The sequence below is a fragment of the bacterium genome (genome assembly GCA_016702305.1).
Lineage (GTDB): Bacteria > Electryoneota > RPQS01 > RPQS01 > RPQS01 > JABWCQ01.
In genome coordinates, this window is the sequence record JADJEH010000002.1 from 519,045 (window position 1) to 634,387 (window position 115,343).

General features: G+C 58.0%; 104 protein-coding genes and 2 tRNA genes (2 of these 106 cut by a window edge). 83 read left to right on the top strand and 23 right to left on the bottom strand.

Annotated elements, in window-relative coordinates; all coding sequences use genetic code 11:
• The 5 genes in view from IPH10_06660 to IPH10_06680 are tightly spaced (at most 12 nt apart) and all read right to left on the bottom strand, a layout consistent with a single transcriptional unit that may run on beyond the window.
• Positions 1-54, bottom strand: the beginning of a protein-coding gene (locus IPH10_06660; protein ID MBK6910602.1) for a hypothetical protein. 2,457 nt of this gene lie to the left of the window's left edge; the window shows 54 of its 2,511 coding nt (coding positions 1-54); it begins with the start codon at positions 52-54; the stop codon falls past the left edge of the window.
• Between the two features lie 12 nt (positions 55-66).
• A complete protein-coding gene (locus tag IPH10_06665) occupies positions 67-1,158 on the bottom strand; it encodes a hypothetical protein (protein MBK6910603.1) in 1,092 nt (363 codons plus the stop codon).
• Between the two features lie 4 nt (positions 1,159-1,162).
• Positions 1,163-1,726, bottom strand: coding sequence for an LPS export ABC transporter periplasmic protein LptC (gene lptC / locus IPH10_06670; GenBank protein ID MBK6910604.1), 564 nt, complete (start codon positions 1,724-1,726; stop codon positions 1,163-1,165).
• On the bottom strand, positions 1,723-2,709 hold the full coding sequence (locus IPH10_06675) for a KpsF/GutQ family sugar-phosphate isomerase (GenBank protein ID MBK6910605.1): 987 nt from the start codon (positions 2,707-2,709) through the stop codon (positions 1,723-1,725). Before IPH10_06675 ends, lptC begins: the two co-directional genes overlap by 4 nt.
• Positions 2,706-3,287, bottom strand: coding sequence for an HAD hydrolase family protein (locus tag IPH10_06680; protein ID MBK6910606.1), 582 nt, complete (start codon positions 3,285-3,287; stop codon positions 2,706-2,708). The genes IPH10_06675 and IPH10_06680 overlap by 4 nt, the downstream gene beginning before the upstream one ends.
• Positions 3,288-3,541: 254 nt before the next feature.
• On the opposite strand from IPH10_06680, the gene IPH10_06685 reads away from it, so the two are divergent.
• Genes IPH10_06685 through nadB form a run of 4 tightly spaced genes read left to right on the top strand, consistent with a single transcriptional unit; the run spans position 3,542 to position 12,252 of the window.
• A complete protein-coding gene (locus IPH10_06685) occupies positions 3,542-4,675 on the top strand; it encodes a pyridoxal phosphate-dependent aminotransferase (protein ID MBK6910607.1) in 1,134 nt (377 codons plus the stop codon).
• A gap of 56 nt (positions 4,676-4,731) precedes the next feature.
• Positions 4,732-7,443 carry a S8 family peptidase gene (locus tag IPH10_06690; protein ID MBK6910608.1) on the top strand — a complete coding sequence of 904 codons (2,712 nt, stop codon included), beginning with the start codon at positions 4,732-4,734 and terminating at the stop codon, positions 7,441-7,443.
• Positions 7,444-7,453: 10 nt separating this feature from the next.
• The gene (locus IPH10_06695; protein ID MBK6910609.1) at positions 7,454-10,561 is read left to right on the top strand and encodes a T9SS type A sorting domain-containing protein; all 3,108 of its coding nucleotides are present in this window, start codon (positions 7,454-7,456) and stop codon (positions 10,559-10,561) included.
• A 56-nt stretch (positions 10,562-10,617) separates the two neighbouring features.
• Positions 10,618-12,252 carry an L-aspartate oxidase gene (gene nadB / locus IPH10_06700; protein ID MBK6910610.1) on the top strand — a complete coding sequence of 545 codons (1,635 nt, stop codon included), beginning with the start codon at positions 10,618-10,620 and terminating at the stop codon, positions 12,250-12,252.
• Here the strand turns inward: nadB and IPH10_06705 are convergent.
• A complete protein-coding gene (locus tag IPH10_06705) occupies positions 12,176-12,598 on the bottom strand; it encodes a hypothetical protein (GenBank protein MBK6910611.1) in 423 nt (140 codons plus the stop codon). The genes nadB and IPH10_06705 overlap by 77 nt on opposite strands.
• Before the next feature lie 169 nt (positions 12,599-12,767).
• Between IPH10_06705 and IPH10_06710 the strand changes: the two genes are divergently transcribed.
• From IPH10_06710 to IPH10_06855, 30 genes are all read left to right on the top strand, one after another.
• Positions 12,768-13,352, top strand: a complete 585-nt coding sequence (locus IPH10_06710) for a sigma-70 family RNA polymerase sigma factor (protein ID MBK6910612.1) — start codon at positions 12,768-12,770, stop codon at positions 13,350-13,352.
• A complete protein-coding gene (locus IPH10_06715; GenBank protein ID MBK6910613.1) occupies positions 13,349-13,846 on the top strand; it encodes a hypothetical protein in 498 nt (165 codons plus the stop codon). The genes IPH10_06710 and IPH10_06715 overlap by 4 nt, the downstream gene beginning before the upstream one ends.
• Positions 13,847-14,010: 164 nt before the next feature.
• Positions 14,011-14,571, top strand: a complete 561-nt coding sequence (locus tag IPH10_06720; protein ID MBK6910614.1) for a hypothetical protein — start codon at positions 14,011-14,013, stop codon at positions 14,569-14,571.
• A gap of 99 nt (positions 14,572-14,670) precedes the next feature.
• Positions 14,671-16,341 (top strand): hypothetical protein, encoded by a 1,671-nt coding sequence (locus tag IPH10_06725; protein ID MBK6910615.1) that lies wholly within the window; start codon positions 14,671-14,673, stop codon positions 16,339-16,341.
• Positions 16,329-16,997, top strand: a complete 669-nt coding sequence (locus tag IPH10_06730; GenBank protein ID MBK6910616.1) for an SDR family NAD(P)-dependent oxidoreductase — start codon at positions 16,329-16,331, stop codon at positions 16,995-16,997. Before IPH10_06725 ends, IPH10_06730 begins: the two co-directional genes overlap by 13 nt.
• Positions 16,998-17,083: 86 nt before the next feature.
• Positions 17,084-17,257, top strand: coding sequence for an Rdx family protein (locus tag IPH10_06735; GenBank protein ID MBK6910617.1), 174 nt, complete (start codon positions 17,084-17,086; stop codon positions 17,255-17,257).
• A gap of 192 nt (positions 17,258-17,449) precedes the next feature.
• The gene (locus tag IPH10_06740; GenBank protein MBK6910618.1) at positions 17,450-19,075 is read left to right on the top strand and encodes a T9SS type A sorting domain-containing protein; all 1,626 of its coding nucleotides are present in this window, start codon (positions 17,450-17,452) and stop codon (positions 19,073-19,075) included.
• Between the two features lie 124 nt (positions 19,076-19,199).
• Entirely contained in the window at positions 19,200-20,003 is an 804-nt protein-coding gene (locus IPH10_06745) for a hypothetical protein (protein ID MBK6910619.1), read from the top strand.
• A gap of 25 nt (positions 20,004-20,028) precedes the next feature.
• Entirely contained in the window at positions 20,029-21,552 is a 1,524-nt protein-coding gene (locus tag IPH10_06750) for a sigma 54-interacting transcriptional regulator (protein ID MBK6910620.1), read from the top strand.
• A 32-nt stretch (positions 21,553-21,584) separates the two neighbouring features.
• Positions 21,585-23,210, top strand: coding sequence for a serine/threonine protein kinase (locus tag IPH10_06755; protein MBK6910621.1), 1,626 nt, complete (start codon positions 21,585-21,587; stop codon positions 23,208-23,210).
• A gap of 155 nt (positions 23,211-23,365) precedes the next feature.
• Complete coding sequence (locus IPH10_06760) at positions 23,366-24,298, top strand: ATP-binding cassette domain-containing protein (GenBank protein ID MBK6910622.1); 933 nt, start codon at positions 23,366-23,368, stop codon at positions 24,296-24,298.
• 2 nt (positions 24,299-24,300) lie between these two features.
• The gene (locus IPH10_06765; GenBank protein ID MBK6910623.1) at positions 24,301-25,011 is read left to right on the top strand and encodes an ABC transporter permease subunit; all 711 of its coding nucleotides are present in this window, start codon (positions 24,301-24,303) and stop codon (positions 25,009-25,011) included.
• A gap of 3 nt (positions 25,012-25,014) precedes the next feature.
• Positions 25,015-25,935 carry a GldG family protein gene (locus tag IPH10_06770; protein MBK6910624.1) on the top strand — a complete coding sequence of 307 codons (921 nt, stop codon included), beginning with the start codon at positions 25,015-25,017 and terminating at the stop codon, positions 25,933-25,935.
• On the top strand, positions 25,929-26,627 hold the full coding sequence (locus IPH10_06775) for a hypothetical protein (GenBank protein MBK6910625.1): 699 nt from the start codon (positions 25,929-25,931) through the stop codon (positions 26,625-26,627). Before IPH10_06770 ends, IPH10_06775 begins: the two co-directional genes overlap by 7 nt.
• Complete coding sequence (locus IPH10_06780) at positions 26,624-27,541, top strand: DUF4340 domain-containing protein (GenBank protein MBK6910626.1); 918 nt, start codon at positions 26,624-26,626, stop codon at positions 27,539-27,541. The genes IPH10_06775 and IPH10_06780 overlap by 4 nt, the downstream gene beginning before the upstream one ends.
• Positions 27,542-27,618: 77 nt before the next feature.
• Positions 27,619-29,361: an ABC transporter ATP-binding protein gene (locus IPH10_06785; GenBank protein ID MBK6910627.1), complete on the top strand. Its 1,743-nt coding sequence runs from the start codon at positions 27,619-27,621 to the stop codon at positions 29,359-29,361.
• The gene (locus tag IPH10_06790) at positions 29,358-31,157 is read left to right on the top strand and encodes an ABC transporter ATP-binding protein (protein ID MBK6910628.1); all 1,800 of its coding nucleotides are present in this window, start codon (positions 29,358-29,360) and stop codon (positions 31,155-31,157) included. The genes IPH10_06785 and IPH10_06790 overlap by 4 nt, the downstream gene beginning before the upstream one ends.
• 96 nt (positions 31,158-31,253) lie before the next feature.
• Entirely contained in the window at positions 31,254-31,541 is a 288-nt protein-coding gene (gatC, locus tag IPH10_06795; GenBank protein MBK6910629.1) for an Asp-tRNA(Asn)/Glu-tRNA(Gln) amidotransferase subunit GatC, read from the top strand.
• On the top strand, positions 31,541-32,269 hold the full coding sequence (gene kdsB / locus IPH10_06800; GenBank protein ID MBK6910630.1) for a 3-deoxy-manno-octulosonate cytidylyltransferase: 729 nt from the start codon (positions 31,541-31,543) through the stop codon (positions 32,267-32,269). Before gatC ends, kdsB begins: the two co-directional genes overlap by 1 nt.
• Before the next feature lie 5 nt (positions 32,270-32,274).
• Positions 32,275-33,966: a CTP synthase gene (locus tag IPH10_06805; protein ID MBK6910631.1), complete on the top strand. Its 1,692-nt coding sequence runs from the start codon at positions 32,275-32,277 to the stop codon at positions 33,964-33,966.
• A gap of 2 nt (positions 33,967-33,968) precedes the next feature.
• On the top strand, positions 33,969-34,988 hold the full coding sequence (locus IPH10_06810; protein MBK6910632.1) for an NAD-dependent isocitrate dehydrogenase: 1,020 nt from the start codon (positions 33,969-33,971) through the stop codon (positions 34,986-34,988).
• The gene (gene kdsA / locus IPH10_06815; GenBank protein MBK6910633.1) at positions 34,972-35,799 is read left to right on the top strand and encodes a 3-deoxy-8-phosphooctulonate synthase; all 828 of its coding nucleotides are present in this window, start codon (positions 34,972-34,974) and stop codon (positions 35,797-35,799) included. The genes IPH10_06810 and kdsA overlap by 17 nt, the downstream gene beginning before the upstream one ends.
• Positions 35,796-36,176: a dihydroneopterin aldolase gene (folB, locus tag IPH10_06820; protein MBK6910634.1), complete on the top strand. Its 381-nt coding sequence runs from the start codon at positions 35,796-35,798 to the stop codon at positions 36,174-36,176. Before kdsA ends, folB begins: the two co-directional genes overlap by 4 nt.
• Positions 36,169-36,654 carry a 2-amino-4-hydroxy-6-hydroxymethyldihydropteridine diphosphokinase gene (folK, locus tag IPH10_06825; protein MBK6910635.1) on the top strand — a complete coding sequence of 162 codons (486 nt, stop codon included), beginning with the start codon at positions 36,169-36,171 and terminating at the stop codon, positions 36,652-36,654. The genes folB and folK overlap by 8 nt, the downstream gene beginning before the upstream one ends.
• A 5-nt stretch (positions 36,655-36,659) precedes the next feature.
• Positions 36,660-37,304 carry a deoxynucleoside kinase gene (locus IPH10_06830; GenBank protein ID MBK6910636.1) on the top strand — a complete coding sequence of 215 codons (645 nt, stop codon included), beginning with the start codon at positions 36,660-36,662 and terminating at the stop codon, positions 37,302-37,304.
• Position 37,305: 1 nt separating this feature from the next.
• The gene (locus IPH10_06835) at positions 37,306-37,476 is read left to right on the top strand and encodes a hypothetical protein (protein ID MBK6910637.1); all 171 of its coding nucleotides are present in this window, start codon (positions 37,306-37,308) and stop codon (positions 37,474-37,476) included.
• The gene (locus IPH10_06840; GenBank protein ID MBK6910638.1) at positions 37,476-37,868 is read left to right on the top strand and encodes a RidA family protein; all 393 of its coding nucleotides are present in this window, start codon (positions 37,476-37,478) and stop codon (positions 37,866-37,868) included. Before IPH10_06835 ends, IPH10_06840 begins: the two co-directional genes overlap by 1 nt.
• Complete coding sequence (locus tag IPH10_06845) at positions 37,841-38,281, top strand: hypothetical protein (GenBank protein MBK6910639.1); 441 nt, start codon at positions 37,841-37,843, stop codon at positions 38,279-38,281. The genes IPH10_06840 and IPH10_06845 overlap by 28 nt, the downstream gene beginning before the upstream one ends.
• A 10-nt stretch (positions 38,282-38,291) precedes the next feature.
• Positions 38,292-39,191, top strand: a complete 900-nt coding sequence (locus IPH10_06850) for a proline dehydrogenase family protein (GenBank protein ID MBK6910640.1) — start codon at positions 38,292-38,294, stop codon at positions 39,189-39,191.
• Positions 39,192-39,266: 75 nt separating this feature from the next.
• Complete coding sequence (locus tag IPH10_06855) at positions 39,267-40,091, top strand: site-specific DNA-methyltransferase (protein MBK6910641.1); 825 nt, start codon at positions 39,267-39,269, stop codon at positions 40,089-40,091.
• 72 nt (positions 40,092-40,163) lie between these two features.
• Here IPH10_06855 and kbl read toward each other — a convergent pair whose 3' ends face one another.
• The 3 genes from kbl to IPH10_06870 are packed head-to-tail and all read right to left on the bottom strand — an operon-like array spanning position 40,164 to position 44,473.
• On the bottom strand, positions 40,164-41,351 hold the full coding sequence (gene kbl / locus IPH10_06860) for a glycine C-acetyltransferase (protein ID MBK6910642.1): 1,188 nt from the start codon (positions 41,349-41,351) through the stop codon (positions 40,164-40,166).
• A 14-nt stretch (positions 41,352-41,365) separates the two neighbouring features.
• Complete coding sequence (locus tag IPH10_06865; GenBank protein MBK6910643.1) at positions 41,366-43,390, bottom strand: APC family permease; 2,025 nt, start codon at positions 43,388-43,390, stop codon at positions 41,366-41,368.
• A gap of 6 nt (positions 43,391-43,396) precedes the next feature.
• Positions 43,397-44,473 carry an alcohol dehydrogenase catalytic domain-containing protein gene (locus tag IPH10_06870; GenBank protein MBK6910644.1) on the bottom strand — a complete coding sequence of 359 codons (1,077 nt, stop codon included), beginning with the start codon at positions 44,471-44,473 and terminating at the stop codon, positions 43,397-43,399.
• A 357-nt stretch (positions 44,474-44,830) separates the two neighbouring features.
• Between IPH10_06870 and IPH10_06875 the strand changes: the two genes are divergently transcribed.
• The 45 genes from IPH10_06875 to IPH10_07095 all read left to right on the top strand — a co-directional run bounded on the left by IPH10_06875 (position 44,831) and on the right by IPH10_07095 (position 91,769).
• Positions 44,831-45,157 (top strand): IS1 family transposase, encoded by a 327-nt coding sequence (locus IPH10_06875; protein ID MBK6910645.1) that lies wholly within the window; start codon positions 44,831-44,833, stop codon positions 45,155-45,157.
• A 171-nt stretch (positions 45,158-45,328) separates the two neighbouring features.
• Positions 45,329-45,405 (top strand) — tRNA-Pro (locus IPH10_06880).
• A gap of 778 nt (positions 45,406-46,183) precedes the next feature.
• Complete coding sequence (locus IPH10_06885; protein ID MBK6910646.1) at positions 46,184-46,612, top strand: prepilin-type N-terminal cleavage/methylation domain-containing protein; 429 nt, start codon at positions 46,184-46,186, stop codon at positions 46,610-46,612.
• A gap of 120 nt (positions 46,613-46,732) precedes the next feature.
• A complete protein-coding gene (locus tag IPH10_06890) occupies positions 46,733-47,806 on the top strand; it encodes a type IV pilus twitching motility protein PilT (GenBank protein ID MBK6910647.1) in 1,074 nt (357 codons plus the stop codon).
• A gap of 48 nt (positions 47,807-47,854) precedes the next feature.
• Positions 47,855-48,364 (top strand): hypothetical protein, encoded by a 510-nt coding sequence (locus tag IPH10_06895; GenBank protein MBK6910648.1) that lies wholly within the window; start codon positions 47,855-47,857, stop codon positions 48,362-48,364.
• 9 nt (positions 48,365-48,373) lie between these two features.
• Positions 48,374-49,219: a hypothetical protein gene (locus IPH10_06900; protein ID MBK6910649.1), complete on the top strand. Its 846-nt coding sequence runs from the start codon at positions 48,374-48,376 to the stop codon at positions 49,217-49,219.
• 276 nt (positions 49,220-49,495) lie between these two features.
• Positions 49,496-51,001, top strand: a complete 1,506-nt coding sequence (locus IPH10_06905) for a hypothetical protein (protein MBK6910650.1) — start codon at positions 49,496-49,498, stop codon at positions 50,999-51,001.
• Positions 51,002-51,211: 210 nt separating this feature from the next.
• Positions 51,212-52,300: a type IV pilus assembly protein PilM gene (pilM, locus tag IPH10_06910; GenBank protein MBK6910651.1), complete on the top strand. Its 1,089-nt coding sequence runs from the start codon at positions 51,212-51,214 to the stop codon at positions 52,298-52,300.
• A 29-nt stretch (positions 52,301-52,329) separates the two neighbouring features.
• Positions 52,330-52,992: a hypothetical protein gene (locus IPH10_06915; protein ID MBK6910652.1), complete on the top strand. Its 663-nt coding sequence runs from the start codon at positions 52,330-52,332 to the stop codon at positions 52,990-52,992.
• 1 nt (position 52,993) lies between these two features.
• Entirely contained in the window at positions 52,994-53,548 is a 555-nt protein-coding gene (gene pilO, locus IPH10_06920) for a type 4a pilus biogenesis protein PilO (protein ID MBK6910653.1), read from the top strand.
• Between the two features lie 20 nt (positions 53,549-53,568).
• Complete coding sequence (locus IPH10_06925; GenBank protein ID MBK6910654.1) at positions 53,569-54,108, top strand: hypothetical protein; 540 nt, start codon at positions 53,569-53,571, stop codon at positions 54,106-54,108.
• Between the two features lie 76 nt (positions 54,109-54,184).
• Positions 54,185-55,597 (top strand): hypothetical protein, encoded by a 1,413-nt coding sequence (locus IPH10_06930; GenBank protein MBK6910655.1) that lies wholly within the window; start codon positions 54,185-54,187, stop codon positions 55,595-55,597.
• Positions 55,581-57,236: an SLBB domain-containing protein gene (locus IPH10_06935; GenBank protein MBK6910656.1), complete on the top strand. Its 1,656-nt coding sequence runs from the start codon at positions 55,581-55,583 to the stop codon at positions 57,234-57,236. Before IPH10_06930 ends, IPH10_06935 begins: the two co-directional genes overlap by 17 nt.
• A 112-nt stretch (positions 57,237-57,348) precedes the next feature.
• Positions 57,349-60,024, top strand: coding sequence for an Ig-like domain-containing protein (locus tag IPH10_06940; protein ID MBK6910657.1), 2,676 nt, complete (start codon positions 57,349-57,351; stop codon positions 60,022-60,024).
• A 98-nt stretch (positions 60,025-60,122) separates the two neighbouring features.
• The gene (tadA, locus tag IPH10_06945) at positions 60,123-61,826 is read left to right on the top strand and encodes a Flp pilus assembly complex ATPase component TadA (protein MBK6910658.1); all 1,704 of its coding nucleotides are present in this window, start codon (positions 60,123-60,125) and stop codon (positions 61,824-61,826) included.
• Positions 61,827-61,850: 24 nt separating this feature from the next.
• Positions 61,851-63,104: a type II secretion system F family protein gene (locus IPH10_06950; protein ID MBK6910659.1), complete on the top strand. Its 1,254-nt coding sequence runs from the start codon at positions 61,851-61,853 to the stop codon at positions 63,102-63,104.
• Positions 63,105-63,179: 75 nt separating this feature from the next.
• On the top strand, positions 63,180-63,980 hold the full coding sequence (locus IPH10_06955) for a prepilin peptidase (GenBank protein ID MBK6910660.1): 801 nt from the start codon (positions 63,180-63,182) through the stop codon (positions 63,978-63,980).
• A 122-nt stretch (positions 63,981-64,102) separates the two neighbouring features.
• A complete protein-coding gene (locus IPH10_06960) occupies positions 64,103-66,115 on the top strand; it encodes a T9SS type A sorting domain-containing protein (GenBank protein MBK6910661.1) in 2,013 nt (670 codons plus the stop codon).
• A gap of 197 nt (positions 66,116-66,312) precedes the next feature.
• Positions 66,313-67,359 carry a GTPase ObgE gene (gene obgE, locus IPH10_06965; GenBank protein ID MBK6910662.1) on the top strand — a complete coding sequence of 349 codons (1,047 nt, stop codon included), beginning with the start codon at positions 66,313-66,315 and terminating at the stop codon, positions 67,357-67,359.
• A complete protein-coding gene (gene dprA / locus IPH10_06970) occupies positions 67,350-68,453 on the top strand; it encodes a DNA-protecting protein DprA (GenBank protein MBK6910663.1) in 1,104 nt (367 codons plus the stop codon). The genes obgE and dprA overlap by 10 nt, the downstream gene beginning before the upstream one ends.
• 66 nt (positions 68,454-68,519) lie before the next feature.
• The gene (locus IPH10_06975) at positions 68,520-69,731 is read left to right on the top strand and encodes a glucose-1-phosphate thymidylyltransferase (protein ID MBK6910664.1); all 1,212 of its coding nucleotides are present in this window, start codon (positions 68,520-68,522) and stop codon (positions 69,729-69,731) included.
• Position 69,732: 1 nt separating this feature from the next.
• Positions 69,733-71,361 carry a S41 family peptidase gene (locus IPH10_06980; protein MBK6910665.1) on the top strand — a complete coding sequence of 543 codons (1,629 nt, stop codon included), beginning with the start codon at positions 69,733-69,735 and terminating at the stop codon, positions 71,359-71,361.
• Between the two features lie 189 nt (positions 71,362-71,550).
• Positions 71,551-73,458 carry a tetratricopeptide repeat protein gene (locus IPH10_06985; GenBank protein ID MBK6910666.1) on the top strand — a complete coding sequence of 636 codons (1,908 nt, stop codon included), beginning with the start codon at positions 71,551-71,553 and terminating at the stop codon, positions 73,456-73,458.
• Between the two features lie 46 nt (positions 73,459-73,504).
• The gene (locus IPH10_06990) at positions 73,505-74,263 is read left to right on the top strand and encodes a MotA/TolQ/ExbB proton channel family protein (GenBank protein ID MBK6910667.1); all 759 of its coding nucleotides are present in this window, start codon (positions 73,505-73,507) and stop codon (positions 74,261-74,263) included.
• A 37-nt stretch (positions 74,264-74,300) separates the two neighbouring features.
• On the top strand, positions 74,301-74,771 hold the full coding sequence (locus IPH10_06995) for a biopolymer transporter ExbD (GenBank protein MBK6910668.1): 471 nt from the start codon (positions 74,301-74,303) through the stop codon (positions 74,769-74,771).
• 9 nt (positions 74,772-74,780) lie between these two features.
• On the top strand, positions 74,781-75,356 hold the full coding sequence (locus IPH10_07000) for a biopolymer transporter ExbD (protein ID MBK6910669.1): 576 nt from the start codon (positions 74,781-74,783) through the stop codon (positions 75,354-75,356).
• A gap of 36 nt (positions 75,357-75,392) precedes the next feature.
• On the top strand, positions 75,393-76,136 hold the full coding sequence (locus IPH10_07005) for a TonB family protein (GenBank protein ID MBK6910670.1): 744 nt from the start codon (positions 75,393-75,395) through the stop codon (positions 76,134-76,136).
• A 132-nt stretch (positions 76,137-76,268) separates the two neighbouring features.
• On the top strand, positions 76,269-77,018 hold the full coding sequence (locus tag IPH10_07010; GenBank protein ID MBK6910671.1) for an energy transducer TonB: 750 nt from the start codon (positions 76,269-76,271) through the stop codon (positions 77,016-77,018).
• Positions 77,019-77,039: 21 nt separating this feature from the next.
• A complete protein-coding gene (locus IPH10_07015; GenBank protein ID MBK6910672.1) occupies positions 77,040-77,270 on the top strand; it encodes a hypothetical protein in 231 nt (76 codons plus the stop codon).
• Positions 77,263-78,177: a substrate-binding domain-containing protein gene (locus IPH10_07020; protein MBK6910673.1), complete on the top strand. Its 915-nt coding sequence runs from the start codon at positions 77,263-77,265 to the stop codon at positions 78,175-78,177. The genes IPH10_07015 and IPH10_07020 overlap by 8 nt, the downstream gene beginning before the upstream one ends.
• 68 nt (positions 78,178-78,245) lie before the next feature.
• Positions 78,246-79,331: a glycine cleavage system aminomethyltransferase GcvT gene (gene gcvT / locus IPH10_07025; GenBank protein ID MBK6910674.1), complete on the top strand. Its 1,086-nt coding sequence runs from the start codon at positions 78,246-78,248 to the stop codon at positions 79,329-79,331.
• 14 nt (positions 79,332-79,345) lie between these two features.
• A complete protein-coding gene (locus IPH10_07030; GenBank protein MBK6910675.1) occupies positions 79,346-80,077 on the top strand; it encodes a 2-phosphosulfolactate phosphatase in 732 nt (243 codons plus the stop codon).
• Positions 80,064-82,406 carry a DNA translocase FtsK gene (locus IPH10_07035; GenBank protein ID MBK6910676.1) on the top strand — a complete coding sequence of 781 codons (2,343 nt, stop codon included), beginning with the start codon at positions 80,064-80,066 and terminating at the stop codon, positions 82,404-82,406. Before IPH10_07030 ends, IPH10_07035 begins: the two co-directional genes overlap by 14 nt.
• Entirely contained in the window at positions 82,390-83,004 is a 615-nt protein-coding gene (locus IPH10_07040; protein MBK6910677.1) for a hypothetical protein, read from the top strand. The genes IPH10_07035 and IPH10_07040 overlap by 17 nt, the downstream gene beginning before the upstream one ends.
• A 12-nt stretch (positions 83,005-83,016) precedes the next feature.
• A complete protein-coding gene (locus tag IPH10_07045) occupies positions 83,017-84,153 on the top strand; it encodes a flippase-like domain-containing protein (GenBank protein ID MBK6910678.1) in 1,137 nt (378 codons plus the stop codon).
• Between the two features lie 2 nt (positions 84,154-84,155).
• Positions 84,156-86,450 (top strand): polysaccharide biosynthesis tyrosine autokinase, encoded by a 2,295-nt coding sequence (locus tag IPH10_07050; GenBank protein ID MBK6910679.1) that lies wholly within the window; start codon positions 84,156-84,158, stop codon positions 86,448-86,450.
• Between the two features lie 81 nt (positions 86,451-86,531).
• Complete coding sequence (gene ispE / locus IPH10_07055; protein MBK6910680.1) at positions 86,532-87,449, top strand: 4-(cytidine 5'-diphospho)-2-C-methyl-D-erythritol kinase; 918 nt, start codon at positions 86,532-86,534, stop codon at positions 87,447-87,449.
• A 47-nt stretch (positions 87,450-87,496) separates the two neighbouring features.
• The gene (locus tag IPH10_07060; GenBank protein ID MBK6910681.1) at positions 87,497-87,799 is read left to right on the top strand and encodes a septation protein SpoVG family protein; all 303 of its coding nucleotides are present in this window, start codon (positions 87,497-87,499) and stop codon (positions 87,797-87,799) included.
• A 15-nt stretch (positions 87,800-87,814) separates the two neighbouring features.
• Positions 87,815-87,887, top strand: a tRNA-Gln gene (locus tag IPH10_07065).
• Positions 87,888-87,955: 68 nt separating this feature from the next.
• Positions 87,956-88,975: a ribose-phosphate pyrophosphokinase gene (locus tag IPH10_07070; GenBank protein MBK6910682.1), complete on the top strand. Its 1,020-nt coding sequence runs from the start codon at positions 87,956-87,958 to the stop codon at positions 88,973-88,975.
• A 28-nt stretch (positions 88,976-89,003) separates the two neighbouring features.
• Positions 89,004-89,630, top strand: coding sequence for a 50S ribosomal protein L25 (locus tag IPH10_07075; GenBank protein ID MBK6910683.1), 627 nt, complete (start codon positions 89,004-89,006; stop codon positions 89,628-89,630).
• 12 nt (positions 89,631-89,642) lie between these two features.
• Positions 89,643-90,218 carry an aminoacyl-tRNA hydrolase gene (locus IPH10_07080; protein MBK6910684.1) on the top strand — a complete coding sequence of 192 codons (576 nt, stop codon included), beginning with the start codon at positions 89,643-89,645 and terminating at the stop codon, positions 90,216-90,218.
• Positions 90,219-90,286: 68 nt separating this feature from the next.
• Positions 90,287-90,751, top strand: a complete 465-nt coding sequence (rpsF, locus tag IPH10_07085; protein ID MBK6910685.1) for a 30S ribosomal protein S6 — start codon at positions 90,287-90,289, stop codon at positions 90,749-90,751.
• A 77-nt stretch (positions 90,752-90,828) separates the two neighbouring features.
• Positions 90,829-91,308 carry a single-stranded DNA-binding protein gene (locus tag IPH10_07090; GenBank protein MBK6910686.1) on the top strand — a complete coding sequence of 160 codons (480 nt, stop codon included), beginning with the start codon at positions 90,829-90,831 and terminating at the stop codon, positions 91,306-91,308.
• A 14-nt stretch (positions 91,309-91,322) separates the two neighbouring features.
• Positions 91,323-91,769 carry a 50S ribosomal protein L9 gene (locus tag IPH10_07095; GenBank protein ID MBK6910687.1) on the top strand — a complete coding sequence of 149 codons (447 nt, stop codon included), beginning with the start codon at positions 91,323-91,325 and terminating at the stop codon, positions 91,767-91,769.
• A gap of 68 nt (positions 91,770-91,837) precedes the next feature.
• Here the strand turns inward: IPH10_07095 and IPH10_07100 are convergent, their stop codons facing one another.
• From IPH10_07100 to IPH10_07130, 7 genes are read right to left on the bottom strand one after another with little or no spacing between them, the layout of a single operon-like run.
• Positions 91,838-92,599 (bottom strand): DUF1295 domain-containing protein, encoded by a 762-nt coding sequence (locus IPH10_07100; GenBank protein ID MBK6910688.1) that lies wholly within the window; start codon positions 92,597-92,599, stop codon positions 91,838-91,840.
• A 36-nt stretch (positions 92,600-92,635) separates the two neighbouring features.
• On the bottom strand, positions 92,636-94,048 hold the full coding sequence (locus IPH10_07105; protein MBK6910689.1) for a glycine--tRNA ligase: 1,413 nt from the start codon (positions 94,046-94,048) through the stop codon (positions 92,636-92,638).
• Positions 94,049-94,063: 15 nt separating this feature from the next.
• Complete coding sequence (recO, locus tag IPH10_07110) at positions 94,064-94,756, bottom strand: DNA repair protein RecO (protein ID MBK6910690.1); 693 nt, start codon at positions 94,754-94,756, stop codon at positions 94,064-94,066.
• A gap of 6 nt (positions 94,757-94,762) precedes the next feature.
• Positions 94,763-95,587, bottom strand: a complete 825-nt coding sequence (gene rsmA / locus IPH10_07115) for a ribosomal RNA small subunit methyltransferase A (GenBank protein ID MBK6910691.1) — start codon at positions 95,585-95,587, stop codon at positions 94,763-94,765.
• Positions 95,584-98,142, bottom strand: coding sequence for a hypothetical protein (locus IPH10_07120; GenBank protein ID MBK6910692.1), 2,559 nt, complete (start codon positions 98,140-98,142; stop codon positions 95,584-95,586). Before IPH10_07120 ends, rsmA begins: the two co-directional genes overlap by 4 nt.
• A complete protein-coding gene (locus IPH10_07125) occupies positions 98,142-99,059 on the bottom strand; it encodes a hypothetical protein (GenBank protein ID MBK6910693.1) in 918 nt (305 codons plus the stop codon). The genes IPH10_07120 and IPH10_07125 overlap by 1 nt, the downstream gene beginning before the upstream one ends.
• Entirely contained in the window at positions 99,059-101,908 is a 2,850-nt protein-coding gene (locus tag IPH10_07130; protein ID MBK6910694.1) for a hypothetical protein, read from the bottom strand. Before IPH10_07130 ends, IPH10_07125 begins: the two co-directional genes overlap by 1 nt.
• A gap of 251 nt (positions 101,909-102,159) precedes the next feature.
• Between IPH10_07130 and IPH10_07135 the strand changes: the two genes are divergently transcribed.
• From IPH10_07135 to IPH10_07150, 4 genes are all read left to right on the top strand, one after another.
• Positions 102,160-104,301, top strand: coding sequence for a transglycosylase SLT domain-containing protein (locus tag IPH10_07135; protein ID MBK6910695.1), 2,142 nt, complete (start codon positions 102,160-102,162; stop codon positions 104,299-104,301).
• 84 nt (positions 104,302-104,385) lie between these two features.
• A complete protein-coding gene (selD, locus tag IPH10_07140) occupies positions 104,386-105,351 on the top strand; it encodes a selenide, water dikinase SelD (GenBank protein MBK6910696.1) in 966 nt (321 codons plus the stop codon).
• A complete protein-coding gene (locus IPH10_07145; protein ID MBK6910697.1) occupies positions 105,348-106,322 on the top strand; it encodes an aspartate-semialdehyde dehydrogenase in 975 nt (324 codons plus the stop codon). The genes selD and IPH10_07145 overlap by 4 nt, the downstream gene beginning before the upstream one ends.
• On the top strand, positions 106,285-107,739 hold the full coding sequence (locus IPH10_07150; protein MBK6910698.1) for an exo-alpha-sialidase: 1,455 nt from the start codon (positions 106,285-106,287) through the stop codon (positions 107,737-107,739). Before IPH10_07145 ends, IPH10_07150 begins: the two co-directional genes overlap by 38 nt.
• Positions 107,740-107,805: 66 nt before the next feature.
• On the opposite strand, the gene IPH10_07155 is transcribed toward IPH10_07150, so the two are convergent.
• From IPH10_07155 to recA, 7 genes are all read right to left on the bottom strand, one after another.
• The gene (locus tag IPH10_07155) at positions 107,806-109,896 is read right to left on the bottom strand and encodes a BatA domain-containing protein (GenBank protein ID MBK6910699.1); all 2,091 of its coding nucleotides are present in this window, start codon (positions 109,894-109,896) and stop codon (positions 107,806-107,808) included.
• The gene (locus IPH10_07160; protein ID MBK6910700.1) at positions 109,893-110,540 is read right to left on the bottom strand and encodes an SIS domain-containing protein; all 648 of its coding nucleotides are present in this window, start codon (positions 110,538-110,540) and stop codon (positions 109,893-109,895) included. The genes IPH10_07155 and IPH10_07160 overlap by 4 nt, the downstream gene beginning before the upstream one ends.
• Before the next feature lie 9 nt (positions 110,541-110,549).
• Complete coding sequence (gene alaS / locus IPH10_07165; GenBank protein MBK6910701.1) at positions 110,550-113,213, bottom strand: alanine--tRNA ligase; 2,664 nt, start codon at positions 113,211-113,213, stop codon at positions 110,550-110,552.
• A 25-nt stretch (positions 113,214-113,238) separates the two neighbouring features.
• Positions 113,239-113,862 (bottom strand): hypothetical protein, encoded by a 624-nt coding sequence (locus IPH10_07170; GenBank protein ID MBK6910702.1) that lies wholly within the window; start codon positions 113,860-113,862, stop codon positions 113,239-113,241.
• 64 nt (positions 113,863-113,926) lie between these two features.
• Positions 113,927-114,430: a regulatory protein RecX gene (locus IPH10_07175; protein MBK6910703.1), complete on the bottom strand. Its 504-nt coding sequence runs from the start codon at positions 114,428-114,430 to the stop codon at positions 113,927-113,929.
• On the bottom strand, positions 114,427-115,011 hold the full coding sequence (locus tag IPH10_07180) for a hypothetical protein (protein MBK6910704.1): 585 nt from the start codon (positions 115,009-115,011) through the stop codon (positions 114,427-114,429). The genes IPH10_07175 and IPH10_07180 overlap by 4 nt, the downstream gene beginning before the upstream one ends.
• A gap of 19 nt (positions 115,012-115,030) precedes the next feature.
• Positions 115,031-115,343 carry the final stretch of a recombinase RecA gene (gene recA / locus IPH10_07185; GenBank protein MBK6910705.1) on the bottom strand. The gene runs 746 nt beyond the window's last position, so the window shows 313 of its 1,059 coding nt (coding positions 747-1,059); its start codon lies off the right edge, out of view; its stop codon occupies positions 115,031-115,033.

Consider the following 115,343-nt stretch of genomic DNA (forward strand, 5'->3'; position numbering starts at 1 on the left):
CTTCGCGGGAGAGATGGTTGATGCAGTAGGTTTGGCGGCGGATTTCGCGCTCACAAAGTGCTCCGGTCAGGGTTGTTGGGGAGGAACGGGCGGCGCCAGCAGCGATTCCGGCGTGTACTTGCCCTGGGTGCCGCCTTCAACGCGAATGCGCGAAATGCGGCGGTTATCGAATCCGATAGTCAGCTCGTCACCCGACGTGACGTTCAGTCCTTGCGCGTCATCGCGGTCGCGCACGTAATAGGTCGCGGTTGCCGTTCCTTCGACCAGCGCGCGCGCGAGGATGCTCTGTTCAATCCACAGGGTCATCTGTTGGCCCGTCAGCACATGGCGGGGTGAGCCCGGCAACGAATCCGCGGGTGATGTGGCCACGGCGTCGCCCTCCACTTCCACGCGTTCAAGCTGCTCTTTATGAAAATAGAGCCGCATGCTGTCACCGCCGATACTGTCCGCGCCCGACAAAGCCAGAGGATCTCCGGTCAGGGCGGCAAAGAGCGAGTCGGTGAAGAATTCCAGCAGCGAACCGTAGGCCGTAAGACTGTCGCGCACGATTTTGACATGACCAATCGTGGTTGCCTGCCGTTCCGCCTCGGAGTAAGTAATGGTATCGCCCACGATGCGGGTATTGATGACGCCGGAGCTGTCCTCGCGCGTCAGCACGGGACTACGGGCCACCCACGCTGATTTCTGTTTGTGATCGAAGTAACCGATCCCGCCGTTGAGAATCACTCCGCGCGGCTCGTAGCGCACGCGCACGCGGTCATACAAGTAACCGCTGCCCAGCCGTTCGCGGTAAAGCGCACGGTCGCAGTAAATGGTGATCGTGTCCTGATAAATGCGGACGTCGCCGCGCGCCTCAAGCTCTTCCGTCCAGTCACTGTACAGCACTTCGTTCGCAAACAACAGTCGCTGGCCGTCCTGAAACTGCACGTTGTTCCGAAAAATGAGCTGGCCGGAGTCCGGATAGTAGAGCGCCTGATCGCAAGTGATATTCAAACTGTCCTTGACGATCAGCACATCCCCGGTCAACTCCTGCACACGTTGCCCGTTTTCCTCGGCGTAGCGCAGCGAGTTGGCGCGGCGCAGTTCAACGCTGCCCGGAGCCGTTTGCGCCAGTACTCCGGACATCACACAAAACAGCGTGAATAAAACGCGCCACATCTTGTTACAGCGAATCCGGCGGTGCCGTTCGGGTGGGACGCTCGCGAGCTGTGACGCCGGACGGATCAAGCACTGTCCAGTTTTTCAAGTTCCGGTCCGCGCGAAAGCCAGTGCCGTAGATAGTGTCCGTTGGCGTGGCGATTTTCACCGGACCGTCGGCATAAATTAGCGCCCGCGCATGATCGTATTTCAAGATATCGGTTTCCAGTCTGTCGCCGCTATCGGACACCGCCACGACGTGGCCGAACGCATTGAGATTGCGCGACGTTTCCGACGCGGTGCCGGAGTCCGCCCAAATCCGCGTGCGGCGGTTGCCCAACTCGTCGAAGAAATCGGCAACGATCCCGCTGTCAAGAATGATCAGGTTTTGTTTCTCGTATTGCAGCACGCGGCCCGCGTCAATGACCGTCGCCAAACGGTCATCCGCATAAAACGATATCCGGGCCGTGAACAGCTCCTGTTCAGGGTACTCTTCTTCCGCCGGAGTGTCCGGCGGCGGCGGCGTTGTGGAGCAGCCAAGGACGGCCCACCATAGCATCAAGGTGCCGATGACCGCGTACGTCTTCACCTTCCGATACCGGACTTCAGCAGGTCGTGCATATGCACGATTCCCACCAGCTTATACCCCGCGTCCACAACAGGCAAGACCATAATGTTATGCCGCTCCATCAGATTCACGGCGGACATCACCAGCGCGTCGCGCGTGGTTGCCTTGGGCTTGTGCGTGGCCACATCGCTGATCTTGACCTTGGCCAAATCAATGTCTCGCTCAAGGGCGCGCCGTAAGTCGCCGTCGGTGAATATCCCCTGCAAAAGCCCGTTGGGCTCCACGACACAGACCGCGCCAAGCCGTTTGTTGGTCATGCACATGATCGAAGTCTTGAGGTCATCGTTCGGCGCCACCACCGGCATGTCGTGCCCCTCGTGCATAACGTCCTTCACGGTCATGGATAACCGGCGTCCCAGCGCTCCGCCGGGGTGCAGGAACTTGAAATCGTCCGGCTGAAATCCCTTGGCAGTCAGCAGCGCCACGGCTAGGGCATCCCCGAGCGCCAGAGCGGCCGTGGTCGAGGCGGTCGGCGCAAGATTCATCGGACAGCCTTCTTCGGCGACCGACGCATCCAGCACAACATCGCACTTCTCGGCCAGCCCGCTGCGCGTGTTCCCTAACAGTCCGATGATTGGAATGCCCAAGAACTTCAGATACGGTAGCACGGTTAGTAGTTCGTCCGACTCGCCGCTCTTAGAAATCACAACGGCTGCATCCTCGCGGGTGACCATGCCCAAGTCGCCGTGTGCCGCTTCGGCGGGGTGGAGGAAACTCGACGGCGTACCGGTCGAGGCCAATGTCGCCGAAATCTTGCGTCCGATGTGGCCGCTCTTGCCCACGCCGGTCACCACGACATGGCCGCGGATCTTCAGCAAAATGCCCAAGGCCATTTCGAAATCGCCATTGACACGGCCGACCAACTCTGCGACCGCGTGGGCCTCAACATCCAACAGGTGCTTGGCAGCAGCCAATGCGGCCGGCAAATTTTCGTTCGGGTTCATTTCGCAAAATCCTCGAAACTGCGGATGAACTCCTCCCATTTGCCATTAGCCCATAGCCACAGCTCGATGAACTCGCGCACGCAGCCCTGGCCTCCTGGGTTGTTCAAGACCACATCAACTCCTGCCTGCAACGCCGGGTGCGCGTCGCCCGGTGCAACCGACAGGCCGACGCGGGAAAGAGGAGGCAAATCAATCAAATCGTCGCCAATATACGCGGCGTCCTGTGGGCTCAGACCGTGCTTTGCGAGAATCTCCTCAACCACCGGCCATTTGGACAGATGTCCGAGATAGATTTCGTTAAAACGAAGCGCAGTCAAACGCGCCCGTGTTGCCGCCGAGTCGCGCCCGGAGATCGCACCGGTTAGCAAACCGTATCGGCTGACGCGGCCTAACACAAGCCCGTCCCGCGTGGAAAAGCCCTTGCTTTCCTGCAGATCGTCACTAAAATAAATTGTCCCGTTGGTCAAGACACCGTCCACATCCACGAGGAGGATTTTGACTTTCTGCAGCCGTGCGACCAGCTCTTCGGGCAGGTCGGGCCGAAAGGCTAAAGCGACTTCTATCAAGCGATTATTCAAGAATAGTTCGAGCAGGGGTATAGTTTTTGCTTATTTAAGCAAAAGATAGGGCAAATTCCGAGAATTGTCAACCCACCCGCCCACGAACTCTGTCGCGTGTTCCGGGCAGCCATTGCCGCCGGAATCGCCCAAGAGGTTGAAATTGTTGGGCATTTCCGCTACCTTACAGGGCTAAGCCACCCAGCGGCTGGCGTGGGAAACCTGAGGCTGGTGCTGCGCGTGACAAGTGTGACCCACCAACATCCTCTGACAGCATGCCCAACTCCGACATCTCCGGAACAGAATCGCCCGATTTACAAGTGCTCTGGCACGGTTCGCAAATACAGGAATGGGCCAAAGCGACCCTCCAAGGTCCAACGCCCTCTCTGGCCCGCAGTGCAGTACCTGTGGTCACGGAACTGCGAGAAATCCCCGGCGGTCCATTCACGCCGCGGATTGCAGGCGGAAGTGCGTCGTATGGCCATCAGGGCCTGCGCGAACGACTCGCACAACTCTATGAGGCCTCCGCTGAGAATATCTTGCTGGCCCAAGGAGCCAGCCAGGCGAATTTCCTCATTGCCGGAGCCCTGCTGGAGCAGGGTGGAACGGCAGTTGTTGAGAGCCCGGTCTACGAACCGGTCTTGCGAGGAATCGAGATGCTGGCGGATCGAGTCATGCGACTGCCGCGGCGGGCCGAGCGCAACTATCAGCCGGACCCGCGCGAGCTGGCTGGTCTGCTCACCGCCGATACGAAGTTAGTTTGGCTGACCAATTTGCATAATCCCACGCAGACTGCGTTGGAAATGGATCACTTCGCGGCTCTGGTCGCGGCCTGTGACAAAGTCGGCGCACAGCTGATCGTGGATGAAGTATACTTGAATTTCATCCAACCGGATTTCCGGGCGCACGCCTTCACACACGGGGCGATTTCGGTCAATAGTCTGGACAAGACTTGGGGTTTGGATCAGTTGCGTGTTGGCTGGGCGGTCGCACCCGCCAAGGTTGTGGAACGGGCCTATAAGTTTAACAACCTGATGGGTGTGGTTCAGCCCTACGTGACGGAGGACCTCGCCGACCAGATCCTGCGTAGTGAAGCGGCGCTATCGTGGTTTCAACTGCGCCGCAACACCGCCTGCGGACAGATGCGGCTGCTCATGGCGTTCTTGAAGAGCACGCCAGAGCTCAAGCTCCTGCCGCCAAGTGGTGGAGTAAATGCTTGTTTGCAACTACCGGGCAGCCTGAATGACATGCAATTCTCCGAGCGTCTGCGTACCGAACGCGGTGTGACGGTCTTCCCCGGATCTCTATTCGAGCTGCCGGGATACATCCGCGTGAGCATAGGAGGCGATCCTGTGGAAGTTCGTCAGCATTTGACGATTCTCGGCGAAGCCGTGCGGGAATGGCGGTAGGCCGACTTATCGTACTCGCGCTGGTGCTCGGCGCACTTGCGGCTCGTGGAGAGACGGTGAAAGATCGTTGCGCCCGAGAAATTCTCGTTAAGCTGCGCGAGTTTCCGGCGGCTTTGGACGCTGCCTCGCTGGATGCATCAGGCCGGGTGACTGCGCTCCGGCCAGCTCTGCCGCTGCGCGAGCGCTCCGCGGAGCTGGCTAAGGTGATTGTCCTTGAAACCGTTTCCGGGCAAGCGGCGCGTGACGTATGTGCCGCCTTACAACATGACAGCCGCATCGAGTGGGCGGAACTGCGGCCGGAACGCACAACAGATATTCTCCAAGCCGAGCGAACGACTCGCTTGCCACTCGATGCACCCCCCAATGATCCATATTATGGGGAACAATGGTGGCTCGATCAGATCGAGGCGCCGGCGGCCTGGGATGTCGTCGCGCCTGATGCTTCGATCCTGGTCGCTATCGTGGACGACGGTGTGAATTTTAATCTGGACGAACTCGCGGGCGCGCGCTGGGAAAACGCCGCGGAGCGCGACGGCGTCAGCGGCGTGGATGACGATGGGAACGGCTACACGGACGATCTCTTCGGCTACGATTTCATCGAGCTGGACGGCGACCCGTTGCCCGCACCGCTCGATGGCTTTAACTCGCATGGTACGCACGTGGCCGGTATCGCCGCCGCCGCGCGTAACAATCGACTCGGCATCGCGGGAGTCGCCGGCGGCGCGCGCGTAATGGGTGTCCGTGTCGGGCAGGGCGGGAGTATTCCCTATGGTTTCGAAGGCGTCTATTACGCCTGTGTCAACGGCGCGCGCGTGATCAACTGTTCATGGGGCGGTTCGACGGAATCGGCTTATGAACGTGAAGTGATGCGCTACGTTCGCGCACGCGGCTGTGTGGTCGTGGCGTCGGCGGGCAACAACGGCAGTTCGGTGCCGCGCTATCCCGCAGCCATCGAAGGCGTACTGAGTGTGGCCGCCACAACTGCCGCCAACACCGCCGCGGCCTTCACGAATTATGGCCCATGGGTTAAGATCGCCGCGCCCGGAGTCCACATTCTTTCGGTCATATTTGACGGCAGCTACGCGGCGTGGCAAGGCACGAGCATGGCCGCACCGGTGGTAACAGCCGTCTGTGGAATGCTGATCAAGCGATTTCCGGATTGGACCAGTGAACAGGTGCTTACAGCGATCTGCACCTCCGCCGACCCGATTGATACGGTCAACGACACGCTGCCCGGATGGCTCGGTCTCGGACGCGTCAATGCCTATCGTGCCGTATCGAATTTCGAGATACCGGTGGGCGTGCGCCTGACGGACGTGCGTTTTCACGAGAACATCGGCGACGGCGACAACCGCATTGAAGCCGACGAAGTCGCGCTGCTCGATGTGGAACTGTCTAACGAGCATGGTCGCTTGAACGGATTGCACGGGACGGTGACCAGTCTCGACGGCAACATTACCATATCGCCCGCAGAGTTGGTCTATCCGCCCATCGTTGAAGCGGGCCGCTATTGGTCGGAGATTCTTGATCCCCGCGTTCACATGTCCTCCGCTGTTACGCGCGGCGCGGTATTGCCGCTCGCGGTTGAATGGGCAGACGGCACGGGCCGCATTGTAGGTCGCGGTACCACGACCGTCTTGTTGGACACGACGTTTGTGACGATCGAGACCTCCGCGCTGCGGTTTGGCTTAGGTGAGCAGGGCGCATTGGGCTACTTCGATTACGTTCGCGGCATACCGCTTGGTCCTGGTCTGGCCCTCACCGCAGGACCCAGCAACGCGCTCTACCACGGCTCAATATTTGTTGCTGCCGATGGTCGCATCGCCGACAACTTTTACGGCGACTCGACCGGTTCGCGCTTCGATTGGAGCGCATTGCCCGGCGCCTACGCCGAGCGCTTCACGTCGGATCGAGCACCCATTGCGGTTCGATCGTCGTTTGATGATCGAGCCATGCCGGAACAGGATCGTGTTGGCGCCGAAGTCACGTCGGAGCTCTTCGCGTGGCCCGATATTCCGGACGGCATGATTCTGGAAATAACGGTGACCAACCGCGGCAGCTCAATCTGGTCTACTGCGCAGGCCGGCGTAATGCTCGATTGGGACATAGGCCCGTCCAGCCGCAATCTCGGCAGCTATAGCGCGAACGACGGGATACTGGAAGCTCACAGTACGTTGTCATGGCTACCCTACGTCGGCGTGGCTGGCTTGTCGGGGGAGCTTGAAACCGCTTATGAAGTCAGTAATCGCGACGAATTCGAGTCCGGCGGCTTCCGCGACGCACGTTTAGTTGAAATTCTCGGCGCGGGGGTTGGCGGCTTCAGTTCAACGGCTCGCGACCTTTCGCACATCGCCGGACTTACGTTGCCAACGCTGCCGCCTGCCGCATCCGCGACCGTACGCATGGCGCTGTTGACCGGTCAGAGTGCCGCCAACCTCGCGAATGTTCTCGATCAACTTCGCACTCGCAGTGGCGACATTCGCAAGTCGCCGGACGAAACGGTGCATCTCGCGCGCAAGTCCGTGACCGTCGCTCCGAATCCGTTGGGCAGCGGACAGCCGCTCGAGATTCGCGGGCTGGACGACGCCTCATCGGAACTGCGGCTCTACAACGTATTGGGTCAAGAAGTGGCGCGGCTGGTTCTGCCTCACGCCACAAAACTCAATATACCGGCATCTGACCTTCAGCACCTTGCGCCGGGACTGCTATTCTATCATTTGGAACAGCCGGGACGGATTGCCACCGGAAAACTTCTCTATCTGCCTTAATATGATCACCATGGTCGCGAAACACCTCAAGCATATCGCCTTCTCTGCCGCCTGTCTGATGCTCTTGCTGGGATGGGCCGGAGCGGCGCACGCGCAACAGTTTGACGTGACAGGCTTTGGCTTATCCGGCAGCGGAACCGTGCTGGACAGCGTGGTATCTCCGACGGAAATCGCATTTGTCGTGCTTGCAGTAGATGTGCCGGCGGGCTGGGACATCTCCGGCGTCGCCCGGCAGGACTCGACGCATTGGCAAGTCCGTGCATTGTTCTACGATACCGGAGTTCCGTCCGGCGATCCTTCGTCCGCTGAGTATTTATCGGTGGACTCGTTGCAGTTTTCGGTCAATGACGGCGTGTCGCCGCAGCGCGTCGAATTCCGCCTGGCGATGCCTGATGTCATCGGGGCCAACATTCGTTCTGTACAGTTTGTCCTCATGGTTTACGGTACGGACTCCGACGGTGACCCGCACTATTCCGAAGCGGTATCGAGCTTCCTCGAAGTGTCGGGGGTTCCGCCCGTCAACAATTCCGTGGATGCCCAGCACGCGCAGTACTTACGGATTGAAGAGCTCATCCCGTCGCAGCCCACAATCACGTCACCGGAGATCGGTTCCGACGTGGGCCGCGTCTTCACGGTTCATTATGACCAGCCGCTGTCAGCGGTCGCGCGGTCGCTCCGCCTGGAAATCCGTGAAACGGGTGAAAGCGGGATCTTTGAAGTCCATCAACTTTATTTGGCGGACACTGTGGCGGGCGCCGACAAGCAGGTCACCGTGAATTCGCTCAATCTCGCCCAATCGCAAGGCGTGGACTCGGTCACGGGAGTAGTGGCTCTGAACCATTTGTCGCGCCTGCGCTTCCAGTTGTTCTATGAGATCGCCGACGCTCCGGGCGGTCCGGCCGATCCGTCACCGCCGATCACCGATGTTGTGGTGGACCTGCTAACGGAAACTCCGCAACTAGTAGAGCCGCGCGTTGGATCCGAGGCCGTCGAGCCGAATGTTCGCGTCATCTATGTCTTGCCCGAGGATGCGGACACGGTGCAGTTGATTTTCGAGGTGGACTCGTTGACACGCGTGGCCGATTCGCTGAGTCCGCACATCCTGACGATTGTCCCGGACTTCATTCGCGAAGGTGAGCACTACTTCAATTTGGACGGCACGCAGATTGGCACGGGCGGTCCCAACGTTCTCCTAAGCAACAACGGACTCGAAGACGCGCTGGTCGAGCAAGCCCTTTACAACGTGACGCTGAGCATTGGTGACCAAGTCGGCAACCCCGTTCGCACGGCAACAAACTATGGCTATATCTGGCCCGAAGACCTGACCACCGTGCCGCCGCGCATCCTTGCTCCGCTGGACAACGGCGTGGACAACAGCACCTTCTGGATACAGTTTGAACTCCCGGAGGTTCCGTTGCCGGGGAGTGTCGAGCTGCGTTTGTTCGGGATTCCGGTCTATCCTGGATCACAGCATGTGATACACCTTGGCGGCCTGTCCGCGGCGGGCGTGCACGGTTTGTATCTGAATGGTCGCGCTCTCGATCTGTCCGGACCGCCAGTGACGTCGGTGGAAGGCGGCAATCAGTTGCAGCACCGTCATACTTATAACATCTTTGTCTTCTATAAAGACCAGTACGGCAACGATGAAGCCAGCTCGACCTTCCGTCGGGGACGCTACGACGACGCGACGGATGCGCCGACAATTCTGACTCCAGCCGAAGGTGACTCGTTCCGCTATGCCGGCACGGAGTTTCGCTATTCGCAGCCAGAAACGGCTGCGCCGGGGACGCTGCGGCTAATCATCGAGCAGACCGGTGGGCCCGAGCACGATCTCTATTCACCACATGTTTTGTATCTGTCGGACCTTGCTGCAGGTGATGAGAAGTCAGTTGTATTTCAACCGACGTTCCTGGGTTCGGGCATTGGCATTGACTCTGTGACCAATCCGGGTTCGTTGGTCCCGCGCGGCATCTACCGCCTGACGATCGCCTACCAGGATACGCTGTTAAACGAAGTGACTTCTGTGTTCGTGCGCGACATCTTCTTTCCCAGCGGCTCATCCGTGGTCGTTAGCGGGTCCGTGATAAGCACCGAGATCATTCCCGGAGCGAGTCATGTTCCGCTCTTGCAGTTCAACCTCTCATCAATCGGCGAGAGCTCGATGCGGGGCCTCACTCTGGCGGTTGAAGGGGGATTGCAGCCGGAGGACATATTCAGCAATCGCATGATTGTCTGGTCCAGCGTAGATTCCCTGCTCCAAACCGAGCTCGACACGCCCCTCGACACTCTGGATGCCTGGATCAGCGGGCCGATGCGCTGGGATAGCTTGGCCGTGCCGCTAAGCGCGACGCCGCGGCATGTTATTGTCAGCGCTTCTTTCCGCGTTGGCGCGAATCCGGCAAACGAAGCCAATCTTGTCCTGCTCAGCGGCGACGACGTGGACTGTGGTGGAGATCCCGTGTTGTGCCTCAACTGCCCGATCGGGTTGCCGGACATTCCGTTGCCAGTGCTGGTGTCAAGCATGTATTTGGAAGACGACACCACATTTAATTCGCTTGTTGTGAACTGGATCGTCGAATCGGAGTATAACACGCTTGGTTTCCGCCTGTGGCGGTATGATGATGCAAGCGGCACGACTCAAGCCATCGCCAGCTATGCCACCGACGAACGCCTCTACGGGCGCGGGAGTGCGGCCACGGCCAAGCGCTATTTCTACCCGGATCAGGGGCTTCGCGTGGGCGTGAATTACACGTACAGTCTTGAAGTGATTAGCGCGGACGGGCTGACCGAGTTCATGGTGCCGTTCACGGCGACCGGGACTCCGTCGGCTGCTCCCGTGGATTTTAATTTACGCAAGATATATCCCAATCCGTTTAATCAGGAAACGACGATCGAGTACGTCGTCCCGTTCTCGGAAAATGTCGAACTGACCATTTATAATTTGTTAGGTCAGCCCGTTCGTACAATTGTCAACTCGCAATTGGCTCCTGCTGTTTACCGTTCCGTTTGGAATGGCCGCAACGATGCCGGGTTGGTTGTGCCGTCCGGCCTCTATCTGGTCCGCCTGAAAGCGGCGGGCCGGTTCGATATGACGCACAAGGTGCTGCTCGTTCGTTAAGGCAAATTCGCTCTCCCTGCGCGCCTTCCAAGTGCGCTGAAAGTCTACTTCCTACCTTGACCGGACTTCCCCATACCGTTGATGTGATCATCGTGGGCAGCGGCATTGCCGGACTGTCCATGGCGTTGCGCTGCGCGCGTTTCGCCGATGTGTTGTTGATCACCAAGAAAGAATCCGCTGAATCCGCGACGAATTGGGCGCAGGGTGGAATCGCCGCCGTGACGGCCAACGACGACGATTTCCAACTGCACATGGCCGACACATTGACCGCGGGAGCCGGGCTGTGCCGCACCGATGTCGTCGAAATGGTCGTGCGGAATGCGCCCGCGCGGGTGCGCGAGCTTATGGACTTGGGCGTGCGGTTCACGGTGCGCGAGGGTGAACTTGAACTCGCGCGCGAAGGCGGGCACAGCCGCGCGCGTATTCTGCACCATCAGGATCAGACGGGGCAGGAGATCGAAGCCGTGCTCTTGTCGCAGGTCAAAGACCAGCAGCGCGTGCAGGTGCTGGAGCATCACGTGATGGTGGACCTGCTCGTCACGCCGCAGCCCAAGACCGATGAGGCGGTGCGTGGCCAGCGCTGTTTCGGCGTCTACGTGCTGGATTCGCGCAACGGCCTGATTTCACCCGTGCGCGCCAAAGCCGTGGTGCTGGCGACCGGCGGTTCGGGAATGGTCTACCAGCATACAACAAACCCGTCCATTGCGACCGGGGACGGGTTGGCGGCCGCCTACCGGGCGGGCGCGGTGGTTTCGGACATGGAGTTTTTTCAGTTCCATCCGACCACGATGTACGACCGTGACGACACGGTGCAAAACCACCTGATTACCGAGGCGTTGCGCGGCGCGGGTGCGGTGTTGCGTTCCTTGGACGGTGAAGCCTTTATGCCGCGCTATGATTCGCGAGCCGATCTGGCACCGCGTGACATTGTTGCGCGGGCGATTGACAGCGAATTGAAACGCCGGGGCGATTCCTACGTGTATCTCGATTGCACGCACATCGAGCCGGACCTGTTGCGCGCCAAGTTCCCGCACATAGACAGCCTTTGCCGCAGCAAGGGATTTGACTATACGCGAGATCCGATCTGGGTCGTTCCGGCCGCCCACTATCAATGTGGCGGCGTCGAAACAGACAAGTCCGGCCGAACCTCAATTGCCGGACTCTATGCCGTAGGTGAAGTCGCGTGCACCGGACTGCACGGCGCGAACCGCCTCGCTTCGAACTCACTATTGGAAGCCGTCGTCTACGCCGCCACCGCCGCGGAAAGCTGCGCCGGTTGGCTCAAAGAATCCGGTGACTTGCCGCAGGCCGATCCGTGGTCCTCAGAAGGCACGCATACGGAGCACGAAGCGGTCCTGTTGAAACACAACCTCGATGAGATCCGACGTACCATGTGGAGCTACGTTGGCATCGTACGCTCGACGCGTCGTTTGCAGCGCGCCCGCACGCGCCTCGACCTTCTGACAAAAGAAATTGCGGAATTCTACCAGCGAACCCGGATGAGTCCGGAACTGGTGGAACTCCGCAACTTAGTATTGGTAGCCGATCTTATCGTTCGATCAGCGCTGGCGCGCAAAGAGAGTCGCGGCCTGCACTACAGTACGGACTATCCGTCTACGGATACTTCACGGGATCCGCAGCATAGTCGCCTGTCGAAGTTGGCTGTTTTGCCTGCTGCTTCCGCTCGTTGATCCAATCGCCCAGAATGAGGGCCAGTCCGACCATCAAGGGAACCATGGCCATGCCGCCGAGGTCGCTGTCGGCACCTCCGGACATACTGTACCAGCCGATCATGGCGAGGCCGATGGCCAGGAAAACGAGGCCACGCACATACGGCCGACGTTTCCGACCCAGGCCGTCCTGGTAGTCCATTGGGACCGGGAGGCCCTTTTCGAGCGCCAACATGCGCTCGTCGTGGAGGAATTTGACGCGCATCCGGCGAGTCCGGTTATCCATGATAACCACGATGAGGACGAGGATAAGCAAGCCTCCAACCGTCATCATGCCAATCAACGCGCCAATTACATCATCCAACATAATGATTCTCCTGAATTTGAGTCGGCGCCTGAATCCCAAACGAGCGGCCGACGTAGATTCCGCAGTCCCTATCTTCGAGTCCCATTCGTAACATACGAGATACTTACCGGGTGTTAGGTTGCAACCTTTGCCCGAGATCCGTGCTCAATAGGTATAAACAGGGGAACCGGTGTCAGCTCCGCCTTCAGACGAACAGGACCTCCGGCTGGTCGAACGGATTCGAGGGGGCGATCAGCAGGCATTTGCTGAACTTATAGACCAGTACAAAGGAATGGTCCTGAATCTGGTTGCGCGAATGTCAGGCAAGGTTGAAAACCCAGAGGACCTCGCACAGGAGGTTTTCATACGCGTCTGGAAGGGTCTGGGGAATTTTCGGGGTGATTGTAAATTATCAACTTGGATTTACCGGATCGCCCTGAATCTGGCAATCGCCGAGGGCAAGACGGCCCGCTCCCGGTCGCAGTTTCTGGACATAGATGACCCCTTGGTTGAGCGCGGTCCGCAGTTTGTAGAGGATCACGATAACCCGTATGCTGATGAGGTCCGGCTGAAGGAGCAGATGCTCCGGCTCTTGCCGGGCATGCCGGAAAAACACCGTACGGCTGTGGTACTTTTCTATTTGCGCGAGTTTTCTTATAATGAAATTTCTGAAATCATGGACGTACCGGTGGGCACGGTGAAGAGCTATCTGTTTCGCGGCAAAGCCTGGCTGCGAGAGCAGCTATTCGGCGACAGTCCGGAGGAATTCGAATGAACACGCAGCAAGACATTCTAATTGAACGCATCTGCCGTCGTTTGCATGGTGAGATGAGCGCGACGGAAGCCGCTGAATTCGACGCGGATCTGGTGAGCAACGTGCGGCTGGCGCGCTTGCATCGGCAAATGGCGACGTTGGATCATTCGATGGGCGACCTGCCGAAGCTCGCGCCCTCGGCCAGTTTTACGGCCAGCGTTCTGCGCAAGACTCGCCCGGTAGTGGTATCGGCACCCGAGCGCGCGGGGTGGTTGGATTGGCTGATTGGCCTGGCTCCAGTGGCCGGACTCCTCGCCATCGCAGTGATTTGGGGCCCTGATCTTTGGGGACGGGCCACGGGTGAGTTGTCGGAAAGTGCGGGCTGGCTCGACCAGACGTTAGGGACTCAGTGGTTTGCTCATCAGCCGTTTGTGCTTCTGGGAGGCCTGCTTCCTGTGATCGTTCTGGCTGTAGCGTACCTCGTGATGTACGAGAGCAATCGGGCCGAAGCGTAGCAATTTCAAATTGTTGGATATCGAAAAGCGGCCGTTTCGGCCGCTTTTCCTCTTGTGATTGACGAGTTCTATAGAAATCAGTATATTAGCAGGGTTGAGGACGGAGTCTGTGGAACGCGTGGGCTGCAACTCACGCCGGAGTGAATTTGATAAGAGGTGATGTAATGAACAGGATTCTGGTATTGGTCGCGCTTCTGGCGGCTCTGACGAGCGCCACGATGGCGGACGATCATGCGTTGGTAAAACCCGCTGCCGACGACGTTTTGCTCGGTACGTTGCACGTCATGAACAACGTTGTCGAGGTCAAGGACGGTCATTCGCTGGCCCATTGCGCCTGCGGCGCGAACTTTGAGGTGACGGACAAGTCGCCGCACGTCGAATTGGAAGGTGGAACGTACTTTTTGTGCGGTGAACAGTGTCTTAGCACCGTAGGCAGTATGGACGATGCCGCGAAAAAGAGCGCCATCGGCAGCCTGCAGAAGGCGATGGTAACCGAACAGCATATGCACTCCAATATGCAATTGAAGGACGGCAAGAAGGTCGGCACGTGCGCCTGCCAGGGCGAATTTGAGGTTGGTTCGGCCACGCCGATGGTCCTCGAAAACGGCATGCTGATGGGCGCTTGCTGTGACGGCTGTGCCAGCCACGTCGCCAAGGCGAAGCCCGAAGAGCGCGCCGCGATGATGCAGAAGGTCATGGTCAAAGTGTCTGAAGTGAAGAACTAAGCCTTAGCCATTCGGACCGATTTTTGAAGGGGCTCCGTCGGGAGCCCCTTTGCTATGGAAACCGTTGCAATTCGTGAAGGGAATGGGTAGATTGGACGCATGTTTCGCGGCACGCTAATCATCCTTGCGGCACTATTGGCCGGCGGCCTCTGGGCGGACGCACGTCCCGTCGAGTTGCCTCTGCACCGACCGGCCTTCGAGGACTTTCTAGAGCGCATGGAGACGCGCCACTCAGGCCGCGTCTACTCGACCACTCGGCCGCGTCAGAATCGGCAGTTGCGGTGGCAGGGCGGTGATGAGGGGCTGCGCGGATTGGAAGCGGAGTACCTGCGTTACGATCGAGAGCATATGGTGCGCGACCACATCATGGGTGGCGTATCTCTGTTCGACCAGGAAGAGTGGCGTAGCAATACAGGTCAATCACCGCGCGGATGGCCGCGGCTTTTCGGCACGCTGTTCCGCGACGAGTATAATTTCTACTCGTACGTGTCCCAGGCCGAGCGGTTTGGTTTTTCGTTCCAGCCTGTCTATGGATATGAGGTCATCGAGACGGACGACGAACGCGGCCAAGTCTCGCGATTCACCGGAGGCTTCCGCATCGAGACGGGCTACGCGAATAGTCTGTACGGCATGGTGGACTTTCGTGACCATACCGAAGCCGGCAACGCGCCGTACGACTCTCGCGGCGATCTTTACGAAGATCGTTGGGCCTTGGTGGAACTCAAGGGCGAGAGCAGCACGTCATACAACTTATCGGAATCGCAGCTTCAATACTACGGTCGCAATCTGTCGGTCACTGCCGGACGCGGCCGTCATCATTGGGGTCCGGGCTACTTCGGCGGCCTGATTCTCAACCGTAACACGCCGCCGTTTGATTATGCGCGGTTTGACGCGAGTGTCGATCTGGTCAACTACACTTTCCTCCACGGTTTTCTCGAATCGCTAACGCCCGCTGATACGCTCTATGTCAATCCGGACGGCCGTCCGCGCACCGTCAACGCGCAGAAGTACCTGTCGGCGCAGCGCGTCGAATTGAATTTCCGCGATCAGGCGGAGTTCGGGCTGTCGCAGGCGGTCGTCTATGGCGACCGCGGCTTGCAGTTGGGCTATCTCACGCCGCTCAATTTTCTCTACAGCGTGCAGCACTCGAATGACGACAAAGACAATTTGATGATCGCGCTCGACGCGAAGTGGCGGCCCGTTCGCGGTCTTAAGCTCTACGGCGAATTTCTCTTTGACGACTTCCGTCTGGGTGATCTATTCAGCGCGACAGGCGGTTCCAGCAAGCACGCTTATACGTTGGGCATGCACGGTATTGTGCCGCGACCCTTCTTGGAGAAGTTCGATCTGCGGGTCGAGTACACCAAGATCAGGCCGTTCGTCTACTCGCATTTCTTTGATGTCAACATGTACTCGCACTGGACCTCGCCGCTGGGCTACACCCGGGAACCCAACAGCGAGTTTGTCCATCTGCGGCTGGGTGCGTCATTTTTTCCGCTTTTCGTCGCGGCGGGCTATTCGCGCCAGAATCACGGAGCAAACACGTCTGAGCGCAACGTCGGTGGATCAATCTCCGCTGGAAATTACGCGGACAGCGACGTGGATTTTCGTTTTCTGGACGGCGCCTTCGAACACACGGACCGGCTCTATTTGTCGGCCCGATATGAGGTGCTGCCCGGTCTCAATCTTCTGTGTGATCTGGCCCGCGTGAAGCAGAGTCGCCGCGCGGATCGCTCCGAGTGGAAGGCCGGTTTCGGATGGAATCTTTAGACCGCCATCCGCCTTGCACAATCATCGTTGGCGTGTCCGGCGATCTGTTGGAGGTTGCGCGGCAATTGGGGCGGCAGGGCGAACAGATCGGATTGCTCTCGCGGAACACGCAATTACTATATCGCTACAAAGAGCTGTTGGACGAGTGTGGCGTGCGCTGCCAGGCCTATGCGATGGATGTTACGCAGGCACAAAGCGTATTGAACACGCTCATGACCTTGGCCGCCTGGTCGCCACGGGTGGACCGCATGATCTATAACATCAGCGTGCTGGCCGCGGAGTGCGACAGTGAAGCCGGCGGCAGTGAGCTTGCGCGCATGATGGAAGCGAGTTTTCTGGGATTTGTAAACTGCTTTCAACTCCTGCAGCCGATGTTCAAGCGACTGGGCCACGGCCACGCTTTGCTGATGACAGAGGCCATGTCGCCCGACGGTGGTCCGGACGCGATCGCAAGCGTCGGGCAGGCCTCGCTGCGGATCTATCTTAAGGCCTTACGGAACGAGTTGATCGGCCAAAATATTTCGCTGACCGAAGTGCAACTGGGCAGGGTACCGCAAGGCGAGACGGTGCGCGATTTGACGTGCGAGGAAGTTGTTGCGGGACTGTTTGATGCTATCCGAAATCGGCCGACAGAATTAACGATCGGCCAGCGCTAACGATTGGGCCATGAATAAGGAGTCTTGACATGAATTGGAGCATTGAGTACTGCGTTCAGTGAAACTACCGTCCACACGCGGTCAGTTTGGCCGAATTCATTAAAAAACAAGGTATTGATGAGCCAGAGCTCATCCCCTCCGGTGGGGGTGCATTCGAGGTCAGAGCAGGGGGACTCCTCCTTTTCTCGAAGTTGCGCGAACATCGTTTTCCTGAACCCACCGAAGTACTTAATTTACTTAAAACTAAAGCAGGTGCTTGAGTAAGGGACACCTTAGGAAATGTGTCAGGATTGATTGACATTCCCTTACGACCACAATATATTGATAATGATGCCGTTCATGGAAATGGACGCGCACAAATTGCACAAGCACCTCGGTTGTCGTAGATCATTAGAGAACAGAAGGTTAGACTGGTTTTTTGCAGGAGTACACCAACCGCCCAGGTTGATACCATGAACAAGACCACACTACCGATCTTCATCTTGCTTTTGGCGATTGCGCAAGCCGCGACCGCCGGGGCGGTCTATGTCGGTCCGGGACCGGTGAACGGGAAATGGGAGAGCGGTGACTCGGTAATTGTGCGGGCGGGCTCCTACGTTGAGGCAGGTGGTATGCTGGAAGTGGAGCAGGGTGTTCAGATCTTTTTTGAGAGTGTGGGTCGTTTCGAGGTAAGCGGTGTGCTGGCGATGTCCGGCAGCCGCGAAGAACCGATTGTGGTTTATTGTGCTGAAGGCTGGCGCGGCTTCCGTTTGCGCGGCGCACCGGCTTGGCATACGCTGAATTTTGTCCACATTGTCGCGGATCGCGGTTTGGCGCGGCGAGGCGTGGAAGTGGATGGTTCGAGCCTTGAGATGAATTCGTGCAAGATTATTGCCTCGGAAAATTGCCTTCGATTTGACGGCAGCCAACTGCACGCTCGCATGAACCACATGCATACGAGTAGACTCTATTCGAAGGTTGTGGAACTTTTGGGCATGGAAGGTTTCGCGTCTGAGGATTGCGGCGCGGGGCCCGGGAATATTTTCCGCGATAACTATCTTCAGGCAGAAATCAACGGGGTTCAGCCGGGTGATCTGATCGATCCGTATGAGGCAACTGCCGGTTTGTGGGTGGATTACTGCACCAATATCTGTCTGTCGTTTAACGACATTACTGTCAGGGCGCCGCTTTCGGTCGTCGGGGTTCGCCTCGGCAATGTGCCGTCCTTTGGCGATCAGTCTTGGGATATTACCCATTCAACGGTTTATGCGGAAAGCCGCACGCTGTCCGCAATCGGCATCCTGAACGAAGTGTCTGGTGATTTGGATATTTCAAAATTGACGATTACCGTACGCGGCACGGAGGGCTTTGCCTCAAGCTGTTTCTTTGCATCGCGCACTTCGTATATTCGCATCAATTCGACTACGACGGTGATGGGCAGCCCGCGGGACATCTACTACAACACAAGTGGTGCTGGCCGCATTGACGCCAATTACACGATCAAGTGGTCGCTGGATGCCGAGACCTTGGATGAGTCTTCGCGTCCCGGCGGAGCGGATGGCACGTGGGTTGAAGGCGATGAACAGCCCCGCATGATCAATATTGGCGACTCTGTGTGGGATGTGGATCCGATCTTTGCGGCGGTGGGCGAGTGGGGCGAATGGCGGAATGCCGAGGAGATTGCCGCGTTCTTCTCTTTACGCAGCAATTCGCCGTGTATTGATCGCGGCGATCCCGAGCGTGGTTTAGATCCGGATGCGACGCGGCTGGACATTGGCCGGTTTTTCTATGACCAGGCGACATCCGGCGTTGATGAACCGGCGCCGATTGTGAGCGCATCTGCGCTGGGCGCGGCCTATCCGAACCCCTTCAATCCGAGCACAACTCTGCCGATACAGGTTGCCAATCCGGGCCTTTTGCGGGTGACGGTTTGGGATGTCTTAGGCCGCGTGGTGTATGAGACGGCTCGTCCAGTTTATCAGGCTGGATTGCAAAATGTGCACTTCCAAGCCTCTAATTTGGCATCTGGACTTTACTTGGCCCAGGCCGAGATGGACGGCCAGATGCTGGGTCACCAGAAGCTAATGCTGGTAAAGTAAGCATATATCATTAGTAATCAGGGTCGTTGGCGATGCCGACGACCCTTTTTTGTGTCCGAAAGCTGTCGTGCACGGCGTGTGCACTCTCACTTGACTTGCGCGCAAAATGTTTATACCTTCCGGTATGAAGTGGTGGACCCCAATAATCAGCGCTCTGCTCGTCGCGGCCTGCGCCTGGACACCTGAACGTGCTAATCCGTACGATCCCGGCTCGGACCGCTATGTTGACCCGCCGCAAGCGAATCGCGCACCGGTGATTCGCTCATTGGTCGTCAACACGAACTGCGTGAATTTCCCGACCGAAGACCAGTGCGGAGTGCTGATCACGGCGCAGATTGATGACGCCGACAACAATCTCGACCTGACCAGAGTACAAGCGACCATTACATGGCCGGACAGCCTTCCACTACCGTTTGGCACCCTGCTCTACTTTCCGATAGACACGGCCTGGAAGTTGGAGAAGCTCGAAACCGAGCTGCTCTATCCGGCCGAGCAATATGTTGGCAGTTTGATCACTGTGACGGCGGCCGACGATTCCGGAGCGATTGCGCTGGACACCGTTCGTTATCCCCGTCTGTTCCGTGACTATCCGCAGATAAACTGGCCGGAGGATGGCCAGTTTGACTGCGTTTGCCCGGGGCTCATGGACTTCAGTTGGAACCGCTGGACCGGTGAAGGGCAAGCCCGCGAGATGGAGCTGCGGTTCTACTTTCAGAATTTTGACATGGTGCCGTCGCTGACCGTACACAACGTCTTGCCCACGGACACATTTGTTACAGTTACCGCCGATTTTGTGCCGGCCGACAGCAACTCGGCCATTTTCTACGGTTGGCGTTTGTTCGTGATAGATCAGAACGGCAACAGCGTCGGATCCGAACCGGGCGCGTTCAACTATCGCGACGTATGCACGCCGAGCTGCGGACCGTAATACAACTCACTTCATACTTGTAATCATGGAAAGCTCTGCCCGCCTTCCGGGTCCCGCCGGATTGAGCTCGCAGCCTGCGTTGCCACGTGAGCAATTGCTGGCGCTGTTCGATATTTCGCAGGTGCTCAATACCATATCGGACATTGACACGCTGCTCGAGCGGATCATGGACATTGTCATTCAGACTGTTAACGCCGAGCGCGGCTTCCTGGTGCTGCGCGAGGACGGCAACGGGCTGGGGTTGTCCGTGCGTACGGCGCGCAACATCGCGCCTGAATCGGCTCTGTCGGTTAACGAGATCAGCCGCTCGATCGTGATGGACGCGATTCAATCGCAGCAGGGCGTCCTGACGATAGACGCGCAAACGGATCCGCGCTTTCAAGGCGCGGAGTCGGTGATATTCAATCAGATTCGCGCGGTTATGGCCGTGCCATTCGTGCTGCGCGGCAAGATCGTCGGCGCCATCTACGTGGACAGTCGCAAGCACCGCGAGGGTTTCACGGACGAATTGCTGGCCTTTGTCAAGTCCTTTTCCAATCTGTGCGCGATCGCGATTGAAAACGCGCGGTTGATGGGCAGCCTGCGCGATGAGAACTACCAGTTGCGCAGCGAAGTTCAGCGCACCTATCAGTTCAAGGAGATCATCGGCAACAGCTCGCGGATGCAGGACATCTTCGAGTTGCTAAACAAGATTATTCACGCCGACATCTCAGTCTTACTGGAGGGGGAATCCGGCACGGGTAAGGAGCTTGTGGCCCGCGCGCTTCATTACAACGGCCCGCGCCGCGACAAGGCGTTCATCGCCCAATTCTGCGGCAACCTGTCCGAGACGCTGCTCGAGAGCGAGCTTTTCGGCCACAAGCGCGGCGCGTTCACCGGCGCGGTTTCGGACAAGAAGGGCTTGCTTGAGATTGCGGATGGTGGAACATTTTTCCTCGACGAAGTTTCAGATATCCCCGCATCAATTCAAGCGAAGCTGCTGCGCGTCCTACAGGATGGCGAATTCCGCCGCGTGGGTGACACGGAGACTCGCCGCGTCAATGTGCGCGTGATTTCAGCGACCAATAAGCCGTTGTCTAAAGAGGTCGAAAAGGGCATCTTCCGCGAAGACCTGTTCTACCGCTTGAATGTCATCACGATCAACATGCCCTCGCTGCGCGACCGTGACGGAGATTTGCCGTTGCTCGTGCGCCACTTCCTCACGAAATATGCCGCCAAGACGAGCGCGCCAGAGAAGCGCATCACGTCGGAGGCAATGCGCATGCTATCAGGTTATCACTGGCCCGGCAATGTCCGAGAACTTGAAAACGCGGTTGAACGCGCGATTGTTCTGGCCGGTGATCGCGATATTACGCCGGACGAGTTGATCATCCCGCGCGTGCTTAAGACGCCGGGAGGATCACGGTCGCTGCGCGAACATGAGCGTGATTACGTGACTCGCACGCTTGACGAGATGGGCGGGAACAAGACAAAAACGGCCGCGGCACTCGGCGTTTCGCTGCGCTGGCTGCACTACAAGCTGGCCGAGTGGAAAGACGGCGGCAACTGAGTCGTCTCGCCTAACCCGAATTTCACCCGCGCATGAGTGACGACCGTCTGCAATTGGTTCGCGAATTGTCGCGCAGCGGCATTGCGACCGTGTGGGAAGGCTACGATCAACAGCTCGACCGCAAGGTCCTGGTCAAGTCTATTCATCCGCAGTTCGCGCGCGATGCCGATCTGCGGATTCGTTTTGAGCGGGAGGCCCGTGCCATTGCGCGTTTGTCGCATCCCAATGTCGTGCAGATCTACGACATTCGCGCGGGTGACGAATCGCTGTCGCTTCTGCTCGAATATGTGGAAGGCGAAACGCTCGGCCATCTTCTGAAGCGGCGCGGTGTTCTACCCGGCGATCTTGCCATCAAGTTGGCGACGGACATTCTCGCTGGATTGGCGCAGGCCCACGCGGGCGGAATTATTCACCGGGATCTGAAGCCCGAGAATATTCTGATCTCGCAAACAGGTGTCGTCAAGATCACCGACTTCGGTTTAGCAAGCCTCCGCGATCTGCCTGCCGTGACCATGGAAGGCGCGGTCATTGGGACGCCGTCCTATATGTCGCCCGAGCAGGCGCTCGGCGGCGCCATCGGCCCGCGCACGGATATCTTCGCCTGCGGCGCGATGCTCTTTGAGATGCTGACGGGGCGGCGCCTGATCCTGGGCGACAGCCTGGGCGAGGCGTTCCAGAACGTGATGAAATACCGCGTACCGGACCTCAGCGTTTATGCTGCGGCAATTCCGGAGACGTTCCGGCCGCTCCTCCTTGAGATGATCGAGCGTGATCCAGAAGACCGTCCAGCGACGGCCATAGTTGCGCACGCGAAGCTGCTGGAAGCAGTGCACGGCAAGCCCGGGACGAACGCAGACTTGGCCGCCTTCATGAGCGGCACGGACCATTCCGCTCCGGTCGCAGCCGGAACGCGCACGTTGCCGAACAAGATGCTGTTCTGGTACGGCGCCGCTGGAATCCTCCTTGTCTTGACGGTCATTGCATTGGTGTTTTCGCCGAGCCCCGAGCCGCCAACGACCCTCCCGGATGTGACGCAGCGCAAGGACTCCACGACGATTCCGGCACAGCCGCAACAGTCGGACACAACGACACCTGCGACCAGACCGGATTCAACACGCGCTAACCGCCCCAAGCCCGCGGATACAACGAATACCCGGCCCCAGAAGCGGGCCGTGGACACATCGGTCGTGGTGATTCCGGATCGCCAGCCGCCGCGGCCTTCTGGACCTGCCTATGTCACGATCAACAGCACCCCGTGGGCGCGGGTGTTCTACAATGACTCCCTGCTTGGTACAACGCCTCTTACCACACCCTTGGCGCTGCCTGCCGGCCTCGGCACCTTGCTTTTTCTTAATGACCAGCTTAAGCAGCCAGTTACCAAACAGATTGACGTAGCTCCGGGTGATACCACGGCCATCACGGTCAATCTTCAGGATTATGTAGCCCGTGTGAAAATTGCGTCCGTTAAGCCGTGGGCGGACGTGTTTGTGGACGGCGAACTGCGCTTTCGGACACCGTCCACGCAAGTGATCTTTCTCCCGTTGGGAAGACATATTATTGAGCTTAGGCATCCCAGCTTTCCAATCTTCACGAAAGAACTGACCTTTCAGGCCGGAGATCCTATCTACGAAGTCCGAGTAGACCTGTCCCAGCGCTGACTCTCGGAATCCTCCAGATTTTCAGCGCCTCTTTACCAAGCTCCACAAAAACAACATTCTAACTTGACCTGACGCCGGGAACCGCCGTCGTCATGGGGGCGTTTATTTGGCGTTACCTCAGAAAACCCACCATGCAGCAACTCTTCAATTGATTCATGATTGAACTTCAAAATCTGACCAAATCCTACCGTGGTGTCAAAGCCGTGGACGGGGTTTCGCTCAGCGTCCCGAAAGGCCAGATTCTCGGATTTCTGGGTCCCAACGGCGCAGGCAAAACCACGACCATGCGCATGATCACCGGGTACATGCCGCCGACGTCGGGAAACATCGTCGTGGACGGCCTGACGATGGAAAAGGACTCGCTGGCCATTCGCGAGAAGATCGGCTATCTGCCGGAAATGGCGCCAGTCTATCAGGACATGAATGTTCTGGACTACTTGCATTACGTTTGCGCCTTGCGTCGGATCCCTTCGGATCGCGTCGGGCCACGGATCAAGGAGGTCGTGGACCGCTGCGGTTTGACGTCGGTTCTTGGCAAGGACGTGGGCGAACTCTCCAAGGGATACCGTCAGCGAGTGGGCCTCTCGCAGGCCATTATCCACAATCCGGAGTACTTGATTCTGGACGAGCCGACGGCGGGATTGGATCCCAACCAGATTGTCGAAATCCGTGCCTTGATCAAAGAGCTGGGACGCGAAAAGACCGTGATACTTTCGACGCACATTTTGTCGGAAGTGCAGGCCACCTGCTCGCGTGTGATCATTATCAGCGGCGGCAAACTCGTCGCTGACAACACTCCAGAAGGTTTGCAGGCGGGCTTGTCGGGCCGCACGGTGCTCATGGTGACGCTGAAAGGCGGCGCGGACGGGGCGTTGGCCAAACTCAAGGCGCTGCCCGTAGTGGAAGACGTGCGCGCGGTGCAAGTGGGCAAATCCGGTGAATCGAAACTGCGCGTGGAAAGCACTCCGCACCAGGACGTGCGTGAAGCCGTCTTCAAGCTGGCGGTTACCGAAAACTGGACGCTGCTCGAGATGATTCCCGAAACGCAGAGTCTTGAAGAAGTCTTCCATAAACTGACGGCGGCCTAAACATGCATAACATCATGGTCATCGCCCGCCGCGAGTTTAAGTCGTACTTCGACTCTCCGGTGGCCTACATTGTATCAACTTTCTTTCTGCTCGTGTCCGGTTATTTCTTCACGAGCAATCTGTTTCTGGCCAACCAGGCCGACCTGCGGACGCTGTGGGGCGTCATTCCGCTGCTGTTTGTCTTTTTCATTCCGGCCATTTCCATGAAACTTCTGGCCGACGAGAAGAAGACGGGCACGATAGAGCTGCTCTACACGTATCCGATCAAGGATTCGGAAATCGTGCTCGGCAAGTATTTGGCCGCGCTGGGACTGCTCGGAGTGCTCGTGGCATGCACGGTACTTTACGCGTTCACCGTGGGCAGTCTGGGCAACATGGACACCGGTCAGGCCGTAGCGGGTTACATCGGTTTGATTCTGATGGCTTCGGCCTATTTGGCGATCGGCGTTTTCGCGTCTTCCGTGACGGACAATCAGATTGTCGCGTTCATTGTTGCGCTGTTTATCTCGTTCTTTTTCTTCATCGCCGACAAGATAATCTTCTACCTGCCGTCCGCCGTGGCCGGGGTCTTCGAGTATCTTGGCATCGAGTATCACTTTCAGAATGTGGCGCGCGGCGTGATTGACACGCGCAACGTACTCTACTTCGCGTCGGTGATTTTTTTCGGGCTGCTTCTGGCCAGCCACGCACTTTCACGCCGCCGGGGAGACTGATTCATGAAGAAAACCTGGTCTGCATCGAACATTTCTACACTGCTGGTTATCGCGGCGATCGTCGTCGTTGTTAATCTGATCGGCATGCGTCTGTTCGCCCGCGCCGACTTGACTGATCAGTCTATCTACACTCTGAGTCAGGCTTCCCGCAACGTCGTCGGCAATCTTGAGGATCGTTTGACCGTAAAGGCCTTTTTCACCAAAGACATGCCCGCGTCGCTGATGATCGGCGGCGCGTCGGTGTCGTGTAAGGCCAATTCACGCTTCATTCTCGACTTGCTTGAAGACTATCGCGCCTACGGCGGCGGCGACTTTCACTACGAGGTCGTGGATCCGCTGGACGACGAGCAGCTCGAAAAAGAGGCTCAGATGTACCGGCTCCAGCCGGTGCAGGGCAACGTGCTCGAGCGCGACGAGTTGAAGGTAAAAATCGTCTACATGGGACTCGTTCTGATATACGGGACAAAACACGAGACGATTCCAGTGATCTTACAGGTTAACAACCTCGAATATGAACTGACCTCAACGATCAAACGGCTCACGGCGGAGAAGCTGCCGAAGATCGCCTTCCTGTCGGACTTTGGCACGGCTGCCGATCAGGCGACGGAAGTCATCACCCGGGAACTGCGCAAGCAGTATGAAGTCACGAAGATCAGCACGAAGCAGGGCTCGAGCCTGATTCCAGATGACATCGAGACGCTGTGTATCATTCAGCCCAAAGAGCCGTTAGACGAGTGGTCAAAGTTCGTGATTGACCAGTTCATTATGCGCGGCGGCAAGGTTGCGTGGTTCGTGAACAAAGTGGAGGCCGACGCCGGCACCTCGCAAGCGACTGCATTGTCGCTCGACATGGACGAGTGGACGGACGCTACGGATTCGTGGTTTCCAACAACCTTGTATTGGACGCCAGCGCGGCCATGGTAATGATGCAGCGCCAGCAGGGCCAGTTCATCATGGCCAGCCAGATTGCCTACCCCGGTTTCCCTGAGGTGCGCGACTTCAATCAGGACCATCCGATAACCGATGGCATGAACGCCGGCACGCTCTTTTTCCCGAGTTCGATTGACACGGCGAAACCCGCGGACGGTAACGTGGCCATTGTACCGTTGCTGCAATCTACTGAATACACGATTGTACAGACCGGCCAGTTTGACATCAACCCCGACACGCGGCGTGAACGCTCGCAATTCACCGGCGGCAAGAAGATATTCGCCGCGGCGTTGACGGGCTCGTTCCCCTCGTTTTTCAAGGGTAAGGGCGTACCGGCCCCGAGCGATTCCACGGCGATCACGCCTGCGCTCAATATTCTGACTGAAAGCAGCGATACGCGGATGGTTGTCGTCGGTGACGGCAATCTGCTGCAGGGACAGTACATTCAACAGGGCGGCCCGAATCTGGTCTTGTTCCTGAACACGATTGACTGGTTGTCGCAGGACACAGATCTTCTGGCGATTCGTTCTCGCGACGCGGCGGTGCGGCCACTGGATGCCAATATTAGCGACGACACCAAACAGCGTGTCAAGCTCGCAAACCTCATCGGCCCGCCGGCTCTGGTGCTGTTAATCGGCGTTATCCGCTGGAATCGCCGCCGCAAGCGCAAGGAGGTGTCGCTATGAATAAGACGCTTGTCTTAGCGGCAGTCCTGCTGGCGCTGATCGGATTGTATGTGGTACTGAACCAGAATGAACCTACTGCCAAACTGGACATTCCGCTGGTTGAGGCCGATAGTGCCGACGTGACTGCGATGCGCGTTGTTACGGTGAGCGATACCGTTGAACTGCGCAAGGAAGGCGACGGCTGGAAGATCATGGGCGCAAAGGCCTTTCCCGCGAATCCGCAGAATGTCGGGCGGGCTGTGCAGCGATTCGGGCAGATGACGCGCAAAGCCATTGTGACCGATAAACCGGATCGCTACGGCGAATTTGAAGTGGACGGCGTGAAGGGTGTTCAAGTTACCTTGACGGCCAACGGTCAGGAACGGACGATCTTTCTGGGCAAAGCCGGTCCGACGATGCAGACCAGTTACGCCCGCGTGGAGGGGTCCAAGGAAGTCTGGGAGGTCGGGGGCAATCACGCGTCGAACTTCCGTCGTCCCGCGGCCGATTGGCGCGACAAGACCATTTCGGCTCTGGCGATGGACAGCGTGCGCGTCGTGACAGTGCGTCATGATGGTCGCGAGCTTGTGTTGACTAAACAGGATTCTGTCTGGTCGAGTACAGAGAACGGAGTAGCGTTTCCGGGCATGAAACAGCACATTGAGCGGATTACGCGGATGCTCTCGCGCATCAATGCTGTTGAATTCGCCGACACCTTGGGCGCTGCATTCTTTGATGCGCCGAAGGCTACGGTGTTGGTGGAAATGCTGGATGGCGCTCGCATGGAATTGAAATTTGTTCCGCGGGATGACAAGCAGTATTATGTACGCAAAACGGGAGCGCTGACAGACTACGTGCTTTACAACAGCACGGTTGAAGTGCTGCTGCGGAAAAAGGAAGATCTGGTTGACAAACCCAAGCTTGCCGGTCAATAGACCTCAGTGCAACAGTAAGCATTGCGAAGCCTCCGGTTTGCGCCGGAGGTTTCGTCTTTGTGGCAATTGAACAAACGATGAACTCCCTAAGATATCTTATTCCCTATCTGCGTCCCTACCGGCGCAAAATCATCTGGGGCTGCGTCGCCGCGGTCTTCTCGACGTCGCTGGGTGCTGTCGGTCCGTGGGTGATGAAGCTGGCGATAGACGAGCTGCACGGCAACATCAGCGGCGCGCGTTTGGCTGAGTACGCGGGCCTGATCATCGCGTTATGGCTAGTGAGCGGAATCTTCCGCTACTTCATGCGCATGGAGTTGATCGGGATGTCGCGATATGTCGAGCGTGACTTGCGGGATCGCGTTTTCGCGCACTTGCAGTCACAGCCGTTGGAATACTACACGCGCAACCGTACCGGTGATCTGATGGCGCGCATGACCAACGACCTGGACAGCGTGCGCAACGTGCTCGGGCCGGGCTTCATGTATCCGGTGGATACGATGCTAACGGCGCTGTTTTCGCTCATTCTGATGCTGATGATCTCGTGGAAACTCACGCTGATTACACTTCTACTTACGCCGCTGGTGAGCTGGTCCGTCTACAAGCTGGGGAAAGTCACGCATCAACTGACGACGGATATTCAAGAGCAATATTCCAAACTGTCTGATCAAGCGCAGGAAAATCTGTCCGGCGCGCGGGTTGTCCGCGCGTTCAGTCAGGAGCGGCAGGAGCGCGCGAAGTTCGACGGGTTGAATCAGGAGTACGTGCGCCGCAATCTGGCAATGACCAAAGTTCAAGCGCTGTTCTTTCCGCTGATGGGATTCTTCTTTGAAGCGGGCACGGCGGTGATACTCTTGATTGGCGGCATGAGTATCATGCGCAGCGAGATGTCACTGGGCGATTTCGTCGCGTTTGTCGGTTACCTGGGCATGCTGGCGTGGCCGATGATCGCGATTGGCTGGGTCGCCAATCTCCTGCAGCGCGGCGCGGCCTCAATGAAACGAATTCAAGAGCTGCTCAATACGGCCCCTGCAATCATCTCGCCCGCAAACGGCGGCACTCCAACGCACCGCCACGGCGAGATTACCTTTGAAGATGTCACTTTTGCGTACGGTGATCGAGCGCCGATTCTCAAGAACATCAATTTGCACATCTCGGCCGGTCAGACGATTGCGTTTGTTGGTCCTACCGGCGGCGGCAAGACAACCTTGATCAATCTGATACCGCGGCTGCTGGATCCCACTTCCGGGCGAGTGCGGATTGACGGCGTACCCACGACCGAGTGGGAGATTCGCGCGCTGCGTGAAAACGTCGCCATGGTGCCGCAAGACGCCTTTCTCTTTTCCGACACCGTATACAATAACTTGATCTTCGGCCGGCCCGGAGTCGGCACGGAGGAGGCGATGAGCGCGGCCCGCACATCGCGCATTGACAAAGACGTCGAGCAATTTGCGGACGGCTATGAGACGCTGGTCGGCGAGCGCGGCGTGACGCTTTCCGGCGGGCAGAAGGGACGGCTCGCGCTGGCCCGCGCACTCGTGCGGGACCCGTTGATTCTGATTCTGGACGACGCGCTCTCGGCCGTGGACACGCACACCGAAGAAGAGATTCTGTCCGGACTGCGCCGCTTCATGCAGAATCGCACGTCCATATTGATATCGCACCGCGTGTCCACCGTCCGCGAGGCCGACTGCATCTACGTGATAGACAACGGTGAAATCGTTGAGCACGGCACGCATGACGACTTGCTTGGGCAAAACGGCTACTATGCGGACATGGAGCGCAGGCAGCGGCTCGAAGAAGAGCTGGAGTTGGAAGTATGAGCCAGAAACCCAGACGGGACGACGACCGTGAAGTGCTTGGTAAGGCCTACGACTCGCTGTTGGTCAGGCGGTTGTGGGGTTACGTCGGCGACCAGAAGCTGAAACTATTCTGTGCAGTCGGGTTGCTCTTGCTTGGGGCGGCGACGGAATTAGCCGGGCCGTGGCTGTCCAAAATTGCGATTGACACGTACATTGCGAATGCCGATCTGCCCGGCCTGATCCGGATTGTTATCATCTTCATCGTGGTCGCGGCGGTCTCCACGGCGCTGCGTTGGAGTCAAGTCTATCTGACCGGCGAGGCCGGACAGATCATTATGTACCGGCTGCGTCGCGATGTCTTCGATAAGCTCCAACAACTCTCGGTGCCGTATTTCGACCGTAATCCCGTGGGCAGGCTCATGACCCGCGTCACGAGTGACGTACAGGCCCTGTACGAACTGTTTGGATCCGGGATGGTGGCGATCTTCGGCGACGTCTTCACGCTTGTCGGCATCATGATCGTGATGTTTGCAATCAACTGGAAGCTCGCGCTGCTGACGTTAACGGTAATTCCTCTGCTGCTGGGCGTGACGTTTGCGTTTCGCAAGAAAGTCCGCGACTTATACCGGACGACACGATCGCAGATTTCCGGCATGAACGGCTATCTGCAGGAGAACATCACGGGTATGCGCGTAGTCCAGCTCTTTGGCCGCGAGTCGCATAACTACGGGCTGTTTCAAGAGCGCAATGACGAGCTAAAGAAGACCTATCTGGACACCATTTTCTATTATGCGCTGTTCTTTCCGGGTGTCGAACTGATCTCTGCGCTCGCCATAGCCGCAATTATCTGGGGCGGCGGCACCATGATGATTGCCGGGACCGTCACGGTTGGTACTCTGGTTGCGTTCCTGCAATATGTCGAGCGCTTCTACCGCCCGGTACGCGATTTGGCGGAGAAGTACAACATTCTACAGGCCGCGATGGCCGCCGCGGAGCGCGTCTTCAATGTCCTGGACGAACCCGTTGAAGTGACGGATCACGCGCCGCAGACCGTACCGGCGGCGATTCCTGATGCTCCCTTTATCGAATTTCGCAACGTCTGGTTTGCCTACAAGTCTGAGGAGTGGGTACTGCAAGACGTCAGCTTTGTCGTTCACGAAGGCGAGTCTATTGCCGTGGTCGGTGCAACCGGCGCCGGCAAGACGACCATTATTTCGCTCTTGCAACGCTTCTACGATGTGCAGCGCGGGCAGATCCTCATTAAGGGGTGCGATATTCGCGGCTATTCGCTCGGCGAGTTGCGCGCTTTGCTCGGCATCGTCTTGCAGGACGTGTTCATCTTTGCGGGTAACATTGCCGACAATATTCGATATGGCCAGCCGGATGCTGCCGACGTGGAAGTTCGTGACGCCGCGGAATTGGTGCTGGCTAACCGCTTTATCGAGAAGCTGCCGGGTGGTTACGCCGAGCTCGTCGTGGAGCGCGGTGCCACACTGTCCACAGGTCAGCGGCAGCTCTTGGCGTTTGCCCGAGCGCTGCTGCGGCGGCCTGAGCTGCTGATTTTGGATGAGGCCACAGCCTCCATTGACACCGAGACCGAACAGCTCATTCAAGAGGCGATCGCGCGGGTGTTGGCGGGGCGCACGTCCATCATCATCGCCCACCGACTCTCCACGATTCAGAGTTGTGACCGGATTCTGGTCATGCACCACGGAAAAGTCCGCGAACAGGGCACGCATGACGAACTGCTCAAGCTCGGCGGGATCTATCACCGACTTTATCGGCTGCAATTTGGGCAAACTGAGGCGGCTGCCTGACAGGTATCTTCCCTTGACTTTTGGGGGATTTTGCGCTATGTTAACCTATCTGGGACCTCCTGTAAAAAGTTATTGTTTTTTTTGAGTTAACATCACGTGAGCATCACACGATCCGAGGTATTGCACCTGGCCAAGCTGGCCCGACTCCGGTTGCCTGACGAGGAAATCGCGGGACTTGAGAAGGACCTGAATGCCATTCTCGCGTACTTCGATCAGCTACAACAGGTGGATGTCACCGGTGTGGAGCCTATGGTCCATGCCGTAGAAGGCTCAAATCTGCTCGAGGATGACGTCCCGCATGACTGCCTGTCGCGGGACGTTGCGCTTCGTGATGCGCCGGATCGGACAGCCGAGTTCTTTCGTTTGCCCCGAGTTTTGGGCTAATGCCTAAGGTATTAGTCGTTATTCCGGCCCGTTTTGCGGCCACCCGCTTCCCCGGGAAGCCCTTGGAACTCCTGTGGGGCAAACCGATGGTGCAGCACGTTTGGGAGCGCTGTAGTCAGGCGCCCAGTGTGGACCGCGTCATGGTTGCGACCGACGACGAACGAATCTTGCGCGCCTGTGCAGGGTTCGGCGCCGAGGCGGTCATGACCGACCCCGCGCTGCCTTCCGGCACGGACCGCGTCGCTGCGGCCATGCAAAGTCTTCCTGACTTCGACATCATCCTGAATGTGCAGGGCGACGAACCCGCCATGGAAACCGAGGTCATCGCCGCCGTAGCAACTCTGATGCGGGATGGCGGAGTCAAGATCGGCACGGCGGTTGTTCCCGCCAGCGTGGACGACGAATTCTTGCGTCCGCACGTCGTCAAAGCGGTCGTGGCGCATGATGGCCGAGCGATGTATTTCAGCCGTTCGCTGGTTCCGTTCGTCCGCAACCACGTCGCCGGGCTTAGACCTCATTTCCGCCATCTGGGAATCTACGGATTTCAGCGCAGCGTTTTGGAACGGCTCGTACTTCTGCCACAGTCTCCGCTTGAACAGACGGAGAGTCTTGAGCAATTGCGCTGGTTGGAAGCTGGATTTTCGATACACACGGTGTCGGTGCAAAGCCGCTCCGTTGGCATAGATACGCCGGAAGATCTGCAGAATCTCTCCCTCCGAACCCCCTGAACACCATGTCACCGCAAAAAAGCACACGCAAAGTCAGTCGTACGAAGTTTGTGTTCATCACGGGCGGCGTGGTGTCATCACTTGGCAAGGGCATCGCATCAGCCTCGATTGGCCGTCTGCTCAAGGCCCGTGGCCTGCGCGTAACGATGATGAAGTTGGATCCGTACATCAACGTGGATCCGGGGACGATGAACCCCTATCAGCACGGGGAAGTATACGTGACGGAGGACGGCGCGGAAACGGACCTCGATCTGGGGCACTACGAGCGCTTCATCGACGAAGACATGACGCGCGGCAATAACGCTACGACGGGCCAGATCTATCACACGGTGATCTCGAAGGAGCGCAAGGGAGACTACCTCGGTGCGACGGTGCAGGTGATTCCGCACATCACGGGCGAGATCATCGAGCGCATGAAGGCCGTGACGCGCGGTGCGAAACCGTACGACGTGGTGCTCGTTGAAGTCGGCGGGACGGTCGGCGATATTGAGAGTCTTCCGTTTATCGAGGCCATTCGCCAGTTCGGTCTGGAACTTGGTCCGAAAAACTGCGTGTATATCCACCTTACGCTCGTGCCGTTCATACAGACTGCGCAGGAAGTCAAGACCAAGCCGACGCAGCATTCGGTCAAGGAGTTGCGCGAGATCGGTGTGCAGCCGGATTTTCTTCTGTGCCGCACGGATCGTCCGCTCGACCGCAAGGTCAAGGACAAGATCGCGCTGTTCTGCAACGTCGGCAAGGACGACGTCTTCGACGTGCCCGACGTGGACACGGTCTATGAGTTGCCGCTGATTCTCGAGCGCGGCGGCATGGGCAAGCGCATCCTCGATCATCTCGGCTTGCGCGCCAAGGATCCGGATTTTTCGCATTGGCAGAGCGTGGTGCGCAAGATCAAGCATCCGACGTCGTCCGTGCGCATTGTCATTGCGGGGAAATATGTCGAGGTCCGCGACTCGTATAAGTCCATTATCGAATCGTTCATTCACGCGGGTGCGCATCACGGCACCAAAGTTGAACTGAAGTGGATTGAGGCCGAAGAGTTTGAGCACGGCGACGCGACCGAACTTATGGCCGGAAGCTCCGGTCTGCTCGTGCCGGGCGGTTTCGGCGAGCGCGGTATCGAAGGTAAAATTGCCGCGGTGGAATATGCGCGAACGAAGAAGATTCCGTTTTTCGGCATCTGCCTAGGCATGCAGGCCGCGGTCATCGAGTATGCCCGCAACGTTTGCGGGCTGCGCCGAGCGCACTCAACCGAGTTCGCGCCGACGACGAAGTACCCTGTGATTGACTTGCTGCCTGACCAGCGCGGTCTGAAGCAGAAGGGCGCGACGATGCGATTGGGAAGCTATCCGTGTTTTCTTTCGCGCGGATCGCTCGCTCACGCCGCTTTCGGCGCGGACGCGATTACGGAGCGCCATCGCCATCGCTTCGAGGTGAACAATCGTTACCGGGAGCAGTTGGAGCAGCACGGGATGCGCTGCACGGGAATCTGGCCGGGCGGCGATCTGGTGGAGATCATCGAGTTGCCGGACCATCCGTGGTTCCTCGCCGTGCAATTCCATCCGGAACTGAAGAGTCGTCTGACTCAGCCGCACCCGCTCTTTCGTGATTTTGTGGGCGCCTGTTTGCAAGCGGGCGAGCCGCGCGTGAAAGATCACGCTCCGGCGAAAAAACTTGAAACTTTAATAGAGGAGTAGGAGTGCAGCGCACGCACAAAGCGACGCTCATTCCCGGTGACGGAATAGGCCCGTCGATCTCTGAGGCCGCTGTGGCCATCATGGAGGCGACGGGCGTTGTCATTCAATGGGAAGTTTGTCATGCCGGACTGGCCGCGATTGCGGCGGGCAAAGATCCGCTGCCGAAGGAAACCGCGGATTCGATTGATCGCACGCGCGTCGTGCTCAAGGGGCCGATCACGACGCCAGTCGGCGGTGGTTACAAAAGCGTGAACGTCACGCTGCGGCAGAAGTACAATCTATACGCCAACGTTCGCCCGTGCGTGTCGTTTGATGGTCTGGTGACGCCGTTCCCCAATACAGACATCGTCGTCGTGCGCGAGAATACCGAGGGCTTGTACACAGGTCAAGAGATGTACGTGGACCCGGAGAAACGGGCGGCCATTGTCGTGGCTTGCAATACCCGGTCCGCGATGGATCGAGTCTGCCGCTATACATTTGAATGGTCTCGTCAAAACGGCCGCAAGAAAGTCACGTGCATTCACAAGGCCAATATCTTGAAGATGTTTTCGGGTATTTTCCTTGAGAGCTTCCGCGAAGTAGCGAAGGATTTCCCCGACCTTGTCGCGGAAGAAAAGATCATTGACGCCGCTTGCATGGAGCTGGTGCGCAAACCGCGAATCTTTGACGTCATCGTCACGACCAATTTGTTTGGCGACATCATTTCCGATTTGACGGCGGGTCTGGTCGGCGGCTTGGGGGTCGCTCCCGGCGCGAATTATGGCGATAACGTTGCCATGTTCGAAGCCATTCACGGCAGCGCTCCGGATATTGCGGGCAAGGGTATCGCCAATCCGATTTCGCTCGTATTGGCCGGCGCGATGATGCTCAAGCACATCGGCGAGATTGAAGCGTCCGCAAAGGTTGACGCCGCGGTGCGCGCCGTCATCAAGGAAGGCAAGTATCTCACACCGGATCTGCTGCCGGGTTCCACACACGGCACCGCGGATCTGACGAAGGCAATCATTGAGCACATTCACTGACATCGGCGGCGAGTTTTTTCCGCTTGCGATCATCGCGGGCCCTTGTGTGATCGAATCGGAGGACCTGTGTTTGTTCGTCGCCGAAGAGCTGGCGGGCATCGCGGCGCGCACGGGCGTGCTGCCGATTTTCAAAGCGAGCTTTGACAAAGCCAATCGCACGTCGGCGTCGAGCTTTCGCGGTCCGGGCTTGGACGAAGGATTGCGCATCCTCGAAGAAGTGCGGAAGCAATCCGGTTTGCCGGTCACGACCGACATTCATCTTCCCGTGCAGGCCAAGGCCGCCGGTGAAGTCGTGGATATTTTGCAGATTCCGGCATTCCTTTGCCGCCAGACCGATATTCTCGTAGCCGCCGGCAACACGGGCAAACCTGTGAACGTGAAGAAAGGTCAGTTTGTCGCGCCGGAAGACATGCGCTTTGTGGCCGAGAAGATCGTTTCGACGGGCAACAGCCGCATCATGTTCACCGAGCGCGGAGCGAGCTTCGGTTATCGCGATCTCGTCGTGGACATGCGTTCGATTGTTAAGCTCGCCGATTTGGGCTACCCGGTCGTTTTCGATGCGACGCACAGCGTGCAGAAGATGGGGGGGGAAGGCGGCGGTATTAGTGGCGGTTCGCCGCGATTCATTGGTCCACTAGCCCGCGCTGCGGTGGCCACCGGCGCCGTTTCCGCCGTGTTCGTCGAAACACATCCGAATCCCGCGTCGGCATTGTCCGACGGTTCCAACATGCTGCCGCTGTCTGAACTCGAGAATTTGATCACAGGACTGGTGCGCATCGTTCAGGCGTTGCGCGCCGGAGAACAGGTATGAACTCTCCGCGCGATCGCATTCGCCTCAAAGGAATTCAGATTTACGCGCATCATGGCGCGCTTGAAGAAGAGCGGCGGCTGGGTCAGCTCTTTGAACTCGACTGCGAAGTCGCGGGCGACTTTGGTCGTGGCGGCAGCGGCGACGATCTCTACTGGACTGTGGATTACACGCTGCTCTTTCGCGAACTCGAGCGCACATTTCTGGCGGAGACGTACCGGCTGCTCGAAACCTGCGCGGCTGAACTTGCAGGCGCCGTGCTGGCGAAGTTTCCCGCTGTCGAGGAAGTTGTCATCCGCGTTCGCAAGCCGCACGTTCCCATGGGCGGCGTAATCAGCAACGTTGAAGTCGAAGTATCGCGCCAACGCAAGGATGATTGAGCACGTTTATATCGGCTTTGGCGCTAATCTCGGTGACCGGCACGCAAATTTTGCTTCGGTCATGCGATTACTCCGCGGTCGAGCGCGGGTCTTGCGGGTGGCCAATCTCGTAGAGTCTTTGCCGGTGGACGGAGTGGAAGGCGGGACTTTCTTGAACACGGTCATTGAGTGCGAACGCCACGGCGGACCACACGACTTCATGTTGATGTTACAACAGATCGAACTGGAAGTCGGCGCTGTTAACGATAAACTCGGCGGCGCCCGCACATGCGATCTCGACATTTTGCTGTGGGGCGAGTCGGTAATTGACCTGCCTGATTTGCGCGTGCCGCATCCGCGCATGCACTTGCGTGATTTCTACTTGGTACCGTTGTGCGAGCTGATTTCCGCCGAGCTCCATCCTGTGCGCGGTGTGAGCTTCGCGCAACTATTGGCGGATGTAGATCTGCACAGTGTTGTCGGAGCTCCAGCCGTATGACAGCCATGGATCAAACGCGGCACCGCTATATTGCCATTGAAGGAGTGATCGGCGCCGGCAAAACGTCGCTGGCGCGCATTCTCGCCGAAAATCTCAACGGAAGACTTGTGCTCGAGAATCACGATGAAAACCCGTTTCTCGCGCAATTCTACAAGGACCAACGGCACTATGCCTTTCAGACGCAGATGTTCTTTCTTCTGTCGCGTTATCGCCAGCAGCAGGAATTGCCGGAGCCTGATTTCTTTCATTCCACGCTGATCTCGGACTATATCTTTCCGAAGGATCGCATATTCGCCTATATCAATTTAAGCGAGAACGAGCTGTCGCTTTATGAAAAGGTGATGAGTTTGTTGGAAGTTCGCGTGCGCAAGCCGGACATCGTGGTGTATCTGCAATGTTCGACCGACCGCCTGATGAAGAACATTCGCACGCGCAGCCGTCCGTACGAGCGCGACATGTCGGAAGAGTATATTCGCACGCTGAACGAAGGTTACAACCACTTCTTTTTTAACTACGACGAAACGCCGCTCCTGATCGTCAACACGACGCAGCTTGATTTTGTGAACAACCCGTCGCACTTTGCGGCGATCACGGCGGAGATTGAACGTGAGCAACCCGGCACACGCTACTACAACCCGGTGGATCTCTAAGATGCTTAGAATGCTTCTGGTGGTGGTGGCCGCGGTGCTGGCTGTGCGGATCATTCAGAATCTGTTTCAGTCACGCCGACAGGAAACAAACGTTGGCGGCAATCCGCAACGGCCGCGCGATAGTCGCCGAACCAACGACATTGAGGACGCGGACTTCCGCGAGATCAAATAATGCAGCGAATTGTGATTAGCACGTCCGAAGCGCCGGCCGCCATCGGACCGTATAGTCAGGGAATCGTCAGCAGTGGGAACCTACTGTTCACCGCCGGGCAGATACCACTCGATCCTAAGACGATGGAAGTCGTCGGCGCGAACGCCAAAGAGCAGGCCGAACAGGTGATGAAGAACTTGCGCGGAATTCTGCTTGCGGCGGGTACAAGTTTTGATCAGGTGATTAAGACGACGATTTTTTTGCGCACGATGAACGACTTCGCGGCGGTCAATGAAGTCTACGGTGCGGCCTTCAGCGGAGCGCCGCCTGCGCGCAGCACTGTGGCCGTGGCGGGATTGCCAAAAGACGTGCTCGTGGAGATCGAGTGTATCGCGCAAGTGCCCTCACGCTAATTGTTTTGTTGTCGCTATGCGGCTCGTCATTCGCACAGAAGATTGAGCGAGTGAAGCCGTTAAAGAGCAGTACCGGCGCCGTGCTACGGTCTTTGGCCGTACCGGGTTGGGGACAATTCTACAATGAATCGTACTGGCGCTCGGCGGCGTTCTTTGTGAGCGAGTCCGTCATGTTGATCAACATTTCGCGCAACAGTGATTGGATGATGGCCGCAAAGAAGACGGACAATTTCGAGAACGAACAGTTCTACCGCAACTCGCGCAACAAGCTGATCTGGTGGTTTGCCGCCATCAAGCTGTTGTCAATTGGCGACGCCTATGTCGGCGCGCACCTGTTTAAACTGGACGTCTCTCCGAGTTTGACGCCGGAAGGTGATTCGGAAGTTCAAATTCGCGCGACGATTCCATTCTGATATTCGTAATATGTCGTTTATAGACAAATTGGTCGTCACGACGTTGCCGTATGTGCCCAAAGGGCTTGTGCGCAAGGTCGCCGGTAAGTACATCGCTGGTGAATCGCTGGCGGAAGCCATGCGAGTCGTGAAAGACCTGAACAGCCGTGGCATGCACGCCACCGTGGACGTGTTGGGTGAATTCGTCAACGATCCCGCGCAGGCTCGCGAGGACGTCGAAGCGTATTTGCGGCTTATTGATGCCATCGCGGAGAGCAAGCTCAAGACCGGGGTCTCGGTGAAACTGACGGCCGTTGGTCTGTCCATCAGCCCGCAGCTCGCGCGCGACAATCTGCGCGAATTGCTGAATGCGGCGAAAGCGCATGGCGTGTTTGTGCGCATTGACATGGAAGACTCTCCCTATACCACCGAGACGCTCGCGATTTACGACGAGCTCCGGTCCGAGCACAAACTTGGCGTCGTGGTGCAGGCTTACCTCAAACGCACCGCCGACGATGTCAAGCGACTGATGGACATTGGCAAGTGTAATTTTCGTCTATGCAAAGGTATCTACGTAGAGCCTGAGGCCATCGCGATCAAGGACCGCAAAGCGATTCAGGATAACTTCCTGCATCTTCTCGATCTGATGATCAGCGGCGGCGCGCAGGTCGGTATCGCGACGCACGACCGCTATCTGATCGAGCAGTCGGAGATCATGGTGAAAGAGCGCGGTGTGGACCCCAAACAGTACGAGTACCAGATGCTCCTCGGTGTGCTTCCCGATTTGCGCGACGATGTTGTGAGGCGCGGACATCGCATGCGCATATATGTGCCCTTCGGCGAGGCGTGGTACGGATATTCGACGCGCCGCTTGAAGGAGAATCCGGCCTTGGCGGGATACGTTTTCAAGAGTATGTTCAAGGCGGGCTAAGGAAATTACTCAAATAATGAGGCAGAAGTCGGGTCACCGCGGTCAATCGTGTGGTGACCCTCTCTCTGAGTGGACATGAGCATTCCGGACAAATGGCTGAATACGATCACCTGCGGCGATTGTTTCGCGATGTTACGCGAGCTGCCTGATCTTTCCATTGATCTGGTCGTGACCGATCCTCCGTACGGGATTGACTATCAGTCAAATCGCCGCACGGCGCGCGAGAAGCTACCCAAGTTTGCCAACGACGCATCCCTCGAATGGGTTGCCGATTGGGTGGACGAGGTTCACCGCGTCTTGAAAGACGACACCCACTTTTACTGCTTCACACGTTTCGACACGTATCCATTGTTTTACGCTGAGATTGCACGTCGCTTCGACGTGAAAAACTGCCTCATCTGGGTCAAGAACAACCACGGAAGCGGCGACTTAAACGGATCATACGCGCCGCAGTACGAGATGATCATCTTTGCTCACAAGGGCAAGCGTCACCTCAATGGTAAACGCGATGCCGATGTCATGGAGTGCGACAACGTTCCCTCGGCGCATCGCTTCCACTCGACACAAAAACCGGTAGAACTGCTGCGCGTTTTAATTGAGAAGAGCAGCGACCCGGGTGACATTGTGCTTGATCCGTTCGCGGGGACGGGCAGTACGGGGCTTGCCTGCAAGGCGACCAGCCATCATGACGGCGACGGCCACGAGCGCAGTTTCATACTCTTTGAATTGAACTCGGAATTCGTCAGCAAGGCGCGCGCCGGCGGTCTTGGAGTGCAAGAGGAGCTGCTGGTGGTCAAACGCGACAAACGCAAGCTCAATGAGCCTAAGCTGCGCGCAACGGCGCGTCCGCGCCGCTACGTCGCGCGCAAGGACCAGACGCTCTGGCTCACGCTGGACTGACAAGCGAATATCATGAAATGCAAAAGAGCCCGTCGCGCGACGGGCTCTTTCTATTCCTGCACTTTGCATCCGTTACTTCGTCACGCCCAGCGCTTTGCCGACCTTCTTGAAGGCTGCAATCGCCGCGTCAAGATGATCACCGTCGTGCGCGGCGGAAATCTGCACGCGAATGCGCGCCTGCTCCTTGGGCACGACCGGGAAATAGAAGCCGATGACATAGATGCCCTCATCAAGCATCATAGCCGCCATTTCCTGCGCCTTGTGCGCGTCGTAAAGCATAATCGGGACGATTGGATGCACGCCGGGTTTAATATCAAAGCCCGCCGCGGTCATCGCTTCGCGGAAGTAACGCGTATTGTTATGCAGCTTGTCGCGCAGCGCCGTCGTTTCCATCAGCATGTCGAGTGCTTTGTTGGCACCCGCAATGATCGGCGGCGGCACCGTGTTCGAGAACAAATAGGGCCGTGAGCGTTGCCGCAGAATGTCCACGATTTCCTGTCTCGCCGCAGTGAAGCCGCCCGACGCGCCGCCCAACGCCTTGCCGAGCGTTGAAGTGACGATATCCACTCGGTGCATCACGTCATGATGCTCGTGCGTTCCGCGGCCGTGCTTGCCCATGAATCCCGTCGCGTGCGAATCGTCGAGCATGACCAGGGCATTATATTTCTCGGCCAAATCGCAAATTTGCGGCAGCGGAGCGACAGTGCCGTCCATCGAGAACACGCCGTCGGTCGCCACCAGCCGGAAACGCGCGCCCTGCGCCTCTTTGAGCCGCTCTTCGAGCTCGCCCATGTCGGCATTCTTGTAAATCAGGCGCTTCGCCTTGGACAGCCGGATGCCGTCAATAATCGAAGCGTGATTGAGCGCGTCGGTGATGATGACATCTTCTTCCTTCATCAGGGTCTCAAACAGACCGCCATTCGCGTCGAAGCACGACGAATACAGAATGGCGTCGTCCATGCCTACGAACTTGGCCAGTTTGTTTTCGAGCTTTTTATGAATATCCTGCGTGCCACAAATGAACCGCACGGAAGACATGCCGTAGCCGCGTTCATCGAGAGCGTGCTTCGCCGCATCAATCAGCGCCGGATGGTCGCCTAAACCGAGATAGTTGTTGGCGCAAAAATTCAGGACGTCACGGTTGCGCACCTTGATTTCGGCGCCCTGCGGCGAGTCAATAATGCGTTCGGACTTAAACAGGCCGGACTCACGGATACCGACCAGTTCGGTCGCGAGAAATTCTTTGAAACCGTTATACATATAAGTAACCTAAGCTATTGCAGTCGAACAGGAAGAACGACGAATTGCAGACCGTGGAACATCAAGCGGCGCTGCAAGGTCATCGGAGTTTCGTTATGCAGAATGCGCGTCCAGAAAGTGTCTTTCCAGAACAGAAGTCTCGCCGCGAAGAACACGCTATTCGTATACTCTTCGTGGACGGCGAGGCACAGTCGTTCAATCTCAGAGACATAGTCCAATTCACAACTGGTCCGCGCCTCGGCTTTGAGCCCATAGGAGCGCGCCAATGTTACGTACTTCTCGGCTTCGGCCTGGACTTCGGCCCGCAGTGCATCGAGTTCGCTCGCGCCCTTGAAGCGGCCCGAGTCAATCGCGCCGACCGAAACAAAGATGAACTGTTTGAACCTGCCTCCGAACAGTCGTTGCGTCGAGAGCAGCAGATGAATGCCTTGACCGCTGAACCGTTGCACGAGCACCACGGCGGTCGGCTCTGTCGGCTTCAGCGGATCGGCTTTGACCGTCGAGTCGCCCAAGTCGAGCGTACCCAGAATATCGTCAAGCTCCTTGACCTTGCTCTCCACTTGCCGATAGTGGTTGCGAATTTTCAAACAGAGCAACAGGAACAACCCGGTCAGCAGAACGACCAGCCAACCGCCTTTGGCGAACTTGATCGCGACCATGATAACGAGCAGCACGACCGAGACGGTTAGACCGGCGCCGCTGATCAGGAAATGCCTGCGCCACGTCGGATCAGTCTTGCGTTTCTCGTACCACAACCGTGACATGCCGAGTAGCGCCAAGGTGAAACACAAAAATACGTCAATAGCATAGAGCGCCACCAGCACGGTCGTGTCGCCGCCGGCGAAGAGAATGAAGCCGATGGCGGCCAATCCCATCAGCACAATTCCGTTCTGCGTGACCAGGCGTTCGGACAGATGACCGAAGCGATGCGGCACCCACGAGTCCTCGGCCATGCTTGCCAGGACGCGCGGACCGCCGATGAAGCCCGTCTGCGCCGCGATGAAAAGCAACAACGCGGCCGAGATGAGCATGATGCTGACCAACGTCTGCCCGGCGTCGAATCCGCCGATATGCCAGCCTGCCGTAATCTGATCAAACAGCACGGCGTTCAGCGTCTTGCCTTCGACCTCGTGCGTGTCAAACAAGAAGAAATTCAGCAGCAGCATCACCGCGAGGAACGCCAGCGATACCGCCATGTAGAACATCGTCCGTTTGCCGGTGCGGACCCGCGGTTCTTTAAGCGTTTGCATGCCGTTGGCCACGGCCTCGATTCCGGTCAAAGTACCCGCGCCCATCGAGAACGCCGTGAGCAGTGCGGTCACAATCACCCACCAGCCGTCATTGTTGATCATGTTGCTGGCTAAATCGAGATTCTCCGCGGTCCGCGCCGGAAAATCGGGCAGGTGTGAGAATATCCCATAGGTGACCAGCAAGACATGCGAGACGACGAACACCAGGAAGATCGGCAGCAGGATCAGGATCGATTCCTTGAGCCCGCGTAGATTCAGCGCGATTAGAAAGACCACCGCACCGACCGCCATGTATGGCCTCAAATAGACCAGATGTTGCGGGAGCATACTAAACACGGCATCCACACCCGACGATATGGACACCGCGATCGTAAGGACGTAGTCAATCACCAATGCAGTTCCAGCCAGCGCGCCCAACTGCGGCGATAGCAATTTCGACGCAACAAGATAGCCGCCGCCGCCATTGGGGAACTGCTCGATGACCTGCACATACGCGGCCGAGATGATCAGAATTGTCACGGCGATCATCAAGGCCAGAATCGGCGTCAGAAACGTAGCGCCGTGCAGCGCCAGATACGCCTCTTCGGGGCCGTAGTTCGCGGACGAAATCCCGTCAGCACCTAACCCGACCCAGGCAAAAAATGCGATGAGCGATAGGTTGTGGAATACCGCCGGATCAAACGGATTCAGCCGCCGCCCGAACACGGCACGTTGAATACGCTTGAACAGTGACTGTTCGTCGTCCGGCGTTTCCGGTAACGAGGGTGGTGCTGAGTTAGTCGGGCGCACGAAGTGCTACTTGCCTTCGGGGAGACCGCCGGGATAAAGGACTACTTTCAGTCCTTCGCCGGCCAGTTTCGTTTGAAATCCGCGCTCGAAATCCTTCAGCGCGAAGTGGTGTGTGACGATTCGGCGGGCCGTGTCGCCGAACTCGCCTTGCAGCAGCGCCAGCATGTCAGCCCACGTATTGAAGATGCGTCGTCCGAAGATGCCGTGGACCTTGATTCCTTTTAGCACGATATCACCCGAGAAGTTCACGGACATATCGCCCGAGGGCAACCCGAGCAGGACAAAGTCGCCGCCCATGCGCAGGGTCTTGAACGCATCCTGATAGGCCGACGTCGCACCGGACATTTCCATGACAACATCGAGGCCGCGCTTGTCCGGGTCTGAGGTGGCGAGCTTCAGGAATTCCTGATGCTGTTTCTCGTCCTTGACATTAAAGACCTCCGTCGCGCCCTCGTCTTTCGCGACCTTGAGCACGTAGTCTGAAATATCCGTCACGTAGATCTTCTTTGCGCCCATTATGCGGCACAAGGCCACGGCCAGAATACCCAGCGGTCCGGCACCGAGCACCGCGACATCCTTACCGACAACGTCTGCTGAACGCGCCGTATAAACCGAGTTGCCAATTGCGTCGAGGTACGCTGCTACTTCCACCGGCAGGCTCGCCGGCAACGGCACGATCGCGCTCGCCGGGATCTTAACATAGTCAGCAAATGCACCCGGCTGGTCAATACCGCCCACCGTTTGCGAGATGCACCAATGGCCGTTGCCCGTCCGGCAGTTGTAGCAAGTACCGCAACGCCAGTGCATTTCCGCGGACACAAACTGGCCTTTGGTGAAACCTTCGACGCCGTGCCCCATATCTTCTATGTGGCCGCAGAACTCATGGCCGATAGTCAACGGAAGCACCTTGCCCATGCGATTCATGAGCGAGGCTTTGGCGGCATAAATATGGACGTCGGTACCGCAGATACCGGCAGCTTTAACTTTAACAATAACGTCATGCGGCGTGTTGATTTCCGGAACGGGGGCCTTGGGCAAATAGGTCAGCCCGGGCTCCGTATTACTTTTTTGAATGGCTTGCATGGGAGGGGTCAGAAGATATGTGTGAGGGGGTGGCAAACCGATAAGTCCAAAAAATACCGAATCGCACGCAATAAGTCAATTCGCCTGAGATTTGAGGTGTTCAGTTTAAGAATATAAGAATACTTTGTTTGAGGATGGCCGGGTTGTGGAAGCTGGCTTGCCGCCTGGTGCAGTCGAATTAAAGCGGGGGGGAAGTGCGGCCGATAACCCAAACGGTAATAAGCTGTTCACGAACCGGGTGAGTCAATCATGAACCTGGACCAATTCTCCTGTCAGAATCCCCACTGCCCCGACCATAATCGTACGGGGAACGGGAACATCAATCTCTATACCCGGTACGGCCGCAAGCAGGTCCGTTTGCTGATTTGTCGCACGTGTGGCAAGACGTTCAGTGAATTAAAGGGCACGCCGTTCTGGGATTCTCGTCTCGACTGGGACACCATCGAGAAGATCTATCGCAATCTGTTGCAGGGCAACGGCATTCGCGCCACGGCACGGGACTTTAACCTGTCCAAGAACACCGTCAAGCGCTACCTGCGGCTGGCCAACAAGGACTATCAGACCGTGTTGAACTTCCTGCAGGATCGGGGCGTAATCGCGAATGGCGATGCCCAGCTCCGCGAGCTGCTGGCCCAGTTTTCGAGCCGCCGTCAGGCCACGGACCGCGTGCCCGTGATGATGTAAAGGCTGGAAGGTATGGGAGGGACTGTGCGGCCCGCCGGCAACGGCGGGCCGTCGTTTTGCCCAAAATGCCGAGGTCGAGCATTGCTGCGTTTCGCGCCAGCGGCACTTGGTCCAGCCCGGCGCTGGTTGCAATTGCCCTCAAACTACGCTACATTGGGCTTCCTTGGGGAACGGGGCGTAGCGCAGTCCGGTAGCGCATCTGCTTTGGGAGCAGAGGGTCGCAGGTTCGAATCCTGTCGCCCCGACCATGAAAAACAGGCATCTCGGTGCCTGTTTTATGTTGTGGGGAGGATCTTTCGCTCGCACTTAATTGTTGCCTTGACGATCCGGGATGGCGGGGTTTTGCTCAATCGGTACGTTGCCCGATGACCTTGAAGAGCTGGTCGGACGACAACCCGTAGAGGCCAGAATCATGGTGCTAATTCCATCTGTTACCAGAGTCTTCAAGCGGATGCGGTTCGATGATTCGTGGGGTTGAAGACAGCCTTGAGATGTTTGCGCAAGACGGTTGTTTCCGTGGTGGCACCCGCTGTGGTATTTGGAAATCCTGTCTTGGCGTTTCCGCGACTAAATGGACCCGTAGCCCGCTGACCCTAGTCTGCGGTGGCTCATTAGTCGTGCTTCAAATAAGATTGAGTTGGTCACATCTCCTTGGTGTGTGCGAACTTTGCGCCGCACGTAAGCAGTCTCGCCTCTCATTTTGCGGGAAATGAAAAACGCGTGGGGAATTCGATTTGCCTCTCGGTGCATGTTATGCACTATTTGCATGGAATGCATAGTAGGTGTAATGAGCGACAATTGTAAATATTAGGTTTAAGTTTGTGAATTGCAACCTCAAAAGGGCTTGAATGTTGCCGTAAGTTCATTAGTTGCAAGGGCCCTATCTTCTTGAACGTGCCTTTGAGGACTTGATAAATTGGTACTCTCATCGTAAGTTGAGGGTTACTAAGTTCATGGAGGACCGTGCAAGCAATGCGACATCAGCACGGGCAATCTGCAACGGTAAGCCAGTATGGAGGACGTATCATGTTGAACCGACTCATTCGTCGGCGCAAGAACCAAAAGGGTTTCACCCTGATCGAAATTCTGATTGTAGTGGTCATCGTGGCCATTCTCGCGGCGATTTCGGTTCCGATCTATCTTGAGTATGTGGAAAGCGCCCGCGCAAGCGACGCCAAGACGGCCATCAATTCCATTTGGCAAGCCGCGCAGATCTATCTGCAGGACCGTGGCGAATGGCCGGGTTCGGTGGAAGACCTTCAGGACGCCAGCTATGTGAATCTGTCGGACGCTACTGAGCTGCAGTGGACGTTCTCGTTCCAAGGGAGTCCCCCCGAAGAGATCATTGCCACTTCGACCGACCAAATGCGCGGCGGCGCCGGTAAGGAAGTCCGCTACGTCGTGAAGGAAGGTCGCTGGCTGGGCTACGGTCTGCCGGAGCCGGACGAACAATAAGGTGTGCGAAAGTGCGGAGTGGTCGAAGTGCGGCCACTCCGCACTTAACATATATGGCGGCGTGAGCCTTGGTGGGCGCGCCCGATTTGAAGGTTTGAGGAAGCGAGGACAGACGTGGCGGTGGCAACGGCACAGTTTCTAAATATCTTTGATTTGCTTCGGTTTGCCGTGGACCAGGGTGCATCGGACTTGCACCTGTCAAGCGGTTCCGTTCCGATGATCCGCGTGCACGGCCGCATGCGGAAGCTCAACCTGCCGCGGATGGAACATGCCGTGCTGGAGAACATCGTCCAGCAGGTGTTGACCCGCGAGCAGCTCGAGCGCTTCATTGAGATGAAGGAGATTGACTTTTCGGCAAAGCTCGAAGACATTGCGCGTTTCCGTGTCAACGTCTTTCAGCAGATCAACGGTTACGGCGCGGTGTTCCGCACGATTCCTTCGGAAATCCGGTCCTTTGAGGAGCTGGGTCTGCCGGAGGTGATGCGCGACCTTGCGGACCGTGACCGTGGCTTGGTGCTCTTGACCGGTCCGACGGGTTCCGGCAAGACGACCACGTTGGCCACGATGGTGGACTGGATTAATGAGTATAAAGAGCTGCACATCATCACGATCGAAGACCCGGTCGAGTTCTTCCACGATTCGAAGAACTGCATGATGAACCAGCGCGAGTTGGGGGCGAACACGCACAGCTTCGCCAACGCCTTGCGCGCCGCCTTACGTGAAGACCCGGACGTGATTCTGGTCGGCGAAATGCGCGACCTTGAGACGATCTCGTTGGCTCTGACAGCCGCTGAGACGGGTCACTTGGTCTTTGCGACCCTGCACACGTCGAGCGCTGCCAAGACAATTGACCGTATTATTGACATTTTCCCGGCCGCCCAAAAGACTCAGGTCCGCTCAATGCTGGCCGAGTCGCTGGAAGCCGTGGTGGCACAGAAACTGCTTCCCAAGAAGGATGGGGCGGGCCGAATAGTGGCATCGGAAATCATGGTCGCCACGACCGCGGTCCGGAACCTGATCCGCGAAGATAAGATTTATCAAATCCCCTCAGTCATCCAGTCGGGTGGCAAGTCGGGTATGCAAAGCCTCGATCAGGACCTGATGCGCCTTCTGCATAAGGGTCTGATCAGTCGCGAGACCGCTGCGCACGTGGCCGAGAATCCCAAGTTGTTCGAGGTCAATCTCTCGGAGTAATCCGGGGGGTGGTCCTTGGACCACTGGAATCAAACATTGAGGCCACACATGAGCAGACGCATTCGCAAATGGGAGCGCGGCGCAGCCGACTTGGTCACGATCGCGGTCGGACTTACGATCGTGGCAATCACGGCGATTGGGACCTCCTATTCCCTCCTGTACGGGCGACAAGCCTTAATCCAGCAGGAACACTACAAGACGGCCCTCTATAAGCTGCGTGGCTTCATGGAGGAGCAGGTCGCTCGCTACCGCTTCTCGGCGTACTACCGCTCCAATTTCAATTGGTGGGGGACGCGCCAGGAAGTGGAAGTTGACCTTGACACGCCCACGGATCGTAACGGCGAAATGCAAATGACCACGGCTATTCTGTCGCGTGGTGCCATTGCTTTCGAGGATGACTTGTTGACCGGCGAATCGCCGGACTACTTTGTCATCACCGCGCACGCGAACTGGCAAGAGCCGGTCGCTGCGGGAATGCTAAGTGCCCAACCGGGGAGCGATACGGAAGGACCGGATCGCGAGATTACCCTGGTGCAGTATTTCAAGATTCCGGGTTAAGGGGGCAACATGAAACGACTATCACGACTTCTCGCGCTTTCCGGTTTGACCGGACTGCGGCGTGCGACGGGTTTCACGCTCGTCTCGAATTTGGTCTCGGTGTTCGTAGGTGCCACGGTGCTGTTGGGCGGATGGGCGGCCTATCGCGATTTTTCCATGCAGTGGCGCGTCTCCAATGCCGAGCGGCAGATGGACCAGTATGCGCATTCCGCCATGACCGAGATGGTTAATATCCTGCAATGGTCGTGCGGGGCGCATACCCCGAATGTCAGCGGCGTTTCAAATCGCATGACGATTGCCATCGGCGACTTCGTCGGTGAGAACGGCGGCCTGTCGAGCACTAACATGAAGACCGGCCACTTCCCCTACTCGACTGACAATTACTTCACGGCCAGCCGGTTCATCAAGGGCCATTCGATGGATGGCGGGTTCATCAACCTGACCTATCATCAGGATCGCGGCATTCTGATCAACGGCTTGGAACCGGGCTGGGCCAAGAGTGACAATTTTGTCTGGCGCGGCCGTCCGCTGCGTTCGGGACGGGATGCTCTGGCCGCCTTTGACTCCCGCGACCGCATGCGGGTGACGGATTTTTCGGTGGACTTCCCGTTGATCTCGGATCCATATGCGGGCTACGAAGGTGACGGTGGTACGACCCTGCGCAGCTCGGTGATTCGGATCAAGATGGTCATGCAGTACCGCTATCGGATGGATGATTCGTTCGGTCTGTACGGCGAAGACTACGTTCGTGAGCGCGTCTACGAGACCAGCGTGAACTTCCTGAATCACGCGTTGGCCATTAACGGCAATCAGTACTTTCAGGAATTCACGGCGACCGGCGCAACGGGCTTCTAAACCCGCGTTTTACCGGAATCGCTTGTCGAACGACAGTATCTTTTAATCACGTTGGCTTTGGGCTGCCGCGCCGCATGCGCGGCGCGGCAGCCATAGTTTGGTCGTCTGTTGAGCACGCGCTGGGCGCGAGTCGCACGCTGGGTGGGACGGTTGCTTGGCACAAGGTTTTGCTGTATGGCTTCGACAGGAAGTCAAGCAGCGGGAGCTTTGCCACCATGGGCAGTCGGGCTTTCCGAAAGGCGAATTAGTCCTTCACAGATCAACAGGGAACGGATCATGAACAGGACCACACACCATCACGCATCTCGCCGCGATCGCGGCTACGTCCTTATTGCCATGATGGCGCTGATTGCAGCGCTGTTGGCAACGGGCGGTGCTTTCATGCAATGGGCTTCTGACGAGGCCTTGCAGGGCGAGACGTCGCGGGCCGGTATGCAGGCGTACTATGTGGCGCAGGCCGGCGTGATTGAAAAAGGTTTGACGTGGTTGTCTTCGCAGCAACAGGGGCTTCTGCCGAGCGGTGAAACGCGCTTGGGCAACGGCACTGTTCCGGGTATCGGCCGCTACTTTGACGTTCGCGTCTATCCCGTCTTCGGGTCCCGCGACGACAATACGAACTTCAGCTATGACGAGAAGTTCCGTATTACAGCCTACGGCGAAGTTCCGACGCCATATGACGGGATCGAGGACCGCAAGGTGGTGCGCAAGGCCATTTTGTACGTTCAGGTCCGCAGCTTCGTGGACTATATGTACCTGACGAACTGGGAAACGTCAGCCACCTTCCCCAACGATGTGATTCGCTTCTTCGGTCGCGACACGTTGTGGGGCCGGACGCACTCCAACGATTGGATTGCGACGCAGGGCGACGTCAACGGTTTGCCCGTATTCTACGACATCGTTTCAACGACCAAGCCGAGCTTCCGTCCGGGTTCTCCGAATCCTGCGGGCCAATTCCTCGGCGGCCCGCCGCGATTCAACGAACCGCCGGTGCTGTTGCCCGAGCTGGCCGAACCGATTCGCGAGAACGCCGACTATTTCCTCGAGGCCGAGGGCCACGAGTGGTACTGCTCGATCAATGGAACGCAAGCGACGTTCTATCATTGGCCGGAGGGTACTGAGCTTGACACCAACAATGCGCAAAGCGTTGTCGTGAACTGCAGCCCGAAGGTTTGCGTGTTTGTGGACGGCAAGATGGAGATGCGCGGCGTATTGAGTGGCCAGGGCTGTCGCCTGACCGTTGGCTGTTCGGGCGACATTCGCCTGATTGACAACGTGATGATTCAGGGCACGAATATGGTTTCGGGCGCACTACCTCCGAACTGTACGAGCATCTTGGGCATTGTCAGCGAAGGCTGGATCTGGATCGGCAATACGTGGAAGAACGGCCGCGAAGGTTGTTCGGGTCCCGGTGGCTTGCAGGACCGGTGCCATATTGTGATTACGGCGGCGCTCGTTTCTTTGCGCGGCAGCTTCCAGCTTGAGCAAATGAACGACACGTTCGATCCTTACAATAGTCCGATCACGCCCGATGAGCGTGGCAACATCGTCATGACCGGTTCGATCACGCAATGGCGTCGTGGCTATGTGCACCGTTCTAATCTGGGCGGCACGGGCTACAACAAGGTTTATAAGTACGACCAACGATTCCGGACGATGCGTCCGCCGTGCTTCCTCGGTGCGGTAGACGATGAAGGCCGGGTGTTCTTCAACATCGTGCAGTGGGGCCAGGCGGCAGAAGATGTCGTGGACGTGGCGGCCCAGCGGCGCGTTCGTTACAACTAACGGCTTACATGCCGAGTCTGAGGTCCAGTTTGACTGGCGCCCAGATGCAATCCGTTCCCTCAATATGCGCGGTCGTGGTCTGCGGGCATTGCTGCCCGCAGACCCGTCCGTTTCACGCCGCGGCCCTTCCTTCCTCCGTTTCTGCCGCAGCTTCGCCCGACATCTTAGGTGCAGAATTCCGCTTGAAATCCTCTCTGTCTTGGAGTTTTCGTGTTAGGTTTTAAGTCAAATGTTCGCGTGGGACTCGATATCGGCTCGCACGCGATCCAATTGGTCGTGGCCGAAAAACACGGCGACCGCAGCCGTCTCATCGGCGCGTGGTCGCGCGACATCTACACGGCGTCCAATGATCGTTATGATCTGGACGGTCCGAAGAAGATGCAAATCGTGCCGATCGTTCTGGACATGTTCCGCGAAGCCGGGGTTCGTCCCAAACGCGTCGCGCATTTGGGCTCATGCCTATCGGGCCTGAACATGGCCACCAAGGAGATTCGCTCCTTACAGATGCCCGATGACGAAATGGCCAGTTCACTGACGCAGGAAGGCCGCAAGCATCTGCCGCTCGACGGATCAGAGCTTGTAGTGGACTACCAGATTCTCGGGGATGACACACGCGAGGCCGACAAAGTCCGCGTGCTGTTGGCCGTCACGACCAAGCGCACGCTCGACGCGCACTTGGACGTGCTGCGCGAGCTGGAATTGAAGCCGGGCGTTGTGGACCTCGAACCGCTGGCGTGCGTGAATGCTTACATGGTCACAGGCGAACTGCCGGACGAAGGCGTGGTCTGCTTCCTGAATATCGGCGCGCGCCGCACGAATCTCGTGATCGTGGGCCGCAAGGATATGTACTTCAGCCGCGACCTGCCGGTTGCCGGTTGGAGTTTCACGGAGGACTTGATGACGCGTTTGAACGCGACGTTCGCACAGGCGGAGGAGATCAAGCACCGTCAAGGCCTGACAGCCAAGGACTTGAAGCCGATGGCTGGCACGGAAGGCATGACCGTCGCGTCGAGCCTTGCGCTGTCAGACAAGTCGCCGCTCGACAAACTCTACGATGAAATTAATCGCTCGATTCGCTACTACGTCAAAGAGACGGGTCAGAGCGGTATCATGAAGTTCGTTCTGTTCGGTGGTTCGGCGGCGTCGCAGGAACTGTGCGACTACCTGGCGAACCGTTTCAGCGTTCCCGTGGACGCGCACGATCCGTTTAAGGCACTGGAAGGACACGCGGACGTGCGGAATCGCCCGCAATTCGCGGCGGCGGTCGGACTGGCCCTGCGCGCGCAGGCCATCTACTAAACAACTGCAGCAAGGCACTGACCAACACGATGGTACGACTTTTTACAATCAATCTGAACAAGGGCGAAGGCGAACTCGTCCTGCGGCAACGCAAGAAAGAGCGGCGCAGTCTGCTCTTGTTGGGTCTGCTCGGCCTCTTGTTCGCGGTGCTCGGCGGTATCACGTGGGCGCAGAACGAAGCTGTTGACGACGTGATCAAGTCGCGTCAGGAAAAGCTCGCCCGCATCAAGTTTGAGCTTGACAGTCTGAAACGCGAGGGCACGAACGTCTCCAAGGACGACGTGATGGCGCTGGCGAATCTCGAGACGGAACGCTTCTTATGGGCGCGCCGTCTGGAGGTTTTGGCCGAAGTGCTGCCTCCGGGTATGTCGGTCACGGGACTCGAGTTGCAGAACGCCCGCTTCTTCCTGCATTGTATAGCGCAGGTGGATTCTTCCGAGAAGGAATTCGATATCATTTCGCGTTTTGTTGATCTGCTCAAGACCACTCCTGATTTTCGTCAGGGGATGTTCGAGATCAAGTTTGACAAGTCATTGCGCAAGGTGGTCGAAGACCAGGACGTTCTGATGTTCTCGGTCGAGTGCGTGACGCGTGATCCTGAGCGCGGGAAGAAGAAGAAGTCCGGGACGCCGGCTGTGCCGATGCCGGGCAAGGGCGGGGCCCAGCGTAATCTGCCGAGCGGAGGAGCATAAGATGAGAAAAATTATTGTTGCACTGATTATGCTGCTTGTCGTCGCCGGTGGTTTCTACTACTACCTGCAGTTTACGTTCAAGGACAAGCCGACGATCGTGCGCGAACTTGACGAACAGATCAAGGTCGAGAATGAGAAGCTCATTGCCGCGCAGATTATTGCCAACGAGCTGAAGCAAGTGACGCGGCTGATCGAGGGTAACCTGGCGCAGTCGCAGCGCGATTCGCTGGCCGAAGACGCCTCGTTGCCGTTCATGAACCAGTTGACCGATATTTTGCGGAATCATCAGATTGACCTCAAGTTGATCGAACCGGGCCGCCGCAAGAATCTGAACACGTACGTCGCGACGCCGTACACCGTAGAAGTGCTGACGAGCTACAGGTCGCTCGTGAGTTTCCTGAATGACGTGGAAAAGAGCAACCGTCTGGTGACCGTAGACAAGTTTGAATTGACGAGTCAGGTCAAGCAGGTGCAGGCTCAAGCGAAACAGGGGCTGACGGACAAGCGCCCCATGATGATCGAGCTGTCCACGTTAACTTTGATCAAGCAGAAATAAGCCGATAGGCAGTATACGATATGAACCAGCGAGTAAGCGTTCTGTGGGGTATTCTGTTGTCGTTGCTGATCGTGACGATGATTTGGATGGGCTGGCAGAACTATAAGATTTCGCAGCGCATTGAGGTAATGCGCAACAAGGCCATCGTGCTGGGCACCGATCAGCAGTTGGAAGAAACGGTCAACACGCTGGAGAAGGACCTTAACGACCGCATCGCGTATGAGACGAACGTGTCGCTTGACCCGTTCGACCTGACGCGTACGATTCAGTCGAAGGTGTTTCTCGCGAGCCTGGGTCTGCGCGAGACGGTGGAACAGCGTGGCCGGATGCGACTGTCCTGCACGGTCATGGGCGATTCACCGTCGGGAATCGTCAAGTTCATGGGCCGCAGCCATGTGCTGCGCATTGGCGACGAACTTAACGGTTTCCGCGTGGCGGCGATTAGCCCGGCGGAAATGGTGTTGAACAAGGGCGGTTCACGGCTGGTGCTGGTCAACGAATCGGCGCCGGATACGGAGCTGACCGAAGGCCGGACGTCAGTAGACGCGCCGAATTACTGAGCGCGCGCGGAATCGAGACACAAAGAATTTTTAGCAAATATAGCCGAGATAAAGGAACAGGCTTTTGAAACTGGCAATGCATCTCCGTAATTCTCTCGGGCGGACCGCAGGTTCGTTCGTGTGGCGCGGCGGTATCGTGTTCGTCGCGCTGCTTTCACTGCTAGTGGCTCAGCCCTCCGCGTATGCCCAGGGCGAAGACGCACTGCAAAAGTTGGTGACCATTGACGCCGACGATGCGTTCTTGCCGTCCGTGCTGTCCATTTTGGCGGCCGAAAGCGGTTTCAACATCGTAACCGGCCCGCAGGTAAATCAGGAAGAGCGAATTTCGATTCACTTGAAGGACACTCCCATCGAGCAGGCCATGAACCTTGTGGTTCGCGCGGCGGGGCTGTCTTACGAGATCGTCGGCAAGTCGTTCCTCGTGGCGCCTGCCAAGAATCTGGCGACTCAGGTCGGTTTGAATTCCTACGTGATAGACCTTCAGTATACGGACGCCGTGTCGGTCAAGGCCATGCTGGAGAATCTGGGCGCGGGAATTTCGATTGACAGCACGGGTAACAAGCTGCTGATCGTGTCGAGCCCGAAGGTGCTGGCCGACATTCATCGTATCATTGAAGCTGTGGACGTGCCGCCACTTCAGATTGTTCTCGAATGCCGCATGATCGAAGTGGCCGTGGATAACGAAGAAGTGTTGGGCATGGACTGGAATCGTCTGGCGTCAATCCAGACGGTGATCGCCGAGACTCCGGTGGACCAGTACGGCAACGCGGTGAACGAAGAAGGCACGCCCTCGCTGACGGGTATTGATCCTTCGGTCCGCGGCCGCCTCCCTGCGCAGATGCCGTTCTTCCCGCTCGAGACGCGTCGGCTCGGTTACTGGACGAAGCAGGCCACTGCATTCGAAGTTGCGCTGGACATGCTCCTCAAGAGCGGCCGCGCCGAAGTGCTGGCCAATACGTCCGTGGCGACCTTGAACAACAAAGAAGCCGCGATCCAGGTGGTTGATGAGATTCCCTACATTGCCCGCAGCGGCGGCGTGGGTGGTCAGGTGCAGATTGATCAAGTGGTGGTCGGCGCGCTTTTGCGCGTCACGCCGAAGATCAACGCCGACGGCTATATCACGACGAGCATCAATCCCGAATTGTCCTCGATCTTCCAATTCTTGGAATCATCTGATACGCAGTTGCCGTGGGTGAAGCGCCGTACATCGAGCACGACGCTGCGCATCAAGAACGGTGAAACGGTCATTATCGGTGGTCTCTTGGGTGTTGAGTCCTCGAAGACCGAGCATCGCTTCCCGTTCCTCGGTGACATTCCGTTTATCGGCAGCCTGTTCCGTCACAAATCAACTTCGACGCGCAAGACCGACTTGATTATTCAGGTCACTCCGCACATCATTGGCACCGGCTACACAATGGAGCTGCCGCCGCGCGTGCGTGAAGTCGAAGAGAAGTTCCTCCCGCAGGAGAGTGGTGAAGGTCAGAAGTAAACGCGCGCCGCGCGTGCAGGTCGCGGCATGGTGTTGGCTTGGACTGTTGATCTTTGGGATTGCCGCAGCGTCAGCACAGGACACGAATCGCGAGACGTCGTTGCGGTCGGACATCTTGAAGCGGGCTCAGAGCGCCGCGCCGAGTCTGTCTGCTACGGCCTATGAAGGCGTGCTCGACCGCGACGCGTATCTACTGGGACCGGGCGACAAACTGATCTTACAAATCTGGAGTCCGTCCTACGAAGAGCTTCCGACGGTCGTGTCCGGTGAAGGCCGCATTGCCGTGCCCTTTGCCGGTCCGGTCAAGGTTGCGGGTCTCACGCTAACGGATGCTGAAACGGCGGTTTCGCGCGAGTTCGACACCGCGCTTCGCCGTGGTCGTATATCCATCTCATTGCTCGAACCGCGCCAGTTTCGGGTCCATGTCACTGGACAGGTGGTCATGCCCGGAACAGTCACAGTGCCGGCGACGGCCCGGGTGGCTGACGCGATTGCGCAGGCCGGTGGCACGAAGCGGACGTATCAGATTGCCGGAGCCGATACCGTGTTTACGCCCCTGGCGGCGTTGCGCGAGATCGAGTTGCGATCCGCAGTTACGGGTGACGTAACGCCGGTGGATTTACAATCGTTCTTTTCGGGTGGTTCATTGGCCGCCAATCCGTACGTAACAGATGGCGCGACGATTTACGTTCCGCCCAGAAGTGCGGGGCAGACGGTAGGCATCTTTGGCGAAGTTCGCATGCCCGGAATCTATGATTACTTTTCCGGTGACAACGTTGGCTCTTTGATTGCACTGGCCGGTGGTTTGACAGCGCTGGCGGATTCCAATCTGGTCACACTCCAGCATGCCGAGGGCGCGGCGACGAAGGTGAACTTCTCCCTATCGTCTTTGGCCACGCCGGTTAAGCCGGGCGAGCGTGTGTTTGTGGGCGGGGTGCCGCGCGATGTCCTTCATGGATCAGTCACAGTCGGCGGTCAGGTTGCGCGACCCGGCGGATACGCCATCGTGCCCGGGAAAACGACGGTGGCCGAGCTTCTGGAGCAGGCGGGCGGCTATCTGCCGCAGGCCTCGGCGCAGTCGGCGCGGCTGGAGCGCAAAGGTGACGAACGCTTGGCGGAGGAGCGGGGTAGATTGTCGCGGATCCCGATGAAGACGGGCACAAAGGACGATCCGACGATGCTTGCTGACCAGGAAATGGCGGCGGAGTTCGCCCGCTGGACGTACGGCACTGTGGTGCTGGACTTGACGGCGGAGGCAGGCGAGCCGGGTTATGCTGGCGATGTCGTCCTAATGGATGGTGATCAATTGGATGTCCCGGCCCAGCCCCTGGGTGTGCGCGTCTTAGGGTACGTGAATCACGCGGGCGAGGTCCCGTGGCAGGACGGCGCCGACCTGAACCACTACGTGGCGATGGCAGGCGGCAAGAATCGCGCGGGTTGGTTGGGACGGTCGGTCATTCTGAAGGCGCGCAACGGGTCACAATTGCGTTATTCGCAGCAAGTGACCGTGGACCCGGGTGACGTGCTGTTTATTCCGCAGCGGCCGCGGACGACGGGTTGGGAGCGAGTGAAAGATATTCTCACCGTGGTGGCACAGTTGGCCACCGTGGTGTTGGTGGTGGATACCGCAACTAAGTAATCGTCAAGACCGGGTCCCGTGGGCGGGATCAATCGGAGATTTTCGACTGGAAGTTTCCGATCGGTTTCCTATTTCCACACAACAGGACCTGGAGGGACTCATGGAGGCAAGAATGAAACACATCCGCTGGGCAGCTTTGTTTGTCGCCGTGGTGGCGATGCTGCTAAGTGGCGTCGGCTGCGAACAGAAGTCGACGGGAGACAACAACCAGAATGGCGGTTCGATCGGCTCGATCCAAATCGTGACCGGTGCGATCAACGACACTCTGGAGTTTTTGCCGGCAGATTCGGCATCCACGACCGTCACGATTATCGTCTCTGATGACAATGGTAATGTGATGCGTGACGTGAAGGTTGACATCAGCCTGGCCAACGCCAATCTTGGCGTGATCGAATATGTTGACACGGACCGCCGGGACACGACTGACGCGGTCGGCCGTGTGAATGCGGTCTTCCGCACGTTTGCGCGCGCGGGCGATCAGATCATCACTGCGAGCGCCGGAGGCCGCACGGCCACACGGACGCTGTTCATTCGGGAACAGGACGACGCGATTAATGGCCTGACACTGGTCATTACGCCCAAGCAGCTGGAAGCCTCGCCGTCAGTCGAAGACTCGGCACAGATTTCCGTGACGATTACCGACGCAGCCAACCGCGGCGTGCGCAACGTGGCGCTGACGCTCCGCGCCAGCGGCGGTCGTCTGGTGATTCCGAGTGTGACCGACTCAACGGGCAAGACCTCGACGTGGTGGTACAACAATCGCCAGTTCGGAGAATTTACGATCACAGTGCAGGCTGGTTCGATTACCGCGACCGATACTGTTACCGTTACCGAAGTTCAGGACATCCTCGGCACGCTGACCATTGCGACGTCTGAACCGGTGATCGAGGCCGACGGCTGCATTACGGCGGCGACAATTACGGCATCGCTCAAGAATCAATTTGGTGAAGCCGTCCGCGGCGACACGATTCGCTTTGGTGCGCCCGAGCTTGGCGCCATCAATACGATCGCGATTACCGACTGTCTCGGTATTGCCATGGCGCAATTCTGCGGTATGACGATTCCGAACGATCAGGATCCGGCGGACTCGTCCATGGTCGTGGCCCGCTATGAGAAGTGGGGCCTGCGTGATACCGTGAACGTGCGCATCATCCCTGCCGCGGGTATCGGCAACGTCAACCTCGGCGTTTCCAACACGGTTGGTGTCGCGGGTGTGGACTCGGTGGCGCTGAACGTCTTCGTGCAGTTCGCCAATGGCGCGCCGGTCAACGGCTATTGGGTGAAGTTCCGCTACACGCCGTGCGGCGATTTCAAGTACGACTCGCTGCGGCTGGTCAATGGTTCCCCCGACTCGGTGAACTACTACTATCTGTGTCAGGCCGTGCCGCAAAGCCCGGTGAAACTGGTGGCTACCGTGGACGGCATCCCTTCCGATACGATGCAAGTGCTCGTTATCCCTGGGCAAGCGTCATCCGTTCGGTTGGATCCGATTCCGCCGACGACGATTGGCGTGCCGGTGCAGGTCAATGCCGCCGTGGTTGATACCTTCAACAACCCCGTTCAGGCGGGTACCAGCGTAGGCTTCTTGTCCACTATTGGTGCTATTCCGGCTTTTTCGTCCACGGACGCGGATGGCTGGGCGCGGCCAATGTTGAACCCCGGCACGACGGCCGGCGTCGGCCTGGTGAAATCGTTCTTGGCTTCGGGTGGAGATACTTCCATTACGACGCTGATCGTGCAGTCGGGCAATGTCAGCACCTTGACGGGCACCTTAGTCCCGACCAGCTTGCAGGCACAGGGCTCGGGCGGCCAGGATTGGGCGCAGGTCTCGGCCCGCGTCTATGATGACAATGGTAACCCGGTGGAAGATGGCCAGTGGGTGCGCTTCCGCCTGACGACGTTCCCGGCTGGAACGAATATCAACGGCAACGGCATTCTGGACTCGGCGGTCACCGCCGGTGGTCTAGCAATGGCCACAGTGAACGCTGGAGCGGCGGTTGGTCCGGTTATGGTTAGCGTGTGCGTCTCCGTAAATGGTCAGGAACAATGCGTTCCGGTGACTGGTTCGGTTGTAGCGGGTCCGCCCTTTGAAATCGGTATTGGTGTGGACGAAGTCGGCGAGGACGCCGGTGGTGCTGCATGGGATGTTGAAATCAGCGCACTCGTTAAGGATGCGGTGCAGAACAACGTCATCAATGGCACGAACGTCTTCTTCGAAGTCAGCCCGCCGGAACTGGCGCAGATTCTATCGGAATCTGTCGTGGTCGGCAACGAGAATATGGACGGCGACGAACGTCCGGGCGTGGCCTTCACGACGCTGCGTTACAATTCGATGGCGACCAACAGCACCGTGACCATCACAGCGCGCACTGGTAACGGCGTCGAAGCCAACTTTGACTTCACGCTGCCGATTCAGGAGCCGACGATTAACCTCGACGCCCTGCCCGGCTCGTGGCACTTTATCGCCAATGGCAACCCGTGCCGCATTCAGTTGCGTGCCGAGGTGCGTGACGGCCATTCGGTCTTGATCAATGACCAGGAAGTCTACTATTCGTCGCAGCGCGGCCGTATGTTCGCCAATCAGCAGGGTACCGGCCCGGCGATCAGCACGGACTTCACGGGCCCGAACTTCGGCGAACCGGACGGACAATGCTCGATTTTCCTGGTTGACTCCGTAGGCTTCATCTTCCCGGATCCGCTGACGCCCGAAATACCGGGTGAGGTGCGCGTGGAAGTCGTGGGCTATGAGAGCGCGACGAATTCACAGGTCATCAACTTCCGCCGCTAAGGGGAAGCTGTCTCTGACGTAAACCAAGCAGGCCGGAGCCGGGACCCCACCGGCTCCGGCCCATATTGGTACGACTATAGAAAGAACGATACGAGGTTATGCGAGAAAAGCTTGGCGAGATACTGGTCCGCAAGGGTCTGATTAATGCGGGGCAGCTCAACGAGGCGTTGACGCTGCAAAAAGAGAAGCGCAAGCGGATCGGCGAGATGCTGGTCGTGTTGGGCGCCGTGAGTGAAGAAAAAGTCTACGCGGCATTGGCTGAGCAGTGGGGCTATGATTTCATCCCGGCTGACTCGCTGGTGGCCAAGAATCCGAATGCTCTGGCGATCGTTCCCGAGGCGTTTGCCAAGGAACACGCGCTGATACCGTTGATGCTTACGGACACGACGCTGACGGTAGCCATGGCCGATCCGGACGATATTGTGGCCATGGATAATCTCGAGAAGCTCTCGGGCAAGCGCGTCGAAGCGAAACTCGCCTCGCCGTCGGCCATCGTAGGCGCGATCGAGAATTCCTACGAGAAGATTCGCAAGCAGGGCGAAGTAACCGAAGCGATCGGCGACTTGCAGTTCTTTGCGACTTCAGACGAGGACGACGAAAGTCTTGTGGACATGAGCAAGACCGCGGCGACGGAAGACGCTCCCGTGGTCAAACTCGTGAATCTGATGCTGCAAGACGCGATCAACTCGCGGGCCACGGACATTCACATCGAGCCCTATGAAGACGCGCTGGTTGTGCGCTTCCGCGTGGACGGCGTGCTGATGGAGGTGATGCGCCCGCCGAAGGCCTCGCATTCGGGTATCGTATCTCGAGTGAAGATTCTCTCGAAGCTGAATATCGCCGAGAAGCGTTTACCGCAGGACGGCCGCTTCACAGTTCGCACTCCGGGCAAGGAAATTGACATGCGCGTCTCGATTCTGCCGCTCGTCACGGGCGAGAAGATCGTGATGCGTTTGCTGGACAAATCGGGTTTCGCCTTCAGTTTGACGACGCTCGGTTTTGACGAGGAAGACGGTAAGATATTCCGCCGCTGGATTCGTCAGCCGTACGGCATGGTGATCATCTCCGGACCGACGGGTGCCGGTAAGTCCACCACGCTGTTCGCCGCGTTGAATGAAATCAAGAGCGTTGAAGACAACATCACGACGGTCGAAGACCCGGTCGAATACCACGTGCCGGGCATCAATCAGGTGCAGACGAAAGCCAAGATTGGTCTGACCTTCGCGGCCGCGCTGCGCTCGATTCTGCGTCAGGACCCGGACAAGCTGCTGATTGGTGAAATTCGCGACGAAGAAACCGCGGACATCGCGGTCAAGTTCGCGCTCACCGGTCATTTAGTGTTTTCGACGGTGCACGCCAACGACGCTCCGACGACGATCACTCGCTTGTTGGACATCGGGGTTCCGCCGTTCCTGTGCGGTTCGGTGTTGAATCTTGTGATGGCGCAGCGCCTCGTGCGCCGTATCTGCCAGCACTGCAAGGTTGAGTACGAACCGGATGAAGCCGAGATGCAGTCGCTCGTGATTGACAAGGACTTCCTCAAGGGCCGGAAGTTCTGGCGCGGTCGCGGCTGTGCACAGTGCCGCAACACGGGCTACCACGGACGAACGGGTATTTTCGAGATTCTCGAGATGCGCCGCAACGTGCGCTCTTTGGTGTATGATAACGCGAATCAGGATGAGATTCGCAATGCGGCTTTGGCCAACGGCATGGTGACGTTGCGCGACGCCGCGTTCAAGAAGATTTTCGCGGGTGTGACCACAAGCAATGAGCTTCTGCGCGTGACGGTGCAGGAGATTTAATTCCAACGGACGGGCAAACAGGCGATGCCGACATATAGTTACGTCATCAAAGACGCCGCGGGCAACCGTCAGGAAGACAACATCAAGGCCGCGAGCTACGAGGCGGCCGTCGAGCAACTGCGGCGCAAGGGCGCGGCGCAGATTGTCTCGGTGCGCGAAATCAAGGGAGGCCTGGCGCTCGACGAAATGAGCGTCGGCGAACAGATCGGTCTGGCCATCTATCGTTGGCGCACGCGCGTGCCATTGAAGACTCTGGTCTTCTTCACGCGCCAGCTTTCGACGATGTTCTCGGCCGGTTTGACGATTGAGCGCGCGATTCAGAACCTCTTGCAGGAAGAGCGCAACTACCGCTTCAAAAAAGTGCTTGTGCAGGTGGCGACCGACCTCAAGAAGGGCTACGCCCTGTCGGAGTGCCTGGCGAAACACCCGGGCGTGTTTTCAAATCTGTTCGTGGCGCTGGTGCACGCGGGCGAAGTTTCGGGTAATCTGCACGTCATTCTTGAACAGCTTTCCGACTACCTCGAATCCGTCGCCGACACGCAGCGCAAGGTCATCTCGGCGATGTCCTATCCGGTGTTTTCGATCATCTTCCTGACCATCGTGATCTCGTTCTTGATGATCTTCGTGGTGCCGATGTTCGAGGATGTGTATTCGAAGTTCACGGCAAAACTGCCGTTTGCGACGCTGGTACTTATGAACATTTCGAAGCTCATGGTCAATCAGGCGCCGATTGTCTTCCTGTTCCTACTTGGGACGATTTCGGGTTTGTGGATTCTGACTAAGACCAAGCGCGGCGGCCTCGTCTGGGACTCGATGAAGCTGAAGTTCCCCGTCTTCGGCAATCTGCTGATGTCCTCGCTGATGGACAAGTTCGCGCGAACATTTGGTATTCTTATCGGATCCGGCGTGCCGGTCCTCGAGTCGCTGTCGCATGCCATTCGCGTCGTGGAAAATCGTGTGATTGGCAACGCGCTCCGTGATGCTCAGCATATGGTGAAGGATGGTTATGCGATTTCGGTCGCGCTGAAGAAGACCGGCGTCTTTCCGCCGATCATGGTGCAGCTTATTCAAACCGGTGAAGAAACCGGTGAGATTAACAAGCTGCTTGAGAAGGTTTCGGAATTCTACTCGAAGCAGGTGGACGCCACGATCGGCCGCCTGACCTCGCTGATCGAACCGCTGTTGATTATCCTCATCGGCGGCGTTATCGGCATCATTCTGATCGCGATCTACCTGCCGGTGTTCATGTTGGGCCGGGCGATTCAGTCGGGTTCGTAAGGCACAGGGCTTGCAATTTTCGACGGGTGACTGCATATTCTGCGGTCACCCGTTTTCATTGAAAGGACCGTTGAGGTGATTTCGACTCCTTGGGGCGACCTGCCCGCCTGGCCTGTTTACGCTGTTGTGGCCTTTTTGGGGGCCTGTTTCGGCAGTTTTGCCAACGTATTGATCTACCGACTGCCGGCTGAAGAGTCGCTCGTGCATCCGCCGTCGCGCTGTCCGGCGTGTGGCAAGGGCATTGCATGGTATGACAACATCCCCGTGTTAAGTTGGCTGCTGCTGCGCGGCAAGTGTCGTAGTTGCCGGGCGGCGATCTCGATCCAGTACCCGCTGATCGAGCTTGCCTCCGCTGGATTCGCCGTCCTCGCTGTCTGGAAGTGGGGGGCGACCTACGCTGGCTTGGCCCATGGGCTGCTGCTGATCGGCCTGCTGGCGCTGATTCTGATTGACCTGCGGCACTGGCTACTTCCCTTCGCGATCACGATTCCCCTGACGCTCCTTGGCCTGGCCGGGGCCGTGTTTGCCGACATGCTACCGATAAAGTCAGCGCTGCTTGGGGCCGGACTGGGCTTTGGAGCATTCCTCCTCATGTTAGTGGGTGGCAAGCTGGTGTTTGGCAAGGAAGCCATGGGCGGCGGCGATGTCGTGTTTGGGGCGATGGCGGGCAGTTTCGTGGGCTGGCAATTGACGTTGCTAATGATTTTCCTTGCCTCGCTCCTTGGGACATTTTATGCTATAGCTTTATTGATTTTACGCAAGGACGTTGCGGGCAGGTCCGTGCCATTTGGGCCCTTTTTGGCGGCGGCCTTGGCGATCTGCCTGTTTTGGGGGGCAGATATAGTCGGATGGTATCTGAAAATGCTGCGCTTGTGAGAACCACTTGACTTATTAGCACTTGCTGAGTAACTTATAGCGAACTGTCGAATAGCATCTTTACAGATATCACCTGCATAGACACCCTGCGTACCCCGCAGGAGCAAGAAAGGGAGTATCCCATGAAAAAGCCTTACCTGGTTTGTGCCCTTGCGCTGGCGGTTGCCGCGTCAGCTTGGGCCGCACCGACCACCTCGAAGGTCGTGAACACGGCGGCGAAGACGCCGGTCGTGGGCGCGACTACCGAGGTCAATCACACGGCGACGGTTTCGCACCGTCAGCCGCAGACGTTGGACGTGGTTGGCGATGTGTACGTCGCCGGCACGACCTACTATGACTATCAGCACAATGGAACCGCCGGCCGCATGATTGGCGTTGACCCGCTGGGTTTCGTGCACGTGGCGTGGATGAACGGTGTCACCGAAGACTTGGCTCAGCGTGACGCTTTCTACAACTGCTGGGATCCTGCGACATCCGATTGGGAAGCGTTGATTCCCGATGGTGGTGTGGCTGCCAACTCGGCCCGCGCCGGTTACGTGACCTTGGCGGTTGCGGACAACGGTTTCGCCTTCCCGGCGTTCCACTCGACGTTCCCGGGCGATGCGCAGCTTTCGACGCACGCGGCGATTGACTTCACGCCGCACGCCGGCGCGTATACGCCGTTCTCGGTTGGCCTTTATGGTGAGAGCCAGGTGCTGTGGCCGAAAGTCGTGCGCGACACGGACGGCACGCTGCACGGCGTTTCGACGTCGGATCCCGATGTGGACCAAGGGTACCACTACTGGAAGGGCGTTCCGACTTACGAATCGGGCTTTGGTATTGACATTCAATTCACGACGTTTAGCACGGGTGACCGCTACCAGATTTTGGGCGTCGGTGAAGTCATTGCTCCGGACGTAGCCGCTTCGCCGGTCTCTGACCGTGTCGCGGTTATCTTCAATGACTCGCGTGGCGGCGAAGGCGGCATCACGCAGATCAACAACGATCTGATGCTGGTGATTTCGGAAGACGGCGGTATGAACTGGGCGCCGCCGATTGACCTGACGGATTGGATCGAACCCGACCTCGGTTGTGCCTCCAACGATACGATCGCCTGCAACGGCGACACGCTGCGTCCGTACACCTGTTTGGACGTTGAATTCGACTGGAACGACAACTTGCATGTTGCGTTCACCTGCCGCACGATGTATGAATTTGGCTATCCCGGCTACGAAGGCCAGGTAGCGTTCATCAACAAGTCGAGCATCTGGCATTACGGCGAAGACACGGATGAGTTTTCGTGCATCGTCAACCACGATGAGTTCGCATCGTACTCGGGCGGCGACAGCTTGCTTACCGACAATGCTTGGCAGCTGATGGTTCAGCGCCCGAGCATGTCGTTTGACACGTTGACCGATTGGATGTACTGCTCGTATGTCCACCACGATTCGACCCAGTACAACTGGGAATACTCGATGAGCGCGGATGTCTGGGTTGCGGCTTCGTGCAACAACGGCCGTACCTGGTTTGAAGGCATCAATCTGACCGACACGCCGACCGAAGTGTTTGCTCCGGCTGGTGAATCGGCTCACGAACGCGATCAGACGTTGTCGCCGCTGGTCAGCTACACGGACGGTCAGGGTTACCTGAACCTGTTCTACGTGCTTGACTACGATTGCGGTGGTGTTCCCCAGAGCGAAGGTACGACGACTCTCAACGACTGCCACTACCAGCGAATCGCTTTGAGCGATCTCGAGTTCACGCAGATGCGTGACTGGTCCACGCCGACCCTGCACATTGACGGTAGCCAGCACACCGGTACGGGCACTGTTCCGTTTGATCCGAACAACCTTTGTGTGTCGTCGGCGGATACCCGCGGCGAACTTCCGTCCGCCTTCCAGCTCTATCAGAATTACCCGAACCCGTTCAACCCGACGACCAACATTCAGTTTGACCTCGTGAATTCCTCGAAGGTCACGCTGACGGTCTACAACGTTCTGGGTGAAGTGGTGACGACTCTGGTGAACGGCGAAGCGCTGTCGGCTGGCGTTCACAACTACACGTTTGACGCCGGTAACATGGCGAGCGGTGTGTACATGTACACGCTTGAAGCCAACGGCGTGACCAGCACCCGCAAGATGGTGTTGATGAAGTAGTCTGACCGTTTGACGGTTAGTCTGGCTTGAGTCCTTGTCGGGGCCGGGTGTGAACCAAAGCGCACCCGGCCCCGCATCATTTCGGGCCGCAGTCGTACACGTATTCACATTATCTCTTCATATTTCTATTTACATTATTCGAATCTCATTTCTTTTCTCTCACTCCTGACCTCACCTTCTAATATCCCCCCAATTCCATGTTTGTAGATCGTGCGAAAATATATGTTAAGGCCGGCGACGGCGGCGACGGCCGAGTGTCGTTTCTAAGGGAAGCCTATCGTCCGAACGGTGGACCCGACGGCGGCGACGGGGGGCATGGCGGCTCGGTCTATCTGGTCGCGGATCCGCAGTTGCACACGCTGATGGATCTGCGGCATCAGGTGGAATTTCGGGCCGAGAATGGCCAGATGGGGGGACGAAAAAAGTGTACGGGTCGCGACGGGCAGGATGTGACCATTCGAGTGCCCGTTGGTACTCATGTGTTCACCGAAGAAGGCGTCTTTGCCGACTTGAGCGAAGCTGAACAACGCATCTGCATCGCCGAGGGCGGGCGCGGCGGCAGAGGCAATTACAATTTTGTTACGTCGCGCAATCAGGCGCCGCGCAAAGCCACACTGGGTAAGACGGGTGCCGAGCGCAATCTGCTTCTGGAAATGCGGCTTGTGGCCGATGTGGGTTTGGTCGGCCTGCCCAATGCGGGGAAATCCACGCTGCTCTCCGTGCTGACGGCGGCGCGGCCCAAGATTGCGCCCTATCCGTTCACCACGCTGTCTCCGAATCTCGGCATCGTCCGCCCGACTGAATACTCGAGCTTTGTCATGGCCGATATTCCTGGTCTGATCGAGGGAGCATCGCAAGGCAAGGGGCTTGGTTTCGATTTTTTGCGTCATGTCGAACGTACCCGCGTGTTGGTGTACCTGCTGGATTGCACCAGCGCGGACATCAAGGCCGACCTCAAGGTTCTGAAGGCCGAGCTGAAGCGTTGGAACGCGGATCTGCTCAAGCGTCCAAGTATCGTGGTGTTATCCAAGATTGATTTGCTCGAACCGGGAACCAAACCTCCCAAGGGTCCGTGGAAACAAGCGATTTCGTCCGCGACACAAGAAGGCATTGAGGTCTTTGTAGCCAAGCTGTGGAAACTGCTGGATGAGGCACCGGTGCCGCGCATCTTTCGCGAACCCGAAGAACTGCCCGGCAAACCAGGCGAGAAGATTGAGCGGGAGATGGAAGACGAGTGGGATTGATCGAGTCTGAGAAGATCGCGTTGTTGAACCTCCTCGGTGTGGCGGGAATCGGCGCGTGGGGCGCAATCCGTCTGGTGCAGGAATTCGGCTTGCCGTCCCGGGTGTTCAGTGCCGGTGACGGTGCGCTGCGCTCGGTTCCGCGGATCGGCGAGAAGGCAATCGAGGCGATCCACAAGGCCTCACCGCGCGGTGAGTTGGGTGAGAAACAGTACGAGGAAGCGCAAAAGATCGGTGCGCAAGTGCTCACCTATTGGGACGAGGACTTCTCACCTCTGCTGCGGCAGCTTGAGCAGGATGCTCCGGCAGTGTTGTTTGTGCGCGGTCACCTGCCGCGCGACGCACGGCGCGTTGCGATTGTCGGCACTCGCCGAGCCGATGACTACGGCAGGCGGTGCTGCAAAGAGTTGTTAGGCGGGCTGGCCGGAAGCGGCGTGCATGTTGTCAGCGGATTGGCCAGTGGGATAGACGGCGCGGCACACAGTATCGCGCTCGAACGGGGCCTTCCGACCGAAGCCGTATTCGGCTGTGGTATTGATATCATCTACCCCGACAGTCACAAGCCGCTTGCGGCCAAGATTCTCGAGCAGGGGGGAGCGTTGGTTTCTGAGTATGCGCCCGGGACCCAGCCAACAGTCTTCACGTTTCCGCAACGCAACCGGATCATCGCCGGGTTGAGCGCCGCAACAATTGTAATTGAAGCTCCCGAAAAGTCAGGGGCGTTGATCACCGCCCGCTTGGCCGCGACCTATGGCCGCGAAGTGGGCGCCGTGCCGGGTGCAATCGTCGGGGGACGAGCGACCGGCTGTCATGAACTGATTAAGCAAGGCGCGGCGCTGATAGATTCGTCTCAGGATATTCTTGACCTGCTGCGCGTGTCAACCCGCGCGGAGCTTGCGACTCCGACTGTGGCCCCCAACCTTCCTGAGCCTGAATTGAAATTGTGGGAGCTTGTGCCTGCATCCGAGCGTATTCATATTGACACGTTGGCTGAGAAGGCCGCCCAGTCTCCGGGTGAGGTGCTGAGCCGCCTGCTCATGATGGAACTCAAGGGATTCATTAAGCAACTTCCGGGAAAATTCTTTGTCCGCGCTTGACGTCACTCATCGACTGATTGCCCCTCAATGGCTGGGCCCGCGGATCGTGCTCTTTGAGGACGCCGCGTGGCCGACGAGCTCTTTCCGCTGTCGGTTATGCGCCCAGCCTGGGAAATTCGGGCGGGCTTGGGTTGCCTCCGCGAATGGCTAAGCGCGCTGCGTCCGGGCGGCGCCCAAGTCGCCTTGCGGCCACGAGAGTCGGTGAGGCGACTCGCTACGCAGTTGGCCGGGTTCAGCGACAAATGGTCGGATTCCGGGGCAGACGTTGTTTTCTTAAGCGGCCGCATCACCAGTTTGCCCGCAGTGCCGCAGACTCCCGCAGCGCTTCTGGACAGAGGCGGACGGGTCCTCTGGACCCGCATGACAGGGGCAGCGGCTTCATCATTATTGGATTTAGCAGGAACCGAGCTCGCCGAAGCACTCGTTAAACAGATAGCAGGGGGGGTGCCCCTGGAGTCCGTCGGTGGACATTCGGCGCGCTATGTCTGGGACTTCATGGCGGACAACGACAAGCTGTTGCTGGCCGGATTTGGAAGTCCGACAGAGAAGCTCCTGGGTTCCTCGCGTTTCACGGTCGGCGGAGGCGTCGCGGTGATCGGTTCCCATCCGGCGTATGTTGGGGAGGGTAGCCACTTGTACCCGGGGGTCGTGCTTGACACATCCGACGGCCCGATTTGGATCGGCCGGGAGGTTACCGTAGAGCCGCATACATTTCTGCGGGGACCGCTGGCTTTCGGACACCATGGCCGGATCAAGGCGGGAACGACGCTCTATATGAATTCGACCTTTGGCCCGCACTGCCGCGTCTCGGGCGAGATTTCGAATTCGATCATGCAGGGCTATGTCAACAAGCAGCATGCGGGCTTTTTGGGCAACAGCCACTTGGGTGAGTGGGTGAATCTGGGAGCCGACACAACCGTTTCGAATCTCCGCAATGATTACGGCAACGTGAAGGTCAAGCTGCCTCATGAGCTGGTAGACAGCGGGCGGCAATTTGTCGGGTTATTGTGCGGCGATCATACGAAAACCGGGATCAACACGATGTTCAACACGGCGGCTGTCGTGGGCGTCGGTGCGAATGTTTTTGGTGCGGGTTATCCGGCGCGGCATATACCGAGTTTTACGTGGGGCGGCGTGCGGGGTTCGCATATTGAACCGCTCGAACGGACATTGGAGTCGGCCCGGATCGCGATGCCGCGCCGGGACCGGGAATTGAGTCAGGCCGAGATAGAAGTGCTGACCGAGCACTATATGCATATCACCAAGCAGGAGAAATAGTTTGAAGCACGCGAAGCACTACTACGCGTTGGTGGTCCTGGGTGTCATGATCGCCGGAGCAGGATCGTGGTGGGCGCCCGAGGCCCGCGCGGACAATCCCGGCGACGTCAATATGCAGCTCAACAAGCTGAACTACATTTTGCGGGCGGTGCGAGACAACTACGTCGAAGATCCTGACGTGACCAAGATGCTGGAAGGCGCGATTGACGGCATGCTGCGCGAGTTGGACCCGCACTCGGTCTATATTCCCGCCGAACAGCAGGCCAAGATCACGGAGCAGTTCCGCGGCGACTTTGAGGGCATCGGCATTCAGTTCACGATTCAGAATGACTGGCTGACGGTTATCTCGCCGATTCCCGGAACGCCTTCTGACCGCTTGGGGATCCGCGCCGGTGATCGCATTACGCATATTGACGGGCTCTCGTGCTATGGCATTACGAACGAAGAGGTGTTTGAAAAACTGCGCGGGGAAAAGGGCACTGCGGTACGCGTGACGATTCAGCGCCCCTCGATCGAAGTGCCGCTTGAGTTTGAGATTGTGCGCGACAAGATACCCATCTTTTCAGTCGGCGCATCGTTCCTGCTGCCCGATCAGCAGACCGGTTACATTCGCATCAATCAGTTTACGGCGCGCACGACGGACGAAGTGGTGGAAGCGCTCGATAGCCTGAATGCGGCGGGCATGAAACGGCTGCTCTTGGACCTGCGCGGCAATCCCGGCGGGTATTTGGATCAGGCTTGGCGCGTTGCCGACCTGTTCATGCCGCGCAAAGACATGCTGCTGGTCTATACGAAGGGTCGCACGGGCAAATCGAATTCGGAATTTCGTTCGACGGGGATGGGCGCGAAGTATGACATGCCGCTGATCGTGCTGATCAACCACGGCAGCGCATCGGCGTCGGAAATTGTCGCCGGCGCAATTCAAGACCATGACCGTGGTTTGGTCACCGGACAGGTGAGCTTTGGCAAGGGATTGGTGCAGACGCCTTACCCGATGCCGGATGGTTCCGTGGTTCGAATCACGACGGCGCGCTACTACACGCCGACGGGCCGGTTGATTCAGCGTCCGTATGACAAGGGGATCGCCGAGTACGTGATGGAGGGCCGCGACGACGAAGATGAGAACGCGCCAGAGGTGGCGCAGAACGATACAACGCCGCGCGAGAAATTCCTGACGGACGGTGGACGGACTGTGTATGGCGGTGGCGGAATCACTCCCGACAGCACCATTCTACCCCGCAAAACCAACGCGCTGACGGCTCAGCTCTTCAGCAAACGTCTTTATTTCGAATGGGCGTCCGACTACGTTGTGAAGAACAGCGACCTGCCTAAGAATCCGCAGGAGTTTACGGGGCGCTTTGATATCACCCCGGAGATGCTCGCGAGCTTCAAAGAGTTCTGCACGGAGCGCAAGGTGGAGGTGGACGAACCGCGCTGGGAGCAGGACATCGAATTCACGAAGACTCAACTGAAAGGCGAGATCGCCGGACTCGTCTTCAACGACCGCAACGTCTATAACATCATCCGTTTGCAGGATGACGAGCAGGTACAGGCCGCGCTGGGCATGTTCGACCAGGCCAAGGCGATGGCCTCGTCTTCGGCCCGTCCCCGCGCGCTCGACCGGCAGTAACCTGCTGTAATTCAGAGTTATCAGTAGAAACTTGCGAGGCCCAACCCCAGCGGCAATAGGGGGCGAAAAACACGTCGAAACAGAACGCTAACTTGCTCTTTTTGCTTCGGTTGCGTATATTGGCGTGTTCAATTCTTTGCTTCCCATCTTGCCCCCGGAAGTGTCCTTGGGGACATTTGTTCAATTCTCATGCGAATTCGATTTTTTAGCATAGCGGCGGTAGTAGCTGGATCCATCGGGCTTCAGCTTGCGTGGTCAGCCCCGAACCCTGCTCTGGACAATGCTCGTTCCAAGGCCAAGGCTGGCAAGTGGGACGAAGTCCAGGGTCTTGCGGCGGACGCTGTCGCGGCAGATCCGAATAGCGACGAAGGCTGGCGCTTACGTGGTCGTGCGGAGTTGTTTTTGGGCGACACGACGGCAGCGGTTCAGTATCTTGAGCAGGCCCTGACGCTAAATCCCAAGCAGGCCGATGCGATCATTGATTTGACATCGGTCTATGTCGCGATGAATCAGCTCGAGAATGCGGATCGTGTCGTCGCCGCTGCGGAGAAGAAAGATCCCAAGGGTAAGCTGGACGAGATCAAGGTCTCACGTGCCTTGATCCTTGGCAAGCAAGGCAAAATTGGGGAAGCGACGCCTATCCTGGCGAGTGCCACGGCCCGTCATCCCGACAATCCGGTCTATCCGCTGATGCTGGCGCGAATCTATGACAACGCAAACGTACCGGAGTTGGCGGCCGACAATTTCGACAAGGCTTGGGACCTCGACGAGGGCAACCCGGATATTGCATTCGAATACGGTAACACGCTCCTCGAACTTAAGCAATACGATGAAGCCGACCGCCTCTTTCGTATCGTGCAGGACCGTGATCCGGAGAACAAGCAGGTAGACTATTTGCGCGGGCGCCTGCGGTTTGCGGCCAAGCGCTTTGCAGAAGCCGCGGCTGAGTTTGAAAAGGCCGTGGACAAAAATCCCGAGAGTTTTCTGCCGAATTACTGGCTGGGTCGCAGCTACCTCGATCTGTCCAAAGCGGAGAAGAAGAATTTTTACGGCGCGGCTATCGAGCCTCTGCGTTTGGCGCTGCGTCTTAAGCCTGAGCGCAAGGACATCTCCCTGTCGCTCGCGGAGTCCGAATATTTTGTAGGCCGGACGATTTTCGCGACCGCCGGGCAGGATTCCATGTCGCAGGAGTCGCGCACGCGCTTGGCCGACGAATTCGCCAAGCAAGCCGTTGGCTATGACGCGAACGCAGTGCCGCGGCCGCCGGTTCCGCCGACGCCGCCGATTGTCCCGGGCACGGGTGAAGTCGTTCCGCCGACGCCGGGAGAGCCGGTCGTCTCGGATGTGGATCGAGTCGCCGAGGTTAAGGCCCTGGCTGCGCGATTCCGTTCAGCGGAAGCCGCGTTGCGCGCGCCGGACGCTCGACTTGACGACAAGAATCCGCTCCGCCGTGAGCTTTATGAATTGGCGATTGCCGCGATGTTACACGCGATCAGCGACGAACCGGATCTGGCCAAGCAGCAGGACGTCTACGCGTACGTAGCGCGGGCCTATGACAAGCTCGGGAATCCGGAAGCCGCGTTGACCTACACGGATAAGCAGCTGGCGCTGGCGCCGAACTCACAATCCGACATCACGCGCAAGGTTAGCTTGCTTCAACGCACAGATAATCAGGCGCAACTGGCTGCGTACTTGGGAACGCTGGCGGCGGATTCGGCGCTGTTTGCAAAGTATGGGATGATTCTGGTCAATAGCTATATTGAGACCAGTCAGTACGATTCGGCGCGCGCGACGGTGAAACGCGTGATCACTGCGGATCCGGGTAATTGCGACGCGCACCAGCTTAACGCCTACATCGATCTGAAGCGCGAGCGCTACGGCGCCGCGATTTCGGCGCTCCTTGATGGAGTGAAGGCCTGTCCGAACAACGCGGACCTATGGGTCTATTTGGGCGACAGCTACTATTTCTCGAACGAAAAAGATAAGGCCACGGTGCAGCGCGCAAAGGATGCCTATTGCCGCGCGGGCAGTCTGGGCAGTCCGGTCGGGCGCGAGAAGTGCGAACAGATCGGCGAGATTTTGAAGACATTGAAATAAACTCTCCAATCCCGGGCAAAACTTGATTGGACAAAGGAAGTAAAGCATGAAGCAAGGAACTTTTACGACCATTACGATGGTCGCGGCGCTCGTCATCTCTGCTGTTTTCTACTGGGGTATTTTGCCGACCATGGATAAGGGGCCGGAAGAAACTCCGCTCATCCATCAGATTGCGTTGGCAGGGCCGATCGTCCCGTTCCTGCTCACGCTGACTCTGATGCTGCTCACGTTCGTGATTGAACGTGTTATCACTTTGGGCAAGGCCCGCGGCGCGCGCCCGTTGCCGGTGTACTTCTCGGAGTTTACGAAGGCCGTGCGTGAAGGCAAGTATGATCAGGCGATCAAGATTTCTGACACGCAGCGCGGTTCCGCTGCCGCGGTGTTGAAGGCCGGCGCGGAGCAATGGCTGCGCGTGGCCAATGACAAGGGCGTGCATATGGAGAAAAAGATTTCGGAGACGCAGCGCGCGATCAATGAAGCGCGCTTGCTGGAAGTCCCCTTCCTTGAACGCAACCTGATCGCGCTTTCGACGATCGCCTCGGTGGCCACGATGGTCGGTCTGTTGGGCACGACGATTGGCATGATTCGTTCTTTCGCCGCCATGTCCACGCAGGGCGCGCCGAACGCGGCCGAACTGGCGCGCGGTATTTCCGAGGCGCTTGTGAATACGGCGCTCGGTTTGTTCGCGGCGATCGTGGGTATTGTCTGCTACAATTTCTTCGTCAACAAGGTGGACCAATTCAATTACGAAATTGACGAGGCCGCCTATCTGATGGTGGAGATTTTGAAGGACAAGGAAGTCTAAGCGGGTTCCGGGATAGCTTAACCAAGAAGGACTGATTATGGCTGCTCCAAAAAAGCGCCGCATCCCGGTGTCTATTGACATGACGCCGATGGTGGATATCGCGTTCCTGCTTCTGATCTTCTTCATGTCCACGACGGTGTTCAAGAAGCCGGAAGAGGTCGCGGTCCAGACGCCGTCGTCGCATTCGATTCGCCCGTTGCCTGAGACAGGCATCATCGTGATTACGATTCCGAAGGACAATCGCGTGCTGATGACGCTTGACAATGCCGCGCTCGACGTCGAGAACGGATTGGCTGAGATTCGCGGACTATCCACGCGTGGCGTGGAATTCAACCCGGACTCGATTGCTCGGCCGATTGAACGGCTGATGCTGAAGCGTCTGGTCGAGAAAGTCGTGCTGAAGGCGGACAAGGACGCGACATTCGGGACGATTGAAAAGGTGATGAACACCTTGCAGAAGAACGACCTGCTGTTCGTGAACATGGTCACCGAAGTCGAAGAAAGTTAAGAGGACGCCATGGGTGCTGTAGATGTAGGTGGACCAAAAAAATCCGGCGGCGGTCAAGCATGGAAACGGCCTCGAGTCTCGATCCGTATTGACATGACGCCGATGGTGGATATTGCGTTTCTGTTGTTGATCTTCTTTATGGTGACGACGGTTTTCCGTCTGCCGACGGCGATGGAAATCGTGCTGCCTCCGCCGTCTGAAAAGCCGACGGAAGGCAAGGTTTTCAAAGAGAAGCTGCTGTCGTTTTTCGTGTTGAACAACGATTCCCTGGCCTTGCAGATTGGCGACACGCTGGCCAAACCGCTGTTGTGGGCGGACCTGCGTGATAGTCTGCGTTCGCGTTATGATCGTTATGGCGACAGCGTGGTGGTGGTTGCTCGCGTGCACCCCAAAGCGCGCTTCATGTCGCTCGTTGATCTGGTGGACGAGTTCAATCTGGTGGGAACGACGCGTTTTTCGATAGACCGTTATACGACGCTCGACGATTCGATGCTGCGCGCGGCGGGTTTCCTGACGGCGGGATCTGATGGCCTGCCGACGCCCGAAGAGGTCGCGGCCCAAACGGCGCCGCCGACCAATCTCTAATCGCTTCATGCACGCCACGCGAAAGGCGGGTGACATATGAATTACTTAGAAGAACTTGAGAAGGGTAAATACGGTTCAATTGAACTGAAGTACCTGGTGGGAAAAAACCTGGTGCGCGGTTTGATTATCAGCGTCATGGTGCACACGGCCGTGGTGGCCGGGCCCATTGTCGCCGCATTGTTCGAGGACGACATTCCTCCGCCGAGCAATGTGATGGTTGTTGACCCGTCCATTTTGGAGAAGCTCAAGCGGTTGAATCCGAATCAGGCGCCGCCCAAGATCGAGCGGCCCAAACTTGCCCCGCCGAAGGTCGTGGTCCCCATTGCAGTCAGCGAAGAGCAGGTGGAAGATCAGCCTGAGATCATGAAGCAAGAAGAGCTCGTGCAGGCCATTGTTGAGGATTACGGCGACGACACGCTGGCAATCGGAGAGGGCGTCGAGCTTGTGCTCGATGATGCCGGCGACGGCGAGATCCCCGGCTATGAGGAGTTCATCCCGTTTGAAGTTCCGCCACAGCCGCTCGAGGGCTACAGCCCGCAGCCGACTTTCCCTGAGATGGCTCAGCGCGCCGGTGTCTCGGGCAAGGTGACGGCGCAAGTTTACGTGGACAAGAAAGGTGAAGTGAAGAAGTGGCGCATCGTGCAGGCCAAACCACCGGATCTCGGATTCGAGCAAGAGGTGGAAAAGGTGCTGCCGAAGTGGAAATTTACGCCGGCGATTCAGCAGGGAAATCCGGTGGGTGTGTGGATCGCCATTCCGTTCAACTTCAAGGTTCAGTAGTCTCGCCGCCTATGATTGTCAGACCGCGCGGCGTTTCGTCGTGCGGTCTTGCGCTCTGTTAGAACCAAGGCAACTCTTCGAAAGGGTCCCGGAGTTTCATAACCGTGCCGTAAAAACGGCCAAGGAGGTGTCATGGAAACCGGTTCGAAGCTGGAGAAATTGGTCATTGGAGCCCGTGAGATTAAAGGTCTCATCGGTCGCAATCTGCTCCAAGGGTTGGTTGTTAGCGCATTTTTGCACAGTGCGCTGCTCGCTATCGTCGGACTCTGGCCTGCTCCGGAGAAAGAGGATCGCCTGGCAGGTTCCGGTTCGGATACGTTGGTGATCGTCTCCCGGCCGCGGCCCGATCTTCCCGTGATCGAGCGGTCACGGCCCGCTCCCCCAGCGAAGCCTGATGTAGATGTGTGGGAGCCCGTCGAGAACGAGTCGGATGCGCCGGACACGCTGCTCGAACCCGAGGAGGATCTCCCCAGTCTGAGCGGCCCGTATGATCCGGACGCGCCGATAGACAGTAGCGCGGTGCCCGGCTCAGGCGGCAGCGGTGGAATAGACACCGCGACTCTCGCGGGCTTTGACCCGGTGACGCCTACCTACATCCCCCGTGATATTGAGCCGATGGCGCTTGCGGACTTGAATCCGCAGCCCGAGTATCCAAGATTGGCGCAGCAAGCCGGAGTATCCGGCACGGTCCGCGTGTGGGTACGTGTCAACAAGCAGGGCAACGTGGACAACTGGCAAGTGATTGACGTCAATCCGGCCGGTCTGGGCTTCGAAGACGCCGTGGCCCGCGTGATTCCAAAATGGAAGTTCACCCCCGCGGTCGCCGGAAATCGTCCGGTCACGGTGTGGGTCGCGATTCCGTTTAAATTCAGCGTGAAGTAACCTCGAGCTCTTCTCAACACGATGCTTGTCCGCTGGCTATTACCACTCGCCTTTGTCGTCCTCGGCGTGCTGATCCTCTCGGGTACGATTCTCAAGCAGATCCCGCGTGAAACGGGGCTGCGCACCATCATCGGCGTTGTTGTAATTCTGATGGGCGTGCATCGGTTTGTTGCCTCACGCATGCCGCGCGGCGAGCATCGCCGCTACGGCGGGAGCTATCGGCGGCCCTGGGACAGACAGCCTGATGAATAGACTTGCTGTTTTCTGGCTGTGCGTGTCCGTGCTCAGCGGATGCAAAGATCGTGAGCCGGAAACTTCGTACACTCGCGGCAGCGCACGCATCGGCGCGAGCGACGCGGCCTATGCGATCACGCAACACGTCGCGGATCAGTACAGCGATCTCTATCCCGAGGCGTCGGTCAAAGTGTGGAAGCACTCGACTCAGGCGCTCATTGATTCGCTGGTGAATCAGCGGGCCGATGAAATCGTCGTTGACCGTGCACTCAGCCCGTCGGAGTCGGCCTTCTTTGCCGGGCATCAGCTCAAGCTCTTCACGTATCCGATTGCGCACTACCCGATCTATCTTCTCGTAGACGACAGTTTGGCCGTGGACGCTTTGGATAGCATCGGCCTCCGTCGCATTTTACTGGGCAGCGCGACGTCCTGGCAGGAATTCGGCGGCGCGGATGTGCCAATCACTCCGTATGCTCCACTGCCCGGCGATGGCGCGTGGAATGCGATTGAGTACTTCTTCGGCGGACTGGATTCCGTCAGCGCTGTGGTGTGTTCCACAAATGTCCGCATGATGGACATGGCGGCAGGCGATCCCGGAGCGCTGCTGATTTACGGCTTGAAACTGCAGGATGCGGGCGGTTTCAAGAAGCTGAGCTGGGCCGCGGGCGAGTCGCGCATTCAGGCGAACGCCAAGACGATCATGGACTCGCTCCGCTGGCCGTTTATGACGACGTTCACCTATGCCACGACACACATGAAGAGCGATGTCGCGGCCGGTTTCCTGACGTTCTGGGTGTCGAATGACGGACAGAAGATGGTCATGCGCGAAGGCTACCGCCCCGCTTCGGTTCCCGTGCGGATGATCCAGTTGAAGTCCATGGATGATCGCATTGAACAATTTGCCATCGAAGATACCACATCGTAGGCGAGACCGACTGCGGCCTCGCTTTCGTTTGTGTGGAAATTAATATATCGCAGCATTACGGAGCAACTTTGAAGACGACGGCTCTGACTTCCGAACATGAAGCATTGGGCGCCAAGCTCGTGGATTTTGCGGGCTTTCGCATGCCGATTCAGTATCATTCCATCCGCGGCGAGCATATGCGCGTTCGCCAGACGGTGGGCGTATTTGACGTCTCGCATATGGGCGAGTTTTTTGTGACCGGTGCGGACCGCGAAGAGTTCCTGCAGCGTGTCACAGTCAACGATGTTAAAGGAATGGCAGTAGGACAGGCGCAGTACAACTGCATGTGCCTGCCCCATGGCGGCATCGTGGACGACCTTCTCATTTACAAAAGTGCGGACCACATCATGGTGGTGGTCAACGCATCCAATGTCGAAAAAGACTGGAATTGGTTAAGCCGCAATGTCGCTGGTGACGTGCAGCTCACCGACCGGTCGTCCGAATTCTCACTGTTGGCCGTGCAAGGCCGCAACGCCGTGGATGTAGTGGGCAAGCTGACGGAGACGGATTTATCGCAAATCAAGGGCTATCACTTTGCGCACGGCAAAGTTCTGGGTCGCACTTGCGTGATTGCCCGCACGGGTTACACAGGCGAAGACGGATTTGAGCTCTATCTGGCGAATGACGACGCCGTCGCGGTCTGGCGGGCGGTTCTCGAAAGCGGCAAGCAATACGACATCGAGCCTATCGGCCTTGGCGCGCGTGATTCGCTGCGCTTGGAAATGAAGATGTGTCTCTACGGCAATGACATAGACGAAACGACGCATCCGCTCGAGGCCGGATTGGGTTGGATCACCAGACTTGACAAGGGCGATTTCATTGGCCGCGACGTGATCGTCAAGGCCAAGGACGCGGGGCTGACGCGCAAACTCGTCGCTTTAGAGGTTGAAGGATCGGCGTTTCCGCGTCACGGCTACGCGATTCACGACGACGCAGGTAAAGCTATTGGGCACGTCACGTCCGGAACGGTTTCACCCTGCCTGAACAAGGGCATTGCGTTAGGCTACGTGCCGACCGAGCTCAGCGCGATCGGAGCGAAGGTCAACGTTGTTTGTCACGGGAAGCCGGTCCCGGCGGTGGTGGTCAAGCCGCCGTTTTACAAGCGACCCTACTGACGCGCGGAGCACACGTGAATTTACGAGTTTATCCCACTCCACGCGAGTGGAATGAGGACGACGTGCGCGGCTGTGTCGCGATTGTCATTGACGTGTTGCGAGCGTCATCCACAATCACACAGGCCCTGGTGAATGGCGCACGGGATATCGTACCGGTCGCGACGCCAGCGGAAGCGGGTGAGCTTGCCGTCAAGGCGGGTCGCGGCGATGTTGTTCTGGGCGGCGAACGCGACGGCAAGCTGATCGAGGGCTTTGACCTGGGGAATTCACCTTTCGAGTATTCGCCTGACCGGGTGGGCGGCCGTACCATCATCTTCGCTTCAACGAACGGCTCCCCGTCACTCGTGCGCGCAAAAACTGCCGAGCACGTCCTGGTCGGCAGTTTCAACAATCAAAATGCAGTGGTGACGCGGGCTCGTGATATCGGGCTCGATGTGGTTGTCATCTGTTCAGGCCGTAACGGAAAATTCTCGCTCGAGGATTTTGTGTGCGCGGGCAAACTTGTTGACGGACTACTTCCCGGCGGCACGATTGGAAATGACGGCGCGCATGCCGCGCTGGACCTATTCAAATACTATCGTTCGCAAATCAGCGAGGTCGTGAAGGGCAGCTATCACGGGAAGTACCTTGCGGGACTCGGATTCGAAGCCGATCTCGAACACTGCGCGCGCGTGGACATACACCAGATTGTACCGGCCTTGATTGAAGGAAAGATCAAAGTACCCAAGCTGAATGGCGGCTCGTAAAGACACCTCGCAGCCATTGGCGGCGGCGCCGCGCTCGACGACTCCCATCGTCGCGGGCATCGTGTTGCTTTGCCTGACCGTGCTCTTGACGGTGGCCATCGTCAGCCACTCACAGTTGGACTTTCCGTACAAAGACGACTCGGTGGCGCAGAATGCGGCGGGCCGATTCGGCGAATACGTTTCGGCGTTTCTGGCGCCGCTGTTTCTCGGGCGTTGGCCGTCGCTCGTTGTGCCGCTCCTGTTCGGAATCTGGGGTTGGACGATGCTGCGCCGGCATTCGCGCCGCAGCGCCGTCATCTTGTCCGCATGGACGTTTGCGCTCGGCGTTTGGTCGGCGACGACGATTGGAGTGCTCGGCGATCTGATTCACCGCGACAGCGTCACGAACTACTATGTTCACTCCGGCGAACTCGGATATTGGACCGCGCAACAGTTGATTGCGGGGACAGGCCGATTCGGCGCCACGCTGATTATGGTGATGCTATTGCTCGTGGGTCTTATTATGACCGTCGCGGGATTTGCTGAATGGGTAGAACGCGGCGCCGAACAAACCGCTCAACTGGCTGGACGCGCGCGGGCGTTGCCTGCGGCCTCAATCGTCCCGGCCTGGGGACTATTGAAGCGCCTGTTCACGCGTCAAGCTCAAACTGAAGCAGCGATTCCTGAAATCAACATAGACGCAATGCAGGGCGGCGCGCCGGTTGTCAAGGCCTACCCCGCCGCAGCACAGGCGGACGGTCAGCCGGGGCGAGTGATTCACAATCTCGGGGAAGAAATTGATCCGGTCACTGGCGCACGCCGCGTAACTGCCAGATCTCCTGAGCAGACGGTGATCTCTGTGGATGATGAATCGGGTTATGTTTTTCCATCGGCTGATTGTTTCAACGCACCGAGTCCCGATCGAGCCGGTGGCATGACTGCCGAAGAGCAGCAGTACAATGCGCAACTCCTTGAGAAGAGTCTGGAGACTTTTGGCGTCAAGGCCGCTGTCACTCAAGTTAACCCCGGTCCGGTTATTACGCAATTCGAGTTAGCACCAGCACCGGGTGTGAAAGTCGCGCGAATTGAGGCCTTGTCGGATGACATTGCTCTGGCGCTGCGCGCCCGCGGATTACGCATTCTCGCGCCGATACCGGGCAAGGCCGCCGTCGGTGTGGAAATGGCCAATCCCAGACCCGCGCTTGTTACATTTCGCGAAGTCGTCGAGTCACCGCAGTTTCATCAGGCGAAGTCCAAACTGAATATCGCGCTCGGGCGCACGGTCAACGGTGAGATTCTCTGCGCGGATCTGGCATCACTGCCGCATCTGCTGATTGCCGGAACGACAGGGTCGGGTAAGTCAGTCTGCGTCAACGCGATTATCACATCGCTGCTATTGCGCATGACTCCCGAAGAGGTTCAGTTTGTCATGGTGGACCCCAAGAAGCTTGAACTGGCCGCGTACAACGAACTTCGCAATCATCATTTGACCAGCCGCCCCGACTTAAGCGAGTACGTTATTACCAAGCCCGACGAAGCGGTTAAGGTGCTGCGCAGTTGCCTGATAGAGATGGAGAGCCGCTACGACCTGCTCGCCGAGCGCGGGGCACGGCATTTGGCCGAGTACAATGAGATGGTGAAGGCCGCGCCGCGCGAGGGCGACAAGATTCTTCCATACATCGTCGTCATCATTGACGAGTTGGCCGACCTGATGGTGACAGCACAGCGTGAAGTTGAGGAACCGATCGCGCGTTTGGCGCAATTGGCCCGCGCCGTGGGCATCCACCTTGTCGTCGCCACGCAGCGACCGTCTGTTGACGTCATTACAGGTGTAATTAAGGCAAACTTTCCCGCACGAATTGCGTTTCGCGTGGCGATGAAAGTGGATTCGCGGACGATTCTGGACACGAATGGTGCAGAGATGCTGCTCGGTCAAGGTGACATGCTGTTCCAGCATCCCGAGGATCCGGCACCGCAGCGCGTACAAGGCGCCCTCTTGACCTCAGCGGAAATTACCCGCGTCATCACACACATCCGCAAGCAGCCGTCGCCCAAGAACAAGCTCGTTTTGCCGCTCGACCCGCAGGAAGAGCGCGAAGGCGGGGCGTCCACCGACGGTATGTTTGAAGGTCGCGACCCGTTCTTCCTTGAGGCGGCGAAAATTGTCGTGCGTACGGGCCAAGGCAGCGTCTCAATCTTGCAGCGCAGGTTGAAGGTTGGCTACAGTCGCGCCGCTCGCCTGATTGACCAGCTTGAACGCGCAGGCGTCGTTGGGCCGTTTGACGGCTCCAAAGCGCGCGCAGTGCTCGCCGACGAGCAAACTCTCATGGACCTTGAGCAGCATTCTTAAAGTAATCATTCCACTTCTGCTCTGTTCCCGGCTGTTAGCGGCCAGCGCTGCGGAAGAGTACTATGCGGCAGTGGAACGCCATTTGCGCTCTTTGCCTTCGCTTGAAATCGGCTATCGGGCTAAGGGGCCGGAATTTCCCGAGGCAGGGCTTGAGGGCCGGTTGGCATTCAGGAGACCGGACGGGTTTTATCACGACACTCCTGAGTGGACGCACTGCGAAGTCAACGGCGAGCAGTGGCGACTGTTGAAAGAACAAGTGACGCTGCTTCTCGAAGATGCGGAGGGGCGCGCAGGCTGGACGCCGGAAGTTGTTCTGCTCAGTTTGAACCGCGAACTTTCGCCTTATGATCTGGTGTCGCAAGCCGACGGCGATACTCTGCTTGTGCTCGACGCGGCCTCGGCGCAGGTCAGCGGTCAGGTCAACATGCTGTTTGCGCCGAACCGTCGTGTTCCGAAGCGAATTGAGTTTGTTGGGGACGAGGGTGTGACCAGCAGCTACGAGATATTGATGTGGCATGAAGCGGTGACACTGGACAGCAGTCTGTTCGCGCCCCCCGCCGTTCCGGCGGAAAATGTGATTGATTTTCGGACGAAGTAAGCATAGGAATTCATGAATCGTCGCGCCACGAAGATATTGCTGAGCCTCGGCATCAGCGGGTTCTTTCTTTACTTGACGGCTTTTAAGCCGCATTTTCTCTCGCTGGTGAACGGTTCCATGGCTCCCGGCGAGGCGTTATTCGGCGCGCCGCGTTTCAATCTTGGCGAGCTGGGTTCAGTGATTGCCAATGCCCAATGGGGCTACATTGTGATCGCGGGCTTTGTGTTTTATGCGACACAGCTTCTGCGTGCGTGGCGTTGGCAGATTACATTGAAGACTTTGACCGAGATTCGTCTGCTGCCGACTTACGGCGCGATGACCATCGGCTACATGGCGAACAACCTGTTGCCGATGCGCTTGGGCGAGGTCTACCGCGCTCAGGTGATTCATCAAATGACGGGACTGTCGCGCCCAGCGGCGTTTGGCACAATCGTCGCCGAGCGGTTGATTGATCTGGTCTATATGGTTCCCTATCTGGCGGCGGCGTTGATCATCTATCCGCTTCCGCCGGGCATTCAAACGGCGGCGTACATTTTGTCCGCCGCGGCGTTCTTACTGGGCGGCTTCTGCGTGTGGTTAGGCATTGACCGCGAGCGTGCCCTGAGAATGGCGAAGTGGCTGTTGCGGATTCTGCCCGCTAAGGCCGGCGGAAAAATCTTTGATGTACTCTCGACGTTTAGCGCAGGGCTCGGTGTGATGGGACGACACGAGCTTTTTTGGCAACTGGCCGTGAGTTCGCTCATCCTGTGGGCCATGTACGCGTACATGGTATATCTTGTGATGGCAGCGGTCGGCCTGACGTCTGCGGAGTATCCGTTGATTCACCGTGACCTTGTCGGCTCGGTGCTGGTGATGCTGATGGTGACGACCATCGGATTTGTGATACCGGGCGCCCCGGGCGCGGTGGGTACGTACCACGGTATCGCCGTTCTGGGACTGAGTCTATTTCAAGTGCCGGGTGATCGCGCCGCCGGATTCGCGGTTCTGTTGCATGCATTGAACTACATTCCGCTGACTCTGGTTGGCTTGATTTTCTTCTGGAAGTACGGATTGTCGTTTCACGCCGAAGCCGCTTCAGTGAACAACGACGATGAAGGACATGTCCCGCCGACAGGCGTGGGCCCCAAGGCATCGAAAGCAGTGAGGTGATATTGGAATTCAGGGACAACAACAATCGCTTCTCCGAGTACTTCCGCGTCTTGTTTCGCGGGAGGTGGATCATCATTGGCTGCTTCTTTGCCGTTGTGGCGGCAACAACGTATCTGACTTATCGCATGCAGCCGGTCTACGTGGCCGGCGCCAGTGTGATGATACTTGATTCTGATCCGGTGGACGCAACGCTCCGGAATGCTGATCCCGTACCGTTTCGCAAATCGCGGAATCTGAACGAAATGGAAGTGATGCGGAGTCGCCGCATTGCCGAAGACGTGTTGCGTTCTCTGGCGGAATCCCCTTACCGCAGCGAACTGGATATCATGCGAGAAACGGACGTCGAAGGCAATACGATCACGTTTGACGATCGCGTGGGCAAGCTGCGCGAAAGCACAAGTGTTGAGAATCTAAAGGATTCCGACGTGCTAAAGGTGGCCGTGCGCGCTCCTTCGGCGTTTGAAGCTGCCTTTCTTGCGAACGCCGTGGCCGAAGAATACTACCGTTACAAACTTCGGAGCGCACGCGGCGAGATCTCGGAGATTCGCCAGTTCCTCGAGCAGCAGCTTGAGGTAGTGCGTGATCAACTCTCGCAATCTGAGGAGCTGGAGCGGGCGTACAAAGAGAGCCGCGGGGTGGCGTCGCTCGACGACGAAGCGCGCACTATGGTGGAGCAATCCACGGAATTGCACGCATTGTACAACGCTACAGAGAGTGATTTGAATTCCGAATTACGCCGCATGGATTACCTGAAGCGGCAGTTAGAGGACGTGCGTGGTTCGTTGGTCGAGGACGTCAGCAATATAACGAGCCCGATCATTGAAGCGTTGCAGCGCGAAATCGCCGACAAGCAGACTCGTCTTGCATCGCTCGTGTCGAATCCGGGGCCCGGAACGGACGCGACGATCAACGCGCTTGAAAATGAGATAGAGACGATCAAGGGCAAGCTGGCCGAAGAAGTCCGCAAGATCGCGAGCGGCTCGGGTTCACTCGAACCGTTGCGCACATCGCAGGAGCTGTTCGACAATATTCTCAAGAGCGAAGTTGAGATCAAAGCTCTGACGGCGCGCGCCGAGGCGCTGCGCGAGGCCATTGGCAACGTGGACTTTGACTTGGATCAGTTGCCCGAGAAGACGCTTGTGTTGGCACGCCTGACGCGTGACCGCAAGTTGAACGAAGAGCTGTATCTGCTCCTGAACGAGAAATACGAAGAAGCGCGCATTAGCGAAGCGGCGAAGTCAGCGGGCGTGGAGATTGTGGACACGGCCAAACCGCCCGAATTCCCGGTAAAGCCGCGCAAGAAACTGAATATTCTGTTCGGGATGCTGTTTGGTTTGGCGCTCGGCGCGGGCATTACGCTTCTGATCGAACTGCTCGATGACACTTTGAAGACGCCCGAAGAGCTTGAACGCATGGCGCTGACGGTGTTGGGCACAATTCCGATTGTGAACATCGAGGATATCCGACGGCGGATGAAACGGCAAGGCAAGGAGCTGACAGCGCAGGACGAGGCGCGGATCGAGTCAAAGATGATCACGCGGTTTTCGCCTAAGTCGCCCATCAGCGAGGCCTACCGCAGTTTGCGCACAAACATTCAGTTCTCGGATATTGACAATCCGAAGCGAGTGATCCTCATGACGTCGTCGGCGACCAAAGAGGGTAAGTCCACGACCTGTGTCAATCTGGCGATCACCTTTGCGCAAATGGGTTCGCGCGTGCTGTTAGTGGACAGCGACTTGCGCCGTCCCAATTTGCACAACTTCTTCAATGCCGACAAGATGTATGGACTGAGCAACGTGCTGATCGGATCGCTGGCATTCAACGATGTGATCAAACGGACCGAAGTCGAGAATCTCGATTTGATAACGGCAGGGGATATTCCACCGAACCCGGCCGAGATGGTGGCGTCGGAGCGAATGCGCGCCTTCCTCGACGAAGCGCGGGCGCGGTATGACGTCGTGTTGCTCGATAGCCCGCCGGTTGTGGCGGTTACGGATGCCGCGATCTTGACGACACGTGCCGACGCGACCATTGTTGTCGTGAGTTCCGGCATGACCGGCCGCAGCGAGTTGAAACGCGCGATGGGTCTCATTCAAAGCGTTGGTTCGCATGTTTTGGGTGTGGTGTTGAACGGCCTAGACATTAAGAAAATGTACGGGTCGTACTATTACTACTTCCATTACTACCAGTACTATTACTACTACGGCTCGGAATCGGGCGACAAGAAGAAAAAGAAATCTTCGAAGAAGATCGGACGCCGGCATTCGGCTTCCCCTGACGTCACCGACGCCACGTAGTGACACTGCATCGGTTGCACGCGTTTGTCGCTCCGCTGCGTTCGCGCGGCGGAGCGCTCATTTTTCACGCCGTCACTCCTAATGTCCGCGCCATTCTTACGCCCCTACCCCGATCTAACTGAACACGCGCATGGCCTGTCTCTGCGGTCGCCCGCAAAGATCAATCTGAGTTTGCGTGTCCTTGGCAAACGGCCGGATGGCTATCATGCTCTTGATACGATCTTCCAGGAGTTAGACTGGGCTGACATGTTGGATATTGCAGAGGCTGACGACTTTGGCTTGGAAGTGGTTGGGGCAGACCTGCCTGTGGATAACTCGAATCTGATTACGCGCGCAGCCCGGCTACTGGCGGAGGAGGCACGGCGGCCCTGTCAGGCACGGATTCGATTGGACAAGGTCCTGCCTCTACGAGGTGGGGTTGGCGGCGGTTCGTCCAATGCCGCCCTAACGCTTTTGGGCTTGAACCGCCTCTGGGGCCTCGACTGGCCCATCAGTCGGCTTGACGAACTGGCCGGCCGTCTGGGGGCGGATTGCCCGTTCTTCCTGTACGGCGGCCTGGCTCGCGGTACAGGGCGGGGTGACAAGATCACGTCGCTTGACGGAGCCATTGCCGGGGTTATTTTGGTCGTTTTACCCCCGTTTGGCGTCAATACGGCATGGGCATTCTCCCAATTCCGGTTTCCCTTGACAGAAGTTGAGAAGAATGTTATATTTAATCCTCTGCTACCAACAGGAATGGAGGGGTTACATACCCCAATTTCTGCATGTAACGATTTAGAAAACATAGTTTTCCGAGCTCATTCCGAGTTAGGAGCTGTGCGGAATTGCCTGCTGCGCGGTGGGGCGAGTGTCTCTCTATTGTCCGGCAGTGGGTCATCGCTTTTCGGAATATTTGAGTCTGAACAGGCTGCTCACGTTGCCGCACGGGAGTTGCCGGATATAGGGAATGGCTGGCGATACCAGGTGTGCCAACCGGTCGCTCGCCCACGACAGAGATAGCCCGAATCGGGCAAGGTCATACCTGCATGGGAAGCAAGGGGTGAATCGTGACCATTACCGAGATTCATGTCAATCTTCGGGAAGAAGAGAAGTTGAAGGCGTTTGTCAACATCACGTTTGATGACGTGTTTGTCATTCGCGGGTTGAAGATCATCGAAGGCAAAGATGGCCTTTTCGTGTGCATGCCGAGCCGCAAGCTCGAAGATGGCACATATAAGGACATTGCCCATCCGATAACGAACGAGTTTCGCCGTCAATTGGAGACTCAGGTATTAGACGAGTACCGCCGATTGGCCAATGATCCCGAAGTGCGTGCCGCAGCCCCCGGCCACGCCGATAGCATGGAGTAGTCACGAGGGCAATATTGGGGCGTCGCCAAGTTGGTAAGGCAGCAGGTTTTGGTCCTGCCATTCGGAGGTTCGAGTCCTTCCGCCCCAGCGAGACGGATGTCGGCGTTCGGAGTGAATTGGTAGCGGGCGTCGCTGACGGTGTAACGGAGAATCCCTTTGTATCGCAGCTACGAACTCAAGATTTTCAGCGGCACGGCCCATCGCCAGTTAGGCGAGCGGATCGCCGCATGCCTGGGCTGTGGTCTGGGCGAAGTGAAGATCAGCCGATTTTCTGACGGTGAGATAGGCGTTCAGTTCGAGGAGAACATACGCGGCCGGGACGTTTTCCTGGTGCAGCCGACCTGCCCTCCGGCGGAGAATCTGCTTGAGCTCCTAATCATGGTTGACGCGGCTAAGCGTGCATCGGCCGGGCGGATAACGGCGGTCATTCCCTACTATGGTTATGCCCGTCAGGACCGTAAAGACGGACCACGCGTCGCCATCACGTCGCGACTCGTCGCAGACCTGTTGCAAGCCGCAGGCATCCATCGCATTCTAACGATGGACCTGCACGCACCGCAGATTCAGGGGTTCTTCAATATCCCCTTCGACCACCTGATGGCATCGCGTCTGTTCATTGATCTGTTCACGATGCATCCCGTTGAGAATCTGGTGATTGTTGCGCCGGACGTTGGTTCGACGAAGTTGGCCAGGTTTTACGCCAACTACATGAAGACCGAGTTTGTGATCGTGGACAAGTACCGAACGGGACCCAATCAGGCGGTCGCCCTCAATCTCATCGGCGACGTGCGCGACAAGAATTGCCTGATCGTGGACGACATCGTGGACACGGCGGGTACACTGTCGGCTACGGTAGCCATGCTGAAAGACCGCGGGTGCCGCGACATTTACGGCGCGATTACGCACCCGGTGCTATCCGGTCAGGCGGTTGATCGCATTGAGGCCAGTCCGATGACCGCACTGTGGGTTTGCGATACGTTGCCGACTCCGCGGGAACATCAATTCAACAAACTGCGCAAGCTCTCGACGGCCAAGCTATTTGCCGGCGCGATTCGCCGTATTCACGAAGAAGAATCCATCAGCCACCTGTTTCTCGACAATCATGAAGAGACTCGGGAAATGATGGTGGACACGGCGCAGCTCGAAATGCTCGCCGGGATGATCTCGAACGATTAGTATTTTCATTCATCTCAATATACCCAACATGTCTGAGCATCTGTCACTTTCCGCGCAAGCGCGCACTCCGAATCAGCCCAAGGGCCATCAATTGCGCAAGACCGGCCGCGTGCCGGGCGTTTACTACACCGCGTCCCGTGAAGTGAAGTACGTGTCTTTCGATCAGATCGAATTGGCGCGTCTGCTTCGCAAGGAGACGACGGTACTCGATTTGAAACTAGACGGTTCGACGCTGCCCTGTGTTATCCGTGAAGTTCAGCGTCATCCCGTATTCGGCAGCCTCGTCCATGTTGACCTGTTCGGCGTAGATCTTTCCAAGAGTATCCGTGTTCACGTTCCCGTTCGCGCCGTCGGCGTACCGTATGGCGTGAAGCTGCAGAACGGTGTCTTGGACGTCGTGGTTTACGAAGTGGAAGTCGAATGTCTGCCCGATGCGATGCCGAGCCACATTGACCTTGATGTTACGGAACTGAAGGTCGGCGACGCGATTCGTCTCGAAGACATCAAGATTGACGGTGTGACGGTGCACGGTGAACTGCACGCAGTCATCGTTCATGTCAGCGGAAAGAAGGCCGAAGTGGGCGACGCGGTGCCGGGTGACACTCCGACGGAAGTTGAAGTCATTCGCGAGAAGAAGCCGGTCGAAGATAAGTAGCGCGGAGATCCTGTGCGGCTGATTGTAGGGCTGGGGAATCCTGGCTCGGACTACGAGGATACGCCGCACAACATCGGCTTCGCGGTGACGGACGAACTGGCGCGCCGCGTCGGGGCCGCCTTCAAGAAGGGCCCGGTTCCGGAGACAGTGGTGGCGCAGTTGCCTGCAGCGCATGACGCTGTGCTGGTCAAACCGCTCGCGTACATGAATCTGTCCGGTCGTCCCGTTGGGGCCGCTCTGCGCTGGTACAAGATCGAGCCGACCGACTTGATCGTCGTATGTGACGATGTAAACCTGCCGTACGGCCGTATGCGGATTCGCGCGTCGGGAGGCGGAGGCGGGCAGAAAGGGTTGGTCTCGATCCTGCAAGCGATGGGTACCGACAACTTCCCGCGACTCCGCATGGGCGTTGGCGGCGGTTATCCCGGTGCGGATGTGGGCAGCTACGTTTTGCGCAAACAGCGCGGCAAGGAATTGGACAATTTTCGTGAACTGGCCGCTCGCGGCGCTGATGCGATAGAGCATTGGTTAAGCAACGGTTTGGAAGCGGCAATGAATCGCTTCAACATATTGTCGGAATCAGAGTAACTCAATCACCCTGCTCGCGAGCTTAGGCAGCGTCGCGGGCCTCAAGACCAAAGGGAATAGCAAGCCACATGAGCACGTACGAACTCATCGTCATTTTTGACCCGAATATCGAACCTGAGCAAGTCGAGACCGATTTGCGCAAGATCCATGACCTGGTGGTCAACCAAGGCGGCAAATTCCGTCGCTGGGAGCGCTGGGGCAAGCGTCGCTTGACGTATGAAATTCGCCATCGCCAGTACGGAACCTACGTGCTGTCGGTGTACGATTTGAGCGCCAAGGCCACGCACGAATTGGATCGTTTGCTTCATTTGACCACATCATTGCTGCGTTTCCTCGTCACGAAAGTCGAGCCGGAACGCGTGCCTGAAGTTGACGAGGAATCCGTGCAGTCGCTCGGTATTGCCAAGGAAGTAGTGGCGCCTGCAGAAGTGACCGAAACAGCAACGGCCATCGTCGAAGCGACGGCGGATGTGGCGATTGACGTGGCGGTTGAAGCCGAAGCCGACGAAGCGACAGACGAGCGCACTGCATAGTCCACACGACGGGGGAAGGCGCCTGTAGGGAGGGCGTCTCTTCCTTTAATAATTGGTCGGATCCAGAGGGAGAATGTATGGCGGACTACAAAATGCCGGATATCAATTGCGTCATCATTGCGGGCAACCTGATTAAGGACCCCACGTTTCGAAAGACAACCTCGGATGTGCCGGTCGCGAATTTCACGATCGCTTCGAACCGCAAGTTTAAGGATTCGAGCGGTCGCATCAAGGAGGACGTTTGCTTCATCGGCATCGTCGCCTGGTACAAACTCGCTGAAAGCTGCAAAGAGAATCTGCACAAGGGCAGCGCGGTGTTAGTCGAGGGGGAATTGCAGAGCCGGAGTTTTTCCAACGAGGACGGGACGGTTCGCAGTTGGGTGGAGATCAAGGCGCGCCGGATTCAGTTCTTGAATCGCCGCGACCATTTGTCGGAGTCGGACGTCCACGCCCATGTGGACACCGTGGAGGACGACGAGGCGCATCATCCGCATGCCGAGGATGATCACGACCACGTGCGCTTCACATACCAGAACATAATTCTGAACAAGCCATAACGAACGATACACCGATGCAAGTCATTCTACGTACGGATTTTGAGTCGCTGGGAAAAGTAGGCGATCTGGTCACGGTCAAGCCGGGCTATGCTCGCAACTATCTTATCCCGCGCGGAGTTGCTTTCGCGGCCAACAAGGCCAATTTGGCGCGTCTCGATCAGGAGCGCAAGGTTCTGCAGATGCGGGATCTCAAGGAACGTCGCAAGGCCGGTGATGTGTACGCGCAGATCAATGGATTGCGCCTGCTCAAGTCGGTCCAAGTCGGCGAGGAGAATCGCATGTTCGGCGCCGTAACGTCTTCGGATATTGCCGAGCTGATCAAGGAACGCGGTTACGAAATTGACCGCCGCAAGATTCAATTGGACGAACCGCTTAAGCATTTGGGCGAGTTTAACGTTGCTGTCAAACTTCATCGCGAGGTCATCGCAACGGTGACCGTGGACGTCGTGCCCAATAGCTAACGCGGCCCTGTGTGATCGAAAAAGCCCGGCTTATGGCCGGGCTTTTTCTGTTCTTGCAATACGGTTCTCTAAGCCTGTGCTTCGACACGCGGCCCAGGTTCGTCCAGCAGCGACGTGTTCTTGCGCAAGAAGCGGAGGATGAAGTAAATCGCCAGGGCGCTGACCAGCAGTACGTTCCATTCGGTGTCCGCTCGCCATGTCTTCTCGACCGCGTAGTGTTCCACGATGTCCAGAATATACATAGAGACGACGACCGCCGCGACCGAATAGAATTCACTGCGAAGTCCCGCGCGGACTGAGAATGCAATGCCCGCTTTCTGCCAACCGGTGAGTTTCGGAATTAAACAGGGTGTGGTTGCGGACCAATCGGTATACGCGGAGCCGAATTTCCCGAATAGATAATCTTCTTCGGTCGCGATAATCCGTTCATAATAGATGAACAGCGCCAGCGCTCCGGCCAAGGCGAACCACGGCGACTTCGTGAACAACAATATCGCCGTGTACATGATCAGGTTGCCCAAATAGAGTGGATGGCGGCAGAGCGAATACATACCACGTCTATTCAAGGCATCGGCAATCTGTCCAGACTTGGCATTGCGTCCGGATGTTCCGCTTTGCGCGTACCCGGCCGAGATAAATCGGACGGCAACGCCGATGAGCGCAAGAGCGAAACACGCCCAGTCCCAAATCCGGTCGAAGTCATGCGAACCACCGACATACCTATCATACTGGAGAATCTGCCAAATACCGAAAGGTACGAGCACGAGCGGCAAGTAAGTGCGATGTCGAAACAGGAACTGCCCGTGGCGGCACATCTCGATCTTAAGCATCAATTCTCTCCTGCCGCGCTGTGCGGCCGCGTTGATCTATACGCCAAGTATGCGGGCCGCCATGAGACCCGGCAGTTCAGCCATCTTGACGCGCGACTGTTCAAGCGAATCACGCTCACGCAGCGTCACGGTCTGATCTTCTTTCGTCTGGTAGTCCACCGTAATGCCCCATGGCGTGCCGACCTCGTCCATGCGGCGGTAGCGGCGGCCTATCGAACCGGAATGATCCACGAAGACCGTGCCGACTTTGCGCAAGTCGGCGGCCAGTTGATCGGCAATCTCGGCCAACCCATCTTTCTTCACAAGCGAGAACACGCCCGCTTTGATCGGTGCGATCGCCGGAGACAGGCGCAGCACGGTACGCGTTTCGCCGTCCTGTGTATCCTCGTAATAGCCGTCCACCAGGCACGTCAGAAGCGTCCGGTTCAATCCTGACGAGGTTTCGACGATGTAGGGCACGAACCGTTCTTTGGTGTCTTCGATCATGTAGCTCAGGTCTTTACCGGAGAATTCCGTATGCCGTTTCAGATCGAAGTCCGTGCGATTGTGAATACCTTCAATCTCCTGCCAACCGAACGGGAACTCGTACTCGACGTCATACGCGTCGGCCGCATAGTGAGCGAGCTCCTGCGGCGTGTGCTGGTGCAAGCGCAGCTTCTCCGGACGAATGCCGAGCTTTTTGTAATACTCAAATCGCTTGTCGCGCCATGTCATTAACCACTCCGTCGCGGTATCGGGCTTGACGAAGAACTGCATCTCCATCTGTTCGAATTCGCGGGTACGAAAGATGAAATTCCCCGGCGTAATTTCGTTGCGAAATGCCTTTCCGATCTGGGCAATGCCGAAAGGCAGCTTCACTCGTCCTGTATTGACAACATTCTGATAGTTGACGTAAATTCCCTGCGCAGTTTCCGGGCGCAGGTACACGACGGCGGCGCTGTCTTCCATCGGGCCGAGAAACGTCTTAAGCATCAAGTTAAATTGCTGCGGCGTGGTCAAGTTGCCCGTCGTGCCGCATGCCGGACAAGTCGCTTCGGTCCAGCGCACCTTGGCCAAATGCACGAGATCACCTTCCCCGCCATCGGGGATTTCATCATTCGAGATTGCGGCCAATTTCTTTTTGGCACGCCATTGCCGGATCAGGTCTTGAGCCTTGAATCGCGCTTTGCATTGCTTGCAGTCCACCAGCGGATCCACGAAGCCATCCACGTGGCCGGACGCCTTCCAAACTTGCGGATGCATGAGAATAGACGCATCGAGCCCGACGATGTTGTCGTGCAACTGCGTCATCTCGCGCCACCAGAAATTGGCGATATTGTTTTTCAGCGCGATTCCGAGCGGACCGTAGTCCCAGATCGAAGCCAGACCGCCGTAAATTTCCGAAGATTGAAAAACAAAGCCGCGCCGTTTGCACAGGCTGACGACTTTGTCCATGATGTTGGGTGCCATGGCAGGGAGTAATGATTACGATGAAGTGCGTCGTACCCAGTGCAGCGCATCGATGGTGCGCGGCTGGGCGGGAGCATGCAGGTGCTCGGACAGATAGTCGGATAGAAAACGTGTGATCTCTCGCTCAGCTTGCGGTGAGCATCGCAGGCGCCCCGCAATCTCGAAATCCACAGCGAGCAGCCGCCGCATCAGTGCCGCGGACTCCGGGCCAAGCCGCGCCGGCCCGCGCAACGCCAATTGTGTTTCGCTCAGGGCGAATCCTAAGCGATCGAGCAGAACGATGTAATTCTTCCAGAAGACCGGCCATCTCGCGGGAGTGGCCGTTTCGCACTCGCGCAACACCCGTTGGGCGCCGGCGAACAATTCCGGATGCGGGTCCTCATCGCTGAGGGACCGCAGAAGCAGTTCGACTAACGCACCGCCGATCGCCATGGACTCCAGGGATTCGCGGATCGCGTAATGCGAGTCATTCAATGTCAGTTCGCGCACCAATTGCAGCTCGCGCGACGCCTTGTAAGTCCACACGACGTCAATTTCATAGCCAGGCTCGATGGCCAGCGCGGTGCCCGTCTTGACTTTTCTCCGTCCACCTTTGTACATCAAACCCAATTTGCCGTAGTGTACGGTGAAGACGGTCAGAATGAGCGACGTCTCGCTGTACGGGATGCACCGCAGCACAATCGCCGTATCACGCACCAGCGTACTCATGCGATACTACGCTCCGATACGCCGCGCCAGCTCATTGGTGAGCTCGCACCACTCGGCGACATCAAGCGTCTCGGGCCGCCGCGTGAAGTCAAATTCGATCTGCTGCCAAAACGGGTGGACGCCCGCGAGTTGGGACAACGTTGATTTAAGCATCTTGCGCCGCTGCGAAAACGTGAAGCGCGTGACGCGCTCGAAAAGTTTGTAATCCGTCGGGTAGTGCTCGGGCAGGCGCACGAATTCCATTCGCACCACGCCTCCGTCAACCTGCGGGCGTGGGCGAAAGGCCTCGGCCGGTACGATAACGTGCAGGTCCACTACTGCTTCAGCTTGGACAAACACCGAGAGCTTGCCATAGGTCCGCGACCCTGATCGCGCGACCATCCGTTCGGCCACCTCGCGCTGCATCATCAAGACACCCAGCGAGAACCACGGCAAACTTGCGTCTTCTCGCGCCGCGCGATTGTGCTCCAGCAGCTTGTAAATTATGCCGCTCGATAAATGGTACGGCAGGTTGCCCACGACCTTTAGCGGAGTCGTTCCCGCCAATCCGTGCAGGTCGAATTCCATGAAGTCGTCATGCACGAGACTGAAGTTCTCGAATCGTGCGAACTTCGCGTTCAGGTATTCCTGCAAGCGGTCATCAATTTCAATGGCGATGATTTTCGCCGGAGTCTCCACCAGCAATTCAGTTAGAAACCCGCGTCCCGGACCGACTTCAATGATGGTGTCGCCGGGTCGTACTTGGAGGGCCGCGACGATTTCCTGAGCGTAGCGTCGTTCGGTCAGAAAACACTGACCGAGGCTCTTCTTGGGCAGCGGGGGATAGCTCAAAAGAGATAGTCGAGCTGCACGCGGAACGACAGCGTCCGCTGCGCAACATTGTCGCCGCCGAAGGCGCGGCCCGGCACGGGGTCGGGATAGCTATTGCCGTCGCGCGCCTGCCTAAAGGTCTGCGTACTCGGACTGTCACCCGATACTTTGACGCGTGCGGTCAACGCATTAGAGAACCGATTGGTGAGCGACACCCACCAGCGCGTTGACTTGCCGTCCACGACGACGAACTCGGTATCTTCGAAGTTCCACAAGAAGCCGTCGTACATCAACCACGCCGTCTTGAGCTTAAGCGCGGGCGAAAAATTGTGCGTGACCTCGATACCTACGGCCTCTTGCGGCGACGCGGTTTGCGCGTCAATCGGGCTTTCGCCCGTCGGATCCGGCGTGCCGATCAACCGCGGGCGCGGAGTGAATCGCGTATAACCACTCGAGTACATTAGCTCCAACTCGTCAAAGCGCGACAGACGATACTCAAGGTTGATGCGGTTCTCGTAAGTCTGGAATCCGGCGGGCTGTGTTGGGTTGCTATTCCAACGGCCTTGCAGCTTCTGGCGAAGTCGCAATTGGATCGGCCAGACCGGGCGATAAGTCAGTTTACCCACCCAGCGATAGTAGTCGGCCTGATCCGCGACGCGCGTCCAGTTGTCCAGTTCCGCGACGAGCAGCAGCGGGCGGGAGACTTGAAAACGCGATTCCAAATAGACGCCCTGTTCGGCTTGTGGCGAGGGTGAGTTTCGCTCAAGCTGCGCAAACGTCGCGGTCGCCAAATAGAACTCATCTTCGTAGGTCGTGCCGTTGTAGCGCGCGTAGTTCGCGAATCCGCGTGAATAAGGATTATCATAGCCGATGCTGTAATCACGGTAAACGCCCAGCATCGTCAAAGAATTCCACTGCGCGTGCGCAGCGGCAACCAACCCATGCGGATCGTCTCCGACACGCAACACACCACCATTCTGTTCAAGTTCGGCGTATTCAACCTGGAAGGTGTAATTCTTGACCACTTGCATCAGATCAAGGCCAAACGTCCGGCGCACGCCGCGCGCGTCTCCCCAAAGTGAACCGTCAACATCTGAATAATGGCCCTGAACGATTTCCCCGTTCATCTGATTGTCGGCGATTTCGTCGCGTTCTTGCGCGTCAATAACAGAGTAGATGTTGACCGTCGTGTCGAGTCCGCCGCGGGTTACTGCGTCGAACTGATATGCCTGACCGAGGGCAGGATGAATCGGGCGGTTATAGGCGAATTCCGTGGCGATCAGCCCGATTGACGAGCCCACCAACGGACGAAAAGCGAGCTCACCGCCCAACGCCACCTCGCGTACGGCGTCAATCATGGATTGCTTGCCGTCGAAGGCCGCAACATACGCAGTGTCACCGTTTTCCAATTTTTGCGCCGTCGGATAGATGTCCCGGTCATCGCGTGGCACCATGGAAATCAACCGGTTCAACGATCCGTCCGGGTTCAGGATGGCGTCTTTCAACTGCGAGGAAACGAAGCCGATCGCTTTGAATTTGCCGTACGACGCTTCCGCCGCCGCTCCGCGCAGCGTGTACTCCCGCGAGCGCGACAGGTCGGGCGCGATGCCCGTCAGGCGCTTGTCGAAACCAAATCCGGAATAGCGAGGATTGAAGAAGTCGCCGCTTTCCATCGCGACGCCCTGTCCCAGCGAGATTTGAAAGTCACCCACGTAGGCGCGATCGAGGTGCACCGGTCCGAGCAGTTGTTTCTCGACGCCGCCGAACCATTTCATCTCGGGAATCTGAGCGTCAGCCACGTCCCAATAGAATGTGCGCTCTCCGAGGCTGCGATGCCACATCGCGCCGGCTTTGTAGTTTCCCGCGTAGTTGACGCGCAGCTTATGACTGACATCAGGCGTCGGGTCCACCAACAGCTCGGGATCAATCGCCAACTCTTCGTCGGCGAAAAAGGGCGTGTCATAGGCGCGGAAAGTGTAAGCGCCGTGCAAGGCCCTCTGGGAATCGCGCTTATCGAACGATAAGTAGTTCCGCGCATTGCGATAGCCCCACGAGGACAATCCGGGCACGGCGCGCAGATCGCGCACACCGCGAATCCCGCCCTGCAAGCGAACCTGATTGTAGATTGCGACCGCGTCGGCAGGGGAGACGTTCTGCAAATCCATCAACTCGTCAAGAGAAGCGTCGTTGACATTCATGGGTTCAAGCATGCGATCAATCCACTCGTCCACGAGACCGACGTTCGTACCCTCTTCGGTGCCCAGATTCTCAATACGATAGTACGCGTCTTCAATGCGGTCCATCCGGTCATCACCGGGTCGCGGTGGATTGACGCGCACGAGATCGCGGAGGTTGAATAGTGTGTTCGCGTCAATCTGCGGCAAGTCTGCGATTTCGTACAGGTTCTTGAACGGACCTTCGTAGAGCAGCCGCTCCCAGATGGCATCTGCTTGATCTGGAGTGAGCGGCAAGGAGTCCACCTGGGCACGGGTCGCCGAATTCAGGTCGAGCGGCGCGGCCGTGAGGCCCCGGCCTGCACAGCAAATGAGCAGCAGCGCAAGAATGGCTGGGCGCATCACGAACCCGGCTTCCACAGTTGACCCAGCGTGCGGGGTACGTCAAAGCCAACGCTGAACGTATGCGAGGGTGCGAGAACCGGATGATAGAGGAACGCGTAGTCCACGACCATATCGCGGAAGAACAGACCGAAACCAGCCGTAAAAATATTCGGATTGCTCATAACGCCGACGCGCAAATGAAACGGCTTGACGACTTGCATATCGCCGCCCGCTTTGAAGACGGTGCCGCCTTCCAAGCGGCGCTCGATGTCAAACGTCGTCTTGACGCCGAAATACGGCTCGTACTGCACGCCGCCGGACATTGAGCGTGGCAGGTCGCGCTGAAGGTCTGAGCCCATCTGCGGGTGATTGATGTTGTGGATCGTGCCGCCTAATACGAAGCGGTCCCAAACTTTAGCGGTCGCGCCCAAGTCCACTCCCAGCGCACTTGCGCTGCCAAGATTCACGGGTCCCGAAGAACCTGCGACCGACTCACCCAAGGACCAGGAAATGACCTTGATCGCATAGCCGAAACTCAGCGCCGAGTGAATGTCTTCTTGCAGCAGAATGCCGTGGGCAAAGGCGATTTCCGTTTCACCGGAAATCGTCTCGCCGCCGAGCCGAGTGCTCAGATTCTGAATGGCGATGCCGATTGAACCGGCCTTCCGCGGTAGAACCGTGTAGCCCGACCCGGCGACATGCGTCAGGAAGGAGGTGCTGTACGGTTGATGATACGCGAAACGCGCGCCGGTGCCGTGACTCATCCCGAGCCCGGCCGGATTCCAGAGCACAGCATCGCTGCCGCGGGCGGCCGCGGTAAATGCGCCGCCCATGCCTTGCGCGGCGGGAGTCGGCAGATGTGGATTTGAGATCAATTGCGCGCGTGTCGTAACGGTCAGCGCGCACACCAACAGGAGAAGTACGGTTATTCTCATCACAGGCGGGTCCCCACGACGACAGGCTTCGTGACGGACTCCGTCTCTCCCTTGACTATGGATTCGAGGTGGAGGATATAGGTTCCCAACGGCAAGAGCTCACGCAGATCGTCCCGGCCGTCCCACTCAATTGTCTGTGGTCCGCCGGCGCGCTTGTCAACGAGTGTATGCACCAACTGGCCTCGCAAATTGAAGAGTCGAAGCCGTACGGCTCCCGCTGGCGGAGCGTCGTACGTTATCGGGAACGTCTGGCCAATGTCGGGAGCGAACGCGCGGTTAGGCACGTCGAGTATCAGGCGTCCGGTAGACGCACCGGCAGGATCAGGGTCGGTGAAATCATCTGCATACCCGGCCAACATCTGGAAGTCACCGCTAAACGTCGAAGACGGTCCGGCAATCGTCACGCGGCGGTTAACCAAATCTCCCAGCCGCACCCATGATTCATCGGTGTACACGCTGTCAAGCAACATCGAATCCCAAATGCGAATCGTCAGGTTGCCCGACCCGTCATCGAGGAATATGTTCGTGCCGCCGCCGACATTTTCATCAACTTGTCTTACATATCCCGTCGCGGCGCACCAAGTGCCCGAGCCGCGCAGCACGGGGTCGGAGACGCGCACGATTTGTGACTGCGTCCGAATATCGCCCGTCCGAATAACAATCGGCGCAGGTAATGGCTGGTTCTCTGAAAGGACCCGCACGTCGGGCGAGTTTGCACCCGCCGCAAATTCGCCCATTTGGATCGAACCGGAGAATTCGTTGACGACGCCGGTAATTTCAATCAGATTTCCGCGCTGAATTCCGGGGAATGTACTCGCGGCGCCGGTCTGCGACAGGTTGAACCCGCGTCCACTGTTGTCCTGAATGAACGCTGAAATGCGGCGCGAACCGCTCGATGTCGTGACATCTTGCACGAAATTAACGACGCCACGGAGTGTTACGGGAATCCCCTCGAACGAGCGGAAGTCGTTGTAGATATCCGCAATCAGGGTGACTTCAGTTTCGGAGTAGCCGCCGAACCCGAGCGAGGCTTCGTCCAACACGTTGCCCGCAGCGTCCCGGATGCCGGTGACCGTAACTTCATACGCCGCTGTAGCGGGCAGCGATTCAAGCGTCTCGATTTGAATCGTTCGTCCGTCGCTGAAAAGCTGGGCAGACTCAATGTGCATCGTGGGGAAACCGGGATTCGTCACTTCGACGATGGCGAATCGCTCCAGATCTCCGGCCACGTCGTCGGCCAGCCGTTCGCTGAAGCGCAAGTTGACATTGTGTTCGGTCACAGTCTCCGCGATCAACAGTTCGGGCGGACGACGGTCCAGAATACCCATGTCTTCATTGCGGCGCGGTGCGATCATGTGCCCCGGATTGCTGTTGAATGTGACGCAGCCCTGTATAAACTGAAAGCTGTCTCCCACAACTGGCGTATAATCCAATCCGAAGTCACCCAGCAGCACACCTTCGCCGGATGCATCTTCCACGTTCCATTGGTTGAATGAACCATAGTCGTCAACACTGGTCACCACACATGGTCCGATCCACACGAACCCCCCTTCATATGCCTCGCTGGAATCCGGCAGCATGCCCGCATGCAACGTGTCTGGCGGCGGAATAACGCCCGGGCCGAGAATCGTGACATTGGACACGCTCGACAGTTCCGTGAGATCAAAATACTCCTGCACCCGAGCCGTCACCAGCACGCAGTCGCCTTCGGCCGGCGTCGCCGTAGGGTTGAATACGAGTACGCCGCTCCACGGTCCGCCGCCCGGATCGCACATGAAGAAGCTGCCGCCATCGAAATTCGTGCCCGTGACGATACCGGTCAGAGTGACAATCTGGCCGTCATAGGGTGACGGACCGCCTGTTGGGCTGTCCACGAATTGAATATCGAAGATCGAGAGATTGATCGTTCGGATGAAATAGCTGTAGGTCGTCGTGGGTGCATCAGCCGGCGCAAGACCGCGTGCACCATCGAGATCCGTGGCGGAAATGTAGTATTGCGCCGTTGAGCGTTCGGGGCCTGCTGGCAGGCGTGCCGCCCAACGTCCGTCGAAGGCTGCACCATCGTCGTGCAAACCGTCATCGTACATCGGCGCAGGCGCGAACTCGCCACTGGCTCCGAAGCGGTAGTAGGTCACGACTTCGGCAAGTTCGTTGTTGTCGTCACTGATCTGCGCCGTGACCGTTACCGGTTCCACACCGGTAGGACGCTCTGGTGCGTGCGTGACGCCGCTGATCAGTGGTGGTCTGTTGGACGCAAAGCCAAAGTCGCCGTCACCGCGCGGGTTGATTGAAAACTCATTGGACGAGTAGGAGATGATACCGCGCAGGAACTGCAGCGTGTCGCCCAGGAACGGCTCATAGAGGAAGTCGAAGCCCTCGCGAACGCGTAGCGTCCCGCTGCCGTCGTTGACGATGAACCCGCCGCTCACAATCTCCGTAACAACCGGATCCGTGAGTTCAATCAGCACGCCTTCCAACGGTTCACTGACCCCTCCGGTCGTTGCCGCGTGGGCAGAGATCGGGTTGACAGCGACCGTGGGTCCACTCAAAAGCTCAGGCGCATTGAGGCGCGTCTGGCCGCCGCTTTCAGCAACGGTGGCGCGCAAGGTGAGGGAGTCGCCTACGGCCAGCGTGCGTGGCTGCGTATCGAACACCAGCAGACCACTCCACGGACCGCCGCCAGGATCAGAAATGAAAAACTGGAGACTGGAGCTGCCGAAGCCGTAGGCCGAAACAAGGCCTGTGACTTCAACTGTTTGACCGACAAGCGGCGAGGCGCCGTCTGGCGCATCGGTAAACTGAATCTCGTGGACCGAGATAGGTTGACCGAATGCGCAAATTATTGACAATAAAATACTTAGTCCGACGACTGCGGGCAAGTGCATAGACAACCGCTGGGGGAAGATGGAAGGAAAGGCGGGGAATCAGAATTGAAGTCGCAAAATACGCAAAATCTGCTCGAAATTCAAGGCGGGCGCTTTACGCAATGTTATGAAATTTCGCTATATGGACAACTCCAAAAGCAAGGTTAGAGCATTGTATTTGGGGCCGTTTTTGCTTATTTTCGAGCATGACCCTTTCGTGCCGCCGAGTTGTTTTTGTGCTGATCGTCTGCCTCGCCCGTGCGTGCACCGCATGGGCCGGTGATCTGGCGTTGGACTCGGCTCGGGCGGCGCGCTTCTGGTCGTACTGGGAGTCCGGCGATACCGTTGCCGCTCGCGCAGCGCTGGATGATACCGAATCGCCGGCCTCAACGCAATGGGATGATCGGGCCAATTTTCTGACAGCCTATATCGCATTTGCCGACTCCGATTTTGCCGTAGTTCCCACACTTTTGGATTTGGGCGTGCCGCCCGAACTGGCACCGCACGCCGCGTGGCTGCGGGCCAGCGCTCTGCGGTCCCTTGGACAGCCGCATTTGGCGGCGATCTACTGGCGCGAATTGCTGACATCGCCGTTGCCCGACTACCGCGACACCGGCGTGCGCGAGCTTTTCGTGGATGCATTAGGGCTCGGCAAACTCGATACGCTCGAATCCCTGTCGCGCGCGGCGAAGCAGTATGACGTGGATCGCAGTTTGCGCCAGGAGATTGACTTGGCGGCGGCGGATCTCTTGACACGCTCGGGCCGCCACGCCGAGGCTGTGCCGCGGTTGCGCCGTGTCTATCTGCTCTCCCCTGGGACGAAGTTCGGCAAACAGGCGCAAGCACAGCTCGATGATTATGCGGTGCGCCACGGCTACGCTGCTCCAGCGCTGACGTGGGACGACGAGTGGGAAGAGGTGCAGCGGCTCGAGCAAAGCGGTCAACGGTCGCAGGCCATAGACAAGGTTGAGGCCTTGCGGCAACGCGGACGCTACGCGGCGCACGACGAGCTTCTGCTCGCGCGACAGGTCCGCCTGGCCATTGCGCTGCGCCGACATAATGATGCACAACGGCTGGCGCAGCAGCATCTCAAGCAATTCCCAAATTCTTCCTATCGCGACGAAATGTGGTTCTCGCTGGTGCGCGCGGCGTATCTGACGGATCAAGATACACTGGCACTCAACACGGCCGATCGGTTGGCCCGGAGCGGGACGGACAACAAGTATGTTGCTGACGCATGGCGACTGATTGGTCTGCTGCATATTGATCGCGGCCGCCCAGCCGAGGCCGCCGACGCCTTCGACAAATGGGTCGAGGCTGCCGATGGCGGCGACGGTGCCGATGATGCGTTGTGGAATCGCGGTTGGGCCCGCTATCAAGCCAACCAGTTTGGCGCTGCGGCCCGAGACTTTGTGCGGCTCGTCGAAACGTATCCCAAGGGCGGCTACGTTCCGATCGGTTTATATTGGAGCGCGCAGGCTTTTCGTCAAAATGGCCAGCCCGAACTTGCCGACAGCCTTTGTACGGCGTTGCGGCAGCGGCTGCCCTATTCGTACTACGCTCAGTTGGACTGTGCCGATCTACCAGCACCAGCGCCGGTTCCCAACAACTTTGTACCGTTGAGTCTTGACCAACTCGCAGCGGTCGGCAGTACACACACTCGCGCTTTCACCGAGCTAACCGCATTGGGCTTATGGGAATTGGCCTTGCGCGAATGGCCGCAAGTCGAGGCTGAATGCGGGCAGCGCGCCGACGTCGCGTGGTGGCGGCCGCTGCTCTATTGGTTCGCGGGACAACGCTTCGAGGCTTGGCGGTGGATCGTGCGGGAATTGCGCGAAGAGGCCTCATCAGCAGGTTCGCGCCCGGCCGATTTCTTTCGACTCTGGTATCCTCTCGACTATGAACCGCTCCTGCTGGACTTGTGCGCGCAATACCGCGTAGACCCCTATCTGGCGTTGGGCGTGATCTGTCAGGAGAGTCACTTCGACGAGGATATCGTCAGTCCGGCCGGCGCGATTGGCCTAATGCAGCTCATGCCGGCAACTGCGCGCGAGCAGGCGAAGCGCATCGGCCAGACGGTACGCGACGAGGACCTATACCATGGTCCGCGCAATCTTGAAATCGGCGTGGCCCATTTGGCCGACCTCATGCGCGATCTTGACGGTGACACGGTCTTGACACTATGTGCATACAACGCCGGGATCAACGCTGCGCAGCGCTGGCAGCGCGAGTTCGGGCAATTGCCTCGCGACATGTTCGTCGAGCGCATTCCATACAAGGAGACTCGCTTGTACGTGAAGTATATCTTGCAGCACATGGCGGCCTATCGCCGTCTCTATCCACATCTTGCCCCAGTACTTCCCGTGATGGAACCCTAATTCATGTCCTACACCAAAGACGAGCTGACCAAGCTAACGCACCTCGTGCGCTGCGCCGGCTGAGCCTCCAAGATGGATCCAGCGGTGCTGGATCTCCTATTGGATGGTCTGCCGACGCGCCGTGATGAGAACGTGCTCGTCGGTTTCGACTATCGCGATGATGCCACAGCGTATCGTTTGCCTTCGGGCGAAGTGATCGTGCAGACGCTCGATTTCTTCACTCCCGTGGTTGACGATCCGTACGAATATGGCGCCATTGCCGCAGCCAACGCCCTTTCCGACATCTACGCGATGAACGGCCGTCCGCTGTTTGCTCTCAATATCGCTGCCTTTCCCAAGAGCCTTCCCGTCGAGTTGTGGCGTGAGGTGCTGCGCGGCGGAGCTGAGAAAGCGCTGGAAGCCGGGATCGTGATTGCTGGCGGACATACGGTGGACGACGCCGAGCCCAAGTATGGTCTCGTCGTGACAGGGATTGTCAATCCCGAACGCATTTGGAGTAACGACGGTGCTCGCCCGGGCGACGTGCTGATATTGACCAAGCCGCTTGGCACCGGGATTGTCACGACGGGTCTCAAGAACGGCGTTGTTAGCGAAGCCGACGCGCAGCCCGCAATCCGCTGGATGAAACTGCTGAATCGCGATGCCGCCGGCGTGCTCGGCCACTTCAACATCAAAGCCGTGACGGACATCACCGGCAACGGTTTGCTCGGTCATGCGGCGGAAGTGGCGCGCGCCTCGCAGGTAAAGATAATTCTGCACTCGGCGAAACTCCCGGTCTTGGACACGGCTCTTGCACTCGCCGCTGAAGGCAAAGTGCCCGGTGGCACGCGGTCCAACAAACTCTATTTGGGCGACTTCGTTTCAATGCAGGATGTCAGCACCGCTTTGCAGTGGATCTGTTACGACGCCCAGACTTCGGGAGGTTTGCTCGCTGCTATTCCCCGTGACCTGTACGCGGGCGCCTGTGGCGCTCTCGATCAGGCGCAGATTTTCTATCGTGAAATCGGCGAAGTCGTTAGTGGATCCGGAATCGAGGTGCTTGGCGCATGACACCGATTCGTCTGGCGATCGTCGGCGCGACTGGCATGGTCGGTCAAACGACGCTGGCCGTATTGCAGGAGTGGAACATTCCGCTCGCGGATTTGCGGCTTTATGCGTCGTCTGAATCGGCGGGCAAACGGCTGCAGTATGGCGGACGTGATCTGGTCGTTGAAGCTCTGACAGATGACATTCCCGCAGATTTTGTCATTCTTGCTCTATCGGCGGATCTGGCTCGCGAATGGGCGCCGCGGCTTGCCGAACGCGGTCTGCGCATCATAGATCATTCAAGCGCGTGGCGCATGGATCCGGCGGTGCCGTTGGTGATTCCGGAGATCAATGCGCACACCCTGGTGCGCGCCGGGCGCATTGTCGCAAATCCGAATTGTTCTGCATCCGTCGCATTGATGGGACTTGCACCGCTGGAGCGCGCGATTGGCCTGCGCCGCGTCATTGCGGCAACATACCAGAGCGTCAGCGGAGCGGGTATCGCCGCTGTCGAAGAGCTGCGCAACCAGAATACCGGCGATTCAGGCACCGTGTCCGCTCTACCACGGCGAATCTGCGGCAATGTGTTTCCCGAAATTGGCAGTCTCGACGCGACGGCTTATACCGGCGAAGAGACCAAAATCGCTCAGGAAATTCGTAAGATTCTCGAACGGCCCGATTTGCATGCCAGCGCGACCGCCGTGCGGGTGCCGGTCGAAGTTGGCCATGCCGTTGCGGTAAGCGTCGAACTTGCGCGGCAGGTGGAGATTGCCGAAGTCACCGCGGCGCTGTGCGACTTCCCCGGCTTGATCAATGACGGCCCGTCCTATGCCACGCCACTCGAAATTGCCGGCAAGCAGGACGTCCGCGTGGGCCGGGTGCGGCTTGATCCGCAGGACCCCAACTGGCTACATTTTTGGATTGTGGGCGATAATACTCGCAAAGGAGCGGCGTCCAATGCCGTTCAGATTTTGCTGCACTGGGCGGCTCTGTAGCCTGGTCAGTCTGCTGATTCCGTTGCTGGCATCTGCGCAGTTGACGTGGAACTCTGACGTCGTGGTGTTTGGCACGGAACAAGAGGAGCGGCAACCGCAGATCGTCACCATTAGCCCGACGCTGTTTCGGGCATTTTGCGTCCGTGACGACGCCGCTCTCAGCACACGCCGATCATTAAATTTCGGTGACGGTTGGGCGGCCTTCTCGGATCGCTCGTATCAGGCAGCGTTGCAACTGCTCGCAGTGGTGGCGGATAATAACTACTCCTATGCACTGACGGCAGCACCGGTACAAATCTCCCGCATTTCACACGAGTCCGAGAGTTGGCCCGATGAGCAGCCGATCACACTTGACATTGGTGCGTCCACTCTCGTGACGGCGCACATGGTCACGGATGCCGACTTCGCCCCGGACGACGCCTATCTGCACCTGTTTGCATTACTGCGCGCAAACGACGGCGGCGTTGCGCTCCGCTATGCGCGTTCCGAGGACTCCGGGATTTCATTCGGCGCCTGGCAGACTGTGGATAGTTTGCTGAGCATTGAAGATTCCAGCGCGGCGATTTCGTCAACCGTAACGTGGCATGGTGACGCCGAACGGCTTTGGGTTGCCGTCAACGTTGATCGTCCGGGCACGACTGGCGAACAGATACAACTCTATTCGTCCGATGACCTGGGAGAAACATGGAGCCTGCCGTTGACGCCGGATTCGAGCAGCTACGCGCAGTTTTCGCCTACGCTCGGCGCCCGGGATACCACAATTGTACTTGCTTATGCCCGGCGCACTAGCGCATCGCTGGCGCGTGATGTCTTCTTGACCTATTCGCCCGATAACGGGCTTTCGTGGCCGGAACCGCTGCCACTGACGGATCATGTGTTTGACGACATGTATCCGCGCGTCGTCGTTACCGGGTTTACGATTGGATTGACATACACACGCGCGCAAGTGGATCAGTCGTATGGCACGCTTTACCATCGCTGGGCCGAGTTACACGAGCCGTGGAATTGGTCGGAGGCAGAGTTCGCGGTCTCACCGCAAAGTGGTGTGCGACTAAGCGACCGAGTGTCCGTCTGCCCTGATCGTAACTTTTGCGCCGCGGTTTGGACCGGTCTAATCGGCGGCACGGATGGCGACATATTTTTCGACAGCCAGTGGCGCGGACTGGCTACGCAGCCACATGGCGAGCCACGGTCAAGCGCTTCCATGCGCGAAACGAGCGCGGGGACATTTGAATTCGAATTGCCGTCGGGACGACCGCAGGCGCTAAGAGTCTTTGACCTTTTGGGTCGCCAAGTACTGACAGGCGACATCGGACCGGGTCAATCGGTTTGGCAAGTTCCGCATGGGCTGCCCACGGGCAGCTATTGGCTTACCGTCGCGCAATCGCCGCCGCTGCGTTTCACGGTTGTACGTTAGAAGTAGTGTTATTCAAATGCAAGAGGCTCCCAATCGGGAGCCTCTTGTATCTCGTACCTTCAATCACTATGCCGGTTCGGGCGCCAGCACCTCACGCTTCGGCGTGCGCGCGATGAACATCTCGGCAATCAACAGCGCGAGCGCCAGGTACAGGAAGAGCTTCCACAATTCACGGCCGTATCGGCCTTCGCGAATGGCCGTCTCGACGTTTTGACCCGCCTTCAAAGTACTCTGGTTTCCGCCAAGCAATGCAAGCGTTTCATTGGACTGCACCACCGCGATATCGCTCTCGGCGGACGGTACGTTGGCCACAATGGGACGCAGCGTCCGTGTGTCTTGTTTCAGCGAATAGACGCCGCTGACTGACAGCGGCGGAATCTTGAGCAACTGTCCGCCTGTGACGGGAACCGCAGTAAGACGCACGCTCGACGCATCCTGCGTGAGCTCATATTGCACGCCTTCCGCGCTGCGCAGTAACACTTCAGCGCCTTCGCCGATGGTTAGCTCAAACTGTGAGCCTACGGCGCCACCGCCCGCTAAGTAGGCGGCACTGGCCGTCAGCAGCGGAGAAAAGACACCAGCGCGAAACAGCGATGACCATTCCGGGTCGGGCGACGACGTCAAGAATAGAGCGCGGCCCCGGCCCTGCGCGGCTTCGATCAGGAATGCTGAACCGCCGGCGCCCTCGATAATCGCGGATGACGACGCCCCTCGTGTCGTCGTCAGCATGCGCGTGAATTCGGGCGAGATATCCGCGGGTTTCTCTTGGAAGATTCCCTCGAACAGGGGGTGATCTAAGTCAACACGCGCCCAGTGCGCCTCGGCCTCGCCCAGGGCCTTTGCCTCCAGCGGCGCAGGAAGGCCAAGGCTCTGCATCCACGCTGCATGCGCCCGCGTGTCAAAATTGGGTCCGCCCGCGATGAAAACGCCGCGCCCGGATTGCAGATAAGCAGTGATACGCTCGCCGAATGCGCCGCTGACAGCGGGTGCGTCTACCAAAAAGATTGCGTCCAGAGCGGCCCAGTCTTCGGCCTCGAGTTGCGGCGGAATCAACTCAAGCACGTGCACAAACGATTCGCCGCGGCCGCTGGGATCGAGCGCCAGAGCGGTCAAGCGCCGCGCCGGACCATCCGCGCCGACCACGGCAACGTTTAGCCGCGCCGGGACGCGCAGCACGAATCGCCGCACGTCGTCACCGCTAAAGGCGTCGGTATCTTCGAGCCGTACATAGCCCGCCAGCTCACCAACTCCATCCGGCACGAAGCGAATCTGCTCCGTCCGGCTCTCGCCGGCGCGCAAAGAAACGCGCGTTTGCGCCACGCGCTTTCCATCCACGTAGACGCCCACGATGCGATCAGCTACCTCGCCGTCTCCGCTATTTCGCGCGGTGTAACTGAGTTCCACGGGCCGTCCCGGTGTGATCAATCGTGACGTAATCCGTGCATCCGCGACACCAACATTCACTGCATGCTCCGAGCCGACGTCCACGACGAACAGCCTTACGTCGTCAGGGATAATCGGCGACTGCGGCAGCTCGGCGGGCCAAGCACTGCCGCTGAAATCCGAGAGCACGTAGACTTCTTTGAGCAGGTTCTGCGATTGGCCCAGCAGGGCGCGCGCCGCACCCATTGCGGCAATCAGATCGCCGCCGCCTTCAGTGACGGTGGAAGTCTCAATCGCTTCCCTCAGCAGCGTACGATGTTGCGTCGGAGTCTCAGGGTAGAGCTGCGGTGTTGCGTCGGCCCACACTATTTGAATTTCGTCATTCGCGCCGAGCGATTGCAGAATCTCCTGCGCGCGCGATTGCAATTCATGATACCGTGTGCCGCTCGGCGCTTCGGTGCTCATTGAGAGCGTTCTATCCAGGACGAGCGCCACGGACGCCCGCGCTTCGCCGCCGCCGAGCAGGCCGGCCTCCGAGCGCAGAACGGGCCGCGCCATCGCAAAGACCAGCGCTAAAATAGCCAGCGTACGCAGGGCCAGCAGAATCCACTGCCGCACCCGCACCCGGCGCATCTTCTGTCGCTGCATCTCCTGCAAAAAGCGCAAAGTCGGAAAATCCACCTGTTTGAACCGTTGCCGATTCAACAGGTGGATGAGGATAGGAATCAGACCAAGCGAGAGCGCCGCCAGCAAAGCGGAATTCAAAAATGTCATCGAGTCACTCGTGCGGTTTCCGCGGGATGCGCCATCAACATGTCTTCAATAAGTTCAACCAGCATGTGCCCGCACAATAGATGCGCTTCCTGCACGCGCTGTCCGGAGTGCGACGGAATGCGCAGGGCGAAATCAAGGTAGTGATCCAGCGGCGTCGGGTCTATGCCCAGAAATCCGATCCTAATTCCCCCGAGTACTCCGGCCGTCTGTGCCGCGACCAACAGGTTCGCGGACCGTCCTGATGTGGTCAAGAAGAACACCAGGTCGCCCACGTGCATGTGGGCTTCCAACTGACGGGAAAAGACGCGATCGAATCCGTAATCGTTCGAGCAGGCTGTCAACAGGGAGGTATCCGTCGTCAAAGCGATGGCCGACAGAGCAGCGCGCTCGCGCTGCGCGGACAGCCGGACGACAAACTCCGTGGCCAAGTGCTGACACTCCGCTGCCGAGCCGCCGTTTCCGCAGAAGAACAGCCGCTTGCCGTTCCGCAATGCATGAGCCGCCTGCTCGGCAATCGCGGTAAGATCTGTGAAGCAGTGCTTGGCCAGTTGGCTGTACATCGCCGTGGCTTCTTGCATCGCGTGATCGAACTTCTCGATACTGGAGATCAACGGATCATCCGGCTTATCTGAAGAGTCATGCATAGTGGAACGTCACTTTCCGCTTCCCGGTGCGAAGCGCCCAACCGTTTGCGCGGCCTGGCCAAGTACCTCGCCAATCGCCGCAGCATCCTTACCGCCTGCTGTAGCCATGTGGGACTTGCCGCCGCCGCCGCCTTTCAGAGGTTTGGCCAGCTCCTTGACAATCGGCACGGCATCCCATCCCGCCTTAACGAGGTCCTGCGTAATCACGACTGCCAGTCCCGGCTTGTCATCGGCGACCATCGCCAGCACGCCGATTCCGCTGCCCAGTGCGTCGCGCAATGCGTCGCCCATATCTTTGAGTTGATCGAGATTCTGTGCGCTCACCTGCTGTGCCACGAGTCTGAAGCCATGGACGGTCACCGCCTGAGCCACCAGCGCCTGCATTTCACTCCTCGCGGCAATCGCGCGCAACTGCTCAATCTCTTTTTCGAGTTTCTTCTTCTCGTCGAGCGTCAGCTTGAGCTTCTCGGCAGGATCACTTCCCGCGCTGCCCAACAGATCCACAAACTCATCCACCTTCGCACGCTGCGACGCCAGAAAACGCCACGCGCTGTCGCCGGTCAGGGCTTCAATGCGGCGCACGCCGGCCGCCGCTGACGTCTCGGCCTTGATGACAAACACGCCGATGTCGCCGGTGCGTTTGACATGACAGCCGCCGCACAGTTCCCGCGAGACGATGCGCTCTTCGTCGGAGATTTCGACCATGCGCACTTCGTCGCCGTACTTCTCGCCAAATAGCGCCATTGCACCGAGCGCCTGCGCCTGTTTGAGCGGGAGCGTCCGCGGTGCAACGCCGTAATTGCCGCGAATCCACTCGTTGACCTGCGCCTCAATGCGGTGCAGTTCATCTGTCGTTGGCTTCTCGAAATGCGTGTAGTCGAAGCGCAGGTAATCGGGACCAACATAGGATCCCGCCTGGTGCACGTGATCGCCGAAGGCGGCCCGCAGAGCCGCATGCAGGAGGTGCGTGGACGTGTGGTTGTATTCGGTTGGGATACGGTGCTCGCGCGTCACCCGCAGAATCACTGGAATCCACAACTTACCGATCACAGCCTGCTGCAGTTCTGGATGAATGCCCTCGACCTGGGCCGTATGCAGAACGGACTTGTCACGGCGCAGCACTCCCAGTACGGCGGCATGCACAAAGTGGTCGCCCAGTTCAAGCTCGGCGCTGCCGTCATCCGCGACCTGGCCGCCCGACTCTACGTAGAACGGCGTTAATTTCGCTGTGAACAACAGGCGTCCGCTCTCGGCGTCAAAATGCAAAGGCAGTATCTCGGTCGAAACGGCCAACGACTCATATCCCGCAAACTCCGTTGCCGGCAACTCCCCATCGTAGGTAAATTCCTCACGTCCGGCTTTAAAGGCTCCGGCGGCCCGGGCCCGGGCTCGTTGCGCATCCATGGCACCGGCGAAGCCCGATTCATCCACGTCGAAACCATTTTCGCGTGCCATCAACTGTGTCAAGTCGATCGGGAAGCCGAATGTGTCGTAGAGTTTGAAGGCCTCATCACCGGGAATCACGGCCGATTGCGTCTTGCGCAATTCCGAGACCACCGTTTCAAATTGCTCGAGGCCGCGATCCAGCGTCTTTCCGAAATGCGATTCTTCGGCCTCAATCACCCGCGCAATATGCGCGTGACGATCCTTGATCTCGGGGAAAATCTGTCCCATCGTATCCACAAGCACTGGCACCAGCGTGTGAATGAACGGCTCGTGCAATTCGAGCTTGCGGCCAAACCGCGCGGCCCGGCGCAAAATGCGGCGCAGCACATAGCCGCGCCCCTCGTTGCCCGGCATGGCGCCATCACCGATCGCAAAGGTCAGGCAGCGCAAGTGATCGGCGATCACGCGGTGCGGAATGCCGTCATCTCCTTGCGAGTACGCCTTGCGGGAGCGCTCGACGATTGCCTGAATGATGGGTTGAAACAGGTCGGTATCGTAGTTCGAGCGATGCCCGCCCAGAACGGTCGCCAATCTCTCGAGTCCGGCGCCCGTGTCCACGTGCTTGGCAGGCAATTGCACGAGCGATCCATCGGGCCGTGCATCGTATTGAATGAACACGTGGTTCCACAGCTCGATGTAGCGGCGTGAACCTGAATTCACGAACGCAGCCGGGTCGCTGTCATACTCCGGTCCGCGATCAATGTGCATTTCAGTGCAGGGGCCGCACGGTCCCGTATCCCCCATAGACCACCAATTGTCTTTTTTGCCGAACCGCAGGACGTGCGACGGTAGAATATCGGTCTCGCTGCGCCACAGCGATTCCGCCTCGTCATCGGTCTCGTAGACCGTGGCGTACATTTTGTCCTTCGGCAGCTTGAAGACGTCCGTCATCAGCTCCCAGCCCCAGCGAATAGACTCTCGTTTGAAGTAGTCGCCGAAGCTCCAATTGCCGAGCATCTCGAAGAATGTATGGTGGTACGGCGACACGCCGACCTCTTCAAGGTCGTTGTGCTTACCCGACACGCGGATACATTTCTGCGTATCGGCAATCCGCGGAGCCGCGGGTTTGGCGATCCCAAGAAACGACGGCTTGAACTGGTTCATACCGGCGTTCGTGAACAACAACGTGGGGTCGTCCTGCGGCACGACCGGTGCGGACGGCACGATCAGATGTTCACGTTCGCGGAAAAAATCGAGAAATTGTTGGCGGATTTCGGCTGCGGTCATGAGTTGCTGTGTATGTGCTGTGAGACTAATTCAAAATCATGGAGAAGCCGCAATGCAGGCCGATATAGCCTGTTGCGGCCGTATTGTCAACACGGAGTAGCTCGGTAAGCGGCCAGGCTGCGACAAGTTTTAGCGCGGCGCCGGAGACTTCCGGATTGCGCAGTGCCAGATGCACGACGCCGCGCGCCATGACGGACTTGCCCTCAATGGAACGTCCGGCTACGTAAACACCGTCAATCGGAGGCCGTGCATTGTCTTCAGCGGCCGTCCACCACGCCAGCGACGATCCGATGCCGATCTGTAGTTTGTGTAAATCGCCGGGCGATGTGAGGACGTCCATGCCGATTTCGCGCTGATGAAATCGAATATCGAATGCGGGCGGGGGCGAGGGGTCATCGTTGACCCGACCGTCGGTGGTCAGCAGCGAGAAGGACGGACTAAGAACGACAGCCCCAAGCGCGGGGAAGTAGCCGCTGAACATCAACGTCGTGCCGAGCGATCCAGGCGCGACGCGTTCGCCCTCAGCATCTTCAAAAGTGGAAAATCCGGTGGAAGTAGCCAGTCCGACCTGAAGTTCGGCGTAAGAGAAGCGTTCCTTCGCCAGCACCGATGTGCCGACGATTAGCAGGGCAAAAAGCGCAGCGCGCATGCAGCGATTCCTCATGGTGTGCCGGTCAGTAAGTCACGAACGGGAATAAACTGCTTGCAAGGGCTCAGGCGTTCTCCTCTAACGGGGGTTCATCCGGCGGCAGCGCCAGAATTTTAGAAATGACATCGGGCCGGAAGCCGCGACGCGCGAGCAAGGCGGTCAGCCTGCGGCGGCAGGTGAGTTTGTCGAGTCCGGCATATTGTCCGGATTTGCGCTCAACCAGCTCGCGGGCCAGCTCGAACTCTTGATCGTTATCCACTGCCGCATTAGCAACGGATCGGGCCAAACTGCCCGCGACACCGCGCGCTTGCAGATCGCGCGCCAAGGCCATCCGCCCACGCGGATGCGATTCAAGCCTCGTGCGTACAAAGCCCTCGGCGAAGCGTTCGTCGTTGAGCAGGTTCTTCTCCTGCAACTTGACGATGGCCTGCTCAATCTCGTCCGGCAGATAGCCACGTATCTTGAGCTTGTCCTTCAGCTTGCGGACCGTATAAGAGCGCGTTGCCAGGAGTTTGACCGCGTACGGCAGGGCCGGTTCGAGCGGCGGCCTTTTCGTAGCCGTTTTCATCGCTGCATCATCGCCTGCGAGTCGAAAAACACGCCGATCTGCACGAGATAGGCATTGGCAGGACCAATGGACTGCGGATTAGCCGGTTGATCGAGGCCCCAGTGGTAGCTTAGCTCGCCGACGACGCCGACGCCATTCTGACTGCCGTCGGTCTTAACTCCGGCATGAATACTCGCAGTCGGGAAATCTCCGTCAAACGTGTATTCTATCGCCTCGAAGTAGTCTTCGCGGTACGTGCCTTGCGAGAAGCTGTAGCCCACGCCGCCGCCGGCATAGAAATCGGGAACGGATGCCGTGCGATACGACACCCGTCCACCCAGTTCAATCTGGAAGTAGTTCACCCGCGATCCGCGCGTCGGCCCCCCCGTGAGGTTGTTCCAGAAGAGGAACGAAGGACCCCAGAACACATGCTCACGATCGGTCTCGAAGCGGGCATGCGCCGTATAGCCGCCTCCGGCTTGAAACAGGCTGCTGCGTTCCACACCGGCGCCAGTGTCAGGCGTTCCCGAGTTGGCATAGCCCGTGGCAAACACCAAGTGGTAGGCATGACCCGGCAGCGCGCTGCCGAGCAGCACAAGCACGAAGCCGATTGCTGAAAGGCTACGACTTCTTGCTGCGCGATTTGGTCGGTTCGGCTTCTGCTTCAACGGCAGGTCCAGTCTCCGGGGCCACGAAACCCAGTTCACGGCGAACCTCGGTATTAATAGTCTTGAGCATCTCCGGCTGCTCCTTGAGCGTGGAAATCACGCGCTCGCGGCCTTGGCCCAATCGTTCGTCTTTGAAAGAATACCATGTGCCCGATTTGTTGACAATTTCCAGGGTGGCCGCCAAATCAAGCAGGTCGCCGACCTTTTCGATACCCTGTCCGTAGATGATATCGAACTCGGCCTCACGGAAGGGTGGAGCAATCTTG

Coding starts and splice junctions, on each gene's coding strand:
- IPH10_06665 (MBK6910603.1), bottom strand. CDS start 1,158: ATGTGGCGCGTTTTATTCACGCTGTTTTGTGTGATGTCCGGAGTACTG.
- IPH10_06675 (MBK6910605.1), bottom strand. CDS start 2,709: ATGAACCCGAACGAAAATTTGCCGGCCGCATTGGCTGCTGCCAAGCAC.
- IPH10_06685 (MBK6910607.1), top strand. CDS start 3,542: ATGCCCAACTCCGACATCTCCGGAACAGAATCGCCCGATTTACAAGTG.
- IPH10_06695 (MBK6910609.1), top strand. CDS start 7,454: ATGGTCGCGAAACACCTCAAGCATATCGCCTTCTCTGCCGCCTGTCTG.
- IPH10_06705 (MBK6910611.1), bottom strand. CDS start 12,598: ATGTTGGATGATGTAATTGGCGCGTTGATTGGCATGATGACGGTTGGA.
- IPH10_06715 (MBK6910613.1), top strand. CDS start 13,349: ATGAACACGCAGCAAGACATTCTAATTGAACGCATCTGCCGTCGTTTG.
- IPH10_06720 (MBK6910614.1), top strand. CDS start 14,011: ATGAACAGGATTCTGGTATTGGTCGCGCTTCTGGCGGCTCTGACGAGC.
- IPH10_06725 (MBK6910615.1), top strand. CDS start 14,671: ATGTTTCGCGGCACGCTAATCATCCTTGCGGCACTATTGGCCGGCGGC.
- IPH10_06730 (MBK6910616.1), top strand. CDS start 16,329: ATGGAATCTTTAGACCGCCATCCGCCTTGCACAATCATCGTTGGCGTG.
- IPH10_06740 (MBK6910618.1), top strand. CDS start 17,450: ATGAACAAGACCACACTACCGATCTTCATCTTGCTTTTGGCGATTGCG.
- IPH10_06745 (MBK6910619.1), top strand. CDS start 19,200: ATGAAGTGGTGGACCCCAATAATCAGCGCTCTGCTCGTCGCGGCCTGC.
- IPH10_06750 (MBK6910620.1), top strand. CDS start 20,029: ATGGAAAGCTCTGCCCGCCTTCCGGGTCCCGCCGGATTGAGCTCGCAG.
- IPH10_06755 (MBK6910621.1), top strand. CDS start 21,585: ATGAGTGACGACCGTCTGCAATTGGTTCGCGAATTGTCGCGCAGCGGC.
- IPH10_06760 (MBK6910622.1), top strand. CDS start 23,366: ATGATTGAACTTCAAAATCTGACCAAATCCTACCGTGGTGTCAAAGCC.
- IPH10_06765 (MBK6910623.1), top strand. CDS start 24,301: ATGCATAACATCATGGTCATCGCCCGCCGCGAGTTTAAGTCGTACTTC.
- IPH10_06770 (MBK6910624.1), top strand. CDS start 25,015: ATGAAGAAAACCTGGTCTGCATCGAACATTTCTACACTGCTGGTTATC.
- IPH10_06775 (MBK6910625.1), top strand. CDS start 25,929: ATGGTAATGATGCAGCGCCAGCAGGGCCAGTTCATCATGGCCAGCCAG.
- IPH10_06780 (MBK6910626.1), top strand. CDS start 26,624: ATGAATAAGACGCTTGTCTTAGCGGCAGTCCTGCTGGCGCTGATCGGA.
- IPH10_06785 (MBK6910627.1), top strand. CDS start 27,619: ATGAACTCCCTAAGATATCTTATTCCCTATCTGCGTCCCTACCGGCGC.
- IPH10_06790 (MBK6910628.1), top strand. CDS start 29,358: ATGAGCCAGAAACCCAGACGGGACGACGACCGTGAAGTGCTTGGTAAG.
- kdsB (MBK6910630.1), top strand. CDS start 31,541: ATGCCTAAGGTATTAGTCGTTATTCCGGCCCGTTTTGCGGCCACCCGC.
- IPH10_06805 (MBK6910631.1), top strand. CDS start 32,275: ATGTCACCGCAAAAAAGCACACGCAAAGTCAGTCGTACGAAGTTTGTG.
- folB (MBK6910634.1), top strand. CDS start 35,796: ATGAACTCTCCGCGCGATCGCATTCGCCTCAAAGGAATTCAGATTTAC.
- folK (MBK6910635.1), top strand. CDS start 36,169: ATGATTGAGCACGTTTATATCGGCTTTGGCGCTAATCTCGGTGACCGG.
- IPH10_06830 (MBK6910636.1), top strand. CDS start 36,660: ATGGATCAAACGCGGCACCGCTATATTGCCATTGAAGGAGTGATCGGC.
- IPH10_06835 (MBK6910637.1), top strand. CDS start 37,306: ATGCTTAGAATGCTTCTGGTGGTGGTGGCCGCGGTGCTGGCTGTGCGG.
- IPH10_06840 (MBK6910638.1), top strand. CDS start 37,476: ATGCAGCGAATTGTGATTAGCACGTCCGAAGCGCCGGCCGCCATCGGA.
- IPH10_06850 (MBK6910640.1), top strand. CDS start 38,292: ATGTCGTTTATAGACAAATTGGTCGTCACGACGTTGCCGTATGTGCCC.
- IPH10_06855 (MBK6910641.1), top strand. CDS start 39,267: ATGAGCATTCCGGACAAATGGCTGAATACGATCACCTGCGGCGATTGT.
- kbl (MBK6910642.1), bottom strand. CDS start 41,351: ATGTATAACGGTTTCAAAGAATTTCTCGCGACCGAACTGGTCGGTATC.
- IPH10_06870 (MBK6910644.1), bottom strand. CDS start 44,473: ATGCAAGCCATTCAAAAAAGTAATACGGAGCCCGGGCTGACCTATTTG.
- IPH10_06885 (MBK6910646.1), top strand. CDS start 46,184: ATGTTGAACCGACTCATTCGTCGGCGCAAGAACCAAAAGGGTTTCACC.
- IPH10_06895 (MBK6910648.1), top strand. CDS start 47,855: ATGAGCAGACGCATTCGCAAATGGGAGCGCGGCGCAGCCGACTTGGTC.
- IPH10_06900 (MBK6910649.1), top strand. CDS start 48,374: ATGAAACGACTATCACGACTTCTCGCGCTTTCCGGTTTGACCGGACTG.
- IPH10_06905 (MBK6910650.1), top strand. CDS start 49,496: ATGAACAGGACCACACACCATCACGCATCTCGCCGCGATCGCGGCTAC.
- IPH10_06915 (MBK6910652.1), top strand. CDS start 52,330: ATGGTACGACTTTTTACAATCAATCTGAACAAGGGCGAAGGCGAACTC.
- pilO (MBK6910653.1), top strand. CDS start 52,994: ATGAGAAAAATTATTGTTGCACTGATTATGCTGCTTGTCGTCGCCGGT.
- IPH10_06925 (MBK6910654.1), top strand. CDS start 53,569: ATGAACCAGCGAGTAAGCGTTCTGTGGGGTATTCTGTTGTCGTTGCTG.
- IPH10_06930 (MBK6910655.1), top strand. CDS start 54,185: ATGCATCTCCGTAATTCTCTCGGGCGGACCGCAGGTTCGTTCGTGTGG.
- IPH10_06940 (MBK6910657.1), top strand. CDS start 57,349: ATGAAACACATCCGCTGGGCAGCTTTGTTTGTCGCCGTGGTGGCGATG.
- tadA (MBK6910658.1), top strand. CDS start 60,123: ATGCGAGAAAAGCTTGGCGAGATACTGGTCCGCAAGGGTCTGATTAAT.
- IPH10_06950 (MBK6910659.1), top strand. CDS start 61,851: ATGCCGACATATAGTTACGTCATCAAAGACGCCGCGGGCAACCGTCAG.
- IPH10_06960 (MBK6910661.1), top strand. CDS start 64,103: ATGAAAAAGCCTTACCTGGTTTGTGCCCTTGCGCTGGCGGTTGCCGCG.
- obgE (MBK6910662.1), top strand. CDS start 66,313: ATGTTTGTAGATCGTGCGAAAATATATGTTAAGGCCGGCGACGGCGGC.
- IPH10_06985 (MBK6910666.1), top strand. CDS start 71,551: ATGCGAATTCGATTTTTTAGCATAGCGGCGGTAGTAGCTGGATCCATC.
- IPH10_06990 (MBK6910667.1), top strand. CDS start 73,505: ATGAAGCAAGGAACTTTTACGACCATTACGATGGTCGCGGCGCTCGTC.
- IPH10_06995 (MBK6910668.1), top strand. CDS start 74,301: ATGGCTGCTCCAAAAAAGCGCCGCATCCCGGTGTCTATTGACATGACG.
- IPH10_07000 (MBK6910669.1), top strand. CDS start 74,781: ATGGGTGCTGTAGATGTAGGTGGACCAAAAAAATCCGGCGGCGGTCAA.
- IPH10_07005 (MBK6910670.1), top strand. CDS start 75,393: ATGAATTACTTAGAAGAACTTGAGAAGGGTAAATACGGTTCAATTGAA.
- IPH10_07010 (MBK6910671.1), top strand. CDS start 76,269: ATGGAAACCGGTTCGAAGCTGGAGAAATTGGTCATTGGAGCCCGTGAG.
- IPH10_07015 (MBK6910672.1), top strand. CDS start 77,040: ATGCTTGTCCGCTGGCTATTACCACTCGCCTTTGTCGTCCTCGGCGTG.
- IPH10_07020 (MBK6910673.1), top strand. CDS start 77,263: ATGAATAGACTTGCTGTTTTCTGGCTGTGCGTGTCCGTGCTCAGCGGA.
- IPH10_07035 (MBK6910676.1), top strand. CDS start 80,064: ATGGCGGCTCGTAAAGACACCTCGCAGCCATTGGCGGCGGCGCCGCGC.
- IPH10_07045 (MBK6910678.1), top strand. CDS start 83,017: ATGAATCGTCGCGCCACGAAGATATTGCTGAGCCTCGGCATCAGCGGG.
- ispE (MBK6910680.1), top strand. CDS start 86,532: ATGTCCGCGCCATTCTTACGCCCCTACCCCGATCTAACTGAACACGCG.
- IPH10_07075 (MBK6910683.1), top strand. CDS start 89,004: ATGTCTGAGCATCTGTCACTTTCCGCGCAAGCGCGCACTCCGAATCAG.
- rpsF (MBK6910685.1), top strand. CDS start 90,287: ATGAGCACGTACGAACTCATCGTCATTTTTGACCCGAATATCGAACCT.
- IPH10_07090 (MBK6910686.1), top strand. CDS start 90,829: ATGGCGGACTACAAAATGCCGGATATCAATTGCGTCATCATTGCGGGC.
- IPH10_07095 (MBK6910687.1), top strand. CDS start 91,323: ATGCAAGTCATTCTACGTACGGATTTTGAGTCGCTGGGAAAAGTAGGC.
- IPH10_07100 (MBK6910688.1), bottom strand. CDS start 92,599: ATGCTTAAGATCGAGATGTGCCGCCACGGGCAGTTCCTGTTTCGACAT.
- IPH10_07105 (MBK6910689.1), bottom strand. CDS start 94,048: ATGGCACCCAACATCATGGACAAAGTCGTCAGCCTGTGCAAACGGCGC.
- recO (MBK6910690.1), bottom strand. CDS start 94,756: ATGAGTACGCTGGTGCGTGATACGGCGATTGTGCTGCGGTGCATCCCG.
- IPH10_07120 (MBK6910692.1), bottom strand. CDS start 98,142: ATGCGCCCAGCCATTCTTGCGCTGCTGCTCATTTGCTGTGCAGGCCGG.
- IPH10_07125 (MBK6910693.1), bottom strand. CDS start 99,059: ATGAGAATAACCGTACTTCTCCTGTTGGTGTGCGCGCTGACCGTTACG.
- IPH10_07145 (MBK6910697.1), top strand. CDS start 105,348: ATGACACCGATTCGTCTGGCGATCGTCGGCGCGACTGGCATGGTCGGT.
- IPH10_07150 (MBK6910698.1), top strand. CDS start 106,285: ATGCCGTTCAGATTTTGCTGCACTGGGCGGCTCTGTAGCCTGGTCAGT.
- IPH10_07155 (MBK6910699.1), bottom strand. CDS start 109,896: ATGACATTTTTGAATTCCGCTTTGCTGGCGGCGCTCTCGCTTGGTCTG.
- IPH10_07160 (MBK6910700.1), bottom strand. CDS start 110,540: ATGCATGACTCTTCAGATAAGCCGGATGATCCGTTGATCTCCAGTATC.
- alaS (MBK6910701.1), bottom strand. CDS start 113,213: ATGACCGCAGCCGAAATCCGCCAACAATTTCTCGATTTTTTCCGCGAA.
- IPH10_07170 (MBK6910702.1), bottom strand. CDS start 113,862: ATGCGCGCTGCGCTTTTTGCCCTGCTAATCGTCGGCACATCGGTGCTG.
- IPH10_07175 (MBK6910703.1), bottom strand. CDS start 114,430: ATGAAAACGGCTACGAAAAGGCCGCCGCTCGAACCGGCCCTGCCGTAC.